The organism is Caballeronia novacaledonica, from assembly GCF_900258035.1.
Lineage (GTDB): Bacteria > Pseudomonadota > Gammaproteobacteria > Burkholderiales > Burkholderiaceae > Caballeronia > Caballeronia novacaledonica.
Genome location: NZ_OGTP01000012.1, coordinates 1 through 112,581, shown reverse-complemented (window position 1 = coordinate 112,581; position 112,581 = coordinate 1). Strand labels below are relative to the sequence as shown.

General features: G+C 64.7%; 103 protein-coding genes, 2 tRNA genes and 1 pseudogene (1 of these 106 only partly in view). 65 read left to right on the top strand and 41 right to left on the bottom strand.

Translation table 11 applies throughout. The annotated features are described in order from the left end of the window. The 6 genes from clpX to NOV72_RS18185 form a co-directional block, all read left to right on the top strand. Positions 1 to 832, top strand: partial view of an ATP-dependent Clp protease ATP-binding subunit ClpX gene (clpX, locus tag NOV72_RS18210; RefSeq protein ID WP_106855990.1) — the 3' portion only. It extends 440 nt beyond the left edge of the window; only the last 832 of its 1,272 coding nucleotides appear in the window; its start codon lies beyond the left edge, outside the window; its stop codon occupies positions 830 to 832. 186 nt (positions 833 to 1,018) lie between these two features. Beyond that, a complete protein-coding gene (gene lon, locus NOV72_RS18205) occupies positions 1,019 to 3,442 on the top strand; it encodes an endopeptidase La (protein WP_106855989.1) in 2,424 nt (807 codons plus the stop codon). A gap of 216 nt (positions 3,443 to 3,658) precedes the next feature. Continuing rightward, complete coding sequence (locus NOV72_RS18200; protein WP_281261817.1) at positions 3,659 to 3,985, top strand: HU family DNA-binding protein; 327 nt, start codon at positions 3,659 to 3,661, stop codon at positions 3,983 to 3,985. Positions 3,986 to 4,059: 74 nt separating this feature from the next. Continuing rightward, a tRNA-Val gene (locus tag NOV72_RS18195) sits at positions 4,060 to 4,135 on the top strand. A 26-nt stretch (positions 4,136 to 4,161) separates the two neighbouring features. Next, a tRNA-Asp gene (locus NOV72_RS18190) sits at positions 4,162 to 4,238 on the top strand. A 281-nt stretch (positions 4,239 to 4,519) separates the two neighbouring features. Further along, positions 4,520 to 6,442, top strand: a complete 1,923-nt coding sequence (locus NOV72_RS18185; protein ID WP_106855987.1) for a SurA N-terminal domain-containing protein — start codon at positions 4,520 to 4,522, stop codon at positions 6,440 to 6,442. Positions 6,443 to 6,526: 84 nt separating this feature from the next. On the opposite strand, the gene NOV72_RS18180 is transcribed toward NOV72_RS18185, so the two are convergent. Together NOV72_RS18180 and NOV72_RS18175 are read right to left on the bottom strand one after the other, a co-directional pair. Next, entirely contained in the window at positions 6,527 to 6,868 is a 342-nt protein-coding gene (locus NOV72_RS18180; RefSeq protein ID WP_106855986.1) for a hypothetical protein, read from the bottom strand. A 126-nt stretch (positions 6,869 to 6,994) separates the two neighbouring features. Continuing rightward, positions 6,995 to 7,666 (bottom strand): arylesterase, encoded by a 672-nt coding sequence (locus tag NOV72_RS18175; protein ID WP_216858884.1) that lies wholly within the window; start codon positions 7,664 to 7,666, stop codon positions 6,995 to 6,997. On the opposite strand from NOV72_RS18175, the gene NOV72_RS18170 reads away from it, so the two are divergent. After that, positions 7,665 to 8,366, top strand: coding sequence for an ABC transporter ATP-binding protein (locus NOV72_RS18170; RefSeq protein WP_106855984.1), 702 nt, complete (start codon positions 7,665 to 7,667; stop codon positions 8,364 to 8,366). The two genes, NOV72_RS18175 and NOV72_RS18170, sit on opposite strands and share 2 nt — an antisense overlap. A gap of 53 nt (positions 8,367 to 8,419) precedes the next feature. Here NOV72_RS18170 and pgi read toward each other — a convergent pair whose 3' ends face one another. From pgi to NOV72_RS18155, 3 genes are all read right to left on the bottom strand, one after another. After that, positions 8,420 to 10,054: a glucose-6-phosphate isomerase gene (gene pgi, locus NOV72_RS18165; protein ID WP_106855983.1), complete on the bottom strand. Its 1,635-nt coding sequence runs from the start codon at positions 10,052 to 10,054 to the stop codon at positions 8,420 to 8,422. 195 nt (positions 10,055 to 10,249) lie between these two features. Next, positions 10,250 to 11,818 (bottom strand): NAD(P)H-hydrate dehydratase, encoded by a 1,569-nt coding sequence (locus NOV72_RS18160; RefSeq protein WP_106855982.1) that lies wholly within the window; start codon positions 11,816 to 11,818, stop codon positions 10,250 to 10,252. Positions 11,819 to 11,898: 80 nt separating this feature from the next. Continuing rightward, complete coding sequence (locus tag NOV72_RS18155; RefSeq protein ID WP_106855981.1) at positions 11,899 to 13,191, bottom strand: FAD-dependent oxidoreductase; 1,293 nt, start codon at positions 13,189 to 13,191, stop codon at positions 11,899 to 11,901. 463 nt (positions 13,192 to 13,654) lie between these two features. On the opposite strand from NOV72_RS18155, the gene purL reads away from it, so the two are divergent. Continuing rightward, on the top strand, positions 13,655 to 17,692 hold the full coding sequence (purL, locus tag NOV72_RS18150) for a phosphoribosylformylglycinamidine synthase (RefSeq protein ID WP_106855980.1): 4,038 nt from the start codon (positions 13,655 to 13,657) through the stop codon (positions 17,690 to 17,692). Positions 17,693 to 17,821: 129 nt separating this feature from the next. Here the strand turns inward: purL and NOV72_RS18145 are convergent, their stop codons facing one another. The 5 genes from NOV72_RS18145 to NOV72_RS18125 all read right to left on the bottom strand — a co-directional run bounded on the left by NOV72_RS18145 (position 17,822) and on the right by NOV72_RS18125 (position 21,629). Further along, positions 17,822 to 18,604: a peptidylprolyl isomerase gene (locus tag NOV72_RS18145; RefSeq protein WP_106855979.1), complete on the bottom strand. Its 783-nt coding sequence runs from the start codon at positions 18,602 to 18,604 to the stop codon at positions 17,822 to 17,824. 82 nt (positions 18,605 to 18,686) lie between these two features. After that, on the bottom strand, positions 18,687 to 19,001 hold the full coding sequence (locus tag NOV72_RS18140; protein WP_106855978.1) for a BolA family protein: 315 nt from the start codon (positions 18,999 to 19,001) through the stop codon (positions 18,687 to 18,689). After that, positions 18,998 to 19,534, bottom strand: coding sequence for a septation protein A (locus tag NOV72_RS18135; protein WP_106855977.1), 537 nt, complete (start codon positions 19,532 to 19,534; stop codon positions 18,998 to 19,000). Before NOV72_RS18135 ends, NOV72_RS18140 begins: the two co-directional genes overlap by 4 nt. A 104-nt stretch (positions 19,535 to 19,638) precedes the next feature. Next, on the bottom strand, positions 19,639 to 20,055 hold the full coding sequence (gene msrB, locus NOV72_RS18130) for a peptide-methionine (R)-S-oxide reductase MsrB (protein WP_106855976.1): 417 nt from the start codon (positions 20,053 to 20,055) through the stop codon (positions 19,639 to 19,641). A 47-nt stretch (positions 20,056 to 20,102) separates the two neighbouring features. After that, complete coding sequence (locus NOV72_RS18125) at positions 20,103 to 21,629, bottom strand: protein adenylyltransferase SelO (protein WP_181291094.1); 1,527 nt, start codon at positions 21,627 to 21,629, stop codon at positions 20,103 to 20,105. A 171-nt stretch (positions 21,630 to 21,800) separates the two neighbouring features. Here NOV72_RS18125 and NOV72_RS18120 point away from each other — a divergent pair, with 171 nt between their 5' ends. The 9 genes from NOV72_RS18120 (at position 21,801) to NOV72_RS18080 (ending at position 31,277) form a co-directional block, all read left to right on the top strand. Beyond that, the gene (locus NOV72_RS18120; protein WP_106855974.1) at positions 21,801 to 23,459 is read left to right on the top strand and encodes a 3-(methylthio)propionyl-CoA ligase; all 1,659 of its coding nucleotides are present in this window, start codon (positions 21,801 to 21,803) and stop codon (positions 23,457 to 23,459) included. Positions 23,460 to 23,607: 148 nt separating this feature from the next. Then, complete coding sequence (locus tag NOV72_RS18115; RefSeq protein ID WP_106855973.1) at positions 23,608 to 25,692, top strand: 3-hydroxyacyl-CoA dehydrogenase NAD-binding domain-containing protein; 2,085 nt, start codon at positions 23,608 to 23,610, stop codon at positions 25,690 to 25,692. Next, complete coding sequence (pncA, locus tag NOV72_RS18110; protein ID WP_425428738.1) at positions 25,685 to 26,338, top strand: bifunctional nicotinamidase/pyrazinamidase; 654 nt, start codon at positions 25,685 to 25,687, stop codon at positions 26,336 to 26,338. Before NOV72_RS18115 ends, pncA begins: the two co-directional genes overlap by 8 nt. Beyond that, complete coding sequence (locus tag NOV72_RS18105) at positions 26,335 to 27,513, top strand: acetyl-CoA C-acyltransferase (protein WP_106855971.1); 1,179 nt, start codon at positions 26,335 to 26,337, stop codon at positions 27,511 to 27,513. Before pncA ends, NOV72_RS18105 begins: the two co-directional genes overlap by 4 nt. Positions 27,514 to 27,573: 60 nt before the next feature. Beyond that, the gene (locus NOV72_RS18100; RefSeq protein ID WP_106856046.1) at positions 27,574 to 27,876 is read left to right on the top strand and encodes a Dabb family protein; all 303 of its coding nucleotides are present in this window, start codon (positions 27,574 to 27,576) and stop codon (positions 27,874 to 27,876) included. A gap of 5 nt (positions 27,877 to 27,881) precedes the next feature. Beyond that, the gene (locus NOV72_RS18095) at positions 27,882 to 28,364 is read left to right on the top strand and encodes a PaaI family thioesterase (RefSeq protein WP_106855970.1); all 483 of its coding nucleotides are present in this window, start codon (positions 27,882 to 27,884) and stop codon (positions 28,362 to 28,364) included. 25 nt (positions 28,365 to 28,389) lie between these two features. Next, entirely contained in the window at positions 28,390 to 29,394 is a 1,005-nt protein-coding gene (locus NOV72_RS18090; protein ID WP_106855969.1) for an NADP-dependent oxidoreductase, read from the top strand. A gap of 16 nt (positions 29,395 to 29,410) precedes the next feature. Next, positions 29,411 to 30,271: an SDR family oxidoreductase gene (locus NOV72_RS18085; RefSeq protein WP_106855968.1), complete on the top strand. Its 861-nt coding sequence runs from the start codon at positions 29,411 to 29,413 to the stop codon at positions 30,269 to 30,271. Between the two features lie 49 nt (positions 30,272 to 30,320). After that, positions 30,321 to 31,277 carry an alpha/beta hydrolase gene (locus tag NOV72_RS18080; RefSeq protein WP_106855967.1) on the top strand — a complete coding sequence of 319 codons (957 nt, stop codon included), beginning with the start codon at positions 30,321 to 30,323 and terminating at the stop codon, positions 31,275 to 31,277. A 434-nt stretch (positions 31,278 to 31,711) separates the two neighbouring features. On the opposite strand, the gene NOV72_RS32000 is transcribed toward NOV72_RS18080, so the two are convergent. From NOV72_RS32000 to ygfZ, 3 genes are read right to left on the bottom strand one after another with little or no spacing between them, the layout of a single operon-like run. Continuing rightward, the gene (locus NOV72_RS32000) at positions 31,712 to 31,927 is read right to left on the bottom strand and encodes a hypothetical protein (RefSeq protein WP_146150018.1); all 216 of its coding nucleotides are present in this window, start codon (positions 31,925 to 31,927) and stop codon (positions 31,712 to 31,714) included. Positions 31,928 to 31,949: 22 nt separating this feature from the next. Further along, positions 31,950 to 32,768 carry an NRDE family protein gene (locus NOV72_RS18075; RefSeq protein ID WP_106855966.1) on the bottom strand — a complete coding sequence of 273 codons (819 nt, stop codon included), beginning with the start codon at positions 32,766 to 32,768 and terminating at the stop codon, positions 31,950 to 31,952. 13 nt (positions 32,769 to 32,781) lie between these two features. Continuing rightward, positions 32,782 to 33,780, bottom strand: a complete 999-nt coding sequence (gene ygfZ, locus NOV72_RS18070) for a CAF17-like 4Fe-4S cluster assembly/insertion protein YgfZ (protein WP_106855965.1) — start codon at positions 33,778 to 33,780, stop codon at positions 32,782 to 32,784. A 104-nt stretch (positions 33,781 to 33,884) separates the two neighbouring features. Here ygfZ and mltG point away from each other — a divergent pair, with 104 nt between their 5' ends. The 9 genes from mltG (at position 33,885) to NOV72_RS18025 (ending at position 42,816) form a co-directional block, all read left to right on the top strand. Beyond that, the gene (mltG, locus tag NOV72_RS18065; RefSeq protein WP_106855964.1) at positions 33,885 to 34,895 is read left to right on the top strand and encodes an endolytic transglycosylase MltG; all 1,011 of its coding nucleotides are present in this window, start codon (positions 33,885 to 33,887) and stop codon (positions 34,893 to 34,895) included. Continuing rightward, positions 34,896 to 35,516, top strand: a complete 621-nt coding sequence (tmk, locus tag NOV72_RS18060; protein WP_106855963.1) for a dTMP kinase — start codon at positions 34,896 to 34,898, stop codon at positions 35,514 to 35,516. An 18-nt stretch (positions 35,517 to 35,534) separates the two neighbouring features. Continuing rightward, the gene (locus NOV72_RS18055; protein WP_106855962.1) at positions 35,535 to 36,575 is read left to right on the top strand and encodes a DNA polymerase III subunit delta'; all 1,041 of its coding nucleotides are present in this window, start codon (positions 35,535 to 35,537) and stop codon (positions 36,573 to 36,575) included. Between the two features lie 43 nt (positions 36,576 to 36,618). Then, on the top strand, positions 36,619 to 37,404 hold the full coding sequence (locus tag NOV72_RS18050; protein ID WP_106855961.1) for a TatD family hydrolase: 786 nt from the start codon (positions 36,619 to 36,621) through the stop codon (positions 37,402 to 37,404). Between the two features lie 54 nt (positions 37,405 to 37,458). After that, positions 37,459 to 38,238: an ankyrin repeat domain-containing protein gene (locus NOV72_RS18045; RefSeq protein ID WP_106855960.1), complete on the top strand. Its 780-nt coding sequence runs from the start codon at positions 37,459 to 37,461 to the stop codon at positions 38,236 to 38,238. A gap of 95 nt (positions 38,239 to 38,333) precedes the next feature. Next, positions 38,334 to 38,690 carry a Rap1a/Tai family immunity protein gene (locus NOV72_RS18040; RefSeq protein ID WP_008349679.1) on the top strand — a complete coding sequence of 119 codons (357 nt, stop codon included), beginning with the start codon at positions 38,334 to 38,336 and terminating at the stop codon, positions 38,688 to 38,690. Between the two features lie 153 nt (positions 38,691 to 38,843). Beyond that, positions 38,844 to 40,067 (top strand): mechanosensitive ion channel family protein, encoded by a 1,224-nt coding sequence (locus tag NOV72_RS18035; RefSeq protein ID WP_106855959.1) that lies wholly within the window; start codon positions 38,844 to 38,846, stop codon positions 40,065 to 40,067. Between the two features lie 76 nt (positions 40,068 to 40,143). Then, on the top strand, positions 40,144 to 41,529 hold the full coding sequence (gene otsA, locus NOV72_RS18030; protein WP_106855958.1) for an alpha,alpha-trehalose-phosphate synthase (UDP-forming): 1,386 nt from the start codon (positions 40,144 to 40,146) through the stop codon (positions 41,527 to 41,529). Between the two features lie 216 nt (positions 41,530 to 41,745). Further along, the gene (locus NOV72_RS18025) at positions 41,746 to 42,816 is read left to right on the top strand and encodes a glycosyltransferase family 4 protein (RefSeq protein ID WP_106856045.1); all 1,071 of its coding nucleotides are present in this window, start codon (positions 41,746 to 41,748) and stop codon (positions 42,814 to 42,816) included. Between the two features lie 95 nt (positions 42,817 to 42,911). On the opposite strand, the gene NOV72_RS18020 is transcribed toward NOV72_RS18025, so the two are convergent. The 3 genes from NOV72_RS18020 to NOV72_RS18010 all read right to left on the bottom strand — a co-directional run bounded on the left by NOV72_RS18020 (position 42,912) and on the right by NOV72_RS18010 (position 44,888). After that, positions 42,912 to 43,502 (bottom strand): BPSL1445 family SYLF domain-containing lipoprotein, encoded by a 591-nt coding sequence (locus NOV72_RS18020; RefSeq protein ID WP_106856044.1) that lies wholly within the window; start codon positions 43,500 to 43,502, stop codon positions 42,912 to 42,914. A 396-nt stretch (positions 43,503 to 43,898) separates the two neighbouring features. Further along, entirely contained in the window at positions 43,899 to 44,369 is a 471-nt protein-coding gene (locus NOV72_RS18015; protein WP_106855957.1) for a hypothetical protein, read from the bottom strand. 222 nt (positions 44,370 to 44,591) lie between these two features. Then, on the bottom strand, positions 44,592 to 44,888 hold the full coding sequence (locus NOV72_RS18010; RefSeq protein WP_106855956.1) for a PsiF family protein: 297 nt from the start codon (positions 44,886 to 44,888) through the stop codon (positions 44,592 to 44,594). Positions 44,889 to 45,125: 237 nt separating this feature from the next. On the opposite strand from NOV72_RS18010, the gene NOV72_RS18005 reads away from it, so the two are divergent. From NOV72_RS18005 to NOV72_RS17955, 11 genes are all read left to right on the top strand, one after another. Next, the gene (locus tag NOV72_RS18005) at positions 45,126 to 45,407 is read left to right on the top strand and encodes a hypothetical protein (protein WP_106855955.1); all 282 of its coding nucleotides are present in this window, start codon (positions 45,126 to 45,128) and stop codon (positions 45,405 to 45,407) included. Between the two features lie 223 nt (positions 45,408 to 45,630). Further along, positions 45,631 to 46,593, top strand: coding sequence for a sugar ABC transporter substrate-binding protein (locus tag NOV72_RS18000; RefSeq protein ID WP_106855954.1), 963 nt, complete (start codon positions 45,631 to 45,633; stop codon positions 46,591 to 46,593). A 162-nt stretch (positions 46,594 to 46,755) separates the two neighbouring features. Next, positions 46,756 to 48,345, top strand: a complete 1,590-nt coding sequence (locus NOV72_RS17995) for a sugar ABC transporter ATP-binding protein (RefSeq protein WP_106856043.1) — start codon at positions 46,756 to 46,758, stop codon at positions 48,343 to 48,345. Continuing rightward, the gene (locus NOV72_RS17990; RefSeq protein ID WP_106855953.1) at positions 48,346 to 49,335 is read left to right on the top strand and encodes an ABC transporter permease; all 990 of its coding nucleotides are present in this window, start codon (positions 48,346 to 48,348) and stop codon (positions 49,333 to 49,335) included. 189 nt (positions 49,336 to 49,524) lie between these two features. Continuing rightward, on the top strand, positions 49,525 to 50,547 hold the full coding sequence (locus NOV72_RS17985) for a LacI family DNA-binding transcriptional regulator (protein ID WP_106855952.1): 1,023 nt from the start codon (positions 49,525 to 49,527) through the stop codon (positions 50,545 to 50,547). Between the two features lie 25 nt (positions 50,548 to 50,572). Continuing rightward, entirely contained in the window at positions 50,573 to 51,523 is a 951-nt protein-coding gene (gene rbsK, locus NOV72_RS17980) for a ribokinase (protein WP_106855951.1), read from the top strand. Positions 51,524 to 51,701: 178 nt separating this feature from the next. Further along, positions 51,702 to 53,408 carry a methyl-accepting chemotaxis protein gene (locus NOV72_RS17975; protein ID WP_106855950.1) on the top strand — a complete coding sequence of 569 codons (1,707 nt, stop codon included), beginning with the start codon at positions 51,702 to 51,704 and terminating at the stop codon, positions 53,406 to 53,408. Positions 53,409 to 53,510: 102 nt separating this feature from the next. Next, a complete protein-coding gene (locus NOV72_RS17970; protein ID WP_106855949.1) occupies positions 53,511 to 54,272 on the top strand; it encodes a hydratase in 762 nt (253 codons plus the stop codon). Between the two features lie 360 nt (positions 54,273 to 54,632). After that, positions 54,633 to 56,555, top strand: coding sequence for a PrkA family serine protein kinase (locus tag NOV72_RS17965; protein ID WP_008349646.1), 1,923 nt, complete (start codon positions 54,633 to 54,635; stop codon positions 56,553 to 56,555). A gap of 198 nt (positions 56,556 to 56,753) precedes the next feature. After that, complete coding sequence (locus NOV72_RS17960; RefSeq protein WP_106855948.1) at positions 56,754 to 58,019, top strand: YeaH/YhbH family protein; 1,266 nt, start codon at positions 56,754 to 56,756, stop codon at positions 58,017 to 58,019. Continuing rightward, a complete protein-coding gene (locus tag NOV72_RS17955; protein WP_106855947.1) occupies positions 58,016 to 59,680 on the top strand; it encodes a SpoVR family protein in 1,665 nt (554 codons plus the stop codon). The genes NOV72_RS17960 and NOV72_RS17955 overlap by 4 nt, the downstream gene beginning before the upstream one ends. 45 nt (positions 59,681 to 59,725) lie before the next feature. On the opposite strand, the gene NOV72_RS17950 is transcribed toward NOV72_RS17955, so the two are convergent. Then, complete coding sequence (locus NOV72_RS17950; protein WP_106855946.1) at positions 59,726 to 60,781, bottom strand: AI-2E family transporter; 1,056 nt, start codon at positions 60,779 to 60,781, stop codon at positions 59,726 to 59,728. Positions 60,782 to 61,063: 282 nt separating this feature from the next. Between NOV72_RS17950 and rarD the strand changes: the two genes are divergently transcribed. Further along, positions 61,064 to 61,939 (top strand): EamA family transporter RarD, encoded by an 876-nt coding sequence (gene rarD / locus NOV72_RS17945; RefSeq protein ID WP_106855945.1) that lies wholly within the window; start codon positions 61,064 to 61,066, stop codon positions 61,937 to 61,939. Between the two features lie 6 nt (positions 61,940 to 61,945). Here rarD and NOV72_RS17940 read toward each other — a convergent pair whose 3' ends face one another. Together NOV72_RS17940 and NOV72_RS17935 are read right to left on the bottom strand one after the other, a co-directional pair. Continuing rightward, a complete protein-coding gene (locus NOV72_RS17940; protein ID WP_106855944.1) occupies positions 61,946 to 62,941 on the bottom strand; it encodes an aldo/keto reductase in 996 nt (331 codons plus the stop codon). A gap of 54 nt (positions 62,942 to 62,995) precedes the next feature. Then, positions 62,996 to 64,450, bottom strand: a complete 1,455-nt coding sequence (locus NOV72_RS17935) for a DHA2 family efflux MFS transporter permease subunit (protein ID WP_281261816.1) — start codon at positions 64,448 to 64,450, stop codon at positions 62,996 to 62,998. Positions 64,451 to 64,533: 83 nt separating this feature from the next. On the opposite strand from NOV72_RS17935, the gene NOV72_RS17930 reads away from it, so the two are divergent. Continuing rightward, a complete protein-coding gene (locus tag NOV72_RS17930; RefSeq protein ID WP_106855942.1) occupies positions 64,534 to 65,394 on the top strand; it encodes a LysR family transcriptional regulator in 861 nt (286 codons plus the stop codon). Positions 65,395 to 65,522: 128 nt separating this feature from the next. Further along, on the top strand, positions 65,523 to 67,181 hold the full coding sequence (locus NOV72_RS17925) for a tannase/feruloyl esterase family alpha/beta hydrolase (protein ID WP_106855941.1): 1,659 nt from the start codon (positions 65,523 to 65,525) through the stop codon (positions 67,179 to 67,181). A gap of 12 nt (positions 67,182 to 67,193) precedes the next feature. Here the strand turns inward: NOV72_RS17925 and NOV72_RS17920 are convergent, their stop codons facing one another. Further along, positions 67,194 to 67,592, bottom strand: coding sequence for a DUF2917 domain-containing protein (locus NOV72_RS17920; protein WP_106855940.1), 399 nt, complete (start codon positions 67,590 to 67,592; stop codon positions 67,194 to 67,196). A gap of 277 nt (positions 67,593 to 67,869) precedes the next feature. Between NOV72_RS17920 and NOV72_RS17915 the strand changes: the two genes are divergently transcribed. The 3 genes from NOV72_RS17915 to NOV72_RS17905 are packed head-to-tail and all read left to right on the top strand — an operon-like array spanning position 67,870 to position 69,983. After that, positions 67,870 to 68,223 (top strand): YciI family protein, encoded by a 354-nt coding sequence (locus NOV72_RS17915; RefSeq protein WP_106855939.1) that lies wholly within the window; start codon positions 67,870 to 67,872, stop codon positions 68,221 to 68,223. A 60-nt stretch (positions 68,224 to 68,283) separates the two neighbouring features. Further along, positions 68,284 to 68,682 (top strand): VOC family protein, encoded by a 399-nt coding sequence (locus tag NOV72_RS17910; protein WP_106855938.1) that lies wholly within the window; start codon positions 68,284 to 68,286, stop codon positions 68,680 to 68,682. Then, a complete protein-coding gene (locus NOV72_RS17905; RefSeq protein WP_106855937.1) occupies positions 68,679 to 69,983 on the top strand; it encodes an RNA polymerase sigma factor in 1,305 nt (434 codons plus the stop codon). The genes NOV72_RS17910 and NOV72_RS17905 overlap by 4 nt, the downstream gene beginning before the upstream one ends. Before the next feature lie 160 nt (positions 69,984 to 70,143). On the opposite strand, the gene NOV72_RS17900 is transcribed toward NOV72_RS17905, so the two are convergent. Both NOV72_RS17900 and NOV72_RS17895 read right to left on the bottom strand, forming a co-directional pair. Continuing rightward, positions 70,144 to 70,650 (bottom strand): CBS domain-containing protein, encoded by a 507-nt coding sequence (locus NOV72_RS17900; protein WP_106855936.1) that lies wholly within the window; start codon positions 70,648 to 70,650, stop codon positions 70,144 to 70,146. Positions 70,651 to 70,705: 55 nt separating this feature from the next. Beyond that, entirely contained in the window at positions 70,706 to 71,017 is a 312-nt protein-coding gene (locus tag NOV72_RS17895; protein ID WP_106856042.1) for a TFIIB-type zinc ribbon-containing protein, read from the bottom strand. Positions 71,018 to 71,378: 361 nt separating this feature from the next. Between NOV72_RS17895 and NOV72_RS17890 the strand changes: the two genes are divergently transcribed. After that, positions 71,379 to 72,077, top strand: coding sequence for a carbonic anhydrase (locus NOV72_RS17890; protein WP_106855935.1), 699 nt, complete (start codon positions 71,379 to 71,381; stop codon positions 72,075 to 72,077). Between the two features lie 18 nt (positions 72,078 to 72,095). Here the strand turns inward: NOV72_RS17890 and NOV72_RS17885 are convergent, their stop codons facing one another. Beyond that, a complete protein-coding gene (locus tag NOV72_RS17885; RefSeq protein ID WP_106856041.1) occupies positions 72,096 to 72,641 on the bottom strand; it encodes a DUF4142 domain-containing protein in 546 nt (181 codons plus the stop codon). A 130-nt stretch (positions 72,642 to 72,771) separates the two neighbouring features. Between NOV72_RS17885 and NOV72_RS17880 the strand changes: the two genes are divergently transcribed. Together NOV72_RS17880 and NOV72_RS17875 are read left to right on the top strand one after the other, a co-directional pair. Next, positions 72,772 to 72,996, top strand: coding sequence for an FmdB family zinc ribbon protein (locus tag NOV72_RS17880; protein ID WP_106855934.1), 225 nt, complete (start codon positions 72,772 to 72,774; stop codon positions 72,994 to 72,996). 190 nt (positions 72,997 to 73,186) lie between these two features. Further along, positions 73,187 to 73,462 (top strand): DUF1488 family protein, encoded by a 276-nt coding sequence (locus tag NOV72_RS17875; RefSeq protein ID WP_106855933.1) that lies wholly within the window; start codon positions 73,187 to 73,189, stop codon positions 73,460 to 73,462. A 44-nt stretch (positions 73,463 to 73,506) separates the two neighbouring features. On the opposite strand, the gene NOV72_RS17870 is transcribed toward NOV72_RS17875, so the two are convergent. Then, the gene (locus tag NOV72_RS17870; RefSeq protein WP_106855932.1) at positions 73,507 to 73,962 is read right to left on the bottom strand and encodes a response regulator; all 456 of its coding nucleotides are present in this window, start codon (positions 73,960 to 73,962) and stop codon (positions 73,507 to 73,509) included. Positions 73,963 to 74,053: 91 nt separating this feature from the next. Next, a complete protein-coding gene (locus tag NOV72_RS17865) occupies positions 74,054 to 74,518 on the bottom strand; it encodes an ElaB/YgaM/YqjD family protein (protein ID WP_106855931.1) in 465 nt (154 codons plus the stop codon). Between the two features lie 355 nt (positions 74,519 to 74,873). Here NOV72_RS17865 and NOV72_RS17860 point away from each other — a divergent pair, with 355 nt between their 5' ends. Next, positions 74,874 to 75,812 carry a DMT family transporter gene (locus NOV72_RS17860; protein ID WP_106855930.1) on the top strand — a complete coding sequence of 313 codons (939 nt, stop codon included), beginning with the start codon at positions 74,874 to 74,876 and terminating at the stop codon, positions 75,810 to 75,812. A 1-nt stretch (position 75,813) separates the two neighbouring features. Here NOV72_RS17860 and NOV72_RS17855 read toward each other — a convergent pair whose 3' ends face one another. From NOV72_RS17855 to NOV72_RS17845, 3 genes are all read right to left on the bottom strand, one after another. Further along, positions 75,814 to 76,347 (bottom strand): cupin, encoded by a 534-nt coding sequence (locus NOV72_RS17855; protein ID WP_181291092.1) that lies wholly within the window; start codon positions 76,345 to 76,347, stop codon positions 75,814 to 75,816. A gap of 66 nt (positions 76,348 to 76,413) precedes the next feature. After that, a complete protein-coding gene (locus NOV72_RS17850; RefSeq protein ID WP_245933080.1) occupies positions 76,414 to 76,647 on the bottom strand; it encodes a hypothetical protein in 234 nt (77 codons plus the stop codon). Between the two features lie 30 nt (positions 76,648 to 76,677). Then, positions 76,678 to 77,016, bottom strand: a complete 339-nt coding sequence (locus NOV72_RS17845) for a hypothetical protein (protein ID WP_106856038.1) — start codon at positions 77,014 to 77,016, stop codon at positions 76,678 to 76,680. A 234-nt stretch (positions 77,017 to 77,250) separates the two neighbouring features. Here NOV72_RS17845 and NOV72_RS17840 point away from each other — a divergent pair, with 234 nt between their 5' ends. From NOV72_RS17840 to NOV72_RS17810, 7 genes are all read left to right on the top strand, one after another. Beyond that, entirely contained in the window at positions 77,251 to 78,168 is a 918-nt protein-coding gene (locus NOV72_RS17840) for a LysR family transcriptional regulator (protein ID WP_106855929.1), read from the top strand. A 152-nt stretch (positions 78,169 to 78,320) separates the two neighbouring features. Further along, positions 78,321 to 80,639, top strand: a complete 2,319-nt coding sequence (locus NOV72_RS17835; RefSeq protein WP_245933079.1) for a two-partner secretion domain-containing protein — start codon at positions 78,321 to 78,323, stop codon at positions 80,637 to 80,639. Then, positions 80,612 to 82,378, top strand: coding sequence for a ShlB/FhaC/HecB family hemolysin secretion/activation protein (locus NOV72_RS17830; protein ID WP_245933078.1), 1,767 nt, complete (start codon positions 80,612 to 80,614; stop codon positions 82,376 to 82,378). Before NOV72_RS17835 ends, NOV72_RS17830 begins: the two co-directional genes overlap by 28 nt. An 8-nt stretch (positions 82,379 to 82,386) precedes the next feature. After that, positions 82,387 to 83,034 carry a FecR family protein gene (locus tag NOV72_RS17825; RefSeq protein WP_106855927.1) on the top strand — a complete coding sequence of 216 codons (648 nt, stop codon included), beginning with the start codon at positions 82,387 to 82,389 and terminating at the stop codon, positions 83,032 to 83,034. Positions 83,035 to 83,074: 40 nt separating this feature from the next. Then, entirely contained in the window at positions 83,075 to 85,321 is a 2,247-nt protein-coding gene (locus NOV72_RS17820) for an SLC26A/SulP transporter family protein (protein WP_106855926.1), read from the top strand. Beyond that, the gene (locus NOV72_RS17815; RefSeq protein ID WP_106855925.1) at positions 85,318 to 87,546 is read left to right on the top strand and encodes a CHASE2 domain-containing protein; all 2,229 of its coding nucleotides are present in this window, start codon (positions 85,318 to 85,320) and stop codon (positions 87,544 to 87,546) included. The genes NOV72_RS17820 and NOV72_RS17815 overlap by 4 nt, the downstream gene beginning before the upstream one ends. Before the next feature lie 21 nt (positions 87,547 to 87,567). Then, positions 87,568 to 88,353 (top strand): 3',5'-cyclic-nucleotide phosphodiesterase, encoded by a 786-nt coding sequence (locus NOV72_RS17810; RefSeq protein WP_106855924.1) that lies wholly within the window; start codon positions 87,568 to 87,570, stop codon positions 88,351 to 88,353. Between the two features lie 17 nt (positions 88,354 to 88,370). Here the strand turns inward: NOV72_RS17810 and tehA are convergent, their stop codons facing one another. Continuing rightward, complete coding sequence (gene tehA / locus NOV72_RS17805) at positions 88,371 to 89,393, bottom strand: dicarboxylate transporter/tellurite-resistance protein TehA (RefSeq protein WP_106855923.1); 1,023 nt, start codon at positions 89,391 to 89,393, stop codon at positions 88,371 to 88,373. 127 nt (positions 89,394 to 89,520) lie between these two features. Continuing rightward, positions 89,521 to 89,790: a hypothetical protein gene (locus tag NOV72_RS17800; protein WP_106855922.1), complete on the bottom strand. Its 270-nt coding sequence runs from the start codon at positions 89,788 to 89,790 to the stop codon at positions 89,521 to 89,523. Positions 89,791 to 89,975: 185 nt separating this feature from the next. On the opposite strand from NOV72_RS17800, the gene NOV72_RS17795 reads away from it, so the two are divergent. Then, positions 89,976 to 90,419, top strand: coding sequence for a diacylglycerol kinase (locus NOV72_RS17795; protein WP_106856037.1), 444 nt, complete (start codon positions 89,976 to 89,978; stop codon positions 90,417 to 90,419). Positions 90,420 to 90,425: 6 nt separating this feature from the next. On the opposite strand, the gene NOV72_RS17790 is transcribed toward NOV72_RS17795, so the two are convergent. Beyond that, positions 90,426 to 91,340, bottom strand: coding sequence for an alpha/beta fold hydrolase (locus NOV72_RS17790; protein ID WP_245933077.1), 915 nt, complete (start codon positions 91,338 to 91,340; stop codon positions 90,426 to 90,428). 152 nt (positions 91,341 to 91,492) lie between these two features. Here NOV72_RS17790 and NOV72_RS17785 point away from each other — a divergent pair, with 152 nt between their 5' ends. Continuing rightward, positions 91,493 to 91,816, top strand: a complete 324-nt coding sequence (locus NOV72_RS17785; protein WP_106855920.1) for a hypothetical protein — start codon at positions 91,493 to 91,495, stop codon at positions 91,814 to 91,816. 7 nt (positions 91,817 to 91,823) lie between these two features. On the opposite strand, the gene NOV72_RS17780 is transcribed toward NOV72_RS17785, so the two are convergent. Then, entirely contained in the window at positions 91,824 to 93,299 is a 1,476-nt protein-coding gene (locus NOV72_RS17780; protein WP_181291091.1) for an NCS1 family nucleobase:cation symporter-1, read from the bottom strand. 164 nt (positions 93,300 to 93,463) lie between these two features. Here NOV72_RS17780 and NOV72_RS32360 point away from each other — a divergent pair, with 164 nt between their 5' ends. From NOV72_RS32360 to NOV72_RS17760, 5 genes are all read left to right on the top strand, one after another. Further along, positions 93,464 to 93,634: a hypothetical protein gene (locus NOV72_RS32360; protein WP_181291090.1), complete on the top strand. Its 171-nt coding sequence runs from the start codon at positions 93,464 to 93,466 to the stop codon at positions 93,632 to 93,634. A 79-nt stretch (positions 93,635 to 93,713) separates the two neighbouring features. Beyond that, positions 93,714 to 94,625: a YihY/virulence factor BrkB family protein gene (locus NOV72_RS17775; RefSeq protein WP_106855919.1), complete on the top strand. Its 912-nt coding sequence runs from the start codon at positions 93,714 to 93,716 to the stop codon at positions 94,623 to 94,625. A gap of 67 nt (positions 94,626 to 94,692) precedes the next feature. After that, positions 94,693 to 95,589: a DMT family transporter gene (locus tag NOV72_RS17770; RefSeq protein ID WP_106856035.1), complete on the top strand. Its 897-nt coding sequence runs from the start codon at positions 94,693 to 94,695 to the stop codon at positions 95,587 to 95,589. 496 nt (positions 95,590 to 96,085) lie between these two features. Continuing rightward, positions 96,086 to 96,781 carry a hypothetical protein gene (locus NOV72_RS17765; protein ID WP_106855918.1) on the top strand — a complete coding sequence of 232 codons (696 nt, stop codon included), beginning with the start codon at positions 96,086 to 96,088 and terminating at the stop codon, positions 96,779 to 96,781. 40 nt (positions 96,782 to 96,821) lie between these two features. After that, positions 96,822 to 97,886, top strand: a complete 1,065-nt coding sequence (locus tag NOV72_RS17760) for a GGDEF domain-containing protein (protein ID WP_106856034.1) — start codon at positions 96,822 to 96,824, stop codon at positions 97,884 to 97,886. 9 nt (positions 97,887 to 97,895) lie between these two features. On the opposite strand, the gene NOV72_RS17755 is transcribed toward NOV72_RS17760, so the two are convergent. Beyond that, on the bottom strand, positions 97,896 to 98,807 hold the full coding sequence (locus tag NOV72_RS17755) for a recombination-associated protein RdgC (protein ID WP_106856033.1): 912 nt from the start codon (positions 98,805 to 98,807) through the stop codon (positions 97,896 to 97,898). Between the two features lie 52 nt (positions 98,808 to 98,859). Continuing rightward, on the bottom strand, positions 98,860 to 99,798 hold the full coding sequence (locus tag NOV72_RS17750; protein WP_106855917.1) for a DMT family transporter: 939 nt from the start codon (positions 99,796 to 99,798) through the stop codon (positions 98,860 to 98,862). Between the two features lie 111 nt (positions 99,799 to 99,909). On the opposite strand from NOV72_RS17750, the gene NOV72_RS17745 reads away from it, so the two are divergent. Beyond that, on the top strand, positions 99,910 to 100,380 hold the full coding sequence (locus NOV72_RS17745) for an Lrp/AsnC family transcriptional regulator (protein WP_106855916.1): 471 nt from the start codon (positions 99,910 to 99,912) through the stop codon (positions 100,378 to 100,380). Positions 100,381 to 100,467: 87 nt separating this feature from the next. Beyond that, positions 100,468 to 100,788: a hypothetical protein gene (locus NOV72_RS17740; protein WP_106855915.1), complete on the top strand. Its 321-nt coding sequence runs from the start codon at positions 100,468 to 100,470 to the stop codon at positions 100,786 to 100,788. A gap of 74 nt (positions 100,789 to 100,862) precedes the next feature. Here the strand turns inward: NOV72_RS17740 and NOV72_RS32355 are convergent, their stop codons facing one another. Next, on the bottom strand, positions 100,863 to 101,018 hold the full coding sequence (locus NOV72_RS32355; RefSeq protein ID WP_181291089.1) for a hypothetical protein: 156 nt from the start codon (positions 101,016 to 101,018) through the stop codon (positions 100,863 to 100,865). Positions 101,019 to 101,220: 202 nt separating this feature from the next. Between NOV72_RS32355 and NOV72_RS17735 the strand changes: the two genes are divergently transcribed. Together NOV72_RS17735 and NOV72_RS17730 are read left to right on the top strand one after the other, a co-directional pair. Beyond that, the gene (locus NOV72_RS17735; protein ID WP_106855914.1) at positions 101,221 to 102,615 is read left to right on the top strand and encodes a selenium-binding family protein; all 1,395 of its coding nucleotides are present in this window, start codon (positions 101,221 to 101,223) and stop codon (positions 102,613 to 102,615) included. Between the two features lie 20 nt (positions 102,616 to 102,635). Then, positions 102,636 to 103,259: a hypothetical protein gene (locus NOV72_RS17730; protein ID WP_106855913.1), complete on the top strand. Its 624-nt coding sequence runs from the start codon at positions 102,636 to 102,638 to the stop codon at positions 103,257 to 103,259. A 141-nt stretch (positions 103,260 to 103,400) separates the two neighbouring features. On the opposite strand, the gene NOV72_RS17725 is transcribed toward NOV72_RS17730, so the two are convergent. The 6 genes and pseudogenes from NOV72_RS17725 to pcaF all read right to left on the bottom strand — a co-directional run bounded on the left by NOV72_RS17725 (position 103,401) and on the right by pcaF (position 112,345). Beyond that, complete coding sequence (locus NOV72_RS17725) at positions 103,401 to 104,912, bottom strand: efflux transporter outer membrane subunit (protein WP_106855912.1); 1,512 nt, start codon at positions 104,910 to 104,912, stop codon at positions 103,401 to 103,403. Continuing rightward, positions 104,912 to 106,132 carry an efflux RND transporter periplasmic adaptor subunit gene (locus NOV72_RS17720; protein ID WP_106855911.1) on the bottom strand — a complete coding sequence of 407 codons (1,221 nt, stop codon included), beginning with the start codon at positions 106,130 to 106,132 and terminating at the stop codon, positions 104,912 to 104,914. The genes NOV72_RS17725 and NOV72_RS17720 overlap by 1 nt, the downstream gene beginning before the upstream one ends. Before the next feature lie 27 nt (positions 106,133 to 106,159). After that, the gene (locus tag NOV72_RS17715) at positions 106,160 to 109,348 is read right to left on the bottom strand and encodes an efflux RND transporter permease subunit (protein ID WP_106855910.1); all 3,189 of its coding nucleotides are present in this window, start codon (positions 109,346 to 109,348) and stop codon (positions 106,160 to 106,162) included. 240 nt (positions 109,349 to 109,588) lie between these two features. Next, positions 109,589 to 110,929: a phenylacetate--CoA ligase PaaK gene (gene paaK / locus NOV72_RS17710; protein WP_106855909.1), complete on the bottom strand. Its 1,341-nt coding sequence runs from the start codon at positions 110,927 to 110,929 to the stop codon at positions 109,589 to 109,591. Then, positions 110,856 to 111,126, bottom strand: a pseudogene (locus NOV72_RS33145) (hypothetical protein); the annotation flags it as partial. The pseudogene NOV72_RS33145 and the gene paaK, both read right to left, overlap by 74 nt. Before the next feature lie 16 nt (positions 111,127 to 111,142). Continuing rightward, the gene (gene pcaF, locus NOV72_RS17700; protein WP_106855908.1) at positions 111,143 to 112,345 is read right to left on the bottom strand and encodes a 3-oxoadipyl-CoA thiolase; all 1,203 of its coding nucleotides are present in this window, start codon (positions 112,343 to 112,345) and stop codon (positions 111,143 to 111,145) included. Positions 112,346 to 112,581: the final 236 nt, after the last annotated feature.

Here is a 112,581-nt window from a genome sequence, read left to right as displayed (position 1 = left end):
CACGACGCTGACCGAAGCCGGCTATGTCGGCGAGGACGTCGAGAACATCATTCAGAAGCTGCTCCAGAACTGCAATTACGAAGTCGACAAGGCGCAGCGCGGGATCGTCTACATCGACGAAATCGACAAGATCAGCCGCAAGTCGGACAACCCGTCGATTACGCGCGACGTGTCGGGCGAGGGCGTGCAGCAGGCGTTGCTCAAGCTGGTCGAAGGCACGATGGCGTCGGTGCCGCCGCAAGGCGGACGCAAGCACCCGAATCAGGATTTCATTCAGGTCGATACGACCAATATCCTGTTCATCTGCGGCGGTGCGTTCGACGGGCTGGAAAAGGTCATCACGGATCGCACCGAGAAGACCGGTATCGGTTTCGGCGCGAGCGTGAAGAGCAAGCAGGATCGTGATGCGGGCGAAGTGCTGCGCGAAGTCGAGCCGGAAGATCTGATCAAGTTCGGCCTGATTCCCGAACTGATCGGCCGTCTGCCCGTCGTGGCGACGCTCGGCAAGCTCGACGAAGCCGCGCTCGTGAAGATTCTGATCGAGCCGAAGAACGCGCTCGTGAAGCAGTATCACAAGCTCTTCGCGATGGAACGCGTGGAGCTGGAAATCCGCCCGGCGGCGTTGCAGGCCATCGCGCAGAAGGCGATTCGCCGCAAGACCGGCGCGCGCGGCCTGCGTTCGATTCTGGAACAGGCGTTGCTCGACGTGATGTACGAGCTGCCCACCATGAAGGGCGTTTCGAAGGTGATCGTCGACGACAACACGATCGACGGAGACGGCAAGCCGCTACTCATCTACGAAGACGCGCCCAAAGTAGCAGGATCGAACTGAGGCAGGCTGTGTGTCGGCGAAAGGCCGTTCATGGCAACGTGAACGGCCTTTTATTTTTTTCGGTTTATCTTGTGGACGTTACTGACGCGATCTTTGACTACCGACTTTTCCCTTCCGATAAAGGCTTGCAATAGCTCTGAACGGCCTTACTTACGACTGAACTGATTCCACTCATGGGGAAATGAAATGTCAGGAACCCAACTCCTCCCGCAGGAACGCATTACGCTGCCGCTGCTCCCGCTGCGCGATGTAGTCGTTTTCCCGCATATGGTGATTCCGCTCTTCGTCGGGCGGCCCAAGTCGATCAAGGCACTCGAAGCCGCGATGGAAGGCGGCAAGCACATCATGCTCGTCGCCCAGAAAACGGCGGCGAAGGACGAGCCGACCGAAAAAGACATGTACGAAGTGGGATGTGTCGCCAACATCCTGCAAATGCTGAAGCTGCCCGACGGCACCGTGAAAGTGCTCGTCGAAGGCCTGCAACGTGCCAAGACGCTCTCGATCGAAGAGCAGGAAACGCAATTCTCGTGCGACGTGATGCCGCTCGAGCCCGATCACGCCGACAGCGCTGAAACCGAAGCGCTGCGCCGTGCGATCGTTTCCCAGTTCGATCAATACGTGAAGCTCAACAAGAAGATTCCGCCGGAGATCCTGACGTCGCTGTCGGGTATCGACGAAGCGGGTCGTCTTGCCGACACCATCGCCGCGCATCTGCCGCTCAAGCTCGATCAAAAGCAGCACATCCTCGAGATGTTCCCTGTGATCGAGCGTCTGGAGCATTTGCTCGCCCAGCTCGAAGCCGAAATCGACATCCTTCAGGTCGAGAAGCGGATTCGCGGCCGCGTGAAGCGCCAGATGGAAAAGAGCCAGCGCGAGTACTACCTGAACGAGCAGGTCAAGGCGATCCAGAAGGAACTGGGCGAAGGCGAAGAGGGCGCGGATCTCGAAGAACTCGAGAAGCGCATCACCGCCGCGCGCATGCCGAAGGAAGCCAAGAAGAAGGCCGATGCCGAGCTCAAGAAGCTGAAGCTCATGTCGCCGATGTCCGCCGAGGCGACCGTCGTGCGCAATTACATCGATACGCTGATCGGCTTGCCGTGGCGCAAGAAGAGCAAGGTCAACAACGACCTCTCGAACGCCGAACGCGTGCTCGATGAAGACCACTTCGGCCTCGAGAAAGTGAAGGAACGCATTCTCGAATATCTCGCGGTTCAGCAACGCGTCGAGAAGGTGAAGGCGCCGATCCTGTGCCTCGTCGGGCCTCCGGGCGTCGGCAAGACTTCGCTCGGGCAGTCCATCGCCCGCGCGACGAACCGCAAGTTCGTGCGCATGGCGCTCGGCGGCGTGCACGACGAATCCGAGATTCGCGGTCACCGCCGCACGTACATCGGCTCGATGCCCGGCAAGATCCTGCAAAGCCTCGCGAAAGTCGGCGTGCGCAATCCGCTTTTCCTGCTCGACGAAGTCGACAAGATGGGCATGGATTTCCGCGGCGATCCGGCCTCCGCGCTGCTCGAAGTGCTCGATCCGGAACAGAACCACACGTTCGCGGACCACTACATCGAAGTGGACTTCGACCTGTCGGACGTGATGTTCGTCGCGACGTCGAACTCGCTGAACATTCCGCCGCCGCTGCTCGACCGGATGGAAGTCATCCGCCTGTCGGGTTACACGGAAGACGAGAAGGTCAGCATCGCGCAGCGTTACCTGTTGCCGAAGCAAAAGCGCAACAACGGCCTGAAGGAAGGCGAGATCGAGGTCACGGAACAAGCCATTCGCGACATCATTCGCTACTACACGCGTGAAGCGGGCGTGCGTTCGCTCGAGCGTGAAGTGTCGAAGATCTGCCGCAAGGTCGTGAAGATGCTGCTGCTGAAGAAGGCCGAAGGCGCCGTGAAGGTCGACGGTTCCAACCTCGACACCTTCCTCGGCGTGCGCAAGTACGACTTCGGTCTGGCCGCGAAGGACAATCAGATCGGTCAGGTCACGGGTCTCGCGTGGACGGAAGTCGGCGGCGATCTGCTGACGATCGAAGCAGCGGTGATGCCCGGCAAGGGCGGCGTGATCCGCACGGGTTCGCTCGGCGACGTGATGAAGGAATCCGTCGAAGCGGCGCGCTCGGTGGTGCGTTCGCGCTCGCGGCGTCTCGGCATCACGGATGAGTCGTTCGAGAAGAAGGACATCCACATCCACGTGCCCGAAGGCGCGACGCCGAAGGACGGACCGTCCGCCGGTATCGCGATGACCACGGCGCTGGTGTCGGTGCTGACGGGCATTCCGGTTCGCGCGGATGTCGCGATGACGGGCGAAATCACGCTGCGCGGCGAAGTGCTGCCGATCGGCGGGTTGAAGGAGAAGCTGCTGGCGGCGCATCGCGGCGGCATCAAGCTCGTGCTGATCCCCGAGGAAAACACCAAGGATCTCGCCGACATCCCGGACAACGTGAAGAACGCCATCGAGATCGTGCCGGTTCGCTGGATCGATCGCGTGCTGGAACTGGCGCTCGAACGTACGCCGGAGTCGTTGCCCGAGGAAGAAGCGAAGGCGACGCCGGTGGCAGCGGAACAGCAGAAGGACGCGCCCGCATCGGGCGAAGTCGTGAAGCACTGAGCACGTTTCGCGACACGGTTTAATCGCCGTGTTTCGTGATCGAAGCTAAACCCGCGGGTATTTGCCCGCGGGTTTTTTTATTTGCGCGCGGGTTTTCCGAAGAGATCTTCTAAAACGCCTCAAACCCGCGCCAAATAAGGCTCAACCCTCGTTGACACCGCGCTTTCGGCTAAGTTAAATGGGCGCCGCATCCACTCATATCGAGATGCCATTCGCATCGATGCTGGACCAGATCGATTACAACGTGCCAATACTGATTCGGGGATCACAATGAACAAGACGGAACTGATCGACCATATCGCGCAGCAAGCCAATATTTCCAAGGCCGCCGCCGGCCGTGCGCTCGAAGCGGTGATCGGCGGCGTGAGCGCGACGCTGAAGCAGGGCGGCACGGTGACGCTCGTCGGCTTCGGAACGTTCGCCGTGGGCAAGCGCACCGCGCGCACGGGCCGCAATCCGCGCACCGGCGACGCGATCAAGATCAAGGCCGCGATGGTCCCGAAATTTCGCCCTGGCAAAGCGCTGAAGGATGCGCTAAACTAGCGGACTCGCTGGATGCAGCGCCTCTCGCAAGGCACTGAATTCGGCGCAGCGCAAACCGAGTGAATTTGCGGACCGGGTGCTTAGCTCAGTTGGTAGAGCGGCGCCCTTACAAGGCGTAGGTCGGGAGTTCGAGCCTCTCAGCACCCACCAGGTCTCAGTTCATTGCGCGCTACCCAGGAGCGGTAGTTCAGTTGGTTAGAATACCGGCCTGTCACGCCGGGGGTCGCGGGTTCGAGTCCCGTCCGCTCCGCCAGAATCAAACATGAAAATCCCGCATGCGGCGTCGCTTGCGGGATTTTTTGTTTTTACGCGCTTTCGTTGTCGTTAAGAATGCTAACGATTGTACGAACCGGCGTGTGTCTACGACCATCCGAAATCACTGCACGCAGCGCATTTTCGAAGCGCGGCACCCTTCATTACAAAAAATGGTGCGATTATTTCGCCTCCGGCATCGCAAATCCCTCGCGCCTTTCGCCTTTTCCCCGTCCACTGTTGTAATATCGAGCGTTTTGTTATAACCACGCAGCGCCACGCATGCTCGACTTTTTCCGTAATCACCAGCGCCTGATGATGGCTCTGCTGATCCTGATCATCGTGCCCGGTCTGGGCATGGTCGGGATTCAGGGCTTCAGCAACTATTTCGACGAAAGCTCCTACGTCGCCAGCGTGAATGGTCACAAGATCACGCGCGCCGAGTTCGACAGCGCCTTCCGTCAGCAAGTGGACCGCGCCCGCTCGATGCTCGGCGCGCAGTTCGACGCCAAGATGTTCGACACGCCCGAGGCACGCGCCGCGATGGTCGACAGCCTCGTGCAGCAACGCGCGATGGCCGACGAAACGCAGCGTCTGCATCTGACCGCATCGGACGACGCCGTACGCCGCGCGCTGCTGTCCGATCCGGTGATCTCGTCGCTGAAGAAGCCCGACGGCAGCATCGACCTCGACCGCTACAAGCAACTGCTCGCGATGCAGGGCATGACGCCCGCGCAGTACGACGAACGCATGCGCTACACGATCGCGACCGAGCAGATTCCGGGCAGCATCCAGACGACGTCGTTCACGTCGAAGTCGCTCGCACAGAGCCTGACGGAACTCGCGGAGCAGAAGCGCACCGTGCAGGGCCTGTCGCTGCGCACGGCCGATTACACCTCGAAGATCCAGCCGACCGACGCGCAGCTCACCGCTTACTACGACGCGCATCGCAACGACTTCGCGACGCCCGAGACGGCCGCGATCCAGTATCTGCTCCTGTCGCCGGCGACGGTCGCGGCGGCATCGAAACCGAGCGACGCCGATCTCAAGAAGTACTACGACGACAATATCCAGCGCTATCGCACGGAAGCGGAAGTGCGCGCGAGCCACATTCTCGTGAACGCGCCGAAGGACGCGAGCGCGGCCGACAAGGCGAAGGCGAAGCAGAAAGCCGAAGAATTGCTCGCGCAAGTCAAGGCGCATCCGGACCAGTTCGCACAGATCGCGCAGAAGAACTCGGATGATCCCGGCTCGGCGGGCAAGGGCGGCGATCTCGGCTACTTCGGTCATGGCCAGATCGCGGGCGGCAAGGCGTTCGACGACGCCGCGTTCAGCCTGAAGAAGGGCGAAGTGAGCAATATCGTCGAGTCGGACTTCGGTTATCACATCATCCAGGCGACGGACGTGAAGCCATCGGTCACGAAGCCGTTCGATGAAGTGAAGGACGCGCTCGCGAAGGACTATGCGGCCCAGCAAGGCACGAAGGGCTTCGCGGAAGACGCGCAAGGCTTCACCGATCTGGTCTACGAGAAGGCGAAGTCGCTGCAGCCCGCCGCGGACAAATACAAGCTGACGATCCAGACCGCGACGGTCGGTCCGAAGCCGAATCCGCAGTTGCCACAGGACAATCCGCTCAACAATCCGAAGTTCCTCGCGGCCGTCTTCGCGCCGGATGCGGCGAAGGATCGCAACAACACGCAGGCTATCGACGTGGGCAGCAACACGCTGATCGCCGCGCGCGTGACCGACTACAAGGCGTCTTCGATTCCGGCGTTCGACGCCGTGAAGGACGACGTGCGCAAGAAGGTCGTCGCCGACATGGCCGCCGCGATGGCGAAGAAGGAAGGCGACGCGAAGCTCGCGGACCTGCAGAAGTCGAAGTCGGCGGATGGCTTCACGTCGCCCGTCACGGTGTCGCGTAACGACGCGCAAGGCTTGCCGCCCGCGGCGCTGAGCGCGATCTTCAAGGTGGACGCAGCGAAGCTGCCGGCTTATGTCGGCGTGGATCTCGGCGCGGATGGCTACGCGATCTATCGCGTGAACGGCATCGAGAAGGGCGCGCCGGTTGCCGCCGATCGTCTCGCGGGCGCGCAACAGCAGGTCGCGCAGGTGTATGCGCAAGCCGACATGGAGGCGTACATCAATTCGTTGAAGGCGCGCTCGAAGGTCAAGCTGAGCCAGGCGGCGCCGCAGTCGTCGAACTGATCGACGTTGACATCGTAAAAAAGCCCCGCTTCCGGAAGGATGCGGGGCTTTTGCTTGACTACGCCGCCATCAGGCGAAGTTCGATTACAGGCAACCTTGAATGGCGCCGGTCGCCTGGCTGCCGGCGGCGCCCGAGGCGCGGAAACCGACCCACGTGCCCGAACCCGTCCACGCCGGGCGGACGATCGCCGCCGCGCCGGTCGGCGGTTGCTGGCCGGGAACGTAGACGTCGACGGCCTGATCGTTCGCGAGCGTGTCTTGCGACACGACTTGCTGCTGCGACGAGTCAGCCCACTTCTGGGCGACGCATTGCGCGACGACTTTCGGCGCCTTCTGGCTCGTGCCGACTTGCTGCACGCCGGCGGGCGGCTGCGCGGCACAGGCCGAGATCGCAACGGTCAGGGCGAGAAGAGGGATTAATTTCACGTGACCTCCTTGTAGAGTCGCTCGCCAAACGAGCGGGGTTATAAGAGTTACGCGAAAGTCTCAGAGATCTGAATCTTGGCCGTGCTCCGCGTCGGGTTGCTGAAGCTGGCACGCGCGGCGTCTCGGTTAGTGCGACGCACTGGCGCCCAGCAAGGGTTTCAAGGTTGGCCAGACGTTATCCAGTAGCAAAGGCTGGGCCTGCACCGTCGGATGAATCTGGTCGGCCTGGAACATGGCGGGCTTGTCAGCCATGCCGGCCAGCAGAAAGGGCACAAGCGGCACGTTCTTGTCTTTCGCGATGCGCTCGTAGACCGCGTGGAACTTTTGCGTGTAGTCGGGGCCGTAATTGGGCGGAACGTACATGCCGATGAGTAAAACCTTCGCATGCGCGGCCTGCGATGCCTCGACGATGCCGCGCAGATTCGTCTCCGTCGTCGCGAGCGGCACGCCACGCAGCGCGTCGTTCGCGCCGAGTTCGACGATGACGACAGCGGGCTTGATGCGCGAAAGCACTGCGGTCAGGCGCGCGCGTCCGCCGCTCGTGGTGTCGCCGCTGATGCTCGAATTGGCGACGCTATAATCGAAACGCTCCTTCGCCAGCTTGTCGCGCAGCAGATTGACCCAGCCGGTGTCGCGCGGCAGACCGTATTCGGCCGAGAGACTATCGCCCAGCACGACGATGGCGGGCTTCGGTTGCGGCGCGGCTTGCGCGTTTGCGGCGTGCGCAGTCGTGCAATAGGCCGCCATCAGCGCGATGGCGGGAACGAAGCTGCGCAAGTTTCTTTTCAAGGTGTCCATGCAAAACAATATCGAGCCGGTCATCGAAGTACGGGGATTAAGCAAGCGAGTGAACGACGCAACGGGCGAACTCACGATTCTCGATCAGATCGATCTGTCGATCGCGAAGGGGAGCAGCGTCGCGATCGTCGGTGCATCGGGCTCGGGCAAGTCGACATTGCTCGGCCTGCTCGCCGGATTGGACAGCGCGAGCGGCGGCTCGGTTCGTCTGCTCGGCAAGGAGCTTTCCACGCTGAACGAAGACGAACGCGCTGCGCTTCGAAGCGGCGCCGTCGGCTTCGTGTTCCAGTCGTTCCAGTTGATGCCGCATCTGACCGCGCTCGAAAACGTGATGCTGCCGCTCGAGTTGCGCGCGGAGACGCCGCACAGCGAGATTGCCGCGCGCGCCCGTGCGCTGCTCGATCAGGTCGGGCTTTCGCAACGCACCGGACACTATCCGAAGCTGCTTTCCGGCGGCGAGCAGCAGCGCGTCGCGCTCGCGCGCGCGTTCGTCACGCATCCCGCCGTGCTTTTCGCCGACGAACCCACCGGCAGCCTCGACGCCGCCACCGGCTACGCCATCATCGATCTGATGTTCGAGATGAACCGGCGCAACGGCGCGACGCTCGTGCTCGTCACGCACGATCAGGAACTCGCCGAGCGATGCGACGCCACGGTGACGATCGAAGCGGGGCGCCTCGTCAACGGTCTCGGCGTTTAAAAAGCCCGCGAGGCGAAAAGCGTCGCGGGCCTTCGAAGGCAACGCCCGGCGCTTCAGCGCTTCAGCGCCTTGCGCGCACGCGCGATCAACGCCGACGTCGACGAATCGTGCTTCGCCGGATCGACGCTCGCGGCGGTGATATCGGCCTCGACGACCTTGCCGAGAATCTTGCCGAGTTCCACGCCCCACTGATCGAACGAGTTGATGTCCCACACCGTGCCCTGCACGAGCACCTTGTGTTCGTACAGCGCGATGAGCGCGCCGAGCGATTGCGGCGTGAGCGCATCGAGCATGATCGTGGTCGTCGGACGATTGCCGGGGAAGCTCAGATGCGTCGCGAGTTCTTCCTTGCCGGGACCGGCAACCTTCTTCGCTTCTTCCAGCGTGCGGCCGAGCATCAGCGCTTCGCTTTGCGCAAAGCAATTGGCGAGCAGCTTCGCGTGATGATCGACGAGCGGATGCTCCGGCGTCATCACGGCGATGAAGTCGATCGGGATGATCGTCGGGCCTTGATGCAGCATCTGGAAGAACGCGTGCTGGCCGTTCGTGCCCGGCTCGCCCCAGATCACGGCTGCCGTCGGATAATCGACCATCTTGCCGTCGAGGCGCGCGGACTTGCCGTTGCTCTCCATTTCCAGTTGCTGGAGATACGAAGGCAGATAGTGCAGCGCCTGCGAATACGGCGCGATCAGATCGCTCTGCGAGCCGAAGAAATTGCGATACCAGATGCCGATCATGCCCATCAGCACGGGCAGATTCTTGTCGAGCGGCGCGGTGCGAAAGTGCTCGTCCATCGCGGCGGCGCCTTGCAGCAGCGCGTCGAAATTCTTCGGGCCGACCGACAGCATGATCGAAAGCCCCACCGCCGACCACAGCGAATAGCGGCCGCCGACCCAGTCCCACATTTCGAACACGTTTTCTTTCGCGATGCCGAACTTCACCACTTCAGCCGGGTTCGCCGAGACGCCGACGAAATGCTTCGACAACTGATCTTCGGGACAGCCGGACTTGAGGAACCAGTCGCGCATCGAATGCGCGTTGGTCATCGTTTCGAGCGTCGTGAAGGTCTTGGAGACGACGATGGCAAGCGTCTCTTCGGCGTCGACTTGCTGCAGGACGTTCCAGAGATCGGCGCCGTCGACGTTCGAGACGAAGTGTGTGTCGAGATCCTTCGACGCGAGATGATGCAGCGCATGCACGACCATCTTCGGCCCGAGATCCGAGCCGCCGATGCCGATGTTCACCACGTGACGGATGCGCTTGCCGGAATAGCCGGTCCACGAGCCGTCGCGCACGCGCTCGGAGAAGGCGGCCATCCTGGCCTTTTCCTTCTGCACCTGCTCGTAAAAGGGCGCGTCGGGCGACTGGGCGCGCAGCGCGGTATGCAGCACCGCGCGATGTTCGGTGATATTGACGATATCGCCACGGAACATCGCGTCGCGGCGTTCGGTGACCTTGGCCTGTTGCGCGGCCTCGACGAGCAGCTTGAGCGTTTCGTCCTTCACGCGGTTCTTGGAAAAGTCGATTGCGAGGCCGCCGCCTTCGAAGGTCAAGCGCTCGGCGCGCGTCGGCGCGGTGTCGTTCTGAGGCCCGAACCAGTCGCGCAGGCGCTCGCCGGAGATGGCATCGTAATGCGACTGGAGCGCCGACCAGGCAGGAAGCGAATTGAGCATCGAGTTTTGGGTCATGAGCGGTCCGTTAGTCTGAGAGTGACAGAGGAATACGTTCGTGCGATTGCGGCTCGGCTTGCCTGTGCGTGTCGCGTCTGGTGAACGCGACTAAGCGGCCGCGGTTGCCCGAATCAAAAAAGAGTATAGCGACGATGCATGAACGGATGCTTGCAAAGCGTCACAAGGGCTTTGCAAGCGAGCGCCGGAAATGTGTCAGCTTCGCGCATGCTCCGCGTAAAAGCGGCGGTTGATGAGACCGCGCACGGCGGGCGCGAGTTCGCCCGCGGTCAATCCGGCCGGGCCGATGCCGTCGTCGGTGAGGGTCTGCGCGGCGAGACCGTGCAGATAGACGCCCGCGAGCGCGGCTTCGTAAGCCGGCAGTTTCTGCGCGAGCAATGCTCCGATCAATCCGCCGAGCACGTCGCCGGTGCCGCCTGTCGCGAGGCCGGCGTTGCCGGTCGGATTCACCGAGACGCGGCCATCGGGCGATGCGATCACCGTGCCCGAGCCCTTGAGCACCGCGATCGCCCCATAGCGCGCGGCGAGCTGGCGCGCGGCGGCGATGCGGTCGGCCTGCACGGATTTCGCGTCGGTTTGCAGGAGACGCGCCGCTTCGAGCGGATGCGGCGTCAGGATGCACGGATCGCCCTGCGCGCCGCGCGCGGCAACGGCGGAAGCGAGCGCGTCGTCTTTCGCGACGAGATTGAGCGCGTCGGCGTCGAGCAGTTTCGGGACGTCGAGTTTCAGCGCGTCCGTCAGCATGTTTTTCGCGTGGTCGCTCGTGCCCATGCCGCAGCCGATCGCCAGCGCGTCCATCTTGTCGAGCGCGAAGCCGTCGGCGCGATGCAGCATCAGTTCCGGATGCGGCGGATCGTAGGGCGGAAAGCCGTCGCCCAGAAACGCGACGTGCACCTTTCCCGCGCCGCCGTAGAGCGCCATGCGCGCGGCGAGGATCGGCGCGCCGCACATGCCGGTGTCGCCGCCGACCACCGCGAGCGAGCCGAATGTGCCCTTGTTGGTCGCGTTGTCGCGCGGCGGCATGCACGCGCCGAAGAGCGCGGGCGCGTTGAGCGTGATCGACGGCGCGACGCTCGAATCGATCTCCAGCGTCGAAATGAAAAGCCGTCCCGTCAGATCGCGGCCCTGAGACGTGAAATGCCCCGGCTTCGCGCCGATGAACGTGATGGTGTCCGTCGCGCGCACGGCTTCGCCGCCGTTCACCGGCGCGCCGGTGTCGCTGTTCAGACCGCTCGGGACGTCGAGCGCGAGCACGCGGCCCGATGCACCGGAACGGCGCGTCATGCGCGCGGCGATATCCGCGAACACGCCTTCGAGCGCACGCGTGAGACCGATGCCGAACATGCCGTCGACGAGCCAGCCGAAGCCGTCGAACGATGCGGGCGGACGATCGTCGATCGGCACGCCCGCCGCGCGCGCCGATTCGAGCGCCCAGCGCGCGTCGTCGGGTTTGACCTCGACCGGCATGCACACCCGCACGGCGATGTCCGCGCGATGCAGCCGCTCGGCCATCACGAGCGCGTCGCCGCCGTTGTTGCCGGGGCCGGCCGCGAGCCACACCGGCCGTGCGCGGAAATTGGGATCGGGATCGTGCTCGAACATGTCGATGAGACATTGCGCGGCCGCCGTGCCCGCGCGTGCCATCAGCGTGTGCGGCGGCAGCGCGGCGGCTGCGCGCGTTTCGAGCGTGCGCAGTTCGCTGAGCGTCAGGAGTGCGAGCGGATCGTCTTTGGGGCTGAAGTAGGGCGAGCGGGCAGCGGTCATGGCGGCGGACGAAAGGGCGCGTCGGGAATCGAATCGTTCGGCAACCCGGCGCGCCCGCAGCAATCGTGCCCGTGAAGCCGTCAGAAGCGCTCGATGCTGAGCGCAGCCAGCGTGCTGGCGGGAACGTCGGGTGTGACGCCGGAGACGAGGTCCGCGATCACTTTAGCAGACCCGCACGCGAGGCCCCAGCCCGCCGGGCCGTGCGCCGCGTTTACGAAAAGCCGCGGATGACGCGCCGCCCCGACGACCGGCAGTCCGTCGGCGGTGATCAGCCGCAGACCGTCCCATGGACGCGCGACGGAGACGCGCGCCGCGCCCGGAATCCAGTCGTGCGTGCCCTGGCCGAGCAGATCGAGGGCGCGCTGCGACAGCGCGGCGTCGAGCGGCTTGTCGGCCTTGGACGCGCTCTGGAACACGCCCGCGCCGCCCACACGCAGCCGCTGGTTCACGCGTGTCATGGTGATGCGCTTGACCGTATCGACGACCGTGAGATGCGGCACGCGCTCCTCGTAGGCGACGGGCGCGGTCAGCGTATGCACGCGCAGCGGAAAGAGCGAGGACGCCGACTTGAAGCCGCCGACGAGCCCCGGCGTGCCGGTGCCCGCCGCGACGACGATCGCATCCGCCGTAATCAGCTCGACCTCGGCGCTGCGCTTCTTGCCCTCGCCCGGATCGGCAAGCTCGACGGCGGCGCGCGCGCCGTCCAGCCGCACCGAAGCGACGGTCCGGTGCATGCGGAACTGCACGCCGTTGTCTTCCAGCACCTGCTTCAACTGCTTGGTGAAGAGCGGGCAGTTCGCGGTGCGTTCCTCGGGCAGCAGCACGCCGCCCGCGAATTCGGGATGGTCCGGCACGGAAGGCTCGACGGCGACGCATTCCTCGGGCGTCAGCAACCGGTACGGCACGCCGCAGCCTTTGAGCAGGGCGATGGCCGGCTGCGCTTCTTCGAGTTCGCGCGGCTGCCGGAATACGTGCAGCATGCCGCGCCGCTGTTCGAAGTCGAGTTCCAGGCTGCTTTCGATGTCCGCCAGCACGCGCCGCGACAACGCCACGAGCGGCTGAAGATGCGCGTACTGCGCCGCGAACGCTTCGGGATCGCGCAGCGCCGCGAGTTGCTTGAGGAAATCGCGCGCGGCCGAGTCGAAGCCGGTCTTGACCACCATGCCGCTTTGCTTCGAGCGGCTCGACGCCATGAAGGTCGGCCCGAACCAGACATCGAGCGGCGAGGGCAGGAGCGCGCCGCCCTGCCCGTAGGTGGCGCCTTGCGCGACGGTCGCGTGACGCTCGATCACGCAGACGCGATGGCCGGCCGCATGCAATTGATAAGCGGTGGCGATGCCGGCGATTCCTCCGCCGATGACGATGACATCCATGACTTTATGTGTACCCGAAGGCGCGAGATTGCAGTGCTGCGCGGCGTGACGCGCGGGCGGGAGCGCCCGAAGCCGCGCGCCTTGTCGGTGAAACGACGGACCCGGCGGCGCGACTCGCCACGCCGGACCCGAAGAAAGCGCGCCATGATAGCGCCAAAATCGCTTGCAAGGGACGGCGAGCCGCACGGTCTTGCGGTGCGCGTCTCACACCTTTTGACGTGGCCGGGCGAGTGCGCATAATTTCGGGATAAGCGGCCGGGCCGTTGCGCGTCACCGGGCCGCCGCCACGCGCCGCGCGCACGGATCGTCCGGCCGATTTCGAGACGCTTCCGGGTTATAATCGCGGTCTTCCTTTCGCCTCACGCCGTTTCGCGCGCTCGAGTCCGAATTTGCGAATTTTTCGATTCGCAAAAATGCGAGCGTCGCGCGAGCGGCACACAGACGTCATCGACGCACCGTCACAATGGCCCACTTCTCGTGTTTCCCCGGCGCTTCGGCCCTCTCCGATTTCCGTCAAAACCGCCTTCTCGAAACGCTCGCCCGCATCGACGCGAATATCGTCGGCGTGCGCGGCCAGTTCCTGCATTTCGTCAACGCATCCGAGCCGCTCACCGACGATGACAGCAGCCGCATCGACGCGCTGATGCACTACGGCGCGCCGTTCGACGCGCCGAAGGAGCGCGGCCACGTCGAGACTTTCATGGTCGTGCCGCGCTTCGGCACGGTGTCGCCGTGGGCGAGCAAGGCGACCGACATCGCGCATCACTGCGGGCTCGAGAAAGTGCGGCGCATCGAGCGCGGCGTCGAGTACTCGGTCATCATGAAAAGCGGCTTTCTCGGCGGCAAGAAGGCGCTGTCGGACGAAGCGCGCGCGGCCGTCGCGGATGCGTTGCACGACCGCATGACGGAAAGCGTCGCGGCCTCGCGCGATCAGGCGCTGCATCTCTTCGATGAACTGCCCGCCAAGCCGCTGCAGACGGTCGATATCATCGGCGCGGGGCGCCAGGCGCTCGAAGCCGCGAACGCGGAACTCGGTCTCGCGCTCGCGGACGACGAAATCGACTATCTGGTGAACGCGTTCGAAGCCCTGAAGCGCAATCCGACCGACGTCGAGCTGATGATGTTCGCGCAGGCCAACAGCGAACACTGCCGCCACAAGATTTTCAACGGCGAATGGACCATCGACGGCGAAAAGCAGGACATGTCGCTGTTCCAGATGATCCGCAACACGGAAAAGCTGAATCACGAAGGCACGATCGTCGCGTATTCGGACAACTCGGCGATCATGCAAGGCGGCGTCGCGGAGCGCTGGTTCCCGCGCGGCCGCGACGAGCGCTATCAGCGTCATGTGGAAACGACGCACACGCTGATGAAGGTCGAAACGCACAATCACCCGACCGCGATTTCCCCGTTCGCGGGCGCGGCGACGGGCTCCGGCGGCGAAATCCGCGACGAAGGCGCAACGGGCCGCGGCGCGCGTCCGAAGGCCGGGCTCGCGGGCTTCACCGTGTCGAACCTCGATTTGCCCGACGCGCGCGAAAAATGGGAAAACGACCGCGACGCCGCCGTGCCGCTCGCGTCGCGCAATCCGGCCGACCAGAACGCACCGTACGGCCGGCCCAACCGCATCGCGTCGCCGTTGCAGATCATGATCGACGGTCCGATCGGCGCCGCCGCCTTCAACAACGAATTCGGCCGCCCGAACCTCGGCGGCTATTTCCGCACCTACGAGCAGAACGTCGCGGGCCGCGTGCGCGGCTATCACAAGCCGATCATGATCGCGGGCGGCATCGGCAATATTTCGGATCAGCACACGCACAAGAACGATCTGCCGGGCGGCACGCTGCTCATTCAGATCGGCGGGCCGGGCATGCGCATCGGCATGGGCGGCGGCGCGGCGTCGTCGATGGCGACCGGCGCGAACACCGCCGAGCTCGACTTCGACTCGGTCCAGCGCGGCAATCCGGAAATCCAGCGCCGCGCGCAGGAAGTCATCAACACCTGCTGGCAAATGGGCGACGGCAATCCGATCCTGTCGATTCACGACGTCGGCGCGGGCGGCATTTCGAATGCGTTCCCGGAACTCGTCGATGGCGCGGGCAAGGGCGCGCGTTTCGAACTGCGCAAGGTGCAGCTCGAAGAAAGCGGACTTTCGCCGCGCGAAATCTGGTCGAACGAGGCGCAGGAACGGTACGTCCTCGCCATTTCGCCCGCCGATCTGCCCGCGTTCCAGGCCATCTGCGAGCGCGAACGCTGCCCGGTGGCAGTCGTTGGCGTGGCGACGGAAGAGCGTCAACTCAAGCTGATCGATGAAGCCAACGAAGGCCAGGAACCCGTCGACATGCCGATGGACGTGCTGCTCGGCAAGCCGCCCAAGATGCATCGCGACGTGACGCGCGAAAGCGCGCAGTTCACGCCCGTCGACGTGACCGGTCTCGCACTGTCGCAAGTCGCCGTCGATGTGCTGAAGCATCCGACGGTCGCGAGCAAGTCGTTTCTCATCACCATCGGCGATCGCTCGGTCGGCGGCACGACCGCGCGCGATCAGTTCGTCGGGCCGTGGCAGGTGCCCGTCGCCGATTGCGCGGTCACGACGATGGACTACGCGGGCTTTCGCGGCGAAGCGATGACCATGGCCGAGCGCACGCCGCTCGCCGTCATCGACGCGCCCGCGTCGGGACGCATGGCGGTCGGCGAAGCGGTGACGAACATCGCGTCGGCGCCGATCGAATCGCTGAACAAGCTCAAGCTGTCGGCGAACTGGATGGCCGCGTGCGGCAGCGCCGGCGAAGACGCCGCGCTCTACGACACGGTGAAGGCGATCGGCATGGAATTGTGCCCGGCGCTCGGCATCAGCATTCCGGTCGGCAAGGATTCGCTGTCGATGCGCACCAAGTGGCAGGACGCACGCGGCGGCGCGCGCGAAGTGGTGTCGCCGGTGTCGCTCATCATCTCGGCGTTCGCGCCCGTGGAAGACGTGCGCCGCCATCTGACGCCGCAACTCGTCGCCGACACGAACACGGTGCTGATCGCGATCGATCTGGGCCGCGGCCGTAATCGCATGGGCGGCAGCATCCTCGCGCAGGTGACGCAGCAGGTCGGCGACGCGGTGCCCGACGTCGACGATCCCGAAGACCTCAAGCGCTTCTTCGCCGCGATCCAGGCGCTTAACGCCGGCGGCAAGCTGCTCGCCTACCATGACCGCTCCGACGGCGGCCTGTGGGCCACGGTCTGCGAAATGGCGTTCGCGGGTCACGCGGGCGTGTCGCTGAACGTCGACATGCTGACGCTCGACGCCGAGCACGAATCCGATTACGGCGACGCGAAGGACTGGGCCAAGCAGACGAGCGGCCGCCGCGACGACCGCACGATCCGGGCGCTCTTCTCGGAAGAACTCGGCGCGGTGGTGCAGGTGCGCGCATCGGACCGCGACGCGGTGCTCGGCGCGCTGCGCGAACACGGCTTGTCGGCGTGCTCGCATGTGATCGGCAAGCCGAACGAAAACGGCGCGATCGAGATTTATCGCGACGCGAAGAAGATCTTCGATGCGCCGCGTGTCGAGTTGCATCGCGCGTGGAGCGAGGTGAGCTGGCGCATCGCGCGTCTGCGCGACAATCCGGCCTGCGCGGACGCCGAATACGACGCGCTGCTCGATGCCGCCGATCCGGGCATGTCGCCGGTGCTGAGTTTCGATCCGGCCGAAGACGTCGCCGCGCCGTTCATCGCGACGGGAAAACGTCCGCGTGTCGCGATCCTGCGCGAGCAGGGCGTGAATTCGCATCTCGAAACCGCCTACGCGTTCGACCGCGCCGGCTTCGACGCGCACGACGTGCACATGAGCGACCTGCTCGAAGGCCGCGCGACGCTCACCGATTTCGCGGGCGCGGTGGCGTGCGGCGGCTTCTCATACGGCGACGTGCTGGGCGCGGGCGAAGGCTGGGCGAAGACGATCCGCTTCAATCAGCGGCTCGCCGACATGTTCGCCGCATTCTTCGGCCGCACCGACACCTTCGCACTCGGCATCTGCAACGGCTGCCAGATGATGTCGAGTCTCGCGTCGATCATCCCCGGCGCGGAGAACTGGCCGAAGTTCACGCGCAACAAGTCGGAGCAGTTCGAGGCGCGCTTCTCGCTCGTCGAGGTGCAGAGTTCGCCGTCGATTTTCTTCGCCGGCATGGAAGGCTCGCGCATTCCGGTGGCGGTCGCGCATGGCGAAGGTTTCGCCGACTTCTCGCAGCAGGGCGACCCGGCGAAGGCGCTCGTCGCGATGCGCTACGTCGATCATCGCGGCAATGCGACGGAGCAGTATCCGTTCAATCCGAACGGCTCGCCGCAGGGCATCACGTCCGTGACGACGCCCGACGGCCGCTTCACCGTGCTGATGCCGCACATGGAGCGCGTGCATCGCAACGTGCAGATGAGCTGGACGCCCGAAGACTGGACCACCGACGGCAGCCCGTGGCTGCGCGTGTTCCAGAACGCGCGACGCTTCCTCGGCTGATCGCGCGTCGGCGCAAAACGAGACACCCCGAAGCGAGAGCTTCGGGGTGTTTTGCTTTTCAGGCGCTTGCTGAAACGACAAAGCCGCCCGAGGGCGGCTTTGTCATTCGAGCGAAACAAGCAAGCGCGCTTACTTGATCACGGCCTTGCTTCGCAGACCTTCTTCGAATGCCTGCAGTTTTTCCTGCTGAATCTGCTGCGCGATCTGCGTCTTGACCTGATCGAGCGGCGGCGGGGCGATTTCACGCGAATCGTCCATGCGGATGACGTGCCAGCCGAACTGCGTCTTCACCGGCTCGGGCGTCACTTCGCCCTTCTTCAGCTTCTCCGCGGCCGCGCCGAATTCCGGCACATAAGCCGAAGGCGACGACCAGTCCAGATCGCCGCCATTCTTGCCCGATCCGGGGTCTTTCGAATATTGCTTGGCGAGATCTTCGAAGCTCGCGCCGCCCTTGATCTTCGCGATCAGATCCTTCGCCTGCGCTTCGTCCTCGACGAGGATGTGATGCAGATGCAGTTCCTTGCCGCCGCCGTTCTGCTTCACGAGCTGGTCGTAGCGCGCCTTGATCTCGGCGTCGGTCGGCGCGTTCTTCTTCACGAAGTCTTCGATGAGCGCGCGCAGCACGACGGTCTGCTGCGCCACGGCGATCTGCGCCTTGATGTCGGGACGCGTCGCGATGCCTTCACGCGCGGCTTCCTGCATCAGGATTTCGCGGTTGATGAGTTCCTCGCGCACGGCCTGCTGAAGCTGCGGCGAATTCTGCTGACCTTGAGCGACGAGCTGTTTCACGAGCGCATCGGCACGCGACGTGGGAATCGGCGTGCCGTTGACGACGGCGACGTTTTGCGCGAAGGCGGGCGCAGCCGCGAATGCAGCCAGCAACACCCAGACGCGGGTTTTTTTCAAAGTCATCGGAGGTTCCTAACTGAGCAAACAGACGCCTTCAAAGGCGGATATCAAAAGGCAAGGCTTGGGTGATGTGAAGCGCGCGTGTCTATTCGAATTGTTCTGCGAACTCCTGCGGCGTGTAAGCGCGGATCGCGAGCGCGTGCACGCCGCGCCGCATTTCCTCGGCCAGCGCATCATACACCAGTCGATGCCGCGCCACGCGCGCCTTGCCGGCGAAGCAAGTGGCGACGATCGTCACCGTGTAGTGGCTTCCGGACGCAGCGCCCGCATGGCCCGCGTGCGCGGCGCTGTCGTCGTCGATATGCACCGACTGCGGCTGCAGCGCTTCGTTCAGACACGCTTCGAGATGCGCGATCTTCTGTGCCGCCGACGCGCTCGTAAAATCGAACGATGCGCTCATTGCCCGTCCTCCTTCATGTACTTCGCGAGCCAGAAACTCTGCGCGACGATGAACACGACGAGACAGCCCGTCGCGCCGAAGAGCTTGAAGTTCACCCACTGATCCGTGGTGAAGTTGTACGCGACGAAGAGATTCACGATGCCGAGCAGCGCGAAGAACACCGCCCACGCCACGTTCAGTTGTCCCCATACGCGATGCGGCAGCACGATCTGCTTGCCCATCATCGCTTCGATCAGATTCTTTCTGAAACCGATCTGCGCGACGATCAGCGCGAACGCGAACAGCCAGTAGAGCGCGGTCGGCTTCCATTTGATGAAGGTGTCGTTGTGCAGCACGAGCGTCGCGCCGCCGAACACGACGACGACGCCGAGGCTCACCCAGAGCATCGGATCGACCTTGCGATGACGGAACGCGACCCAGGCGATCTGCACGAGCGTCGCCGCGATCGCGACGGCCGTCGCGGTATAGATGCCCCAAACCTTGAATGCGACGAAGAAGAGAATGATCGGAAACAGATCGAACAGAAATTTCATTGGCGTCCGGACGTGATGGGCATCGGAGGGATGCGAGGCGCGCGAGAAAAAAGCGCCCGCGAGAAGCGGCGGGCGCCGGTACGACGAAATGCACGGGCTCGCGCTTACTTGGGTTCGAATTGTAGCGCAGCCGAGTTGATGCAATACCGCAGGCCGGTCGGCGCGGGGCCGTCCTCGAAGACGTGGCCGAGGTGCGCGCCGCAGTTCTTGCACAGCACTTCGATGCGCAACATGCCGTGCGTGCGGTCGGTTTTCTCCTGGATCACTTCGCCGTTGATCGGCTTGAAGTAGCTGGGCCAACCGCAGCCGGCGTCGAACTTCGTCGCGGATTCGAAAAGCGGCGTGCCGCAGCACACGCAGTCGTAGACGCCGCGCTCGTCGTGATCCCAGTATTTGCCGGTGAACGGCCGCTCGGTCACGGCGTGGCGCGTGACCTGATATTGCATGTCGTCGAGTTCGCGGCGATAGGTGGCGTCGTCCTTTTGCAGCGGATAGTTCGTCGGGGTGTCGTCGTGGCTCATGTCTTTCCTTTGATCGGGCCGGGAAGGCCTCGTATATGCGGGCGATCCTACGAAGAACAACTGACTTCGAGATCGCTCGCCCAACTGGGCGGCAGGCCGGCATAGGCCTCGTCATGCGGCTGTTCGTCGTACGGATTGCGCAGCACGTCCAGCAGGCGCTCCACTTCCGAAAAATCCTTCTCGGCCGCCTGGCGGATCGCCTGTTCGGCCAGATGATTGCGCAGCACGTATTTCGGATTCACGCGATTCATCGCCGCGGCGCGTGCTGCGTCGTCGCGCGGCTCGTGCGCGAGGCGCTCGCGATACTGCGCGGCCCATGCATCGAAGGCGGCGCGGTCGAGGAACAGATCGCGCACGGGCGCGTCCCGGCTCGCGTCCGATTTCGAGAGCTTCGACAGATTCCGGAACGTCAGCGTGAAGTCCGCGCGATTCGCATGCATGATTTCGAAGAGACCGTTGGCGAGCTTGTCGTCGTCGTCGCGCTCGACTTCGAGGCCGAGCTTCGCGCGCATCTTCGCGACGAGCGCGGGCCCGAAACGCTCCTTGTAACGCTCCATCACCTTCTGCGCTTCTTCGACCACGCGCTCGGCGCGTCCTTCCTCCGGCAGGTTTTCGCCGAAGAGCGGCACGAGCGCCTGCGCGAGGCAGAAGAGATTCCAGTACGCGACCTGCGGCTGGCGGCCGTACGAATAGCGGCCCTGCGTATCCGAGTGATTGCAGATGTGATGCGCGTTGAACCCGTCCATGAAGCCGAACGGGCCGTAGTCGATCGTCAGTCCGAGAATCGACATGTTGTCGGTGTTCATCACGCCGTGACAGAAGCCGACGCCTTGCCAGTGCGCCATCAGATCGGCGGTGGAATGCACGGCGACGTCCAGCAGCGCGAGATAAGGATCGTCGGCGTCGCGGCAGTGCGGATAGAAGCGCTCGATGACGTGATCGGCGAGTTTCTTCAGATCGTCGATGCGGTCGTTCGAATAGAAATGCTCGAAGTGCCCGAAGCGAACGAAGCTCGGCGATACGCGCGTGACGATCGCCGCCGTCTCTATGGTCTCGCGGCGCACGGGCAGATCCGAGCCGATGACGGCGAGCGCACGCGTCGTCGGAATGCCGAGATGATGCATCGCTTCCGAGCACAGAAACTCGCGGATCGACGAACGCAGCACCGCGCGGCCGTCGCCCATGCGCGAGTAGGGCGTGCGTCCCGCGCCCTTCAGTTGCACTTCGAGACGCTCGCCCGCGCGTTCGACTTCGCCCAGCGTGAGCGCGCGGCCATCGCCCAGTTGACCGGCCCATACGCCGAACTGATGACCCGAATACACGGCGGCATAGGGCAGCGATTCGCCGGGCCAGTCGCGCGTCGGATTGCCGGCGAAGTACGCGGCGAATGCATTCTTTTCAGCACCGGTCGCGATATGCGGATCGAAGCCGAGCGATTCGGCCATCTCGCGCGAAAGGCCGACGAGATACGGATCGGGCGCCGGCGCGGCGGGAAGACGCGTGAGAAACGCGTTGCCGAGCGCGGCGAACGAACCGGGCTCGCCGACCCGGATCGCGCCGGCGATTTCGCTCATGGAACGCGCGTCGGCGGGCGTCTCGTCGCGCACCGCGCGCACGGCATTGCTTGGGGAAAACGACATATTGAGCGCCTCTGAGTTAAACGATATTGTAATTCCGCGTCCGCGGGCCTGCAGGAGCGCGGCCCGGCCATCCGCCCACCATCGACAGATTCGAGGACCTCGCCTATGACGTCGCCGCTCTACGGCCAGATGATGGAAGTACCGCTGCTCGCGTCGTCCCTGCTGTCCCATGCCTCGCGTCACTTCGGCGACAACGAGATCGTGTCGCGCCGCATCGAAGGCGACATCCACCGGTATACGTATCGCGATTGCGAGAAGCGCGCGAAGCAGCTCGCGCAGGCGCTCACCGCGCTCGGCGTCGAACAGGGCGAGCGCATCGGCACGCTTGCATGGAACGGCTACAGACATCTGGAGTGCTATTACGGCGTGAGCGGCATGGGCGCCGTCTGCCACACGATCAATCCGCGCCTCTTTCCCGATCAGATCGCGTTCATCATCGATCACGCCGGCGATTCGTACGTCTGCTTCGACATGACCTTCGCGCCGCTCGTCGAGATCGTCGCGCCGCAGTGCCCGAACGTGAAAGGCTGGATCGCGCTCGGCGACGCCGCGTGCATCGGCGAGCATCTCTCGAACATGAGCGTGCCGGTGATGAGCTACGAGAGTCTCATCGGCGAGCACGACGGCAACTACGAATGGCCGATGCTCGACGAGCGTCAGGCCTCGTTTCTCTGCTACACGTCGGGCACGACCGGCAATCCGAAGGGCGCGCTGTACTCGCATCGATCGACCGTATTGCACGCCTACGGAGCCGCGTTGCCCGATGCGATGGGCGCGTCATCGAGCGATGCGATCCTGCCCGTCGTGCCGATGTTCCACGTCAACGCGTGGGGCATTCCGCACGCGGGGCCGCTCGTCGGCGCGAAGCTCGTGTTTCCCGGCAAGGACCTCGACGGCAAATCGCTCTACGAACTGATGGAAGCCGAAGGCGTCACTTTTTCGGCGGGCGTGCCGACCGTCTGGATGGGCCTGCTCACCTACATGAAGCAGGAGAACGTGCGTTTTTCGACGTTGAAGCGCACGGTGATCGGCGGTTCCGCGTGTCCGCCCGCGATGCTGCGCAGCTTCGAGGAAGAGTACGGCGTGCAGGTGATCCACGCGTGGGGCATGACGGAGATGTCGCCGCTCGGCACGTTGTCGCGCCTCAACTTCAAGCAGAAGCAGCGCCCGCTCGAAGAACAGCGCCGCTCGCTGGAGAAGCAGGGCCACACGCTTTTCGGCGTCGACATGAAAGTGGTCGGCGACGACGGCCACGAACTGCCGTGGGACGGAAAGTCCTTCGGCGATCTGTACGTGCGCGGGCCGTGGGTCATCGACCGCTATTTCCGTCGCGACGACTCGCCGCTCATCGACGGCTGGTTCCCGACGGGCGATGTCGCGACCATCGATCACGACGGTTTCATGCAGATCACCGATCGCAGCAAGGACGTGATCAAGTCCGGCGGCGAATGGATCAGTTCCATCGAACTCGAGAACATCGCGGTGTCGCATCCGCAGGTGGCGGAGGCCGCGTGCATCGCGTGCTCGCATCCGAAGTGGACGGAGCGGCCGCTGATCGTCGCGGTGCTGAAGCCCGGCGCGACCGTCACGCGCGAGGAACTGCTCGCGCATTTCGAGGGCAAGGTCGCGAAGTGGTGGATTCCGGACGACGTCGTGTTCGCCGAGGAATTGCCGCACACGGCGACGGGCAAGCTGCAGAAAATGCGCCTGCGCGTGCAGTATCGCGATTACGTGCTGCCGAGCGCGGCCGAAAACTCCGTTTAACGCATTCACGCTCGTCGAAGCCCCGGTCCGCCCGCGCGGAGCCGGGGTTTTTTCGTATCGACGAACAATTGAACGATCGTGCTATTTTGTGTATTCTGCACCCATCGCCCACAATTCAACCGGTATCCGGTCGACAGGAGACACGTTCATGGCAGTGGACTACACGATCCGCGACGGCGTCGCCGTCATCACGCTCGACAATCCGCCAGTCAACGGGCTCGGGCATTCGACGCGCCTTGGCGTCGTCGAAGGCGTCGAGCGCGCGAACGATGACGACGGCGTGCGCGCCATCGTCATCATCGGCGCGGGCAAGGCGTTTTCGGGCGGCGCGGACATCACCGAATTCAACACGCCGAAAGCCACGCAAGAGCCGACGCTCATGACCGTCATCGCGACGCTGGAAGCGAGCGCGAAGCCCGTGGTCGCCGCGATCCACGCGGTCGCGATGGGCGGCGGTCTCGAACTCGCGCTCGGCGCGCACTACCGCGTCGCCGCGCCCGGCGCGCAGATCGCGCTGCCGGAAGTCAAGCTCGGCCTTCTTCCCGGCGCGGGCGGCACGCAGCGCCTGCCGCGCGTGGTCGGGCTGGAGACGGCGTTGAACATGATCGTGTCGGGCGCGCCGGTGCCGTCGGAGAAACTCGCGCAAACCGCGCTCTTCGACGAACTCGCCGACGGCGATCTGCTGGAACGCGCGCTGTCGTTCGCGAATCGGGTCGCGCAACGAAACGGTCCGCATCCGAAAGTGCGCGACCGCAAGATCGAGCATCCGAACGCCGAGGGTTTCATCCAGTTTGCGCGTAACGGCGTCGCGGCGGTCGCGAAGCATTATCCGGCGCCGCACAAGTGCATCGATGCCGTCGAGAAGGGCGTGAAGGAAGGCTTCGAGCGTGGCCTCGCATTCGAGCGCGAATGCTTTCTCGCGCTCGTGCTGACGCCCGAAAGCCGCGCGCTGCGGCATGCGTTTTTTGGCGAGCGCGCGGCGGCCAAGATCGCCGACGTGCCGTCGGACACGCCTGTCAGGACGATCGCGCAAATCGGCGTGATCGGCGCGGGCACGATGGGCGGCGGCATCGCGATGAACTTCGTCAACGCGGGCCTGCCCGTCGTGCTGCTCGAAACGAAGCAGGACGCGATCGACCACGGGCTCGCCACGATCCGCCGCAATTACGAGGCGCAGGTCAAGAAAGGCAAGCTCACGCAGGAAAAGCTCGAAGAGCGCATGGCGCTGATTCGGCCGACGCTCTCGTTCTCCGATCTGTCGAACGCCGACCTCATCATCGAAGCCGTGTTCGAGGAACTGGGCGTGAAAGAGCAGGTGTTCCGCCAGCTCGATGAAATCGCGAAGCCCGGCGCGATCCTCGCCTCGAACACATCGACGCTCGATCTGAACAAGATCGCCGCGTTCACGAAGCGTCCGGGCGATGTCGTCGGCATGCACTTCTTCAGCCCCGCGAACGTGATGAAGCTGCTCGAAGTGGTGCGCGGCGAGAAGACGGACAAGGACGTGCTCGCCTCCGTCATGCAGCTCGCGAAGAAGATCAAGAAGACGGCGGTGGTGTCGGGCGTGTGCGACGGTTTCATCGGCAACCGGATGATCGAGCAGTACATCCGGCAAGCGCTCTTCATGCTGGAGGAAGGCGCGCTGCCCGCGCAGATCGATCGCGCGATCGAGCGATTCGGCTTCGCGATGGGCCCGTTCCGCATGAGCGATCTCGCGGGCAACGACATCGGCTGGGCGATCAGAAAGCGCCGCTATCGCGAGCAGCCGGATCTGCAGTATTCGCGCGTCGCGGATCGTCTCTGCGAAACGGGGCGCTTCGGGCAGAAGACCGGCGCGGGCTGGTACGACTATCAGCCGGGCAAGCGCGACGCGGCGCCGTCGAAACTCGTCGACGACATGATCGTCGCGTATTCGAAGGAACGCGGCGTCGAGCGCCGCAAGATCGGCGATGAAGAAATCGTCGAGCGTCTCGTGCTGTCGCTCGTGAACGAAGGCGCGAAGATTCTCGCGGAAGGCATCGCGGGCAAGGCGTCGGACATCGACATGGTCTATCTGACGGGCTACGGCTTTCCGCTGTGGCGCGGCGGCCCGATGCTCTATGCGGACACCATCGGCCTCTACAACGTCGAACGCGCGATGCGCAAGTACGCGAAGCAGGCCAACGGCGAAGCGTGGCGGCCCGCCGCGCTCGTGACGGAACTCGCGCAAGCGAATGGACGCTTCAATGACTGAGATGAAACCCGTCGACGACGTATTCGTCATCGTCGATGTGCAGTACGACTTCATGCCGGGCGGGGCGCTGGCCGTCGCGCGCGGCGATGAAGTCGTGCCCGTCGTCAACCGGATTGCCCGCGCGTTCTCGCACGTCGTGCTGACGCAGGACTGGCATCCGCGTTCGCACGTGTCGTTCGCGGCGAATCACGCGGGCCGTCAGCCGTTCGAGACGACGACGCTGCCGTACGGCGAACAGGTGCTGTGGCCGGTTCATTGCGTGCAGGATACGGAAGGCGCGGCGCTGCATCGCGATCTGCATGTGCCGCATGCGCGGCTCGTGATTCGCAAGGGACATCACGAGCACGTCGACAGCTACTCGGCGTTTCTCGAAGCGGATCGCGTGACGCCGACCGGCCTCGAAGGCTATCTGCGCAATGTGGGCGCGAAACGTGTCTGGCTCGCGGGACTCGCGACCGACTATTGCGTCGCGTGGTCCGCGCTCGACGCGCGCGCGGCGGGCTTCGAGGTGACCGTGATCGAAGACGCGTGCCGCGCGATCGATCTGAACGGCTCGCTCGAGCGCGCGTGGCAAAACATGCGCGACGCCGGCGTACGGCGTGTGACGTCGGCGGACATACTCAATCAAGGCAGGGAGACAAAATGACCGATGCAGTCATCGTATCGACGGCGCGCACCGCGCTCGCCAAATCGTGGCGCGGCGCGCTCAACATGACCCACGGCGCGACGCTCGGCGGCCACGTGACGAAGGCCGCCGTCGAACGCGCGGGCATCGATCCGGCGCGCGTAGAAGACGTCATCATGGGCTGCGCGAATCCCGAAGGCGCGACGGGCATGAACATCGCGCGGCAGATCGCGTTGCGCGCGGGCTTGCCCGTCTCCGTGCCGGGCATGACGGTGAATCGTTTCTGCTCGTCGGGCTTGCAGACGATCGCGCTCGCCGCGCAGCGCGTGATGGCGGGTGAGGGCGATGTGTACGTCGCGGGCGGCGTCGAATCGATCTCGTGCGTGCAGAACGAGATGAACCGCCACATGCTCACCGATGGCTGGCTGAACCGGCACAAGCCCGAGATCTACTGGTCGATGTTGCAGACCGCCGAGAACGTCGCGAAGCGCTACGAAATTTCGAAGGCGCGGCAGGACGAATACGGCGTGCGTTCGCAGCAGCGCGCGGCGGCGGCGCAGGCGGCAGGCAAGTTCGACGATGAAATCGTGCCGATCACCGTGCTCGCCGGCATCGCCGACAAGACGACCGGGCGCATGTTCACGAAGGAAGTGACGCTCGCCGCCGACGAAGGCATCCGCGCCGGCACGACGCTCGAAGGCGTGTCGAACATCCGGACCGCGCTGCCCGGCGGCGTCGTCACGGCGGGCAACGCGAGCCAGTTTTCCGACGGCGCATCGGCGTGTGTCGTGATGAACGCGACGCTCGCGGAGAAAGAGGGACTGCAACCGCTCGGCATCTTTCGCGGCTTCGCGGTCGCGGGCTGCGAGCCCGACGAGATGGGCATCGGTCCGGTGTTCGCGGTGCCGAAGCTGCTGAAGCGCGCGGGCTTGTCCGTCGGCGATATCGGCCTGTGGGAGCTGAACGAAGCGTTCGCCGTGCAGGTGCTCTATTGCCGCGACACGCTCGGCATTCCCGACGAGCGCCTGAACGTGAACGGCGGCGCGATCGCGGTCGGGCATCCGTATGGCGTGTCGGGCGCGCGGCTGACGGGCCATGCGCTCATCGAAGGCAAGCGGCGCGGCGCGAAGTTCGTCGTGGTCACGATGTGCATCGGCGGCGGGCAAGGGGCGGCGGGGCTGTTCGAAATCGTGTGAGCATTTGCTGTCCGACGATTTTTGCTACGCTTCGGGATTCATCGCCAAGAAGGAGCCGCCGTGCTACGTCACATCGTCATGTGGAAGCTGAAGGACAACGCCGAGGGCGCGAGCCGCGCCGAGAACGCCGAAAAGCTGAAGGCGAAGCTCGAAACTTGCCGCAACATCGTCAAGGGGCAGGGACATTTCGAAGTGGGCACCGCGCAGCCGGGTTTCGACTGCACGTATGACGTCGTGCTCGTCTCCGATTTCGACGACAAAGCCGCGCTCGAAGCGTATCAGGTTCATCCGAAGCATCAGGCGCTGAAGGACTTCGTCGCGGCGATCCGCGAAGACCGGCAATGCGTCGATTACGAAGTGTGAGCGCGATGTCCTCTTCCGATTCATCATCAGCGGGCAACGTCTCGATCGAAAGCCCGTTCATCGACGCGCTCGGCGTGCAGCTCGTCAAGGCCGCCGACGGCGAGAGCGAAGTGCGCATGCCGCTCGAGCAAGCGCATTTGAACACATGGGGCATCGCGCACGGCGGCGTGACGATGACCCTGCTCGACGCGGCGCTCGCGCTCGCCGCGCGCAGCGTCGCGGGCGACGGCATCGGCGTCGTCACTGTCGAGATGAAAGTCAACTTCATGCAGCCGGGCCGTGGCGAGCTGCGCGGCTATGGCCGCGTGCTGCATCGCTCGACGACGATGGCCTATTGCGAAGGCGAGATCCGCGACAGCGAAGGCCACTTCGTCGCGAAGGCGCTCGGCACGTTCAAGTACATGAAGCGGCTCGCGGTCGGGCGCGACATCGTCAGGCAGAAAATGCGATCCGATCCGAAGGCGACGCCCGGTCCGAGCGACGCCTGAATACCCAATTCGAAGGAGAATCCGCATGGCCGAGACACCGATCAACCGCCAGATTTTGCTCGTGTCGCGCCCGCAAGGCGAGGCGTCGCTGTCGAACTTCAAGCTCGTCGAGACGCCGCTCGCGCCGCTGCGTGACGGCGAAGTGCGCGTGCGCAATCACTATTTGTCGCTCGATCCGTACATGCGCGGCCGCATGGACGACGCGAAATCCTACGCCGCGCCGCAGCCGCTCGACGAAGTGATGATCGGCGGCACGGTGGGCGTCGTGAGCGAATCGCGCAATCCGGCGTTCGCGGTGGGCGATAGCGTCGTCGGCATGTTCGGCTGGCAGGAATACGGCACGTCCGACGGCCGCGGACTGAACAAGGTCGATACGTCGCGCGTGCCGCTGTCCGCGTATCTCGGCGCGGTCGGCATGCCGGGCGTCACCGGGTGGTACGGGCTCAATCGCATCATCGAGCCGAAGGCCGGCGAGACGATCGTCGTGTCGGCGGCGAGCGGCGCGGTGGGCAGCGTCGTCGGGCAACTGGCGAAAGCGGCCGGATGCCGCGTGGTGGGCATCGCGGGCGGCGCGGACAAGTGCCGCCATGTCGTCGAAACGCTCGGTTTCGATGCTTGCGTCGATTACAAGGCGGGCAAGCTCTATGAAGATCTGAAGGCCGCGACACCCGATGGCGTCGATGGCTACTTCGAGAACGTCGGCGGCGAAACGCTCAACGTCGTGCTCGCGCGCATGAACGCGTTCGGGCGCGTCGCGGTGTGCGGCATGATCTCAGGTTACGACGGCAAGCCTTCGCCGTTGAACGCGCCCCGGCTCATCCTGACGCAACGGCTCAAGCTGCAGGGCTTCATCGTCAGCGAGCATCCGGAGGTCTGGCCGCAGGCGCTGAAGGAACTCGGCGAGCGCGTCGCGTCGAAGAAGCTGCATTTTCGCGAAAGCATCGCCGAGGGCCTCGACAATGCGCCCGAAGCGTTCCTCGGCCTGTTGCGCGGGAAGAACTTCGGCAAGCAGCTCGTGAAGCTCGTTTAGCGGCGAGGGCACGCACGTGGATCGCTTCGAAGGCAAGGTCGCCGTCATCACCGGCGCGGGCAGCGGATTCGGGCGCGAGTTCGCGAAGCTGGGCGCGGCGCTCGGCATGAAGCTCGTGCTCGCCGATCGCGACACCGCCGCGCTCGCCGCGACCGTCGAAGCGGTGGGCGAGGCGGGCGGCGACGCGATCGGCGTCACGACGGACGTGTCGGACGCCGCTCAGGTCGATGCGCTCGCGCGCGCGTCGCTCGACGAATACGGCGGCGTGCATCTGCTCTTCAACAACGCGGGTGTCGGCGCGGGCGGCTTCGTGTGGGAGAACAGCGCGAACGACTGGCAGTGGGTCTTCGGCGTGAACGTGATGGGCGTCGCGAACGGGCTGCGCGCCTTCGTGCCGATCATGCTCGAACAGAACGAGCCGGCGCATATCGTCAACACGGCGTCGGTGGCGGGCCTGCTCGCCGCGCCCGCGATGGGCGTCTACAACGCATCGAAACATGCGGTCGTCGCGCTGACCGAGACGCTTCATCACGACTTGCGGCTCGCGGGTGCGTCGCTCGTCGGCGTGTCGCTGTTGTGCCCCGCGTTCGTGCCGACCGGCATCGCCCAGGCCGAACGCGCGCGGCCCGAGACGCTCGCCAACGACGCGCCGCTCACCGCATCGCAAAAGCTCGCGGCGCGGCAACTCGCGAGAGCGGTGGAAGGCGGCAAGCTGTCCGCGCGCGAGGTCGCCGAGTTGACGTTCGATGCGGTGCGCGAAGGCCGCTTCTATGTCATCACGCATCCGAACATCATGCCGTCGGTGCAACTGCGGCTCGACGACATCGCGCAATTGCGCAATCCGACCGATCCGATGTCGCTGAAACGGCCGTGCTGACGGCGCGTGGTCATGGCATCATCGGGGCCCTTTGAAATCCATTTCGCCGATGCCGCTCAATCCGAAGATCGCGCAAATCCTGGAGATGGTCGCGCGCGCGAATCGACCGCCGTATCACACGCTCACGCCGCAACAGGCGCGCGCCGCCTACGCGATGAGCGCGCCGATTCTCGACATCGCGCCGCTGCCGATGTTCAGCGTCGAAGACCTGCGCATTCCCGTGCGCGACGGCGAAACGATCGGCGTGCGGATCTACCATCCGGTCGAGCCGGGCTGGGCGCAGCCGTCGGCGGCGCTCATGTATCTGCATGGCGGCGGCTTCACCGTCGGCAGCGTGTCGACGCATGACGCGCTGTGCCGCAAGTTCGCGCACGACGCGGGGTGCGCGGTCGTATCGGTCGATTACCGGCTCGCGCCCGAGCACAAGTTTCCGGTCGCGGCGAACGATGCCTTCGACGCGCTGCAATGGCTCGCGCGCGAAGCGCCGACGCTCGGCATCGATCCGGCTCGGCTCGCCATCGGCGGCGATAGTGCGGGCGGCACGCTCGCGATCGTCTGCGCGGTACTCGCGCGCGATGCGGGCATCGATCTTCGGTTGCAATTGCTGATTTATCCAGGCACGAGCGCGTGGCAGAAGAGCGCGTCGCACGCGCGGCTCGCCGACGGCTATCTGCTTTCCGGCGAGACGATCCAGTGGTTCTTCGCGCAATATTTGCGCGAAGACCGCGACCGCGACGACTGGCGCTTCGCACCGCTCGACGCCGCCGGCGGCGTGCCGGACTTCAAGGGCGTCGCACCGGCGTGGATCGCGGCGGCAGATCATGATCCGCTTTACGACGAGGACGTTGCTTTTGCCGCCGCGCTCGAAAACGCAGGCGTGCCGGTCACGCTCATGCGCTACGAAGGCATGATTCACGAGTTCTTCAAAATGGGCGGCTTCGTGCCGGAAGTGACGCAGGCGCATGCGAATGCGGTCGATGCATTGCGAGAAGCGTTGAATAAATAGCGGGATTGAAAAGAATCTTTCGTAGAGTTGAGTATTATCCGAAAGTAAATGTTGACGTAATCAATTCGTAATTGCTGATGCTATGATTGGAAACAGATTGAACACGTCATTGAGTCATTAATTCATGACGCCAGTCAATCAATGCATGCGAAGTTATTAGATCATCTTAACTGCGCATGCTATTTTTAAACCACTCATAGATAAAAGAAATGAAAAAAACTCTGGCTGCCATCGCTGCAATCGGTCTTGCTTTTGCCGTTTATTCGGCTCCGACTTTCGCCATGGCGTGCGAACCGGGTACGCCGGCGGACCTGTGCACATGCGGGCCGGGCGTGCCCATCCAACTCTGCGATAGCTTGGCTCAGTAACTGAACGCCACGCCTTCTTATTCGTTTCGAACGCATGAGAAGGCGTTGTGATTTTCTTGGAAGTGGTTAGTTTGCGCCCGCAGGTGGCGGACGCGACCGGCAAATCGCGACACGCGTCGAATAAACAGAAAATAATGAAAGACGAGCCGAGATCTGAGTTTTACGTGAAAAACGGCTTTCTCGTTGTTCGTTTAATGCCAAATGCTGGAATCGAAGCCAGTGCGTTTTATTAATTATTAAACCGTTTTTCAAATAACGACCGCCGCCGTATTGCTCGCTCATGACCTAGCCGAGCCATCTCGCGTCATTTCACCTCGAAGCTGAACGCCCGCTCAAAAGCCCCCGGCCGCACGATCCGATGCGAACCGTCGTCGTCGCTGCGTTCCTTGATTTCCAGCGATAACCCTCGCGCCGACACATTCACGCGCAACGCCGTCGTGCTGCGCGTCGCGTAATCCGGCGTTTCGATGAACGCCGCCGACAGCACGCGCTCCCGCTCGATCGAAATGCCCGTCGAGGGCAGATGCTCGTCGTTCGCGATACGCGGGTCGCGCAACGTGTCGATGAGCACGTCGAGCGACGGGCGTTCATCGGCGTGAATCAGATCGCACAGCGCCTCGCGTTGCGCGACGAGCTTCGGCCAGGGCGTGTTCAGGAGACTGTTGGACAAGCCGTGCACGCCGCTATCGAGCAACGCGGGCGGCGCATCGGCGCGATTGCCGTACCAGCCGAGTTCGCGTCGCGTGAAGTCCGCGCACAGCAGGTTGAAGCCGTTATATCGATGACCTTCCCGCGCCACACGCCGCAAATAGTCGAGCGGCGCCTCGCGTTCGCCGGCGAGAAACGCGCTCACGAGCGCGCCGCGCGTCGGCGCGTCCGGCTTCACGTCGCCTGGCGCGCGATAGTTCGTCAGCGCCGCGAAACGGCCATCGCGCGAAACGCCGAGCCACGTCCCGCCGCCCGTCAGGTCGCGGCCCGCGAGGACGCCGGGCGCGTCGGTCCACCAGTGCATCGGTTCGGCGTCGCGGCGCAGGAATTCGTCGCGATTGGCCGAGAGCGTCAGCAATGCGCGGCCGTTGTCGTGCGAAGCACCGGGCTGCCAGTCGAAGACGATCAGGCACATGCGCGCGACCTCATCAGGCGTCGGCGGGAAAAGCGTAGGGCAGCGGCACGAAGCCGAGCGTGGGGCCATCGGCCGCGCCGACGTGCACCGAGCCGTCGTTGAGCGCGGCGAGCTTGATCTCGACGAGACAATCCGCGCCGCCGTGCTCGCCAGGCGCCACGTTGACGACGAGCCCGCACGGCTGACCGGGATCGTCGGAATGAAAGAGCTCGGCGCCGGGCGAAACGATATCCGTGTGCGTATCGACATGCGCGAGCGCGGTGCGCCGCTTGATCGTGCCGCGATACTGGCTGCGCGCGACGATCTCCTGTCCCGGATAGCAGCCTTTCTTGAAGTTCACCGCGCCGAGCACGTCGAAGTTCACCATTTGCGGGACGAACTGCTCGACCGTCGCGTGCGTGATGCGCGGCTCGCCCGCGTGGATGTCGAGCCAGTCCCACATCTGCTCTGGCACGCGCGTCAGTTTTTCGGCGAGCTTCGCGAGTTGCGCCTCGACATCGGCTTTCGGTCCGACCCATAGAAAACGCGGCCGATGCGCCGCATCCGGCACGCGGATCAGCGCGCCGTGCGGGCCTTCGACCTTCACGTGCACGCCGTCGGGCAGCGCATCGAAAATGCCGGAGAGCGCCGCGCGCACGTCGCCCGCGAAGCCGACGGCCGCCACTTCGGAGGTCGCGTCGGTGAGCTTCGCCTTCGAGCGCAGCACGAACATCGACAGGCGTTTCTGCACGGCGGCCTGGACGTCGTGCGCGATCAGCAGGCGCACTGCGTCGGCCGTGCGCCACATCAGAAACGAGCCGAGCAGGCGGCCTTTCGGCGAGCAGTAGCCCGCGAGCCGCGCGGTCGATGCATCGAGATGCTGGACGTCGTTCGTGACCTGGTTGTGCAGGAACGAGGCGGCGTCCTCGCCCTTGACGTCGATCACGCCGAACTGGGTCAGCGGCATGTACGCGCCAGCGGTCTTGACGGCGTCGAAGTCTGAGGCGGCGAGGGCGATGGTCTGGGAATTCATGGGTCGGCGGGCTGTCAATCCTATCGTTTGGGCGCAAGCCCGATAAAGCGGCTCTGGCGCAGGCGGCAAGTTATTATATTGGTCTTATCTCAAGCGTGTTTCGCATGTCCTTTTTCAAGAAATGTGTCGCGGCGGCGGTGTTCGTCGCGATGCTCGCAGCGGCCGTCGCGGGCGGCGTGTACTGGTGGGCCAACCGGCCGATGACGCTGTCGGCGCCCGAACTCGACGTCACCATCAAGCCCCACAGCAGCCTGCGCAGCGTGAGCGCCCAGTTGAACCGTGGCGGCGTGCCCGTCGAACCCGAACTGTTCGTGCTGATGACGCGCGTGCTCGGCCTGTCCGCGCAGTTGAAGTCCGGCAATTACGCTTTCAAGAGCGGCATCACGCCTTACGAAGTGCTGGAGAAAATCGCGCGCGGCGACGTGAACGAATATGTCGCGACCGTCATCGAAGGCTGGACGCTGCAGAAAATGCGCGGCGAACTCGACAGCAATCCCGCGCTCACGCACGACACGGCCGGCATGACCGACACCGACCTGCTGCGCGCGATCGGCGCGCCCGAAGTGGACAAGGCATCGGCCGAAGGCCTGTTCTTCCCGGACACCTATCTCTTCGACAAGGGCACGAGCGATCTCGCCGTCTACAAGCGCGCGTACCGGCTGATGCAGGCGCGTCTCGCCGAAGCGTGGAACACGCGCGCGCAGAATCTGCCATACAAGACGCCCTATGACGCGCTCATCATGGCGTCGATCGTCGAGAAGGAGACGGGGCGCGCGTCGGACCGGCCGCTCGTCGCGGCGGTGTTCGCGAACCGGCTGCGTATCGGCATGCCGCTGCAGACCGACCCGAGCGTGATCTACGGCCTCGGCCCGACCTACGGCGGCAAACTCAGGAAAAAAGACCTGCAGACGGACACTCCGTACAATACCTACACGCGCATGGGCCTGCCGCCGACGCCGATCGCGCTGCCCGGCGTGGCCGCACTGAACGCCACGCTCAATCCCGCCGCGAGCAACGCGCTGTATTTCGTGTCGCGCGGCGACGGCAGCAGCATCTTTTCCGACAATCTGGGCGACCACAACAAGGCCGTCGACAAATACATCCGGGGTCAATGAATGGCGCGCGGCAAGTTCATTACGTTCGAAGGCATCGACGGCGCGGGCAAGACCACGCATCTCGACTGGTTCCGCCAGCAGCTCGAAGCGAAGCTGGCGCCCGCCGGGCATGGCGTCGCGATGACGCGCGAACCGGGCGGCACGCCGCTTGGCGAAACGCTGCGCGGCATCCTGCTGAATCAGCCGATGGATCTCGAAACAGAAGCGCTGCTGATGTTCGCCGCGCGCCGCGAACATCTGGCGCAGGTGATCGAACCGGCGCTCTCGCGCGGCGACTGGGTGTTGTCGGACCGTTTCACGGACGCGACGTTCGCGTATCAGGGCGGCGGGCGCGGCCTGCCGCGCGACAAGCTGGAAGCGCTGGAGCGCTGGGTGCAGGGCGGTTTTCAGCCCGATTTGACCGTGCTTTTCGACGTGCCCACCGACACCGCGAGCGAGCGCCGCTCGGCGGCCCGCGCGCCGGACAAGTTCGAGAGCGAGTCGGAGGCGTTTTTCGAGCGCACGCGCAACGAATATCTGCGCCGCGCGGAGGAATCGCCGCAGCGGTTTTTTATCGTCGATTCGACGCGTTCCATCGACGATATTCGTGAAAAACTCGAAGAACTGCTTGCAAGCCTCTGATTTAATACAAATATACCGATGATCTACCCCTGGCACACCGACGACTGGCAGCGTCTTCAACAATTGCGCGCGCACTGGCCGCACGCGTTGCTGCTGCATGGCGAGGCGGGCATCGGCAAGCTCCAGTTCGCGCAGCATCTGGCGCAGGGGCTGCTCTGCGAGATGGCCGCGCCGAATGGCGAGCCGTGCGGGACGTGCCCGGCGTGCCTGTGGTTTTCGCAAGGCAATCATCCCGATTACCGCGCGGTGCTGCCTGAAGCGCTCGCCGGTCTCGCCGCCGGCAGCGCCGACACGACCGACGCGCCCGCCGACAAGCCCGATGGCGACGAAGGCAAGAAGTCCCGCACGCCCAGCAAGGAAATCAAGATCGAGCAGGTGCGCGGGCTGCTGGACTTCTGTAGCGTCGGTTCGCATCGGGGCGGCATGCGCGTCGTGGTGCTGTATCCGGCCGAAGCGCTCAACGTCGCGGCGGCGAATGCATTGCTGAAAACGCTCGAAGAACCGCCCTCGGGCGTGGTGTTCTTGCTGGTGTCGGCGCGCGTCGACCGGCTGTTGCCGACGATCATCAGCCGTTGCCGTCAATGGCCGATGAGCGTGCCGCCGTCCAAAGCAGCGAGCGCGTGGCTCGCGTCGCAGGGTATCGACGATCCGGCGGGGCTGCTCGCGCAGGCAGGCGGCGCGCCGCTTGCTGCACTGGCGCTCGCGAACGACGAAAATCGCGCCTTGCGCGACTTCACGCTCGCGCAACTCGCCGCCGGTCCGAATTGCGACGCCTTCGCCTGCGGGGAAAACCTGCAGAAGCTGCCGGTGCCGCTCGTGCTCGGCTGGCTGCAGCGCTGGCTGTACGATCTGCTTGCCGAGCGCACGGCGGGCCGGCCGCGCTATTTTCCCGGCGCGGCGAAAGCGCTCGCGCGATGCGCGCAAAGCGCCGACTCCGCCGCGCTCGTCCGCTACATGAAGACCGTCACGCGCCAGCGCGCGGTGGAAAATCACCCGCTCAACGCGCGGCTCGTGTTCGAGGAACTGTTCATCGGCTATCGCGACATCTATATCGCCTGAAGTCATCGAGCCGCGACGCGGGAAACGTATCAAGGAGCACCGGATGTTCGTCGATTCACACTGTCACATCAACTTCGAAGGACTCGCCGACCGTCTGCCCGACGTGCTCGACAAGATGCGCGCGCACTCCGTCACGCACGCGCTGTGTGTGTCGGTCGATCTGGAAACGCTGCCTTCGGTGCTCGACATCGCCGAGAAACACGAGAACGTGTATGCGTCCGTCGGCGTGCATCCGGATCACGAAGAGGCGAAAGAGCCGAGCGTCGCGGAACTCGTCGAGCTGGCCGGGCATCCGAAGGTTTGCGCGATCGGCGAAACCGGGCTCGACTACTATCGTCTGGAAGGGCGCAGCATCGCCGAGATGGAATGGCAGCGCGAGCGCTTTCGCACGCATATTCGCGCGGCGCATCGGACGGGCAAGGCGCTCATCATTCATACGCGTTCATCGTCGGACGACACGCTGCGCATCATGGAAGAAGAGCGCGCGGGCGTGCCGGGCGGCGTGATGCATTGTTTCACCGAGCCGTGGGAAGTCGCGGAACGGGCGCTTGCGCAGAACTTTCATATTTCGCTGTCGGGCATCGTCACGTTCAAGAATGCGAAAGATGTGCAGGACGTCGCGCGGCGCGTGCCGATCGAGCGTCTGCTCATCGAAACCGATTCGCCGTATCTCGCGCCGGTGCCGTATCGCGGCAAGCCGAACGAACCTGCGTACGTGAGTTATGTCGGACGTTTCATCGCGCAGTTGCGCGAGCAGCCGGAAGAAGCCGTCGCACAGGCGACCACCGACAACTTCTTCCGGCTCTTCAAGATCGCGCGGCCAGTCTGAGGGCGGCCGGCCCGCGCGCGATAAAACTGTTTCAAAGCAATCCGAAGGTCACTTATGAACAATTCCCCGATGGTTTCCACGTTGTCCGCGACGAGCGCGCCAAACGTTTCCCGTGCGCGCAACGCACGCAATGCGCGGGCAAGCGCTGCCGTGCGCGGTCTCGTCGCCGGCGCGCTGCTCGCGGCCTGCGCGATCGCGCAGCCGGTCTGGGCCGCATCCGTGGATTCGCTCATCAAGGCGGTCAAGTTCGACGACATATCGGCCGTGAAGAAGCAGCTCGCGGAAGGCGCGGACCCGAATACCGTCGACAACACGGGCACACCGATTCTCGTGATCGCCGCGCGCGAGAAGTCGGACAAGGTCGGCCAGTTGCTCGCCGACAATCCGAAGACCGATCTGGAAAAGCTCGACCCGGCCGGCGAAAACGCGATGATGCTCGCCGCCCTCAACGGCGACGCGACTTTCGTGAATCTGCTGATCGCGAAGGACGCCGAAGTGAACAAGAAGGGCTGGACGCCGCTGCACTACGCGGCAACCAACGGCAATGACAATATCGTGAAGATCCTCGTCGATCATTCCGCGTATATCGACGCCGGTTCGCCCAACGGCACGACGCCGCTCATGATGGCCGCGCGCGGCGGTCATCTTTCGACCTGCAAGCTGCTGCTCGACGAAGGCGCGGATCTGCGCGTCAAGAACCAGCTCGGCATGACGGCGGTGGACTTCGCCCGCAAGTACAACGAGAAGGATGTCGCGGAAGGCTTGCAGGCGCGTCTGGATTCGATGCCACAAGGCGGCGGCGCTCCGCAAAGCGGCTCAAACGGTGCAAAATAGCGCAGCGCGACAGCAAGTCCCGGGGCAGGCGCGGCCGCGCATCGCCCCGAACCCATTGCCTCTTTCAAGCCGCCGCTCAACATAAAAGGAAGACCATGCTGCGGGAATTCGTCCTCGCCTGTGCTCTCGCGACGCCCGTTTGCGCGTTCGCATTTACCGGCAACGATCTGAACAAGCTCTGCACCAAAACGGATCCCAATTCCCGGACCGCCTGCGCGGCCTATATCGAAGGCGCGGCGGACGGCATCTACAACACGATCGAGGCGATCGGCGGAACCTCGGGGCCGCAGGTCGGCCAGTACTTCTGCCTGCCCGCGGACGTGAAGCCGCAGCAACTGACGGACGCGGTGCGCAAGTACATCGCCAATAATCCCGACAAGGCCGATTTCAACGCGACCACGATGGTCTCGCTCGGTCTCGGCAAGGCGTTCCCCTGCAAGGCGGAACGCTGAACGTGTTGTGACGCCGGGACGCCATCGCGCGTTCCGGCGCCGTGCTTGCCGGCGCGACGAGCGCCACGGCCGCGCCTGGACGGCCCTCGCCACTGCATTTCGCAGCATCCACCTCGCCGCATTCACTTTCACGAGGCCGATCCCGCGACGCTCATGCTCTCACTCGATCACTTCCTGACTCTCGCGGAACGGCCGCTCGGCACCTGGCCGGGCGCGCTCGTGGTGGCCGTCATCGCGGTGGCGGTCGCGGTGGGCGTGCATCGCATCGGCGCGCGCATCCTCTTGCGCATCGCGCGGCCGTATCCGCTGATGAGCGTCGTGCTGCGCTATGTCGACACGCCCGCGCTGATCCTGCTCATCATCCTCGGAATCGGTTTCATGATTTTCGAGGCGCCCGATACGCTGCCGTTCATCGGCGTGCTGCGCGATGTCGAAACCGTCGCGCTGATCGGCGCGCTCACGTTCCTCGCGGCGCGTTCGGCGGGCGCGGTGGGCGAGGCGATCGTGCAGGCGCATCCGCTCGACACCGACGACAATCTCAACGCCCGCCGCATCCACACGCAGGCGCGCGTGCTCGAGCGCTCGGTGATGGTGGTGATCGTGATCATCGGCTTCGGCGCGGCGCTGATGGCGTTTCCGAGCGTGCGGCAGATCGGCGCGAGCCTGCTGGCGTCGGCGGGTGTCGCGGGACTCGTCGCCGGTATCGCGGCGCGGCCGGTGCTCGGCAACCTGATCGCGGGATTGCAGATCGCGCTGTCGCAGCCGATTCGCCTCGACGATGTCGTCGTGATTCAGGGCGAGTGGGGCCGCGTCGAGGAGATCACCGGCACGTATGTGTCGATCCGCATCTGGGACCAGCGGCGGCTCATCGTGCCGTTGCAGTGGTTCATCGAGAATCCGTTCACGAACTGGACGCGCAACAGTTCGCAGATCATCGGCACCGTGTTTTTGTACGTCGATTACCGGATGCCGATCGCGCCGCTGCGCGAAGAGCTCGAACGCATTCTCGCGCACGCGCCGGAGTGGGACGGCCGCGTGCAGGTGCTGCAAGTCACCGACGCCACCGACCGCGCGATGCAGCTTCGCGTGCTCGTCAGTTCCTTCGATTCGGCGCTCAACTGGGATTTGCGCTGCCGCGTGCGCGAAGGGCTCGTGAACTTCGTGCAGGCCGCGTATCCGCAGTATCTGCCGCGAGCGCGCGCGGATTTGTCGACGGACAAGGACCGGCACGTCGATTTCGCGCCGCCGCTCGAACGCGAGAGCCCGGCGCAGGCTGCCAGCACGGCGAACACGCCCGCCGATCCGGTCGCGAGCCGCGGCGAGCCGGGCGGTCCGGACCCGCGCGCGCATGCGGCGGCATCGACTGGAAAGAGCTGAACCCGCGCCGGATTTTCCAGTCGATAATTTCGGGTTTATTCTAAAAAGAAGAGTTCGAAGAGGAAAAGGAACGCATATGAGCCGTCTCGTCGTCGTATCCAACCGGGTCGCCACGCCGACCGAAACCAAGGGCTCCGCGGGCGGGCTCGCCGTCGGCGTCTTCGGCGCGCTGAAGGACAGCGGCGGCGTCTGGTTCGGCTGGAGCGGGGACGTGGTGAGCGAAACCGTGGCGAACCAGGGGCCGAAGCTCGAACAGGACGGCGCGGTGACGTTCGCGACCGTCGGCCTGCCGAAGAAGGACTACGACCAGTATTACCGCGGCTTCTCGAACGCGATGCTCTGGCCGGTCTTCCACTATCGCAACGATCTCGCCGTCTACGATCGCGACGAATACGCCGGCTACCGGCGCGTGAACGCGTGGCTCGCGCACAAGCTCATCAAGCTGCTCGAACCCGACGACATCATCTGGGTCCACGACTATCACATGATCCCGTTCGCCGAAGCGCTGCGCTCGGCGGGCATCAGCAATCGCATCGGCTTCTTCCTGCATATTCCGTTTCCGTCGCCGCAGATTCTCTTGAACATTCCGCCGCACGAGGAACTGGTCAGGTCGCTGTGCTGCTACGACGTGGTCGGTTTTCAGACCGAACGGGACCGCGTCGCGTTTCACGACTACATCGTGCGGCACGCGCACGGCAGCGCGACGTCCGACGGCCGCGTCGAAGCGTTCGGACGAAAGCTCAGGACGAACGTGTATCGCATCGGCGTGTTTCCGGACGAAATCGCGGAGCAGGCCGAACGCGGCGAAGCGCGTCAGGACGTGATGGACCTGAAGCAGAGCCTCGAAGGCCGCAAGCTCATCATGAGCGTGGACCGGCTCGATTACTCGAAAGGGCTCGTCGAGCGTTTTCGCGCGTTCGAGCATTTTCTGGAGAAATCGCCCGAATGGCGCGGCAACGTCACGCTCGTGCAGATCGCGCCGCCGACGCGCTCGGACGTCGAGACTTATCAGCAGATCCGCCAGAACCTGGAGTACGAAGCGGGGCGTATCAACGGGCGCTATTCCGGGCTCGACTACACGCCGATCCGCTATCTCAACCAGCGCTACGACCGCTGGAAGCTGATGTCGCTCTTTCGCGAATCGCAAATCGGGCTCGTCACGCCGCTGCGCGACGGCATGAATCTCGTCGCGAAGGAATACATCGCCGCGCAGAATCCGGACGATCCCGGCGTGCTCGTGCTGTCGCAATTCGCCGGCGCGGCCGATGAAATGACCGGCGCGGTGATGGTCAACCCGCATGACATCGTCGGCACGAGCGAGGCGATCGGGCGCGCGCTCGCAATGCCGCTCGCCGAGCGCAAGCAGCGCTACGAAACCAACATGGTCGCGCTGCGCAAACACGATCTGGGCGTATGGCGCGACGACTTCCTCGCGGATCTGCGCGGCGACGCGAAAGCGTAACCGTCGCGCGAAACGAGTGTTTCGCTGGTGTAACAGAGCGATGAAAGTGCAATAGACGTCCGTGGCGGGCGCGCTTGCACTCGATAATGCATTCACGGCGCCGTCGAACCGCGCGAGACGGAATTACGCGTAAGGGCAAACCTTGTTGTCCGACCTTACGGCTCGCTGTCATACTCGATGCGCGCTGCGGCCGATATCCGCATGGAGACGAGAACGATGAGAATTGCCCAGATTGCTCCGCTGACCGAGTCGGTGCCGCCGAAGCTGTATGGCGGGACCGAGCGCGTCGTTTCGTATCTCACCGAGGCGCTCGTCGAGCTCGGTCATGACGTGACGCTCTTCGCAACCGGCGATTCGCAAACCAGCGCCAACCTGGAAGCCGTGTGGCCGCGCGCGTTGCGGCTCGACCCGGCGATCCGCGACCGCATCGCGCCTCACATGCTGCTGATGGAACTGGTGCGCCGCCGAGCCGAAGAGTTCGACGTCCTCCACTTCCACATGGACTATTACTCGTTCTCGCTCTTCAAGCGCCAGGACACGCCGTTCGTCACGACGATGCACGGCCGTCTCGATCTTCCCGAGCAGCAGCCGGTCTTCGACACGTTCAACACGGCACCCGTGATTTCCATTTCCGATGCGCAGCGTCATCCGCTGCCGCAGGCGAAGTGGGTCAGCACCGTGTATCACGGCCTGCCGGAGAAGCTCTACGTGCCGCAGCCGGTCGAGCAGAAGTATCTGGCGTTCCTCGGGCGCATCTCGCCGGAAAAGCGTGTCGATACGGCCATTCGTATCGCGGGACGCTGCGGCTTGCCGATCAAGATCGCCGCCAAGGTCGATTTCGCCGATCACGAGTATTTCGAGCGCGAGATCGCGCCGCTGCTGGAGCTGCCGTACGTCGAATATGTCGGCGAGATCAACGATAGTCAGAAGGCCGAGTTTCTCTCGGGCGCGCACGCGCTCATGTTCCCGATCGACTGGCCGGAGCCCTTCGGGCTCGTGATGATCGAAGCGATGGCGTGCGGCACGCCGGTCATCGCGTTCAATCGCGGCTCGGTGCCGGAAGTGCTGGACGAAGGCGTGTCGGGCTTCATCGTCGAGGATGAGATCGGCGCGGTGGCCGCGGTGAATCGGCTGCACACGTTGTCGCGCGAACGCGTGCGCGCGCGCTTCGAGGAGCGCTTCACGTCGCATCGGATGGCGCGGCAATATCTCGACGCGTATCAGGCGGTCGTGCGCGCGCAAAAGCGTACGCGCTTCAAGGTGATCGACCGCGCGACGACGAGCTGATCGCAAGAGAACCCGCAAAAAAACCGCCGTGTGGCGCGACCCGAAAGTCGCACCACACGGCGGTTCTGCATTCGCCGCGAGGGAAGCGCCGCGCTTCAGTACTTGATGCGCGACACCTTCGTGCCTTGCAGCGAGACATCGGCCATCAGGCCCGCGTTGGTCAGCACGATCGCTTCGACAGGCTTCGTGGCGGTGGTGGTGTCGATCGCGCCGTTCGCGCCCATCTTCACCAGCGCCACCGATGCGTCCGCGCCCGCCGACCAGCCGTCGGAGTTGCGGAATTTGTCGAGAGCGTCCTGCGTCATGAACAGGAAGATCAGCGCCTTCGATTGCGCGCCCGCCTGCAGGCCGAACGAACCGGACGTCGTGCTGTAGTAGCCGACCGTGCTGCCGCCGACACGCAGCGCACCCTTGCCGTATTGCGCGCCGACGATGAAGCCGGCCTGAAGCACTGACGGGAACACCAGCACGCCGCGCGCCTTTGCGACCAGTTCGCGCGAGCCGCCGACCGTGGCGTAAAGACGCTGGATGGTGCTGTCGACGTCGGCGTCGATGGAGCGCCGGTCATCGGCGGCGCCCGCGGCCGCTTCACTGCCGGAGTTCCTGTTCGCCGTGCAGCCGGCAAGCGCGAGGCCTCCCAGCGCCAGAACGGCCGTCGACTTGAGCATGAAGTTTCGTCTTTGCATCATTGTTCTCCATCGTGGAATTAGGAAACCCCATAGAGCGGGAGGTGAGGCACGCCAAGTTTATAGCACAGCAACCTGAAAACACGAGCCCCGATCCGTGCGCCCGAAGCCTTGTCACGCCTGGTTCTCAGGCTCCGCAACATTCGGGGCAAACGCTCGGCCTTAGCTTACTCCGAATCCGGCCCCATAAGCGACCGCAGCCTGCTAAATTACGTCCGACTTTCGATCGCGGTTCGGCCTGCTACAAGGGTAGACGAAGCTTCGACCAAACCGAAATGGAACCGGCGTTTTCGCCCGAAGCGCGGCCTCGGAATAAGCAGAATTTTCGTGACGCCGCCTTAACGTCGTACGAGAAAACCGCCAAGAGAAGTAGCAACGACCGTACCCGGGCATCGATCACGGATGGGTCGTCGTTTTTACCTCGGCGCTTGCCGGCGCCGGCGCACGCTGCGGACGGCGCAACGCGCGCCTGATGCCGCCGATCAGCATGCCGAGCACGAGCAGGAACGCAGCGGGCACGATCCAGTAGCCGACGAAGGCATGCCACAGATAATCGGCGAGCGTCGCCTTGCGATGCGCATATTCGTCGAGCGCTTCCTGATGTTTGGCCGCGTTGGCCGTGAGGACATCGGCGGGGCAACCGGCGGCGCGGGCCTCGTCGGGTGCGCCGTGACAGCGCGCGGCGACGCCGGCGGCGCGTTGTGCGTCGGTCAGCTCCCAGGTCGAGAGCGCCTTCTGAAGATCGACGGTGTTGTACGCCATCTCCTCGCGCACTTCGTTCACCGCGACGATCAGCACCGGCACGAACCAGAACGTGATAATCACGAGCCACCGCCTGAACCAGCGGTTTTTATGTTTCCATGCCATTCGGATGCCTCCATGCGCGGCGTGTCGCCTCGCTCGAAATGGCGGCGGCCGATGGCGTATTTCTTGTATTCGTGAGGGGCCGCCTTCGCGCCATCTTATGAGAAAAAGACGACGGTGCGAATCAATTGCTTGGGTGCAGTGCAATATCGGCCGGTAGGCTGCGTAAATACGAAAGGGTCGCCGCGCACGAGCGGCGCGGCGTGAGGAGGCGTGCTGGCGAGATCAGCCCTTGTTGCTGAGACAGCTCTTCATGAACGCCTTGCGGTCGTCGCCTTTCTTGTCGGTTGCCTGCTGATTGCAGGCGGTCATCTTCTGCTGCTGCGTCATCGGCGCGGAAGCAGCGGCGGGCGCGGCGGACAGACAGCTCTTCATGAAGGCCTTGCGGTCGTCGCCTTTTTTATCGCCTGCCTGCTTGTTGCAGTCGGACATCTTGTTTTGCTGACTGTTGGCGGCGAAAGCAGCGTTCGCGCCGAGCGTGAGGCTCAGCACGGCGATGAGGGCGGTGGCTCGAATAGTCATATGACGCTCCCTGATTTGAGTGACGGTTTATTCTTCGACGGCGCCCGTCCATAGCGGCATGCCGCCCGCGCATTATGGCAAACCCAATATGAACGGTGTGTGGGATAGGGTGAAATCGGTAGAGCGCGGACTGCGGGAATAACGCTTGCAAGCGCCTTTCACCGACCGACGATCCGCACGAAGCACACGGCCGACGTATGATCGTGCGATGCATGTCCAACGCAAAGGAGACGGTTCATGTCCACGCCGCTGTCCGACCATTACAAGGGCTTCGAAATCAAGGTGCAGGCGTTGCGGCGCGCGAAAGAACGCGACGAGCCCGACGACGGTCCACGACACTTCGACATCGTCGTGACGATCGCGAAAAGCGCGCATGGCGAGAGCGGCCGCTCGGTGATGTTCGGCGTGCCCGATCAGGAACCTTTCGACAGCCCGATCGACGCGACGCGCGCGGGCATCGACTACGCGCGCGACATCATCGACAAGAAGGTGGACGGGGAATCGGTCGAAGATCTCTGATTCGAGCGGCCACGCGTGGCCCGTGAGCCGCCGCTCGCAACCGTCCGGACTACACGTTAGCCCGATTGACCTTCGGCGTCCGTTTAACGAGAATCGACGGCGAGCAAACGTTGAAAACCGCACCCGCAAGGGCGATCCAAGGCTCGGGCGCGCAGCGCGAAGTGCGGATCGACACGCGTTGCTCGAAAGACCAGACAAACCAGAACAAAGCACGGAGATCCGCATGAACCGAACCCTTCGCCGACGCGTCCTGTCGGCCGCCGTCGCGCTCGCCGTCTGCAGCGCGTTGCCGTTCGCCTCGTCATCCGCATTCGCGCAAACGGCGGGCAAGCCGAAGGTCGCACTCGTCATGAAGTCGCTCGCCAACGAGTTCTTCCTGACCATGGAAAACGGCGCGAAAGACTATCAGGCGCACAACCCCAGCCAGTTCGACCTGATCACCAACGGCATCAAGGATGAAACCGACACCGCCGCGCAGATCCGCATCGTCGAGCAGATGATCGTCTCGAAGGTCGACGCGCTCATCATCGCGCCGGCCGATTCGAAGGCGCTCGTGCCGGTCATCAAGAAGGCGGCGGACGCGGGCATCATCGTCGTGAATATCGACAACCGGCTCGATCCGGACGTGCTCAAGTCCAAGGATCTGAACGTGCCGTTCGTCGGCCCGGACAACAAGAAGGGCGCGAAAAAGGTCGGCGATTATCTGGCGCCGAAGCTCAAGAAGGGCGATGAAGTCGCGATCATCGAAGGCGTGACGACCACCACGAACTCGCAGGCGCGCAGCGCGGGCTTCAAGAAAGCGATGGACGCGGCCGGCATGAAGGTCGTCGCGCTCCAGTCGGGCGAGTGGGAAATCGACAAGGGCAACGCGGTGGCGTCGCAGATCCTGAACGCGAACCCGAACGTGAAGGCGCTCCTGTGCGACAACGACAACATGGCGATCGGCGCCGTGTCGGCGATTCGCGCGGCGGGCAAGGCGGGCAAGGTGCAGGTCGTCGGCTTCGACAATATCGGCGCGATCAAGCCGATGCTCAAGGACGGCCGCGTGCTCGCGACCGCCGACCAGTACGCGGCGAAGCAGGCGGTGTTCGGCATCGACGTGGCGCTGAAGGCGATCGCGGGCCACAAGAAGCAGTCGGAGCTTTCGCAGGTCGTGGAAACGCCGGTCGATCTCGTGACGAAATAAGGTTCGGCGCCGCTTCGCACGAAAGCCTAAAGTTATCGGCCAGCGTGCCGATAACGTACTGACGAGCGCGGAAGGCAGACGGCGCGGAGTGATCCGCGGCCATCCGGACGCTTTCCGCGCGGGACCACCACGAGGATGCACAGCGAAGCCTTGAAGCGCCCCATGACCGGATCGAACGACGCGAACGTGCTGACGGTGACGGACATCGGCAAGACCTACGTCGAGCCGGTGCTGGCGGAGGTGTCGCTGGAGCTCGTGCCCGGCGAAGTGCTCGCGCTCACGGGCGAGAACGGCGCGGGCAAGAGCACGCTGTCGAAGATCATCGGCGGACTGACGGACCCGACCACGGGCACCATGACGCTCGCCGGCCGGCCCTACGCGCCGAAAAGCCGCTCGGACGCCGAAGCGCTCGGCGTGCGCATGGTGATGCAGGAGCTGAACCTGCTGCCGACGTTATCGGTGGCGGAAAATCTGTTTTTGAACCGCTTGCCGCGCAAGGGCTTCGGCTGGATCGACCGGAAGCGGCTCGCGGAAGACGCGCGTCACGCGATGGCGCAAGTCGGGCTCGACGCGATCGACCCGGACACGCTCGTCGAGAGTCTCGGCATCGGGCATCAGCAGATGGTCGAGATCGCGCGCAACCTGATCGGCGATTGCCGCGTGCTGATCCTCGACGAGCCGACCGCGATGCTCACCGCCCGCGAAGTCGATCTGCTGTTCGAGCAGGTCGAGCGGCTGAAGGCGCGCGGCGTCGCGCTCGTCTACATCTCGCACCGGCTGGAGGAATTGCGGCGCATCGCCGAGCGCGCGGCCGTGCTGCGCGACGGACGCCTCGTGCACATCGGTCCGATGGACGAACTCACGAGCGATCGCCTCGTCACGCTGATGGTCGGACGCGAGATCGGCGAGCGCATCGACCTGGGCGAGCGGCGCATCGGCGGCGTCGCGCTGAAGGTGGAAGGCATGACGCGCGCGCCGGTCGTGCGCGACGTGTCGTTCGAGGTGCGCGCGGGCGAGATTTTCGGCGTGAGCGGGCTGATCGGCGCGGGCCGCACCGAACTCATGCGCCTCATTTACGGCGCGGATCGCGCCGACGCGGGCACGGTGTCGGTCGCGCGCAACGGCGCAGCGCTGCGGCGCGTGTCGGTGCAGTCGCCTTCGGATGCGGTCGAGGAAGGCATCGCGCTCATCACGGAGGACCGCAAGGGCGAAGGCCTGTTGCTGAGCTTGCCGATCGCCGCGAACGTTTCACTCGGAAACCTGGGCGCGGTGGCGCGGCACGGCATCGTCGATACGCGCCGGGAATCCGCGCTCGCGCAACGCCAGATCGACGCGATGCGCATCCGCACGTCCGGTCCGGCGCAGGCGGTGTCGGAGCTGTCGGGCGGCAATCAGCAGAAAGTCGTGATCGGCCGCTGGCTCGCGCGTGACTGCTCGGTGCTGCTGTTCGACGAACCGACGCGCGGCATCGACGTCGGCGCCAAGTTCGATATTTACGGGCTGATGGGCGCGCTGGCCCGCGAAGGACGCGCGCTCGTCGTCGTGTCGAGCGACCTGCGCGAACTGATGCTGATCTGCGACCGGATCGGCGTGATGTCGGCCGGGCGCATGACGGGCGTGTTCGAGCGCGCGAACTGGACGCAGGACGCGCTGCTGGCGGCGGCGTTCTCGGGTTACGCGAAGCGCGAGGCGATCCTGCACGACCCGATCGCGCCCGACGCGAAAGCGCCCGAAGACAACGTGGAGCACTGAATGAGCGAAGCGAACCTGCCCGCCGATGCACCGAAGAGCGCGAAAGGCGTCGGCACGCGTCTCGGCATTTCGAATTACCTGGGACTCGCGGGTGCGCTGGCCGCGATGATCGCGCTGTTTTCCGTGCTGAGCGCGCACTTCCTGACGTACGACACGTTCAGCACGATCGCGAACCAGATTCCGGATCTCGTCGTGATGTCGGTCGGCATGACGTTCGTGCTGATCATCGCGAGCATCGATCTGTCGGTGGGCTCGGTGCTGGCGCTGGGCGCGTCGGTCGTGAGCGTGGCCGCGCTCAAGTGGCACTGGCCGGCGTTTCCCGCCGCGCTGATCGGCCTCGCGGCGGCCGCGCTGACGGGAACGGTCACGGGCCTCGTGACGGTGGCGTGGCGAATTCCGTCGTTCATCGTGTCGCTCGGCGTGCTGGAAGGCGCGCGCGGGCTCGCGTATCAGATGACGAATTCGCGCACGGCGTATATCGGCGATGCGTTCGATTTTCTGTCGAATCCGATCGCGTTCGGCATCTCGCCCGCGTTCCTGATCGCGGTCGCGGTGATGATAATCGCGCATCTGGTCTTGACCCGGACGGTTTTTGGCCGATATCTCGTAGGAATCGGCACGAACGAGGAAGCGGTGCGGCTCGCGGGCGTCAATCCGCGGCCGTACAAGGTGATCGTTTTCGCGCTGATGGGCGCGCTTTCGGGCCTCGCGGCGCTGTTCCAGATTTCGCGCCTGGAAGCCGCCGATCCGAACGCGGGCGCGGGGCTGGAGCTTCAGGTGATCGCGGCCGTCGTGATCGGCGGAACGAGCCTGATGGGCGGGCGCGGCTCGGTCATCAGCACGTTTTTCGGGGTGTTGATCATCTCCGTGCTGGCGGCGGGACTGGCGCAGATCGGCGCGAACGAGCCGACCAAGCGCATCATTACCGGCGCGGTGATCGTGGTGGCGGTGGTGCTGGACACATACCGCAGCAGAAGGAAGCGTGTGTAATCGTTTGTCTGACCGATGGACGTCGGCGGCGCGATCCGCACGGGGCGGAATAAGCGCCCGACGACGGTAAATGAAGCGAAGCGGCAAGCAGGGCGCGGGGAAAGCAGCAGGGCGCGCGAGAAGAGAAGTACGCGCCGGACGCCTTACGACCAATAAGAGCAGTTGGACCAAGATAGCGAAGGACGATGTATGGCGACGATCAAAGACGTGGCAGCCATTGCCGGGGTGTCGTTTACGACGGTATCCCACGTAGTGAACAATTCACGGCCGGTGTCGGCCGACGTGCGGGCGAAAGTCGAGCGGGCGATTCTCGAGCTCGACTACGTGCCGTCGGCGGTCGCGCGCTCGCTGAAGGCGCGCTCGACGGCGACCATCGGCCTGCTCGTGCCGAACGCGACGAATCCGTATTTCGCCGAGCTGGCGCGCGGCGTCGAGGACGGCTGCGCGAAGAACGGCTATTGCGTGTTCTTCTGCAACTCCGACGACGATCCCGCCAAGCAGCGCAACTATCTGCGTGTGCTGCAGGAAAAGCGCATCGACGGGCTCGTGATCGCGTCGGCGGGCGAGGATTCCGTGCTCGCGCAGTGTCTTGCGGGCGCGCGCGAGCCGCTCATAATCGTCGATCGCAATATCGAAGGGCTGCAATCCGATCTCGTGCAGATCGACCACGAAAAGGGCGCGTATCTCGCGACGCGGCATCTGCTGCAACTCGGGCACTCGAAGATCGGCTGCATCACGGGGCCGGTCGCGACGGCTGTTTCCGCCATGCGCCTGCACGGCTTCATCCGCGCGATGGCCGAGCGCGGCATCGAGATCGAGCCGAACGCAATCGTGCAGAGCGACTTTTCCGCGACGGGCGGTTACGCCGCGGCCTCGCAACTGCTCGACAACATGAAGCCGACCGCGATCTTCGCGTGCAACGACATGATGGGCATCGGCGCGCTGCGGGCGGCGGCCGAGCGTCACATCAACGTGCCGACGGATTGCTCGATCATCGGTTTCGACGATGTCGAGTTGTCGCGCTACACCTATCCGGCCTTGTCGACGGTGGGACAATCGGTGCGCGCGCTCGGCGAAATGGCCGCGCAGACGCTGATCGAGCGCATCACCGGCAAGCTCACCGGCACGACACGCCGGCGCGTGGTGGCGCCGCGCCTCGTGCGCCGCGAATCGACAGCCGTGGTGCCCGAGTCGCGCAGCGCGAAGGCATAAAGAACGCAGTTCAAAGGGAATCGAGATGGGAGACAGCGCCAGTTCGGGCGACGCAAGCAAGACCGGCCGCGTGACCGTGGTCGGCAGCCTCAACATGGATCTCGTCGCGCGCGCGCCGCGTCTGCCGAGGCCGGGCGAAACGCTTGCCGGCCACGCGTTCGCGCAGGTGCCGGGCGGCAAGGGCGGTAATCAGGCGGTCGCCGCGGCGCGTCTCGGCGCGCAGGTCGCGATGATCGGCTGCGTCGGCAACGACTCGAACGGCGCGACGCTCAAGGGCAGTCTGGAGGCGGAAGGCATCGACTGCACGGCGCTTGCGACCAGCGCGGATGCGCCGACGGGCGTCGCGCTCATCGTCGTAGACGACGCGAGCCAGAACGCGATCGTCATCGTCGCGGGCAGCAATGCCGAAGTGACGCCCGCGCGCATCGCGTCGCAGGAAGCGCTGATCGCGCAAGCGGATGTCATCGTGTGCCAGCTCGAAACGCCGCTCGAAACCGTGCGCGCCGCGCTCGCCGCCGGCCGGCGTCTCGGGCGCACGACGATCCTCAATCCCGCGCCCGCCGCGCGCAAGTTGCCGCCGGACTGGTTTCCGCTCGTCGACTATCTGATTCCGAACGAACTGGAAGCCGCGACGCTCTCGGGCGTGACGATCGATTCGCCCGACGACGCGCGCCGCGCCGCGCAGGCGCTCAAGGCGAAAGGCGCGCGCAACGTGATCGTGACGCTCGGCGCACAAGGCGTGCTCGCGCTGCTCGACGGCGCAGGCGACGAAGGCGTTCATCTGCCGTCGCCGAAAGTCGAGGCGATCGACACGACCGCCGCCGGCGACACGTTCATCGGCGGTTTCGCGGCGGAACTGGCGCGCGGCGCCGCTCCGAGCGATGCGATCTCGTTCGGCCAGCGCGCGGCGGCGGTGGCGGTGACACGCGACGGCGCCCAGCCGTCTATTCCGCACCGCAGCGAAATTTCCGCATAACTTTTCAATGTCGGCTGAAAAACGGCGCGCCTGACGCGCCGTTTTATCGTCAGACGAAATAATTCCCTCAAGTCGTTGCGCTTTCGCGCCGTTTACGTCAATAGCGGCCGCGTAATGTCACGCGCACCCGCAGTCACGGACGACGACACCGCTCGCGGGCGGCCTCAGGGAAAACTCAATGAAAAAGGCTTTGACGATCAAGGCGCGCCTCGGCATTTCGATGGCGTTTCTGGGTGCGCTGCTCATCGCGATCGGCGCGCTGGGGCTCACCGGCATGAGCCATTCGAATGGCGCGTTTCAGCAAACCTACTCGGTGCAAATGCCGGCGGCGATCGCGGTCGGGAACGCGGAAATGTACGCCGCGCGCGAGCGGCTCGTGTTCGACCGCGCGGCGCTCCTCGCGGGCACGCCGGAGGTGGCGTCCACCGTCGAGCGCGCGCGCATGATGCGCGACCGGGCGGACGGCTACTGGAAGGAATACGCGTCCTTGCCGCAGGCGCCGGGCGAAAAGCGTCTCGCCGACGCCGTGCAGGACAAGCGTCTCGCGCTGCAAGGCATCGTCGACAAGGGCGTCGCCTCGGTCATGGCGAACGATCACGACGGCATCATCGCGAACGCCAAGGCGATGCAGGCGATGTACAACGAGCTCGCCAACGCGAACGACGCGCTGCGCAAGTATCTGACCGAAGCATCGAAGCAGAGTTACGACGAGACGCAGAGCCGCTTCCTGTGGTTCCGCGCGCTGAGTCTCGGCGCGATCGGGCTCGGCATCGCGGCCGCGGTGTTCGCGTGGGTCTCGCTGCGGCGCGCGATCGCGCGGCCGCTCGAAGCCGCGCTCGGCCATTTCGAGGCGATCGCCGCGGGCGATCTGCGCCGCGAGGTCGCCGTCACGTCGCGCGACGAAATGGGGCAGTTGCTAGAAGGTCTCGCCAGAATGCGCGCGAGCCTGCTCACGACGGTGCGCACCGTGCGCTCGGGCAGCGAATCGATCGCGTCCGCGACGCAGCAGATCGCCGCGGGCAACACCGATTTATCCTCGCGCACCGAGGAACAGGCGTCCGCGCTGCAGGAAACGGCGTCGAGCATGGAAGAGCTGACCGGCACCGTCCGCCAGAACGCCGACAACGCGCGGCAGGCGAGCGCGCTGGCGGCGAACGCGTCGGACATCGCGGGCAAGGGCAGCGCGGTCGTCACGCAGGTCGTCGACACGATGCGCGAGATCAACGGCAGCTCGTCGAAGATCGCGGACATCATCACGATCATCGAAGGCATTGCGTTCCAGACCAACATTCTCGCGCTCAACGCGGCCGTCGAAGCGGCGCGCGCGGGCGAGGAAGGGCGCGGCTTCGCGGTCGTCGCGGGCGAGGTGCGCAGTCTCGCGCAGCGTTCGTCGGCGGCGGCGAAGGAAATCAAGGAGCTGATCGACACCTCGGTGGCGCGCGTGCGCACCGGCACGACGCTCGTCGACGAAGCCGGCCGCACGATGAACGAGATCATCGGCGCGGTGCAGCGCGTGACCGACATCATGGGCGAAATCGCGGCGGCGTCGGAGGAGCAGAGCAGCGGCATCGAGCAGGTGTCGCGCGCCGTCACGCAGATGGACGAGGTGACGCAGCAAAACGCCGCGCTCGTCGAGGAAGCGGCGGCGGCGGCGCAGTCGCTCGAAGATCAGGCCGCGCGTCTGCGGCAAGCGGTGGCGGTGTTCCAGGTGGCGGATGGCGCGCCCCTTGCATCGACGATGACCGCATCCGCACCGGCGGCGAAAGTTGCACCGCGTGCAACGATGACGCCGCGCGTCGCGCCGCCGAAGCGCACCGTCGCAGCGCCGGCGGCGCCCAAAGCGCCGGCGAACGCGAACGCCGGCGGCGACTGGGAAACGTTCTGAGCATGTCGTGAATGCGCGCGAATGCACACGCGCGCGACCAACGCCGATCCGGTAACCCGTACACTGACGGGTGTGCGTCATCGCTCACACGAGGATATCGACATGACCGGATCGACACTCGCCGCGAAGTTTGCGGACGCCCGCCGCCGGCATCAGCTGATCGAAACGCTGGCGCCCGCCGACATTCCGGCCGACGCGCCCACCGCCTACGCGATCCAGCACGAGATGCTGAGAGAGTCGGATGCGCGCATCGGCGCGTGGAAGATCGGCGCGCGCGCCCCCGATGCGCTCGCTACCGGCGCGCCCATCGACGCCGCGCTCGTCCACGTCTCGCCGGCGCGCGTGCCTTTTCAATCGTTTTTTCGCGTGCTGGTGGAACTCGAAGTGGCGTTTCGTTTCGCGTATGCGCTGCCGCCGCGACATGACCCTTACACACGCGAGGAAGTGTTCGATGCGATCGGCGGTATTGCGGTCGCGCTCGAAGTCGTCGACAGCCGTTTCGCGCAATGGCCCAATGTGGACCCGCTCGCGCAACTCGCCGATTCGCAGAACAATGGCGCGCTCGTGGTCTCGGGCATGGAACCTTACGACGTCGTCGCGCCGGGCTTCGACTTTCTCACGCCGCGCCTCGAATTCACGCTGGACGGCGTCTCTATCGCGCCGGCCGCGCTCGGCAATCCGGCGGGCGACCCGCGCGAGTTGCTGCCTTGGCTCGTCAACCATTGTTGCCGCATGGGTTTAACGGTCGAGCCGTTCTGGACCATCACCACGGGCTCCTATACGGGCGCGTATCGCGTCGACGGACCCGGCATGCTGCATGGCGCGATCGATCGCATCGGAGAGCTGGAACTGGTGCTCGCGTAATGATCGATGATGGCGCGTATGCATCGATACATTGCATCTTATGAGCGCAAGCGGCCGTATTCATCATGAAGCGATGCATGCATGCGCACGTCGCATTGGCGGACACAAGCAGTGGATATGTGGCGAAGAGCGCGGGGAAGCGAACAGGCAGCAACAATATCGCGAAAGACGATAGCGACATTGGGAAGAGCATTGTAGGTGAACGAAAATAACGCACCAAGCTAGTAATTCTTCGAAGCAAATGAACAACGCAAGTGCGTGAAAAAAAATTCGAAAGGGTTTAGGATGATTTCAAGCGATGTCGTTTCGATTACGCGCGTTGCGCACGACATAGCTTTCTGACTTCGGCGAGGAGGTAGCATGGATATCTACAGCAGTTTCGCGACCCGCTTCGAAAAAACCCGCGAGGAGGAATTCTCGCTCGAAGAGTATCTCGCGCTCTGCAAAGAAGATCCTGCCACATATGCAACAGCGGGCGAACGCATGTTGACGGCCATCGGGGAACCGGAAATGGTCGACACTCGCCTCGACCCGCGTTTATCGCGTGTGTTTGCGAACAAGGTCATCAAGGTGTACCCGGCGTTCCGCGAATTCTATGGAATGGAGGAGGTGATCGAGAACGTCGTGTCGTACTTCCGGCACGCGGCACAGGGTCTCGAAGAAAAGAAGCAGATCCTGTATCTGCTGGGTCCGGTGGGCGGCGGCAAGTCGTCGATCGCCGAACGGCTGAAGCAGCTCATGGAGCGCGTGCCGTTCTATTCGCTGAAGGGCTCGCCCGTCAACGAGTCGCCGCTCGGCCTCTTCGATTACGACGAAGACGGCCCGGTGCTCGAAGAGCAGTACGGCATTCCGCGCCGTTATCTGAAGAGCATTCTCTCGCCGTGGGCCGTGAAGCGCCTGCACGAGTACAACGGCGACATCCGCAAGTTCCGCGTGGTGCGCCGCTATCCGTCCATCCTGCGTCAGATCGGCATCGCGAAGACCGAACCGGGTGACGAGAACAATCAGGACATCTCGTCGCTCGTCGGCAAGGTGGATATCCGCAAGCTCGAAACCTATTCGCAGGACGACGCGGACGCATACAGCTATTCCGGCGGCCTGTGCCTCGCCAATCAGGGCTTGCTGGAATTCGTCGAAATGTTCAAGGCGCCGATCAAGGTGCTGCACCCGCTGCTCACCGCGACCCAGGAAGGCAACTTCAAGGGCACGGAAGGCTTCGGCGCCATTCCTTTCGACGGCGTGATCCTCGCGCACTCGAACGAGTCGGAGTGGAAGGCATTTCGCAACAACAAGAACAACGAAGCACTGCTCGACCGTATCTTCGTCGTGAAGGTGCCGTACTGCCTGCGCTACGGCGAAGAGATCAAGATCTATGAGAAGCTCTTGCGCAATTCGTCCCTCGCCGAGGCGGTCTGCGCACCGGGCACGCTCAAGATGATGGCGCAGATGGCGGTGCTCACGCGCCTGCACGAGCCTGAAAATTCGAGCCTCTTCTCGAAGATGCAGGTCTATGACGGCGAGAACCTGAAGGACACGGACCCGAAGGCGAAGTCGTATCAGGAGTACCGCGATTACGCGGGCGTCGACGAAGGCATGACGGGCGTGTCCACGCGCTTCGCGTTCAAGATTCTGTCGCGCGTGTTCAACTTCGATTCGAGCGAAGTCGCCGCGAACCCGGTGCATCTCATGTACGTGCTCGAACAGCAGATCGAACGCGAGCAGTTCCCGCCGGAGACGGAGCAGAAGTACCTGTCGTTCATCAAGGACGTGCTGGCCTCGCGCTACGCCGAGTTTATCGGGAAAGAAATTCAGACCGCGTATCTGGAGTCGTATTCGGAGTATGGACAAAACATCTTCGACCGCTATGTGACGTACGCCGACTTCTGGATTCAGGACCAGGAGTTCCGCGATCACGACACCGGCGAGAGCTTCGACCGGGCGGCGTTGAATGCCGAGCTGGAGAAGATCGAGAAGCCCGCGGGCATCAGCAACCCGAAGGATTTCCGCAACGAGATCGTGAACTTCGTGTTGCGTGCGCGTGCGGCGAACGGCGGCAAGAATCCCGCGTGGATCAGCTATGAAAAGCTGCGCGTGGTGATCGAGAAGAAGATGTTCTCCAACACCGAAGAACTTCTGCCGGTGATTTCGTTCAACGCGAAAGGCTCGGCCGAAGAGCAACGCAAGCATGAAGACTTCGTCAATCGCATGGTCGCGAAGGGTTACACGCCGAAGCAGGTCCGGCTCCTCTGCGACTGGTATCTGCGCGTGCGCAAGTCGTCGTAATGCAGGGCAAGACGGGAGCCGGCGCTCGAAGCGCCGGGCTCCGGTCCCGCGCATAGCGGTAGTCGAGAAGTCCGGATGCCCAGGCGCGGCGATTGCGTCCGGGCGTCGATGTGGACCATTTGCGAGACGGAGACGCTGCGATCGGTCGAAGCCATACGCGGCGCCTCGCAAGCTCGCCCATAACGCGGGAGACTGGATGTGCTGCACCAAATCATCGACCGCAGGTTAGCCGGCAAGAACAAGAGCATCGCCAACCGCGAACGCTTCCTGCGACGCGTCAAGAGTTACATTCGCCGCGCCGTTTCCGACGCGGTCCGCGATCGCAGTATCAAAGACATTCAAAGCACTCAGAGCATCACCATCCCCAAAAAGGACATCTCCGAGCCCTCGTTCCGTCATGGACCGGGCGGCAAGCGCGAGTACGTCCATCCGGGCAACGCCGATTACATTCGCGGCGACAAGATTCCGCGCCCGCCGGGCGGCGCGGGCGGCGGCGGCAAGAGCGCCAGCAACGAAGGCGAAGGGCAGGACGACTTCGTCTTCGAGCTGTCGCGCGAAGAGTTCATGCAGTACTTCTTCGACGATCTCGAACTGCCGCGTCTCGTGAAGACACAACTGCTCGCCGTGCCGACCTGGAAGAACGTGCGCGCGGGCTGGGCGGCGGAAGGCACGCCGAACAACATCGACGTGGTGAGGTCCTTGCGCTCCGCGCTCGGACGGCGCATCGCGCTCGGCTGGCCGCTCGCGTCGCAACTGCGCGAAATGGAGCGGCAACTGGAGCAGTTGAAGGACGAGAACGCCGATCAGGAAGAGATCGCGCGTCTCGAAGCGGATATCGTCGTCATGCAGGGCCGGATCACGCGCATTCCATTCATCGATCCGTTCGATCTGCGCTACATCAATCGCGTGAAGCAGCCCACGCCGTCGAGCAAGGCGGTGATGTTCTGCCTGATGGACGTCTCCGGCTCGATGGACGAGCAGCGCAAGGACTTGTCCAAGCGCTTCTTCATCCTCCTGTATCTGTTCCTGCAGCGGAACTACGAGAAAATCGAGGTGGTGTTCATCCGGCACCATACGCGCGCCGAGGAAGTGGACGAAGACACCTTCTTCCATTCGACCGAAAGCGGCGGCACGGTGGTATCGAGCGCGCTCGAGCTCATGAAGAAGATCATGGACGAGCGTTACTCGCCGACTGAATGGAACATTTACGGCGCGCAGGCATCGGACGGCGACAACTGGACGGACGATTCCCCCAAGTGCCGCAGGCTGCTGGCGGAAGACATCCTGCCGAAGGTCCGGTATTTTGCCTATATTCAAGTTGCGCCGGAGGAGCAAAATCTCTGGTTGGAGTATGCTCAGCTTGCGATGGGCGCGCCTGAACTGGCCATGAAGAAAGTCGATTCGGCCGCGGACATCTATCCGGTGTTCCGCGAGCTGTTCGAAAAACAGCAGGCGGCCGCATGACGAAGCCGCATTGGCACAACGAGACGCGTGGGTATCAGCTCGAAGGCACGGACGGTCGTGCGGCTTCCAGGCTGGGACCCGAGGAAGGGCAACGCAAGGCGTCCTCAGAGACAGACGAGGCGCACGAGGAAGGCAGAATGAATGTATCGGAGAAGCGGCGACCGCTGCCGTGCCCGTCGGACTGGAGCGTCGAACTCATCGAGGAATACGACGCCGAGATTTCGCGCGTCGCGAACGGTTACGGTCTCGACACCTATCCCATTCAACTCGAAATCATCAGTTCCGAGCAGATGATGGACGCGTACGCGTCCGTCGGCATGCCGGTGAATTATCGGCACTGGTCGTTCGGCAAGCATTTTCTCGCGACCGAGAAAGGCTATCGGCGCGGGCAAATGGGCCTCGCGTACGAAATCGTCATCAATTCCAATCCCTGCATCGCGTATCTCATGGAAGAGAACACCATGACGATGCAGGCGCTCGTGATCGCGCACGCGGCATACGGGCACAACTCGTTCTTCAAGGGCAACTATCTCTTCCGTCTGTGGACGGACGCCCACGCAATCATCGATTACCTCGTCTACGCGAAGAATTACATCGCGGAGTGCGAGGAGCGCTATGGACTGGATCGTGTCGAGGAATTGCTCGACTCGTGCCACGCGCTGATGAACTACGGCGTCGATCGCTACAAGCGGCCGCAGAAGCTCTCGCTCGCGAAGGAAGCGGCGATGCGCCGCGAGCGCGAAGCGTATCTGCAATCGCAGGTCAACGAACTGTGGCGCACGCTGCCGAAGGGCAAGGAGCCGTCGCCGGAGGAAATCGAGAGCCGCTATCCGCCGGAGCCGCAGGAGAATCTGCTGTACTTCGCGGAGAAAAATGCGCCGTTGCTGGAGCCGTGGGAGCGCGAAGTCATTCGCATCGTGCGCAAGATCGGCCAGTATTTTTATCCGCAGCGGCAGACGCAGGTCATGAACGAAGGCTGGGCTACGTTCTGGCACTACACGCTGCTGAACACGCTCTACAACGAAGGCCGTCTCGAAGACAGCTTCATGATGGAGTTTCTGCACTCGCATTCGAACGTCGTGTATCAGCCGCCGGTGACGAAGCCGTATTACAGCGGCATCAATCCGTACGCGCTCGGCTTTTCGATGATGAGCGACATCCGCCGCATCTGCGAAAACCCGACGGACGAAGATCGCGAGTGGTTCCCCGAACTCGCGGGCAGCGACTGGCTCGAGTCCTTGCATTACGCGATGCGCAACTTCAAGGACGAAAGTTTCATTGCGCAGTATTTGTCGCCGCATCTGATTCGCGAGATGCGTCTGTTCTCGATCCTCGACGACGACATGCGCGACGCGCTCGAAGTGTCGGCGATTCACGACGACAGCGGGTATCGCTATGTGCGTCAGGCGTTGTCGCGGCAGTACGACATTCATCATCGCGAGCCGAATATTCAGGTGTATTCGGTGAATACGCGCGGCGATCGCAGTCTGACGCTGCGTCACTTCATGACCGACAACCGCCATCTCTCGAACGACAGCGACGAAGTCCTCAAGCACATGGCGCGCTTGTGGCAGTTCGACGTGTATCTGGAAAGCGTCGATGAAAACGGGACGGTGAGAAAACGGTTCGAGTGCCGTTACGTGGCGCCGAATACGCGCTGAACTCCGCAAAACCGGCGCTGATCCAGCGCCGGTTTTGCATTGCGGCTACAGCTTGCCGGCCTCGTCCTGCGAAAACAGATCCCAGCACGCCATGAACAGCGCCGCCACCAGCGGCCCGATCACGAAGCCGTTGATGCCGAAGAGCGCCATCCCGCCGAGCGTCGAAATGAGCACGACCCAGTCGGGCATCTTCGTGTCCTTGCCGACGAGAATCGGCCGCAGCACGTTATCCACGAGCCCGATCACCACGACGCAGAACACGACGAGAATCAGTCCCTTGACGATCTGCCCCGTCATGAAGAAGTAGAGCGCCGCGGGCGCCCAGACGATCGCCGCGCCGACCGCGGGCAACAGCGAAAGGAACGCCATCAGCACGCCCCACAACAGCGAGCCGCCGATACCCAGAATCCAGAAGATCAATCCGCCGAGCAATCCCTGCACCGCCGCGACCGCGATGTTGCCCTTGACCGTCGCGCGCACGACCGTGGTGAACTTCGCGATCAGATGCTGCTTCGGCTCCGGATCGAGCGGAATCGCGCGCCGGATGCGTCGGCCGATCTCGCCGCCGTCGCGCAAAAGGAAGAACACGAGGTACAGCATCACGCCGAAGCTCACGACGAACTGGAACGTGTTCTGCCCGATCGACAGCGCCTGCGCCGCGGCGAACTGGCTGATCTGCGACGCGCCTTCCATGAGCTTGCGCTGCACGCCGCCGATGTCGTCGAGTCCGAAACGCCCGAGCAGTTGCTGCGCCGATGCGGGCAGCGCATGCAGCGCGTGCTGGAAATACAGCCCGAAGTTCAGCTCGCCGCTCTTGATCCGCGCATAGACGAGCGCGACTTCCTGCACGAGTGTCACCGCGACGATCGCGAGCGGAATAATGACGATGAGAATCGCGGCGGCCAGCGTCGTCAGCGCGGCGAGATTGCGGCGCTTGCCGAAGCGCGCGGCGAGATAGCGCTGCATCGGCTGAAACAGGATCGCGAGAATCGCGCCCCAGAAGATCGCGCCGAAAAACGGCAGCAGCACCCACGCGAGCGCGAGCGTGACGGCGCACAGCAGGATATGAAAGAAACTTTGATGGACGTTGTGGTTATTCATTCGCGAACAGTAGGGCGGGCGGGAGGACGAACGGCAATCGCGCGGCCGGCCATGCTAGCACGACCCTTCGGACGGCTTTCGCGCTCAAGGTTCGAGCGGGAATTCGTCGAAGGGTTCGCCATCGATCCGTCATCGTTTGCGTGGGCGCTGGAGCCAAACCCCGTGCGTCGACTAAAATCCGGCTTCCAATCCTTGCGGAACGCTTTCCTGCCATAAGGCAAGAAAACGCGGGCGAACGAGCCGATCGTTCGTGCGCGGCGACTCCGCTCTACGCATCGAACAATGAATCCAGGCGTCGTCTACGCATTCTCGGCCTTTGCCATCTGGGGCCTTTTCCCGATCTACTTCAAGGCTCTGCATTCGATCGGCGCGGTCGAGATGCTCGCGCATCGCATGGCGTGGTCGATGGTCTTCCTCCTGATCGTCATGACCGTGCGCCGCCAGTGGGCGTGGCTCGGTCCCGTTCTGCGCGACCGGCGTCTGCTCGCGCGTTTCGCCGCGAGCGCCGTGCTGTTGTCGGCGAACTGGGGCATCTATATCTGGGCGGTGAACGACGGGCGTATCGTCGAGGCGAGCCTCGGCTACTTCATCAATCCGCTCGTGAACGTGCTGTTCGGAATGGCGTTCCTGCACGAGCGGTTGCGGCCGGTGCAATGGATCGCGGTGACGATCGCCGCGCTCGGCGTGTTGTGGCTGACGTGGGTGAACGGCGCGCCGCCGTGGATCAGCTTCGCGCTCGCGCTGACGTTCGGTGGCTACGGACTCTTGCGCAAGACCGCGTCGCTCGGCGCGCTCGAAGGACTCACGCTCGAAACGATGCTGCTGTGTCCCGTCGCGCTGCTCTATCTTTTCTTCCTGAGTTCGCACGGCGGCAGCGGCTTCGCGCATGCGTCGCCCGGCGTGAAGCTGCTGCTCGCGGCGGCCGGACCCGTGACCGCCGTGCCGCTGCTGCTTTTCGCAGCGGGCGCGCGGCGCATTCCGCTATCGATGCTCGGGCTGATCCAGTACATCACGCCGTCGCTGCAATTGCTGATCGGCGTCGTGATCTATCAGGAATTCTTCGGGCACGATCAATTGCTCGGCTATGGCGCGATCTGGGCCGCGCTCGCGATTTACTCGCTCGAAGGCGTTTATCGCGCGCGCGCGGCCCGCGTCTGAGAAGAATCAGCGCAATGCGTCGCCGAAGCGATATTCGACCGTCGCTTCGTCGAGCTTCGTTTTGATGTCAGGATCGATCGGCTGATCGACGGCCGCCAGCGTCTCGTTCAGTTGATCGGGCCGGCTCGCGCCGATGATCGCCGACGTCACCGCCGGATTCGCCAGCACCCACGCGAGCGCCGTGCTCGCGAGCGAACGTCCTGTCGGCGCGACGATCTTGTCGATCTGCTCGATCGTCTGAAACTCGCGCTCGTGCCAGTAACGCTGCGTGTACATGGCGCCCGCCTTGCCGACCGCGCCGGTGAAGCGGCCTTCGCTCGGGCCGGCATCGAAGCGGTGCTTGCCCGTCAGCAGACCGCCCGCGAGCGGGTTGTACGGAATCACGGCGAGACTTTCCTCGGTCGCGAGCGGCAGCAATTCGCGCTCGATCTGGCGAAACAGCAGGTTGTAGCGCGGCTGCACGGAAACGAAGCGCGCGGCGCGCAGCACATCCGAGCGGCCGAGCGCACGCGCGAGCCGGTACGCCAGAAAATTCGATACGCCGATATACCGCGCCTTGCCCTGCCGCACGATGGTGTCGAGCGCTTCGAGCGTCTCGTCGAGCGGCGTGTCGCGATCGTCGTTATGGAGCTGGTACAGGTCGACGTAATCCGTGTCGAGCCGCTTGAGCGATGCGTCGATCGCATCGAGCAGATGCTTCCTCGACGTGCCCTTGTGCCACGCGAGCGGCCCCATCTCATGCGCCGCCTTGGTCGCGAGAATGTAGCTGTCGCGGCGGCCCTTGAGCCAGCGGCCGACGATCTCCTCGGTGCGGCCCGCGAGATCGTGCCCGCTGCCGAGCGGATAGACGTTCGCCGCGTCGATGAAATTGACGCCCGCGTCCGCCGCGCGATCCATGATGCTGCGCGACACGTCTTCCTCTGTCTGCAGGCCGAACGTCATCGTGCCGAGCGTGAGACGCGAAACGGTGAGACCGGTGTTGCCGAATTTGCGGTATTGCACGGTTGCGCTCCAGAAGAAAACGAATCGTTCGGACCGACAGAATAGCCGTAACCGTCAGGACGTGCCGGCGCGCACGGGCGCGGCGCCTTGCGGCGCGGAATCGAGATAACGGAACACGACGCCCGACAGCAGCGTCACCACGCCCATGCACACGAAGCTGAGCCTGAAGCCGGTCGCGGTCGAGAACGGCCCCTGGAACACCTGCACGAGCGAGCCGCCGATCGACACGCCCAGGCCGATCGCGAGCATCTGCACCATCGAGAAGAGGCTGTTGCCGCTGCCGGCGTCCTTGATCGAGAGGCCTTTGAGCGTGACGCTGTTCATCGCGGCGAACTGCATCGAGTTGCACGCGCCGAACACGACGAGAATCGCGATTTCGACGGCGAGCGGCAACGTCGGCGAGAACAGCGCGAACGCGACGATCGAGGCGCCCACGAGCGCCGTGTTCACGAGCAGGAACATGTCGTAGCCATAGCGCTTCACGAGCTGGGCGATCCAGCGTTTGCTGATCGTGCCGGCGATGGCGATCGGCAGCATCATCAGGCCGGAATGCAGCGGGCTGTAGCCGAGTTCGAGCTGCATCAGAAGCGGCAGCAGGAACGGCACCGCACTCGAACCGATGCGGCACAGCAGATTGCCGATCAAACCGACGCTGAAGTTCGGCTCGTGGAAAAGCTCGAGCTTGAAGAGCGGATTGCGCTTGTGCCGCGCGTACGGCACATACGCGAACGCCGACACCGCCGCCAGCGCGAAGAGCGCCGCCGATACCGCGCCGCGGTGCGTCTCCACGGGGCTGTCGAGCGCGAGCGAGAACGACACCATGCACATCGACAGCAATCCGCAGCCGACGAAGTCGAAGGGCGGCGCATCGTGCAGCGTGTCGTTCGGCAGGAAGCGCTGTACCGCGTACAGACCGGCCGCGCCGATCGGCACATTGATGAGGAAGATCCAGTGCCACGAAAACGACTCGACGAACCAGCCGCCGAGCGTCGGGCCGAGAATCGGGCCGACCTGACCGGCGACGGAGATCATCGCGAGCGCGGAAACGTACGCTTCGCCGGAGACGGCGCGCAGCACGGCGAGACGGCCGATCGGCAGCAGCATCGACCCGCCGACGCCTTGCAGCACGCGCGCGAGCACGAGCTGGTTCAGCGAATGCGCGCCCGCGCAGGCCAGCGAGCCGACGACGAACAGCGAGATCGAGACGAGATAGACGCGGCGCGTGCCGAAGCGGTCGGCGAGCCAGCCGGAAGCGGGCGTGAGCAGCGCCATCGTGAGCGTGTAGGCGACGACGATCGACTGCATCGCGAGCGGCGCGGCGTGAAGACTGCGCGCGATGGAAGGCAGCGCCGTGTTCACGATGGTCGTGTCGAGCGCCTGCATGAAGAAGCCCACGGCGACGATCCAGAGCAATGCCGTGTGCGAAGAATTTTTGGTCATGTGGGAAGCGGAGTCACGGTCGCCGCGCGACGAAGAAAGCCGTTTGAAAACAAGCCTGTCGCGCGATATGTGAAATGTTAATGACTTGCGGCGTCATCGGGAAGACCGCTAACCGCATTGACTGTCATCGGCAATGGCGATCACAATGACGCATGCTCAATCCAGTCTGGCTGAACACGTTCGCGACCGTGGCCGCGTCGCACAGTTTCACCGATGCAGGGCGGCAACTCGGGCTTCGGCAATCCAGCGTCTCCGAGCACATCCGGCGCCTGGAGGAGAGCGTCGGGCGGCGTCTTTTCGTGCGCGACACGCATTCGCTCGCGCTGACCGCCGACGGCGAAGCGATGCTCGTCCACGCCCGCGTGATTCTCGAAGCAATGGCGCATGCGCAGTCGCAATTCAGCTCGCCGCGCCTGCGCGGACGTGTGCGGCTCGGCTCATCGGACGATATCGCGCTCGGACCGCTGCCGAGCGTGCTCGCGGCGTTTCGCGACACGCATCCGGACGTCGAACTGGAAATCACGATCGGCATGACGGGACGCCTTTATCAGATGGTCGATGCGGGCGAACTCGATCTCGCCGTCGGCAAGCGGCGTATCGGCGATGCGCGCGGCATGCGGCTTTTCACCGGGCGGCTCGAATGGCTCGCGAAGCCGGGCACTGTCGTCGATACGAGCGGGCCGCTGCCCTTGATTCTCGTCTCGGAACCGAGCGTCACGCGCGGCGTCGTGCTCGATTCGCTCGCGATGACCGGCGCGAGCTGGCAAATGGTCTGCACGAGCAGCAGCCACGCGGGTTGCATCGCCGCGGCGCGCGGCGGACTCGGCCTGACCGTGCGTTCGCATTTTCTGGCGGCCCGCGGCCTGGCTGCGCCCGTCAATCGCGCGGAGCTGCCGGCATTACCCGAAGTGGAATTCATCGCGTTCGGTGCGAAACATCTGAGCCGTCCGGCCGAAACCTTGCTACAACTGCTCGAAAACAGCGATTTGCGCGGCGAGTGGGACGGCGAATAAACGGGACGCGGTCGCGGGCGAGGGCAGGGAAGCCGGTTGCACCGCTGCAACGGCCGGCAGACCCGAATGGTTATCGTAAATCGGTTCTTATATATTGTGCGGCGTTTGAAGTAGCCACTTCCAAAGACGTGTTTCGCTTCTGCCGCCTACTTTCCTTCGATGTCTCCCGTATCCGTGCGCTCCTCGCGGTGGTCGCGCTCGCGGCGTGTTCGAACGCCCACGCGGCCTCGTACGTGACGAAGCATTGCGACGACCTCGAAGGCAAGAACGTGCCCGCGTCGATCATCGGCTTGCCGACGCGCGGCGCGACGATCGTCTCCGCGTGGGTCGTCAAGGCGGCCGCGCCCGGCAACCGCAACGGCGAATATTGCCGCGTCACCGGCTTCATCAAGGCGTTGCAGGACTCGACGCCCGACATCCGCTTCGAAGTGAATCTGCCGAGCCGCTGGAACGGCCGCGCGCTGCAGATGGGCGGCGGCGGCTACAACGGCACGATCGTCTCCGGCACCGAACCGATGCCTTTCGCCCCCGACTCGACGCCGCTCGCGCGCGGCTACGCCACTTTCGGCTCGGATTCGGGTCACGTCGGCAACGCGGGCCGCGCGGACTTCGCGGGCAACGACGAAGCCATCGTCAATTTCGGCTTCGGGCATCTGAAGAAAACGCGCGACGTCGCGCTCGCGCTGATCCAGATGGGCTACGGGCGCACGCCCGAAAAAACCTACTTCGCGGGCGGCTCGACGGGCGGCCGCGAAGGTTTCACCGTGATCGAGCGCTTTCCGAACGACTACGACGGCGTGATCGCCAACGCGCCCGCGATCAACTTCTCCGGCGTGCGCTTGATGGGCGTGCGAGTCGGCCAGGCGTCGTATGCGAAGCCGGGCGGGTTCGTCGGCGTCGCGCAGCAGCGGCGCGTGTTCGAAACCGTCGTGCACGAATGCGACCGGCTCGACGGCGCGGCGGACGGCATCGTCGGCAACGTGGAGGCGTGCAGGAAGCTGGAGCCGCAGATCATCGCGTCGCTGCGTTGCGCGAACGGGCAGCGTCCTTCCTTGCGCGACAGTTGTCTCTCCGACGCGCAAATCGACACGCTTCAGACGCTGCGCGACGGCGTCACGCTGCCGTATCCGCTCGCGTACGGCCTCGATAGCTATCCGGGCTACAACGTGTTTCAGGGCGTCGATTTCTCGGGAACGCTCGGGCTCGGCGACTCGCCGACGCTCCTGAATCCGCCGACGTTCGCCGCGAACGGCTATCTTTTCGCGCAAGGCGACGCGTATGTCCGCCACTTCGTCACGCGCGATCCCGGTCTCGGCGCGCTCACGTTCGACCTGGACAATCCCGGCCGCTTCAGGCAGCGCCTCGTGACGCTCGCGTACACGGTCGGCGCGATGAACCCGGATTTCTCCGCGTTCATCGCGCATGGCGGCAAGCTCATCGCGATGCACGGCCTCGCCGACGAAGTCATCAGCCCGAACCAGACGATCGCGTTCTATCGCGGGCTTATCGATCGATACGGAAAGGACATCGTCGACGCCTTCATGCGGCTCTACATGGTGCCGGGTTTTCAGCACGGCAACGGCGTGTTCATTCCCGCGTGGGACGAACTCGGCGCGCTCGACGAATGGGTGAGCAACGGCGTCGCGCCGGAAACGCTCGTCGGCAGCGATATCGCGCCCGCCACCAACGGACGCACGCGGCCGATCTGCCGATATCCGAACTATCCGCGTTATCTCGGCAAGGGCAGCATCAATAGCGCGACGAACTTTCGCTGCGTGGAGCCTTGAGCGGCCGCGTTCTCAGAGCGCGTTCGCATGCCCGCCCGCGAGGCGCGGCCAGTGCTTCGCGAGCCAGCGCGACACGAACCCGCGCTTAGCCGCCCGATACGACGTGAGCGACACCTCGACAGCCCGATCGCTGTCCGAAGTAAGCCATACGCGCTCGCCACGCGAGAGACGCACGACATCGCCGGGCTTCATCCAGTAGTCGTACGGATCGCGATGACGCGTGAGCCAGAGCGAACACGCGGATGCGTCGCCGATACGCAGTTCGGCATCGCGCGTGAGCCGCCACGAGATCATCTGATGCGGATGCACTTCGACATAGACCACGACACGCGCGCCCGATGCGCTCAGCCGGCCCGACGCCACGCCGTGCCCGACGCCATGCCGCGCGAAAACCTGCGATACCTCTTCCATCTCTGCTCTCCATGATGTGAGCCGAAGACGGAACCTTGCACGCAAAAACAAGAAGGCCCCGTCTTGCGGCGGGGCCTTCGGAATCTGTTTGCTTGCCTGTCTCGCTAGCGCACACGCTGTCCCGATGACCCGCCACGGATGGCGTTCATACGGTTTTTAATCGCGGCGATGGAGACAATGAGGGCTGCGTGCATGTGCCGCAGTATCGATGCGTGTGTCTCGACTTGTCAATATCGAGATAGACTTGACCGCATCGAAAAACACACGGAGGCTCGTCGTGGCTTATCTGCTACTCGTGGTGGAACCGGTCGAACAGCGCGGCCGTCGCACGCAGGAAGAGGGGCGCGAGGCGTATCGCCAGATGGCGGAATTCGCCGATACGCTGAAGGCGCGCGGCGTGCTGCGCGCGGTCGAATCGCTGACGTCGATGAAGGATGCGGCGCGCGTCACGAACGCCGATGGCGACACGCGCGTCATCGACGGGCCGTTCGCCGAAGCCAAGGAAATGATCGGCGGCTTCTTCCTGATCGATTGCGAAACGCAGGCGGAAGCCGTCGCGATGGCGGCCGAATGCCCGGCGGCGCAGTGGTGCACCGTCGAAGTCCGCAAAATCGGGCCTTGCTACGCTTGAGCGTGTCGATTTTCCGGCGCGCCGTTCGTCGTGGTATTGAAAACCCCGGAGACCTTTGCCATGCACAAGCAGATTTTCGTGAACCTTCCGGTTCGCGACCTCAAGCGTTCGATGACCTTCTTCAAGGCACTCGGCCTGAGTTTCGACCCGGCGTTCACGAACGACGACGCCGCGTGCCTCGTCATCGGTGAAAACATTTACGCGATGCTGCTCGTCGAAAAATTCTTCCAGACCTTCACGGAAAAGCCGATCGCCGATGCCCACGCGAGCACCGAGGCGCTCGTGTGCCTGTCGTGCGAGAGCAGGGCGGAAGTCGACGAAATCGTCGCGAAGGCCGTCGCCGCGGGCGGGCGCGCGCCGCGCGAGCCGCAGGATCACGGCTTCATGTACGGCCACGGCTTCGAGGATCTCGACGGTCATATCTGGGAACTCGTGCACATGAATCCGGAAGCGGCGTGAGCGGGCGCGCGCACGAGCCACGCGCGGCGGACGATGCGGCCCGGCGCGCCATCGACGCGGTATGGCGCATCGAATCCGCGAAGGTGATTGCGAGCGTGGCGCGCGTGGTGCGCGATGTCGCGCTCGCGGAGGAACTGGCGCAGGACGCGTTCGTGGCTGCGCTTGAGCACTGGAGCCAACCGGGCGCGGGCGTGCCCGACAAGCCGGGAGCGTGGCTCATGACGACAGCGAAGAACAAGGCGCTCGACCGTCTGCGTCAGCACGCGCTGCACGCGCGCAAGCACGAGGAATACGGGCGCGACCTCGACGCGCAGGAAGCGCACATCACGCCCGATTTCGTCGATGCGCTCGATGCCGCGCGCGAAGACGACATCGGCGACGATCTGCTGCGGCTCATTTTCACGGCGTGTCATCCGGTGTTGTCCGTCGATGCGCGCGCCGCGCTGACGCTGCGTCTCATCGGCGGACTCACGACCGACGAGATCGCGCGCGCGTTTCTCGTGCCCGAGCCGACGATCGCGCAGCGCATCGTGCGAGCGAAGCGCACGTTGTCGGCGGCCCGCGTGCCGTTCGAGGTGCCCAAAGCCGACGCACGCGTCGCGCGGCTCGGCTCGGTGCTCGAAGTCATCTATCTGATTTTCAACGAAGGCTATTCGGCGACCGCCGGCGACGACTGGATGCGTCCGGGCCTGTGCGAAGACGCGCTCAGGCTCGGGCGCATCCTCGCCGAACTGATGCCGGACGAGAGCGAGGTCCACGGGCTCGCCGCGCTGATGGAGATTCAGGCGTCGAGGACGAAGGCGCGCGTCGATCGGGAAGGCCGGCCGGTGCTTTTACCGGATCAGGACCGCAGCCGCTGGGATCCGCTCCTGATCCGGCGCGGGCTTGCGGCGCTGAAGCGTTCGGAAACGCTCGGCGGTGCGCGCGGCGTCTACGCGCTGCAGGCCGCGCTCGCGGCGTGCCATGCGCGCGCGCCGAGCGCCGCCGACACCGACTGGCCGATGATCGTCGCGCTCTACGATGCGCTGATGCAAACGGCGCCGACGCCGGTTGTCGAGTTGAATCGCGCGGTCGCGGTGAGCATGGCGTATGGGCCGGAAGCGGCGCTGCCGATCGTCGATGCGCTATCGGCGACGCCCGCGCTCAAGCGCTATCACTGGTTGCCGAGCGTGCGCGCCGATTTGCTGGCGAAGCTCGGACGCAAGGACGAGGCGCGCGCAGAGTTCGAACGCGCGGCGGCGCTTGCGCAGAATGTGCGGGAGCGGGAGTTCTTGTTGGGGCGGGCTGGGGAGTTGAAGTGATGGGATCGATGAGGTTGATTCGGCTGCGGGTTTGAGTTTACATAAGATAAATTATCAATTTTTTTGATGTAGGTCCCAAGTCCAAACGCGTCTTGCAGATCAGAGACGCACCGCGATGCGTCTCAACCGCAAACCGCGCCAAACCGGCCAAACATCGCCCCTACGCGAACCTTGCCGCGAGCGTCTGCGGAATCGGGCTGCGCCGCGTGAGCGCACAAGTCGGCGTGTCGTGGCGCGGGCCGCGCACGTAACTTTCGAGCTGGTCGATGGCGAACTGCTGTTCCTCGATCAGATGCCGCACCATGTCGCCGATCGAAATCATGCCGATAAGCCGTCCGCCCTCGATCACCGGCAGATGACGGATGCGCTGCTGCGTCATCAGGGTCATGCATTCGTCGGCGTTCGTTCTGAGGCCCACGGCCATCACGGGCGCGCTCATGATTTCGCATACCGTGGTCGTGCGCGAGACCTTGTCCTGCAGAATCACCTTGCGCGCATAGTCGCGCTCGGTGACGATGCCGCACACCGCGTCGCCCACCGTGACCACGAGCGCGCCCACTTCCGCCTTCGACATCAGCGCGACCGCTTCGAACACGCTCGCTTCCGCATCGATGGTGTGAACCGTCGTGTCGCTTTTCGCCTTCAGGACTTGCTTCACCGTAGCCATTTGCCGTTCTCCGTTGCTGTTGTCCGTTGCACTTCAAAAAAGCGCTCTGTCACCTTCAATCGAAATCGAAGAGATCGCCGAGAAACGATTTTTTGCGACGCGCGTGTTCGCGCTTGCCGCGCTGATCGCCGTAGTGGTAACCCTCGTGACGATGCGTGCGATGCTCGCGCTCGTGACCGCGCTCGTGCCATTCGTCGCGCTCGCTCGCCTGCGCTTCCGCGAGCGACACCTGCGACGCGCGCCGGATGATCTGATCGAGCTCGCCGCGATCGAGCCACACGCCGCGGCATTGCGGGCAATAGTCGATCTCGATGCCCTCGCGCACGGTCATCAGCAGTTCCGTGTCGGGGCAGACCGGGCATTTCATGTCGATTCCTTTCTGATTGCTTTCAATGAAAGACAATCTAACGGAAGGACCGAAATCGAAAAATGCGAGATTTTGAGCGCTTCGGTTCGGAAAAACCGAAGTGATTGGGGCAGCCGACCCGCATTGTTCCTGAAAGGACGCGATATGACGCCGAACGAACTAAACGGCTAAAAAATTCGCGACAAAAACATGCAGTTCTGCGCAAATCGAAACAAACCGCGCCAGACATCGGATGATCGGCGGAAAACGCTCGGACGGGCTCGCTCGACGCCCTCTTGCGATCCATCTCAAAACCCCGCAAGCTCTCGGTTTGAAGCGGCGCGCGTCGCGTGCGCCACAATTGCACACCAAAGGCCACACGATGCCCGACAAGTCGATGCGCGAAGAACGCGGCGGCGCGGAAACGCCCGATCTCCTCTACCTGCTCCAGGGCGCCGACGAATTCAACCGGCTCGTATTCCCCGACAGCGAAGCGCTGTTCAAGAGCCTCGCGCGCCAGCAGGCGCCGCACACGCTTTTCATCACGTGCGCGGATTCACGCGTGTCGCCGGAAATGATCACGCAGACGCGGCCCGGCGAGCTTTTCGTGTGCCGCAACATCGGCAATATCGTGCCGGCTTATGGCGAAATGCTCGGCGGCGTGTCCGCGGTGGTCGAATATGCGGTGCTCGCGCTCAACGTGCGGCAGATCGTGATTTGCGGGCACTCGGACTGCGGCGCGATGAAAGGTCTCGCGTCGGGCGCGACCATCGCCGATGAAATGCCCACCGTCCACGCGTGGCTGCGCAATGCCGAAGCCGCGCGCAGCGTCGTGATGGCGAGAAAGCTGGAGGAAGAGCGCATCGTCCAGGCGATGGTCGAAGAGAACATTCGCCTGCAACTCACGCATCTGCGCACGCATCCGGCGGTCGCCGGCAGGCTCGCGCTCGGCAAGTTGCAGGTTCAGGGCTGGGTGTACGACATCGGACGCGGCAAGGTCTCGGTCTACGACGAAGCCGACAGCAAGTTCGAATCGCTCGAAGCAGCGCGCCTGCGCATGCTGCGCAAGGACACGCGCTGATTCCGCGACGCCCTCGCCTCACTGCACGCCCTTCTTCGCGGCGAGTTCCTGCGCCATCTTCAGGTGCTGCTGAATAGTCGGCAACGCCTTTTGCGCCGCCTGCTTCAGCTTGGCGTTCTGGCCTTCGTTCGCTTCCTTCTGGAAAACCTGCACGGCCTCTTCATGGCCCTGCACGCCCAGCTTCTGGATGTACGCGGTATCGAACTCCTTGCCGTGAAGCGCCTTCAGCGAATCGAGCGCCGACGTGTCCGAGTTGTCCATCGGCACAGTGACGCCATGCGGCGCGGCCATCTTCAACTGCGTCGCGAGCTTGGTGTGATCGACCATCATGTGATGCGCGAAACTTTGCACGTCCTTGTCCTGCGACTGCTTGGCGGCGAGCTTGGCGGCGTCGATTTCGGTCGATCCCGCCGACGATGCCGCCTGCACGAACGCCTTGTCCGTCGGCGGCAGGTCGTTGGCCATGGTCGTGCTGGCTGCCTGGGTTTGAGCGAGCGCACCGAGCGGCAGTGTCGCGATGAGCGCCGTCGCGAGTGCGGTGCGCAGCTTTGCATTGCGGTTCATGAGAATGGCCTCCAAAGCGGTTGGTCTCGCTTTCGTCCCAGCAATGGAGGTGCCACGGCACATCGCGAGTGCGAACCGGAACCCTTGCTACACTGACCGGACAAGCCATCTTCCTTCGAGTGGAAACGTCATGCCTGTCTACGATTACGATTGCGCGGATTGCGGCGCATTCGAAGCCGTCCGCCGCATCGCCGAGCGCGACGATCCCGCAAAGTGTCCGCAATGCGGCGCGACGGCCGCGCGCGTGACGATCGGCGCACCGCGCGTGGGCGGCGCGGCTTCATCCGGCGACGGCGCGGCCGAAGCCGGCAGCTACGGCATGACGCATCGCGGCGGCTGCCTCTGCTGTCGTTAGACTGGGCACGGCCATTGCAAAGTCACCGTCTCGAACGTCCCGCGCATCGCGGGCGTATGATGCAAGACGACGGTGCGTGGCGCGCAGGGCCGCGCGCGGTCGAGGGCATCGCCATCGCGGGCTGCATCGTTACGGTTCCCGCGATGATCGCGCTTAACGTGTTCCGATCGAATAACAGGAGGTGATAAGGATGACGATAGAGTTCAGCGGGCGGCGTCATGTCGTGGCGGCAGCGCGTGTCGCTTTCGAGGCCAAGGTGGACGGCCGCGAAGTCTGGTGCAGCGTCTCCCTCGATGCGCTCAACGATCACTTCGGCAACAGCGGGACGTCGTCGCACGATCTCCTCTCCGCGTTCGAAGGAGGACGCGTGCAAATAGAAGACGCAGCCCGGCGCGCACTGGAGCGCAACCACGGCCAGTCGGTCGAATTGGAAACCAGCGACTTCAAGGCGTCGCGGGCGGTCTGAGATATCGCGGCGGACGGCGGCTCAACGGCCGGCCGCCGCCTGCGTCAGTGCGCATAGAAGCACTTCAATACGTCGAACATCCACCAGACCGGGCACGGCGTTCTGCAAAAACCGTCGTAGCCTGCGGCATGAAGGACATCGCGCGGATCGCGGCCGGCATCGGCGGCCAGCGCAATCAGCAGCGCCACCTCGCCTTCCATTTGATCCACCGTCAACACGTCGCGCAGCGTGCGCGCCAGTGCGTGATCGTGTGCCTCGCCGATGAGCGTATCCACGAACAGGACTTGCGGCCGCCATGTGCGCAGAAACCGCAGGACGCCGGGTGCATCGCCGATTTGCACGGCTTCGAAGCCGCGCATCGCGAGCAGCAGCGCAAACGAATCGCCGACGTTCGATTCCGAATGCACGATCAGCACGCGCCGCGGCCCGGCGAGTGTCGTGGTCAGCGGGTTGAATATTTCGCACCTATCGGTGCGGATATCGTACGAACGTTCTTCCATGTTGGCCCGGCACAGCGATAAGCCGTGCCGGTACTGCAGGTTCAGCAAACATGAGGCCCGCTGTCTCGATCGCGCCGGACGAACAAGCAACTCAACGCGCAGCCAGCAGACCGACGATCAAACCGCCGACCGCCGCCAGCGCGATCGACTTCCAGGGATTTTCGTGCACGTAGTCGTCGGTGCCTTCCCTCGCCTGCCGGTACCGCATCGCGACGACATCCTGCGCGCTCGACAGCACATCGCGGGCGCGCTTGGGCATCGGCCGCGACGGATGATACTGGCTGCCCTGCCCCGCGGACGTCGCAGCGGCCGGTTGCGCGAGCACCGCCGGACTGTCGCCGCCTTCGAGCACGCTGCCGTGCACGTGATAGGGCGCGAACCTCGCCGGCTTGTGCGCCGCGCCCGGCGTGAGCGGCGTCACGCTCGCGGCCTGCCCCTGCGCCATGCCGGGCGCGAGCGCCGCATCCATCGCGCTCGTCACGGTGCGGCGCGCGAGCGGCGGATCGCCCGTTTGCATCGATTGAATCGTGGATGCGCTGCCGTTTGCGTTGTCCATGGCTCTTCTCCGGTTGACTGCGTCCATCGCGCTGCAAGACTTTCATCCATCTTCCGATGATGCAAGAGTCGCACCGAATCCGCGCGACGGCAACCCGCGCGCCGGCCGCCGCGCAAGCCGCCCGGCGCATGACAATTTTTCTCACATAACGGTGAGAATTGCTCGTTTGTCCGTCCGCGTGCGCGCGCCTACGATGCCTGCAGCAGAGCGAAGCCGGGCGAGCGTCCCGAAAGAAGCGGCGAAAACGAGCCGCGCCGACAGCGCCGCATCTTTCGTTTCACGCCGGGCCGAAACATCGGCCCGCCGCACGCCGATACGATGGCTTCGTCTCCCGACTCCCTTTGCGAAGCCCGCCATGAATCCCGTCAATCTCGCTCAACTGTTCATTCTCGCCGCGCTGTGGGGCGGCTCGTTCCTGTTCATCCGCGTCGGGGTGAACGATCTCGGCGTCGCGCCGCTGATGGCGTTGCGCGTCGGCATCGGCGCCGTGTTCCTGATTCTGATGCTTATGTTGCGCGGCACGGCGCGACAGGCTTTCTCGACGATGCGCGAGCGCGCATGGCCGCTCATCGTCGTGGGCGTGCTCAACTCCGCCGCGCCGTTCTGTCTTTTCGCGTATGCGGAGCTCACGTTGTCGGCGGGCGTCACGTCCGTCATCAACGCGACGACGCCGCTGTGGGGCGCGCTCGTCGCGTATCTGTGGCTGAGCGACCGGCTGACGGGCATGCGCGTCGCCGGGCTCGCGATCGGCTTCGCCGGTGTGCTCGCGCTCGTCTGGAACCAGATGTTCATGCACGACGCGAGCGCCGCCCCCGTCCCGCCGATGACCACCGCGCTCGCGGCGCTGGCCGCGCTGGCCGCGTCGGCCAGTTACGGCGTCGCGGCGAGCTACACGAAGAAGCATCTGATGGGCATCGACTCGTTGACGGTCGCCGCCGGCACGATGAGCGCCGCGACGCTCGTGCTCCTGCCGTTCGCGCTCTTCTTCTGGCCGGCGGGCGCGGTGTCGCTGCACGCGTGGGGCGCGGTCCTCGGGCTGGGCGTCGCGTGCACCGGCGTCGCCTACATGATGTTCTTCCATCTCATCGCGGTCGCCGGGCCTGCGCGCGCGATCACGGTCACGTTCCTGATTCCGATTTTCGGGATTCTGTGGGGCGCGCTCTTTCTCGCCGAACGCGTGTCGACGGGCATGGCGATAGCATGCGCCATCGTGCTCGTCGGCACCGCGCTCGCGACGGGCGTCGTCAAGCGCGTGCCGTTGATCGGCGCGCGCCGGACGCAGTGCGCGAAGTAAATCAGTGCCAGTGACGCGCGAGCGGTCCGTCTTCTCCGGCGACCGGATCGCTTTTCGGGAACGGTAATGCTTCCATCGCGATGCGCTCGTTCTCGCTGATCGCGTCGCGCCGGATGTCCCACTGCTGGCCCGGCGGATACGCCCCGATCACCTGAAAGCGGCGGCCCGCCGTCAGCAGGCAATGGCCGGTGCCGGCGGGCAGGACGAGCGCATCGCCGGCGCTCACCGCGATCACGCGGCCGTGCGGGCCGCCGAGAATCAGCTCGGCGTCGCCCGAAGCGATGCCGAGCGCCTCATGCGCGGTCGAATGGAAATGGTGATAGTCGAAGACGCTGTCGCGCCATTGCGGCGGCCAGCCGTTCTGCGCGAACAGCGCTTCGAAACGCGCGGCGCCGTCGGACGCTTTGGGATCGATCGCGCCGCGCCACACGAGCACCGGCAGACGCGCGTTGTTCGGCACCCAGCCGTTTTGCGGCAGCATGAAGTGCTCGCAGCGCGCGCCTTGCGCGAGGAGATTTACGGTTTGCTCAGCCATCGTGCGTTTTCTCCGGAAGTATCAGAGAAAACGCAGCAACGGCCGTTCCACTTCGTTGAGCCTGTTTCAACGCCCGTGCCAGTGCCCGCCGCCGCCCGAAAAGCCGATGCCGAGCGACACCGACGGCGCCGCGTAGTACCCCGGCCCATACGCGTAGCCATAGGCGGGCGCGTAACCATATGCCGGCGCGGGCGCATAGCCATAAGGCGGCGCATACACGCAGCCGCCGAGCCCCGCCGCCAGCACCAGCGCCGCGGGCACGATCAGCGCCCTGATTCGAGTTCGAGATGACGTTTTCATGATGATGCCCCGCTCCCGGATGTGCTCCGCTTACCAGTGGCGATAGCCATAGCCGCCGTGATGCGCATACCAGTCGCGGCGTCCCCAGTAGCGATAACCGTCCCAATATCGATCGCCATGCCAGCCGACGACGATGGCAGGCGCAGGCGCGACGACAACCGGCGCCGGCTGATACACGACCGGTGGCGGCGGAGGCGGCGGCGCTTCATAAACAGGCGCGGGTGCGGCGTACACGGGCGCGGGCGCCGCATAAACCGGCGCGACCGGCACCCCGAGATTGACCCCGATGCTCACGCCCGCCATCGCAGCTTCGCAGGCGAGCCCCGCCGACAGCGCAATTCCGACCCCGACCCAGCCCTTGATGTTCATGTCGTCCTCTTCCGAGAAGGCCGTCACGCAGACCGCGATGCGATCCTGAATTCATATGCAGCCATGAATCCATCGTAGCCGCGCGGCTTGCCCGCTGAGTTACAAGCGCTGTAACAGATGTGAATCCTGAAACGAATGTGCGGTTCGATGGACCGGGCCGCATTGCCCGCGTCGGTTGCGCGCTCTTGCGCCGCCGTGGGATAGTTCCGGCTTCGTCAAACGGATGCCGGGCCGATGGACTTACTGCGGAGCATGAGAATCTTTGCGCGCGTGGCAGAAGCGGCGAGCTTCACCGTCGCGGCGCAGCAAATGGACATCACGACCGCGCAGGCATCGCGCGCGGTCACCGAACTCGAAACGCATCTGCGCACGCGTCTTCTGCATCGCACGACGCGCCGCGTCGCGCTCACCGACGCCGGCAACCGCTATCTCATCCGCTGCAAGGAAGTCCTCGAACTCGTGGATCTCTCCGAGGCCGAAGCGGGCGACGCGCAAGTTTCGCCGGCCGGCGTGCTGCGCATGCACGCGCCGATCACCTTCGGCCAGCACTACGTCGTCCCGGCGCTCACGCGTTATCTGGAGAAACATCCGCAGGTGCGCGTCGAGCTGACGCTTTCGCAGCATGTGCCCGACATGCTCGACGAAGGCTTCGACGTCTTCCTACAGGTCACCACGTCCACCCTGCCCGACTCCGCGCTCGTCTCCACGAAAATCTGCTCGATGCCGAGCGTGCTCTGCGCATCGCCGGGCTATCTGAAGCGCGCGGGCGCGCCGCAGCGTATCGAGGATCTGACGAATCACGCGTGCCTGCAACTCGTGACGACCTTCTTCCCCGTCGACCGATGGGTTTTCGAAGGCCCGCGCGGACAATTCGAAGTGGAACTGGAACCCGGCCGGCTGCGCGTCAATTCCGCCGATGCGCTCGCGGTCGCGTTGTCGAACGGACTCGGCATCGCCCCTTTGCCGATGCTCGCGGCGCTCCCGTGGCTGCAAAGCGGCGCGCTCGTGCGCGTGCTGCCCGAATGGGAATTGCAGTCCATGACGATCTACGCGATGTATGCGTCCCGTCAGTATCTCGATGCGAAGATCCGCACGTGGGTCGCTTTTCTGCGCGAATTCGTCGAAGGCACGCTTGCGAGCGAAGCTGCCTGAACCTCACGCCGGCATCGCATCCTTAAGACAAATAGAGACTGCGAACATTCGCTAAACGCGTAGTTGCAAGCATGCTTCGGAACACTAAACTGCTTGATGGTGCGCCCGCATTTCGTCACGACGATGCACGCAACAGAAAGGAGTCTGCCGACATGATCAAGGCTCTGCGCGCAAGCACGGCGTCCCCCGTGCTGCGGTTCTGCTCCGCCACGCTGCTGAGCGCGGCGTTCGCGCATGTGCACGCGGAGCCGAGCGGCGGGCGCGTCGTCGCGGGTTCCGGCTCGCTGACGAGCGCCGGTGCGAACACCACCATTCAGCAGAACAGCGGCCGCCTCGCGATCGACTGGAATTCGTTCAGCACGCGCCCCGGCGAATCGATCACGTTCAACCAGCCGGGCGCGAATGCGATCGCGCTCAACCGCGTCGTCGGGCCGCGCCCGTCCGCGCTCTTCGGCAAGCTCGACGCCAACGGACAGGTGTTCATCGTCAATCCGAACGGCGTGATTTTCGGGCCGGGCGCGCAGGTGAACGTCGGCGGATTGCTTGCGTCGTCGCTCAATCTCTCGACGGACGATTTCATGAGCGGCCATTACACGTTCGCGGGCGGCGAGCGTCATCATCACCATCGCGGCGGCGGCGCGGTCGTGAATCTCGGCACGATTCAGAGCGCGCCCGGCGGCTATGTCGCGCTCATCGGCGCGCGCGCGATCAATGCCGGCACGATCGATTCGCCCGACGGTTTCGCGGCGCTCGCGGCGGGTGAACGCATCGCCGTCACGCTCGGCGACCACAGCATGATCGGCCTGTCGGTGGAGCGCGGCGCGCTGCGTGCGCTCGCCGCCAACCACGGGCTGATTCAGGCCGATGGCGGCCAGGCGTGGCTCGCCGCGAGCGCCGAGGACGCGCTCTTCGCCAACGTCGTGAACAACACGGGCATCATTCGCGCGCGCAGCGCCGTGAACCAGAACGGCGTGATCCGGCTCGTCGCGGAAACGGGCGTCGTGCAGGTCGGCGGAACGCTCGACGCGTCGGCGCCCAATGGCGGCAACGGCGGCGTCATCCAGACGGCGGGCACGCAGGTGCGCGTCGCGCCCGACGCGCAGGTCACGACGGCCGCAGCCTCCGGACAAACCGGAACGTGGCGCATCGCGAGCGATTTCGCGGCGCTCGTCGGCGCGGACGATGCCTTCGGACAGCGCTTCGGCACGATCCAGAGTGCGACGCTTTCGCGCGTGCTCGAATCGACGAATGTGTCGATCAGCGCCGCATCGCCGGCGGGCTTCGAGCCGTTCGGCTTCGTGTTGATCGACGGCCCGGTCGCGTGGCGCGGCGCGAACACGCTGTCGCTCGCGGCGCAAAGCGGCATCCGGCTCGACGCGCCCATCGGCGCGCCGCGCGGCACGCTCGCGATGACGACGGCGGGCACCGCCACGCAGCGCGCGCCGATCGAAGCGGCCAATGTGGCGCTGCAAGGCGGCACGGGCGTTTATCGACTGACGAACGCGGGCAATCGCATCGGCACGCTCGCCGCCGATGCCGGCTCGATCGCTCTCGACGATAGCGCGCCGCTCACCATCGGCAGCGTCGCGGGTCTGGCGGGCGTCTCGGCGAGCGGCGCGGTGACGCTCACGGCGCCGTCGCTCACGCTCGCCGCGCCGGTCGCGAGCCGCGCGGGCGGCACGGCCATCACGCTCGCGTCCACGACCTTCGTGAATCGCGCGGGCGCGCGTGCCCTTTCTACGCCCAACGGCCGCTGGATCGTCTACTCCGACGCGCCGGATTCGGACGCATTCGGCGGCCTGCAAAGCAGCAATCTCGCGCTCTGGGGCGACGCGTACACGGGCGGCGCCGATGCGCGCGCCGCGTCGGCACCGGGCAACCGCTTTGCGTTCAATGCGCTCCAGCAAGTCACGCTGACCGCGATCAACATCGACGTGCCGTTCGACACGCCCCGCACGCTCGGACCGAACGACGTGACGATCGCGCTGCGCTACAACGGCGCGAACTATGGCAACGCGTTCGCCGACAGCCCGTCGATCCACGAACCTTTCGTCTTCACCGTGACGAGCACGGGCGCGTCGCCGGGCGCGGCGATCGGCGCCTACGCGATCACCATCACCGCGACAGGCGGCCCGACCGGCTACAAGATCACGACGCAAGGCGGCACGCTCCGGATCGCGGGCGCGCCCGCGCGGCCCGTGCCGCCGTCCGAGCCGCCGCCCGCGCAGCCGGTCACGCCGCCAACACCGCCAATGCCGGTGACGCCGGAACCGGTCGTCACGACCGCGGCGACGCTGCCCGATATTCTCGATTCCGTGCGCACCGACGCCGCCAATCCCGTGCCGCCGTCCATCGGGGCGCCCGGGCTTCAGCCGGAGTCGGCGCCGCTCGTGCAGCAGCGCACGGATTCGTCGAGCGACGGCAGCCGCCTGCCGGACGACGCATGGCCCGGTCACGTATGCCGCATGTGAGGCCCAGGCGCGTGCAACGCTTCGGGCCCCGCGAACGACGCCGCTCGCGCGCGTCGCGCCGGCTCGCCGTGCTGTTCGCGACGCTCTTCGCCGCGACGGCGCGCGACATGCGCGATGCCCACGCCCAGGCGCTGCCGAACGCGGGCAGCGTCCTGCGCGAACAGCAGCAGCAGGCGCCCGCGCCGTTGCCGCCTTCCGACCTGCGTCTGAACGTGACGCCCGCGCCCGAGCCGCCGCCCGCTTCGAGCGCGCCCGGCGGCATTCGCTTCGAGGTGAAGGGCTTCGAGTTCACCGGCAACACGCTCTTCCCCGCTTCGGAGTTGCTCGACGTCGTGCGTCCGCTCATCGGCGCGAACCGTTCGCTCGACGATCTCGAGAGCGCCGCCGATCGCGTCAGCGGGTTCTATCGCCGGCACGGCTATCTGGTGGCGCGGGCCTATGTGCCGCCGCAGCAGATCGACCACGGCATCGTGCGCATCGCGGTGAGCGAGGGGCGCTTCGGGCGTATCGACATCGACAATCAGTCGCGTACCCGCGACGCCGTCATCGCGCGATTTTTCGGCGCGCTCAAGACGGGCGACGTCATCGACGAGCACGCGCTGACGCGCGCCACGCTGCTCGCGCAGGACGCCGCCGGCACGACGGGCGCGAACGCGACGATCTCGCCGGGACTTCTCCCCGGAACCTCCGACATGACGCTGCGGGTGCCGAACGCGCGGCCGCTGGCGGGCAGCGTGCAGGCCGACAACTACGGCCAGACGACGACGGGCACCGCGCGTCTCATCGGCGCGCTGCAGTGGAACAATCCGCTCGGCTTGGGCGATCAGTTGGCGGCGCGGCTGCTCGGGTCGATCACCGGGCAGTTCTACGGCAACATCGGCTACACGGTGCCGCTCGGCGGAAGCGGTCTCGCGTGGGGCGCCGGCTATACGCGCTCCACTTATTCGGTCGGCGGCCAGTTCGACGATCTCGATGCCTACGGCCGCGCGAACGTCGTCTCGACGTTCTTCAGCTATCCGCTCGTGCGCTCGCCGGCGGCGAACGTGTACACGACGCTCGGCTACGACCACAAGCTGCTGTCGGATCATCTGGGCGCGTTCGATTCCGTCAGCGACAAGACGAGCGATGTCGCGCGCCTCGGCGTGTCGGGCAATCTCACGCTCGAAAAGAGCATCACGACTTTCGACACGGGCATCCAGCAAGGCAACCTGCGCTTCAAGTCGCCGCAGCCGGTGCAGACCGCCTCGCAGATCGCCGGCTCGTTCACGAAGCTCGTCTTCGCCGTGACGCATACGCAGGTGATCGGCGATCAGGCCAACGGCACGCAGCTCTATGTCTCGCTCAACGGCCAGACGACCTCGCGCAATCTCGACTCGTCCGAGCAGATTTCGCTCGGCGGCCCGTACGCGGTGCGCGCCTATGCGACCGGCGACGCGCCCGTCGACGAAGCGTATGTCGCGACCTTCGAAGTGCGGCAGACGATCAGGCAATCGCTCGTGCCGGTGCTCGTCACGCTGGCGGGCTTCGTCGATACCGCCGACGGCAAGATCGTTGCGCATCCGGTCGTGGCCGGCAGCAATCATGTGCGGCTGTCGGGGCTGGGCGTCGGCGCGACGTTCGCCGCGCCGCACGAGTTTCTGCTGTCGATGTCCTACGCGCACACGCTCGGCTACGTGCCGCCGACGCTCGGCACGGGCCACGCGAACCGTTTCTGGGTCGCGCTCACGAAGTCCTTCTGAAACCGATCATGATGCGCGCCCGACACTTCCTCCTTCTTCTGCTTCTGGCGATGACCGCGCGCGCGGCCTCGGCCGAGCCGGTCGCGACGATCACCGCGCTCGTCGGCAACGTCGCGATTCAAGGCGCGAACGGCGCGCAGCGCGTCGCGGCGATGGGCGGCGGTATCGAAAACGGCGACACCGTGCAGACCGGCGTCGCCTCCGAGATCGTGATGATCTTCACCGACAAACAGCGCGTGTACCTGAAACCGGGCTCGGTGTTTCGCGTCGACGATTTTCACTACGCGGCGAACGCGCCGCAGGAAGACCGCAGCTTCCTGTCGCTCGTGAAAGGCGGATTGCGCGCCGTCGACGGGCTCGTCGCGAAGGAAGGCAAGCCGGAGAACTATCGCGTGAAGACGCCGACTTCGACCATCGGCATACGCGGCACCGAATATTCCGTGACCGATTGCGCGAACCTCGAACCCGGCGGCAACGCGGATTGCAAGGGCGATCAGATCGTCGTCTACGACGGGCAGATCGTCGTGATCAACGAGGTCGACAGGCAGATCGTGCGCGCGGGCGAAGGCGCGATCGTCGTGAGCCCGCGGCTGCCGTTCGGCGTGCTGCCCGCCTCGCGCGTGGCGCCGGTGGTGCCGTCGGCGTCATGTCAGTGAATCCGGCACGGGCGGCAACAGCAGCGGAGAAAAGGAATTCATGCGAGCTTCAGGAGAGACGTCCGGCGCTTGCGCATCGCGTTTTCACGGCCGGCTTTCGTCGCTGCCCGTCGACGCCCTCGCGGGCGTGCTCACCGCGATCATCGCGCTGTCCTATGCGGCGGGCTACGGCGCGATGATCTTCTCCGCCGGCCTCTCGCCGTGGATCTCGGCGGGCATGCCGACCGCGCTCCTGAGCTGCGTGGTCGTGCTGTTCGTGGTCTCGTTGACGAGCTCGGTGCCGTTCGTGATCGCCGGCCCCGACTCGAACGCGAGCGCGCTGCTCGCGACGCTGGCCGCGGCCGTCGCGATGTCCGTGCACGCGGCGGGCGGCGGCGATGAAATCGCGCTCGCCACCGTGCTCGTGCTGATCGCCGCCTCCACGCTGACGACGGGCGCGCTGCTCTTCGCGCTCGCCTTCTGGAAGCGCGGCAACGCGATCCAGTACATTCCGTTTCCGGTGATCGGCGGCTTTCTCGCGGGCACGGGCCTGCTGCTCCTCGCCGGCGCGATGCGCGTGCTCACCGATGCGCCCGTGAGCGCGCAATCGTGGCATCTCTTCATGCAGTTGCCGTGGCTCTCGAGCGTGCCGGCGCTGGTCGTGGGCATCGGCCTTCTGGTCATGACGCGCATCAGGGCGCTTTCGCGCTACTACGTGATCGTGCTGCCTTCGATGATGGCGCTCGGCACCGCGATCTTCTACGGCGGCCTCGCATCGAAAGGCCTGAATCTCGACGACGCCCGCCGCATGGGGCTGCTCTTTCACTACGAGCCGATCGGCGGCATGCGCCTGCCCTTCTCGCTCTTGCCGCAGGCGTCGCTGCCGGCGCTCGTCGCGCACGCGCCGGAGATCCTGGCGGTCGCCGCCGTTTCGTCGATGACGGTGCTGCTCAACACGACGAGCATCGGCGTCACGACCGCGCGCGACGTCGACTTCAATCGCGAGCTGCACGCGGCGGGCCTCGCGAATCTGCTGAACGGACTGCTCGGCGGACTGGTCGGCACGCAGTCGATGACCCGCACGATGACCAACTGGCGCCTGGGCGTGACGGGCCGGCGCGCGGGCGTGCTCGCGGCGCTGTTCTCGCTGGTTCTGGTCGCGGGCCTGCCGAAGGTGCTCGCGCTGTTGCCGAAGCCCGTGCTGATCGGCCTGCAGATCTTCATCGGGCTCGCGATGCTGATCGAATGGCTGATCGCGGCCTTCCGCCGCCTGCCGTGGCACGACTATCTGCTCATTCCCGCGATCATGGCGATGATCGCGGCGTACGGCATCGTCGCGGGCGTCGTGCTCGGGGTGATCGCCGCGTGCCTGCTGTTCGTCGTGCGCTATGGGCGCGTGAATTGCCTGCGTCTCGAATTCGACGGCCGCGGGCGGCGTTCGAACGTCGAGCGCACCGTCGAGGAGAACCGCTTGCTCGACGAAGAAGCGCACGCGATCTACGGCGTCGCGCTGCAGGGCTTTCTGTTCTTCGGCACGGCGCATTCGATTCTCACGCATATCCGCGCGCGCATCGAAGCGCCGCCCGATGCGAACGGCCGGCGCGCCGGCGTGCGCTTCGTGCTCGTCGACTTCGCGCGCGTGCACGGCGTGGACGCATCGGGCACCGCGAGCTTCGTGCGGCTGCGGCAGGCGTGCGCGCGCCTGAACGTGCAGATCGTCCTGACCGGGCTTTCGCCCTCGCTGCTGGCGTGGTTCGCGGAAAGCAACCCCGATCCGAATCATCCGGGCAATCCGCGCGCGTTCGGCGATCTCGACAGCGGACTCGAATGGATCGAGACGCAATTGCTCGACGCGGCCCGCGACGCGAACCGGATGCCCGCCGCGAGCGCGGGCGCGTTCGGCTCCACGCTGCCGGATACGCTCGACGCATTGCGCCCGCATCTCGACACGCTCACGCTCGCGCCCGGCGAATACGTGTTCCGGCAAGCCGAGCCCGGCGATTCGATCTACTTCGTCGAAACGGGCCGCGTGACGGTGGCGCTCTCGGTCGGCGAAGGACGCACGCTGCGGCTGAGGAGCTTCGGCGCGGGCACGATCGTCGGCGAAATGGCGGCCTACACGGGCGCCGAGCGCAGCGCGGACGTGATCGCCGACGAGCCGACCGTCGTGCTGCGCCTCGCCTTGTCGACGCTCAGGCGCCTCGAACTCGACAATCCCGCGCTCGCCGCGCGCATGCACAAGTTCGTCGCGCGCGTGCTGGCGGCGCGGCTCCTCGTCGCGAACGAGCAGATCCGGGCGGCGCAATGAGCACGCGCGAGCCGCTCGCGTTCGTGCTGCGACGCTCGGGCGCGCGCTGGGCGCTGGGGCTCGCGATCGTCGTCGCGCTCGCGGGACACGCGCTTTCGCGCTACGACATCCGCTTCATCGATTCGCTCTCCGCGATGCTCTACGACGCGAAAGTGCGCCTCTTCATGCCGCGCACGACGGACGCGCGCATCGCGATCCTCGACATCGACGAAAAGAGTCTTGCGGAACTCGGGCGCTGGCCGTGGGACCGCGCGCGCATGGCGACACTCGTCGATACGTTGTTTGCGCGGGAGCACATCGCGGTGCTCGGCTTCGACATGGTGTTCGCGGAACCCGACGCGAGCTCGGGCCTCGCCGTGCTGGACGAACTCGCACGCGGCGCGCTCGCGGACAACGCCGCTTACCGCCAGGCGCTCGATCGGCTCGCGCCGCGCCTCGACTACGACCAGCGCTTCGCCGATGCACTTGCGGGCCATCCCGTCGTGCTCGGGTTTTACTTCTCGAATCAGGACGCGTCGAGCGGCGCGATTCCGTCGCCGTTGATGAGCGAGCGCGCGTTCGGCACGCATCCGCTCACGCTTTTCGACTGGACGAGCTATGGCGGCAACCTGCCCGCGCTGCAACATGCGGCGCGGCGCGCGGGCTATTTCAATCCGGTGATCGACTTCGACGGCTCCGTGCGGCGCGTGCCGCTCGTCACCGCGTTTCGCGACGGCGTGTACGGCGCGCTCTCGCTCGAAGTGTTCCGCGCGCTTTTCGGCGATGCTTCGGTGAGACCCGTATTCGACGATCCCGCCAATCCTGCCTCGCCGCTGGCGGGACTTGCGCTCGCGACGCCGCGCGGCACGCGCGTCATTCCCGTCGATGAAAACGGCGCGGCGCTCGTGCCCTATCGCGGCGCGACGGGCAGCTTTCCGTACTACTCCATCGCCGACGTGCTCGCGGGGCGCATTCCGGCGGGCGCGCTCGCGGGCAAGATCGCGCTCGTCGGCACCACGGCGCCGGGCCTGATGGATCAGCGCACGACGCCTGTCGGCGAGGTGTATCCGGGTGTCGAGGTGAACGCGAACCTGATCGGCGGCATGCTCGACGGCACGATCCGCTTCGAGCCGCCGTTCGCGGCCGCGCTGCAAACGTCGATGCTCGTGCTCGCCGGTCTCGCGATGATCTTTCTGTGGCCGTGGCGCATTCCCGCCCGCGCGACGCTCTTCAGCGCGCTGCTGTTCGCGGCGATCGTCGCGGCGGACCTCTTCGCGTTCGCGCGCCTCGGCTGGTCGATTCCGGTGGCGTCGCTGCTGCTCGCCGTGCTCGCGCTCTATGTGCTCAACATGTCCTACGGCTATTTCGTCGAGGCGCGCGCGAAACGCTATTTCGCCGCGCTCTTCGGGCAATACGTGCCGCCGGAACTCGTCGAGGAAATGAGCCGCCATCCCGAGGACTACAGCATGGCGGGCCGCCGCGCCGAACTGACCGTGCTTTTCTGCGACGTGCTCGGCTTCACCGCGATCGCCGAGACGCTGGAGCCGGAAGCGCTCGCGCAACTGATGAACGAGTATCTCGGCACGATGACCGAGGTGATCCGCGCGCATCGCGGCACGCTCGACAAGTACATGGGCGATGCGATCATGGGCTTCTGGGGCGCGCCCGTCGACGATCCGGATCATGCGCGTCATGCGGTCGCCGCCGCGCTCGGCATGCGCACGGCACTCGTCGAACTGAACCGCACGCTGACGAAGCGCGGCTGGCCGACGTTATGGATCGGCATCGGCATCAACACGGGACCGATGACAGTCGGCGACATGGGCTCGTCCGTGCGCAAGGCGTACACCGTGATGGGCGATGCGGTGAACGTCGCGGCGCGGCTCGAAGGACTCACGCGGCGCTTCGATATCGACATCATCGTCGGCGAGGCGACGCGCGAGCGGGTGCCGGACGTCGTGTTCCGCGAGATCGATCGCGTGCGCGTGAAGGGACGCGTCGCGCCGATCGCGGTGTACGAGCCGCAGCCGCCGCACGAACACGCCGATGCGCTCGCGCGCTGGCACGCGGCGCTTTCGCACTATCGCGCGCGCGAGTGGAACGAAGCGGAAACGCTACTCGCGACGCTCGCGGCGCAGTATCCTGAGCGGCAGGTGTATGCGATCTATCGCAAGCGTATCGATGCGCTGCGCGGCGTCGCGTTGCCCGAGGACTGGGATTGCGTCAGCGCATTCGATACCAAGTAAATACATCAGGCAGGGCGCATCATGAACGTTCGGGTACTCGGCTGTAGCGGCGCGATCAGCAGCGCTTCGGACGCGGCGCACGATCCCGGCGGCACGACCGCGCTGCTCGTCGACGAAGACATCCTGATCGATGCCGGAACAGGCGTCGCCGTGCTCACCGACGACGAACTCGCGCTCGTCGATCACGTGTTTCTCACGCATTCGCATCTGGATCACATCGCGTATCTGCCGCTCATGATCGACGCCGTCGGCGACGCGCGCGATACGCCTGTCACCGTCCACGCGAGCCGCGCGACGCTCGACATCTTGCAGGCGCATATCTTCAACAACCTGATCTGGCCGGACTTCACGCGGATTCCTTCACCGGATGCGCCCGGCGTGCGGTTCGAAGCGCTGGAGACTGGCGAGCATGTCACGTTGAACGGACGCACGGTGACGGGATTGCCTGCGCGGCATACGGTGCCGTCGATGGGCTTTGCGATAACGAGCGATACGGCGTGCCTCGCGTTCAGCGGCGATACGACGAGCAATCCCGAATTCTGGGCGACGGTTTGCGCGTTGCCCGGATTGCGTCATGTGATCGTGGAGACCGCGTACCCCGACGCGCAGATCGCGCTGGCGCATGCGGCGCATCACTATTGTCCGAGTCTTGTCGCGGACGATCTGCGCGGCGTCCAAATGAAAGCGGAGTTGCTGATCTCGCATCTGAAACCGCCGCACGGCGCGCAGATTCTGGATGAACTGCGCGCCGCGTTGCCCGGGGTTTCGTTACGTGCCTTGCGGGCGGGCGAAGTGTTGATCTTGTGATGTCCCGCCGATGAAATTCAACGCAAGCCCGCGACCTTGATGGGCGTTACGTTCGCGGGCAAAGCGGGCGTTGCTGCCGGAAGCAGATTGCCACGCACCATCGCCCGCACCGTTCCCGCGATCATCAGACCGATCACCACGTTCGCCACCACGAACGCAACCGGCGCGATCCACACCATCGGTCCCGTGGCGCCGCGTTCGAGCATCCGGATGGCCATCGTCGGCAATGCGGCCGCGCCGAAGCTGAAGGCCCAGTACGAAGGCGTGAACGTCGATTGACGAATCCACGGAACGAGCCGCGCGAGCATCAGCGCCTGATAGAGGCCGTAGCCGAGCAGCATGTAGGCGAAGGTATCGGGTGCGCCGTGCGTGATCGCGAGATACGACACGCCTCCGACGACCGGCGGCGCGAGCTGAATGCCGAGGCTCGGGCGCAGCGCTTCGGGCAGCGGTTCATGCACGGCGGCGCGATGCAGCACGATCGATTCGATCGCGAGCCACGAAAACACGCCCGCGCCGAAGAACAGCATGCCGATCTGCGTGAAGCCGAGCCCTGCCGCCGCCGTTCCCGCGACGAAGCTCGGCGCGACCGTCGGCAGGTAGATGGCGGGCGTGGTCAGTTCGGGCTTGCGGCCGCCTTGCCAGAATCGCCCTTGCAGATACACGCCGAGCGCGAGCGAACTCGCCGCGCCGATCACGAAGAGCGCAATGGCGAGGCCGCGCGAATACGTCTGCACGGCTTGCGCGGCGAGCATCGCCGACACCGGCACGAGCGCCGCGAACGAAGACTGCACCGGATGACGCATCTCGGCGACAGCCGCATCGCGTTCGACGAGCCACTTGCGCCCGTACGCGACGAGCAGCGCGACCCAGACGACGAGCGCCGTCGCCGTCAGCAGCGCGGGCACCGCGCCGGGAATCATCGTCCAGACGCGGGCCGCCGCGCGCCAGGCGCCCGCGAGCGCCAGCAAACCGACGCCGATGCCGAAGAACGCCACCGGCATCGGTGCGTGATTGTTCGTACCATTGCTGTTGTCCATTGCCCTTCTCCGTGAATTCCGTCGAAAGCGCGGCTGCGCTCTCGTTGTGTCGTTGGAGAAAGGTTAATGGCGACGGCCTTCCGCGCGAATGTCGCGGCGTCTCATTGCGCTGCTCGCGCGTCTCAAATCATTCGCCGCCGCGCAGCTTCACCGCGATGTCGTGCCAGTCCTGCACCGCATGCTTCAATTCGCGGCAAAGTTTCGAATCGAGGGCTTCGAGACGAGACCAAAGATCATCGAGCGACTTTGCGCGCGCTTCGAAGACGGCCACCGCCGCGAGCTTGCTCGCGCCGGACAGGCGCGCCTCGGCGGCGGCGCACTCCATGTACAGATGCGCGAGATGCGGATCGGCGAGTTCGACGGAACGCAAATGGACGGCGGTAAAGCGTGACTTCATGATGTTTCCCCCGCTCTCTTTTAGTTATCGACGTGAGCGCTTTCGGCTCACGATTGCGGGAAGTATGAAGGTCCGGCGAATCACCTGACAAGCGCATTCGTCGCTGCTTCGTGCGTTATGAATCGGCAAACGTTTTCGCCTTCGCGCGTGCGATACATCGCGGTCAAAGCGGTAACATTCCCGTCATGAATCGTTCGACGAACTCCGCTTCACGTTCTTCATCCGCGTCCGCTGACGATCCGCACGTCAAGCGCCGCGGCCTCTTGCGCGCTCTCTTTGCGCTGCGTCATTCGTGGGCGGGCATCGTCGCGACGTGGCGGGAAGAAAGCGCTTTTCGCCAGGAAATGTGCATCGCGATTGCGCTGCTGCCGATCGCGGCGTTCGTCGAAGTGAGCGCCGCCGAGCGCGTGCTGCTCGCGGGATCAGTGCTGCTCGTGTTGCTCGTCGAGCTGCTCAATTCGAGCATCGAAGCGGCGATCGATCGCATCTCGCTCGAACGTCACGAACTCTCCGGGCGGGCGAAGGATTGCGGCAGCGCCGCCGTCATGATCGCGCTCGTGATCGCCGCGATGACCTGGGGCGTGATCTGCGGCCCGCTCGCGTGGCACTGGCTGCGCGTGCATCTATAGCGCGCTTCACTTCGATACGAACGCATCGATATGCCGCGCGAGTTCGATCGGATACTGAAACATGAGCGCGTGGCCCGCGTCGGCGACCACATCGAGCGTTGCGCGCGGAATCATCTGTTCGAGATGGCGCGCGTTGGCGTCGGCGAGAACATCGTCGTTCGCGCCCGCGACGATCAACGTGCGCACCGGCGAGCGGCGCAAGGCATCGGCGGCGGCGGAATCGGCGAACCATTGCGTCATCGCACGATTCTGCTGCTCCGCGACCGCATCGGGCACGGGACTGCCCTTGTAGCCACGCGGCCTGAACATATCGCCGACGAAACACTTCGACGCATCCGCGACGGCATCGGCGGGAAAGAGCGCGGCCATGATCCTGGGAAACGCATCCGCGCCCGAACTCGACAGCACCTGCTGCACTTCGGGCGTGAGCGGCACCGCTTCCGGTCCCGGCGGCGCGGTCGCGATCAGCGTCAGCGTTGCGACCTGCTCGCGCGCATCGAGCGCGAGCTGTTGCGCGATCATGCCGCCCATCGACCAGCCGACCACGTCCGCGCGTTGGAGCTTCAGACCCGCGATGACATCGGCGGCATCGGCGGCCATGTCGCGGATGCCGTAGCCGGGGCCGTAACGGCCTGCCATCGGCGTCGAACGTCCGATGCCGCGATTGTCGAACACGATCACGTCGTGATGCTTCGCGAGCTCGCCGAGAAAATACGCGTTCCATTCGGAGAGCGTCGCGCGATAGCCCGTGATGAGCAGAAGCGGCGTGCCATGACCGAAGCGTGCATAGCCGATCGGCCCGTTCCTGCCCTGCACGGTTTTCATCTGCAAAACGGCGTTCTGGTCGGGGCGCGCGGTCTGCAATCCGCATAGCTGACTCGCGCCGAAGGAGACGTCGTCGGCGAAGGCCGGCGAAGCCATCGACACCACGGCGACGGCACAGCATGACGAAACAACGCTAACGAGTGGCATGGGCTTCGTTTAAAAAAACGCGACGCGCGTCACGACAGCGGGGAATAATAGGCGGCGGATCGCGCGCCTTCAACAAGAGCTTAAAAAAGGAGTTCAAGCAGATGAATCGAATTCTCCGCTCGTGCTTTCTTCCCGCTGCCGTGCTGGCGCTCGCCGCGTGCAGCACGCCCGTCGAATTCTCGGCGAGCGCGAACCCGCCGCCATGGAACGACGCCGGTTCCGATGCCGATTTCAGCGGCATGGACAACGCGATGTCCGCGTGCAAGACCGCCGCGAAGCAAGCCGGCGCGGGCCGCTGCACGCAGGTGCGCGCCTACGAGGCGTGCATGAAGGACAAGGGCTACATCACCGTGCTCGGCCCGGAAAATCCGCCGAACTGCGGCCAGCCCGAATGGGAGCAGGACGTGCGCAAGTGGCTCAAATGAAGCGGTTCTATTTTCGATTCGCCATGCGCATCAGCACGACATAGAGCAGTGCGCCCGCGGCCGCGCCGATCAGCCAGCCGAGATTGTTCGGCGGCAGGAGCTTGAGCATTTGCGTCGAAAGCTCCCAGCCGACCGAGATCGCGCCCGACACGAGCAGCGCCGCGAGCCCGACCTTGTTCCAGCCGCCGTCGTAGTAGAAGCGTCCGCCGGGCTGCATCGTGTAGAGATCGGCGGTCTTCACCTGCTGGCGCTTCACGAGGTAGTAGTCGGCCATCATCACGCCGTACATCGGCGCGAGCACGGCGCCGAACACGGACACGAAAATCGTGATCGCCTTCGGGCTGTCGACGAAGATCCACGGGCACACGAGCACCGCGAGTATCGACGCGATCAGGCCGCCCTTCTTGAAGTCCACATGCTTCGGGAAAAGATTGGCGATGTCGTACGCGGGCGACACGAAGTTCGCGACGATATTGATGCCCATCGTCGCGACGATGAACGTGATGCTGCCGATCGCCACCCACACCTTGTTCTCGATGCGCGAGACGATCTCGACCGGGTCCATGATCATCGTGCCGAACACCTTCTCGCTGCCCGCCGTGACGATCACGGTGATGATTGCAAACGCAACGAAATTGAACGGCAGGCCGAGGAAATTGCCGATCTTCATCTGCCGCTCGCTTTTCGCGAAGCGCGAGAAGTCGCCGAAGTTCAGCAGCAGCGCGGCGAAGTAGCTCACGACGAGCAGGATCGCGTTGATCATCGCGTGGAGTTGCTCGTCGCCGGAAAGCACCTTGCCCGACAGCGTGAGATTGAGACTGCCCAAACCCGCGCGGTACAGAATCCAGCCCATCAGCACGAACATCACGACATACACCGCCGGCCCGCAGAAATCGATGAACTTGCGGATGATCTCCATGCCGCGCTGAAAAATGATGAGCTGCAGCAGCCACATGAAAAGAAAGCTCAACCAGCCGAGCATGTCGAGCCGCAGAAAGCTCGTATCGCGCCACGCGGCGACCGACGGCACGAACAGCAGCAGCAATGTCGCAACGGCCTTCGACGCGAAATACGTCTGCACCCCGTACCACACGATGCCGACCACGCCGCGAATCAGCGCGGCGAGATTCGCGCCCATCACGCCCATCGAGACACGCGCCATCACGGGAAACGGAATGCCGTGCCTGAGACTCGGTCTGCCGACCCAGTTCATCAGCACATACACGACGAGAATGCCGATGGTCAGCGCGATCAGCACCTGCCAGCCGGAGATGCCGAGCAGAAAGAGGCTCGCCGCGAAGGTATAGCCGCCGACGCTGTGCACGTCCGACATCCACATCGCGAAGATGCTGTAGCCGGTCCAGGTTCGCTTCGCGCGCGGCACGGGCGCGAGATCGTGGTTGTAGAGGCGTTCGTCGGCGTTGACGATTTCGGCGTCGGCGCCGAGCGGATCGGCGGCGGAGGTTGCGTGGGATGCGGCCATGATGTCCTCCTGTGCCTTCGACGGGCTCGTGTTATGTACCTAGATTAATTCATCAAAAAACGAACGTGAAAGGACGACATGCGCTGCACCGCCGCACATTAAAGTCCGGCCGTGCGGGTGCCGTTATGTAAGCCATGAGAAAACGACGCCTGAACTCCCGCGATATGAACGACGCCTTCGCCGCCGCAGCCGAGGCGCTCGCGCTCTTCTGCCGGCTGCGCAACGTCGACGCGGCCGAACTGCCCGCGTGCGAAGTGGACATCCTGCTCGATCTCGCGTTCGAGGAAGCCGCGCAGCAGGCGGCCGCGCGCAGCGAGGCGCGCCGGCCGGGCTGACGCTCCCGTACGCATACGGGAGCGATACTTGCTCGCCCGTCGTCGGAAAAGACGGGCTGCATCGCGCCGTGGAGGTCCCATGTCGAAGATTCTCGGCCCGGTGCTGGGCCCGCAAGTGAGGAGCGTCGCGCGCCATCCGCTGAGCTTCACGCTGCGCACGCTGCGGGCGTTTCGCGCCAATCAGGGCCTGCTGCTCGCGGGCGCGGTCGCGTACTACGCGCTGCTGTCGATCGTTCCGCTTTTGATCCTGATCGTGATCGTGCTGTCCAAGTTCGTCGGACAGCAGCAATTGCTCGACACCCTCGCGCATCTGCTCGAATGGCTCGTGCCCGGCCAGGCGCGCGCCGTGGTGCGCGAACTCGCCAATTTTCTCGCGCATCGCGCGGTGCTCGGCTGGCTCTTGCTCGTCACGATGATCTTCTTCAGCTCGCTCGCCTTCACCGTGCTGGAGAACGCGATGTCGGTGATCTTCGTGCATCGCGTCGCGATCCGCCGGCGGCATTTTCTGCTCTCGGCGCTCCTGCCTTACTGCTACATCCTGTTTCTCGGCGTCGGCATGCTGATCGTCACGCTCGTGTCGAACGGCCTGCAGGCGATGGGCAGCAACAGCGTCGATCTGCTCGGCGTCGAAGTGTCGCTCAAAGGCGTGTCGCGGCTTCTGCTCTATCTGCTCGGCGTCGCGGGCGAGATCTTCGTGCTCACGTCGATCTATCTCGTGATGCCGGTCGGCAGGCCGTCGCTGCGGCTCGCGCTGCTCGGCAGCGTGACGGCCGCCGTGCTGTGGGAAATCACGCGGCACGTGCTCGTGTGGTACTTCGCGACGCTCTCGCAGGTGAGCGTCGTGTACGGCTCGCTGACGACGTCGATCGTCGTGCTGTTCAGCCTCGAAGCGCTCGCCACGCTGCTGCTTTTCGGCGCGCAGGTGATCTCCGAATTCGAGCGCTTCGGCACCGAAGGCGATGCGCCGCCGCAGCCCTTCACCACGCGTTGAAGCAGCGCAGCATGTGCCGATGCCGCGTGTGCGCTACAGTGAGGCGCCCTCGTCCATCGCGCTGCCGATGTCCAATTCCGATTTCGACGTTTCATCCGCGCCCGCGTCGCACGGCGCGCGCGTCGCGCTGCTCACGGTCATCGCGATGCTCGCCTTCGCCGGCAATTCGCTCCTGTGCCGTCTCGCGCTCAAGGGCACGCAGATCGACGCGGCGAGTTTCACGCTGGTTCGCATCGCGTCGGCGGCGCTCGTGCTGTGGATCATGCTGATTGCGCGCGGCGGCCATCGTCGCGACGACGCGCGGCGCGCCGGCAACTGGGCATCGGCGCTCGCGCTGATCGTCTACGCGGCGCCGTTTTCCTACGCCTACGTGCGGCTCGCGGCGGGCACCGGCGCGCTGCTCCTCTTCGGCGCCGTTCAGGCGACGATGATCGGCTACGGCATCGCGATCGGCGAACGTCTCGCCGCGACGCAATGGCTCGGCTTGCTGCTCGCGCTCGCCGGACTCGTGTGGCTCGTGCTGCCGGGTCTCGCGGCGCCCGATCCTGCGTCGTCGGCGCTGATGATCGCCGCGGGCATCGGCTGGGGCGTCTATTCGCTGCGCGGGCGCGGCAAGTCCGATCCCGTCGCTGAAACCGCCGGCAATTTTCTGCGCGCGCTGCCCTTCGCGGTTGCCGTGTCGGCGCTTGTGCTCGCGTTCGCGTTCGCGAGATTCGACGCGCCGGGCGTCGCCTACGCCGCCGCGTCGGGCGCGCTGACATCGGCGCTCGGCTATGCCATCTGGTACGCGGCATTGAAGGGCCTGAAGCCCGCGACGGCCGCCACCGTGCAACTGAGCGTGCCGGTGATCGCGGCGGCGGGCGGCGTGCTGCTGCTGGGCGAGCCGCTAACGGCGCGACTCGCCGCGAGCGCGGCCGCGATTCTCGGCGGCATCGCGCTCGTGGTCTTGTCGAAACGCCGCTGACGGAGTGTGGCTCGCGTTCCACACTGGAAGTCTCGCCATGTTCGTATGTGCGGCACCTCACATACGCGCGGGAACTTCCTCTGAAGAATGATGCATGCGCCGCCCATCAAATCGGCGCTGGCATGAAGAATGCTGGTGTAGTGGCCGAACTTGCTTCGCCGTCGCGACATGCGACGCGGTGAAATCACCGCGCACCGGTCCTGCCGGCCCCGCCAGCGTCTACCCGCCGAGCATCGAGCGCGCTAATCCGCGTCTTCGTTTCAACGCCTCATCGCCGCGCCTGATTGTCGCGAAGTGTGGCGCGAGTTACATTGTTTGGCAAAAATTGGCCCGGCAGTGCAGGCTGAACCGGCATTCGGCCGTGACGTTCCCCGTCGCCGCAGCGCGTTTGTCTGTGCGTTTGTGCAAATGATGGGACGCGCGAGGCGAGTACCGGGCCAGGCGCGCCCTCGGTCGCGCCGGTCCGCTGTCTGAATACGTTCTGGAGAGCGCTGTCATGCCTCAGCACGCAAAGCTACCCGAAGAGAGCATCGCGGACCGCGCAAGTCCCGCGAACGATCCCACCGTCACCACGCTGCCCGAGCCTGCAATCGATTACGACGACCCCGGCCCCATGCGCACGCCGCTGCGCTTCGGGCGACTCGCGCTGTGGATGGCTTCGGCGACCGCGCTCGGCATCGGCGTGCTCGGGACCGTCGCGTACGGAATGTGGTTCAACCACGACCAGCGCGTGTACGCGGAAGCGATGGCGAGCGCGCGGCGCACGCTGGGCATCGACCAGCCGGTGATCGCCGCGCAGACGCAGTCCGCGGGAGCCGTCGAGACGACGCTGAACGGCGCGCTTCCGTATGCGCCGAACGACGCGCCCGCGCCTATCGATACGGCGTCGCTCGCGGACAACACGCCAGCCGCCGAAGAAACCACGGTCGCGGACAGCTCCGACACGGCGCTTGCGACGGCGAGCGCATCGCCCGCCGCGCCCGTTCAGAGCGCCGCCGTGCAACGTCGCCCGACGGCGCGCGTTGCCGTCACGAATCGCAGCAACACCGATCAATACGCGCAGGCGCGCAAGCGTCAGGCGCAAGCGAAGCCCGAGGGCGGGCTCTTCGCCCGCATGGGCGCGTTTTTTCATCGAGTGAGCTATCAACGCAATGTCCCGAACCGTCAGCGAGAGGAGTATTCACGCCCCTGAGGACACGCTGGCGGGCCGCGTGCGGCGCGCGCTCGAACGCATGCGCGTGCCCGGCCCCGCGCCGCTCGCGGGCGCCGCGTTGCTGTGTCTGCTGATCGGCCTGCTGCTCCTCGCGATGCAGGTCCGCGCGATCTTTTCCGCGCAACTGCAACAGGAGTACGTCGGGCTCGTGCTCGAAGCGGTCGAGCGCGCCGATACCGCCCGAGCCTCCGCGCTGGCGCTGCAGAACGCCCCCGCCGCCGATACCCAGCGGCAAGCCGCCTACCGCGAGGCGCGCATCGAGCTGGCGGGGCGTCTCGCGGCGCTGCACGCGCTGGTGTCGGCGAGCCCGATGCCCGCGCCGTCGCTGCCCGCCGCCGTGCTCTCGCCCGCCATCGCGCTCGGCGAGGCGAGTTCCGCGCTCGATTCGACCTATGCCTGGTGGCGCGCCGAGCGCGATCGCGCGAGCGAGGACGTGCGCGCGCGCATCCTGAGCGTGTCGCATACGTTGATCGCGCTGTCGGCGATCGTCTTCGGCGTGCTCATCACCGCGCTCGGCATGTATGCGAAGCGCAACCGGCAGCTTTTGGGCATTTCGAACGAGTTCGAGCAGGCTTCGCTGCACGATCCGATGACCGGCCTGCCCAATCGCCGCAAGCTCTTCGCGGCGCTGGAGGAAGCGGCGAACGCGCTCGCGGGCGGCAAGCGCGGCCCGGCGCGCATCGCGGTGCTGTATATCGATCTCGACGGCTTCAAGCGCGTCAACGATACGCACGGCCACCGCATCGGCGATGAATTTCTGATTGCGGTATCGCGGCGTTTCCGTCACGCGGTGCGCGGCGGCGATCTGGTCGCGCGAATCGGCGGCGATGAATTCGCGCTGCTCGTGAGCGAGTTTTCGAGCGACGGCGAACTGGCCGCGATCGCGCAAAGAATCATCGCGTGCGTCGGCGAAACCGATGCGCAGATGGGCCTTTCGATCGTGCGCGCGAGCATCGGCATCGCGAGTTTTCCGGATCGCGTCGACGATTACTGGCGGCTCGTCGCCGCCGCCGACGACACGATGTACACCGTCAAGCGCAACGGCAAGAACGGCTACGCGTTCTCGCCCTCGCCGTCCGCCTGACGCGGATGCTTACGCGGCGGCGCGCAGATCTTCTTCGCCGCCCAGCGCTTCGGTCAGCGCCGACAGCATGCGCGCGAGTTCGCCCGTCATCAGGATGAAGTCGGATTCGAAACGCTCGTCGTCGTTCGCGGCGGTGGGATCGGCGGCTTCCTTGATGACGTCGAGCGCGCTCACGCGCTTGAGCGTGAGCGACGGCGTCAGCACGAAGGAAACGCGATCGTCCCACGTCATGGCGAGGCGCATGCACTGCTTGCCCGCTTCGATATGGCGGCGCATGTCTTCCGTTTCGAGCGCGTGGCCGACGTAGCGGACCGTCGCGTTGCCTTCGCCGGTCGAGCGCAGTTCGGTGTCGCGATCGAGCGTGAAACCTGCCGGACCTTCGCCCGACAGCAGCCATTCGGTCATCGACGAAACGGGCGAGCGCGCGGTGCGCACGCTGGCGAGCGGCAGATCGGTGACGGATTTCACCAGCAAGCCGATGATGTCGTCGCACACCGTCGCCGACGACGAATCGATCGCGAGCCAGCCGTTCACCGGATCGATCCACACGCGCGTGTCGCGGCGGATGCTGAACGCGCGCGGCAGGAGTTCGTCGGTGATCTGTTCCTTGAGCTCTTTCATCTGCTTGCGGCCGGGTTTGAAGCCCTGCTGCTCTTCGAGCTCGGCCGCGCGTTCCTTCACGAACTGCGTGACGACCGAAGCGGGCAGCAGCTTCTTCTCCGCGCGATAGACGATGAGCATCTGACGATTCGCCGTGTAGGCGAGTTGATCGTCACCGCGCGGCGAAACCCAGCCGCGCCGCTCGTTCTCGATGCTCGACGCCGCGCTGAACGCGAGCGGCTCGAGCCATTGCTGCATTTGATGCGGGTTGACGGACCAGTGTGCGGGAAGACGATGAAGCTGAAGGTTCTTGAACCACATGGCGCGAATTTCGATGTAGTCGGAAAGGGGCGCCATTCTATACGAGTGAGCGTCAATCGTTCGCGCGCCGTTTTCGCGGCACGATTCGCCATTGCAGATTCACGCCCGCCGCCGCGAGCAGAATGAGCACGGCGCCGGCCATTTGCAGCCACGCGAGCCGTTGCCCGAACGCGAGCCAGTCGACGACGATCGCCACCACCGGATAGATGAACGACAGCGCGCCTGTCATCGCGGTCGGCAGCTTCTGAATCGCGCCGTACAGCAGCACGTACATGAGCCCCGTGTTGACGACGCCGAGCACGACGAGATCGGCCCAGCCGCTGATCGACCCGGGCGTCGCTTCAAAGCGTGCGAACGGCGCGAGCATGACGATGCCGAAGAGCACGTGCAGCATCGCGATCAGATGCGGCGGCGTGCCCTTCAGCCGCTTCGTGATGATCGACGATATCGCGTACAGAAAAGCCGCGCCGAGCGCATACGCGATGCCTTCCAGATATTGCCCCGGCGTCGCCAGCACGGCGGGCTCGACGCGCACCACCATCACGAGGCCGATGAACGCGACGCCGAGCCACGCGATCGTCGACGCCGACACGCGCTCGCGCAACACGATTGCACCGAGCGCGACGAGCATGAACGGCTGCGTGTTGTAGACGGTCGTCGCCATAGAGATCGACGCGCGCGAATACGCGGCGAACAGCAGCAGCCAGTTGCCGACGATCGCCACGCTGCCGAGCGCGGCGAGCCCGATCATGCGCCACGAGAAATAGTGCTTCTGCAGAAAGCCGAGCGCCGCGCACACCGCGATGAGCGTCGCTCCACCGAACACGCAGCGAAAGAACACCACGTTCCACGGCGTCTGTCCCGACGACACGACGAGCCAGCCGATCGTGCCCGACATCAGCATGGCAACCGACATCTCGATCGCGCCGCGACGCAATTCATGCGCGTGCGATGCGCCGGCGAAGCGCGCGTCGATTCTTTCCGTGTTCATCTCGTTTCCGCCATGCAAGTTTCGATGACTTCAGTCTACCGATGCACTTGTCTCAAAACCATGCCTAAAATTAGGCACGTTTATCTCTTGCCCTCCGTTTCGAAGGCCATCATGGGAAAGAACCTTGGCAGTACGCCGCAAACGGGCATCGACGCCATCGATCGCGAACTCATCGCCGTGCTCGCGAGCGACGGGCGCATCGCGGTGAGCGAGCTTGCGAAACGCGTCGGACTGTCGGCGCCGAGCACGGCCGAACGCATGCGGCGGCTCGAAACGCAGGGCGTGATTCGCGGCTTCACCGTCGATATCGATCCGCGCGCGCTCGGCTACACCTTGCAGGCGATCGTGCGAGTGCAGCCGCTGCCCGGGCAGTTGCATCTCGTCGAGGAAGCGATCCGGCGCATTCCCGAGTTCGTCGAATGCGACAAGGTGACGGGCGACGACTGCTTCGTGTGCCGCCTCTATCTGCGCTCGATCGAGCATCTTGACGACATCCTGTCGCGCGTCACCGAACGCGCCGCGACGAGCACGGCCATCGTGAAAGCGACGCCGATCGAAAGACGTCTGCCGCCGGTCGGCTGAATCTCGCGCGTTTTTACCCGCGGACGAACGGCGTTACACTTGAGGCGCTTGCCAACGCGTCGCAGGTTATGCGCGAGAGGAACGAACATGAGTGACTTAGACGCCAACCGCACCTTCCGCGGGCTACCGCTGACATCCGAGCAGGATGCCGAAGTACGGCATTACATCAAGAAGAAAAAACAGCGCGGCGAGGCGTGGGACACGCCCGAGCTGGAGGCGATGCTGCAGGACATGCTGGAGCCGCCCGCCGACGAGGACGGCGTCACCGACGACGGCACCGACGAGGAAACGCGCTCGGTGGCGGAACGCGCGTCCGCGTTCATCGACGAAGGCATGGACCCGATCGAGAACAGCGAGGAATGGCACGCCGCGATGGAATCCGAGGCGATGAAAGGGCCACGACGCTGACACGTTTTGCGCCGCAAAAAAAGCGCCGGTCGATGCCGGCGCCCTATCCGTTTAATTCACGTTCCGGTGCACATTCAATGCCTGTGGCGCCAGTCGCGCGGCGGATGTGTGTCCAGCCAGCGCGCCTTCGGAGTGTAAATATGCGGATGCCGGTGATGCATCACGAGAACCACCGCGACGCATAGCACCAGGACGACTCCCGCCATCAGGCTGATCATCGGCTCGGCCATCGCTACCTCCTTTTTCGGTCCAGGGGCGATGCCTGTATTTTAGGCGCTGTTTCCGCCGCCGAATCATGCGTCGCGCGAAAGCAAAGCAGAAAAGCATCTTTGCGCCGCGCGCGCATCGAAAGCGGGTCGCGTGCTTGTGTCCTATAGTGCTTCTGCGTGCTTGTGCAGGCGAATCGACGACCACACAATCGGGAGACGCAGCATGGCGACATGGAAACCGGATCCGAGCTTCTACCCTTCCCCGCGCCTCGCGGCCAAAGCGCCGCGCGAAACGCTGGCCTACGTCGCGACGTTCGATCCCGAGCGCCAGACGCCCGACAAGATCGCCGTCGTCGATGTCGATCCCGATTCGCCGGACTACACGAAAATCGTCGGCGAAATCTCGATGCCCGATACCGGCGACGAGCTGCATCACTTCGGCTGGAACGCGTGCTCGTCGTGCCTGTGCCCGAACGCGCCGCATCCGCACATGGAGCGGCGCTATCTCGTCGTGCCGGGGCTGCGTTCGTCGCGCATCCATATCATCGACACGAAAGCCGATCCGAAGAAACCCGTCATCGTGAAGACGATCGAGCCTGCGGAACTCGCGGAAAAAACCGGCTATACGCGGCCGCATACGGTGCATTGCGGGCCGGGCGGCATCTATATCACCGCGCTCGGCAACGCGGAAGGCAAGGCGCCCGGCGGCGTGCTGCTGCTCGATCAGCAGAGCTTCGATCCGCTCGGCCGCTGGGAAGTGGAGCGCGGGCCGCAGCAACTCGCGTATGACGGATGGTGGCATCTCGGCTACGACACGATGGTCACGAGCGAATGGGGCACGCCCGACACTTTCGAAAACGGCCTCGTGCCCGAGTTGCTGCTCGGCGCGAAGTACGGGCGCAAGCTTCATTTCTGGGACTTCACGAAGCGCAGGCATATTCAGGAGATCGACTTCGGCGACGAATATCAGCTCGTGTTCGAATTGCGCCCCGCGCACGATCCGACCAAGGCATACGGCTTCGTCAACTGCGTGATCAGTTTGAAGGATCTGTCGTCGTCGATCTGGACCTGGTATCGCGACAAGGACAAATGGGCGGTGAAGAAGATCATCGACATTCCCGCCGAACCCGCCGATGCAAGCGTACTGCCGCCCTTGCTGCAAGGCTTCGGCGCGGTGCCGCCGCTCGTGTCGGACATCGATCTGTCCATGGACGACCGCTTTCTCTACGTGTCGTGCTGGGGCACGGGCGACATGCTGCAATACGACGTCTCCGATCCGTTCGCGCCGAAGCTGACGGGCAAGGTGCGCATCGGCGGCGTGGTCGCGCGAGCGACGCATCCGGGGGCCGCGAACGGCGCGCTGAACGGCGGCCCGCAGATGGTCGAAGTGAGCCGCGACGGGCGCCGCGTCTACTTCACCAATTCGCTCTATGGCGCGGTGGATGCGCAGTTCTATCCCGAAGGCATCGACGGCTGGATGGTGAAGCTCGACGCCGATCCGAACGGCGGCCTCGCCGTCGACGACAAGTTCTTCATCGACTGGCCGAAGGGACATCGGCCGCATCAGATCCGGCTGCAAGGCGGCGATTGTTCGTCGGATTCGTACTGCTATCCCTGAGACGCGGCGAGCCGATCCGCATGGACACCGTGTCGCCCGCGCTCATCGTCACGGCCGCGGGCCTCGGCGCGTTTCACGGACTCAATCCCGCGATGGGATGGCTCTTCGCGGTCGCGCTCGGCCTCTATGCGCGCAGCCGCCGTGTCGCGCTGGTGTCGCTCGTGCCGATCGCGCTGGGGCACGCGGCATCGGTTGCGCTGGTGCTCGCCGGCGCGCTCACGCTCGGCATGGCGATCGGTCACGACATGCTCGCGCGCGCATGCGGTGCGCTATTGATCGGCTGGGGCGTGTGGAGTGTCTGGCGCGGGCATCGCGGACGACCGACCGTCGGCATGCGCACCGGCCTCGCGGGTCTCGCGCTGTGGTCCTTCGTGATGTCGAGCGCGCATGGCGCGGGCTTGATGCTCGTGCCGGCGTTGTTGCCGCTGTGCACCGGCAAGGTCGCCGGCACGGCGTTCGAAGCGACCGCGCTCGCGCTGACGGTTCATACGGGCGCCATGCTCGCCGTAATCGCGGCGATCTCCATGTTCGCGATGTCCGTTCAGGAACGCGGCGGACTCGGCTTTCTGCGAAGCGGGTGGATCAATGTGGACTGGCTCTGGAGCGCGGCGCTGATTGCGTGCGGGGTGTTTTTGTTCGTCTAGCCTCGGACGGATTTTCGGCGCGCGCCGAGGTGGCGGAGCTCGCAATGCTTCATGATCTGCCGACCGAAGGCACGGGCTTGAGCAGTCCTTGCACGATGCATGCGTAATGCCCGATGGCATTTTGCATGCATCGTGCGAAATTCAATCGCGCCGGGAAACCGCTTCCGCGCTCGGCATGTCGGCCGTGGTCCATCCTCCGCCCAGCGCCTTCACGAGCGCGACGCTCGCCGCCATGCGCCGCCGCTCGATCTGCACCGCCGCGCGCTGATCCGACAGCACGATGGCCTGCGTCACCACGACGCTCAGATACGTGATCGCGCCGTTCTCGTAGCGGTTGCTCACCTTGCCGAGCGCGCGCTGGGCGGCATCGACCGCGTCGCGCTGTGCTTCGCTCTCGCGGCGCAGCACTTCCAGCGCGTTCAGGTTGTCTTCCACTTGCCCGAACGCGATCAGCACGGTTTGCCGATAATCGGCGACGTTTTCGTCGTAGGCCGCGCGCGCCGCATCGCGAGCCGCGGCGCGTCCGCCGAAATCGAGCACCGTGAACGCGAGTTGCGGACCGAGCGACCAGAAGCGGCTCGGCGCTTCGAGCCACGACGAAAAGCGCGTCGCTTCGAGACCGCCCGTCGCGGCGAGCAAGAGGTTCGGGAAGAACGCCGCCGTCGCCACGCCGACGCGCGCATTCGCCTCCGCGACGCGCCGCTCCGCCGCCGCGATATCCGGCCGCCGTTCGAGCAGCGCGGACGGCACGCTGAGCGGCAACACGGCAAGCGCCACCGACGGATGCGGCGAATGCGCTTCGTTGAGCGGTGCGACATCGAGCGTGAAGTTCGACGGATTCTCGCCGACGAGAATCGCGATCGCGTTGACGAGGCTCGCGCGCGTGCTCTCGAGATCGATGCGTTGCGCCTGCGTCGCGCGCAACTGCTCTTCGGCCTGCGCCACGTCCGATTCCGCCGCGACGCCGCCCGCGAACCGGTCGCGCGTGAGCGCGAGCGCCTTCTCATAGGCTTGCAGCGTGGCGTCGAGCAGCCGCTCTTCTTCGACGGTGCCGCGCAAGTCGAAGTAGTTCGTCGCGAGCTCGGCCTGCATCGAAAGAACCGCGCTTTGCAGGTCCGCGGCGCTTGCCTGCGCTTGCGCACGGCCGCCTTCGACCGCACGCGAGATGCGCCCCCACAGGTCCGGCTCCCACGAGATTTGCGCGTCGATGAGATAGTCGGGCACGGTGACGCCCGCGCTCGATTTGTACAGCACGTTCGACGACGCGCGCGACTGATTGAATGCGGCATTCGCGGTGATCGTCGGGAAGTACGCCGAGCGCGCTTGAGCGGCCGCCGCACGCGCCCCGCGAAAACGCGCGGCGGCTGCGGCAACGGTTTGATTCGCGCTCGCGACGCGTTCTTCGAGCGCGTTCAGTTGCGGATCGCCGTACGCTTCCCACCAGGGCGCGCGCGGCTTCGCATCGGCGGGCTGCGCGGGCTTCCAGTCCTGCGATTGCGCAGCCAATGCAGCCTCGGGCAAATCGAGCGGCGTCTGCGATTTATACGCAGCGGGCACCGCCGCATCGGGCTTCACATAGTCCGGACCTACCGTACAGCCCGCCGATACGGCGATAGTTAGCCATGCAACTAGTCGGACCGATGCGTGCATCATCACGATTCGTTTCCTTGCGCCTTCGCCGCCCCGCCATGCGCGCCCTCGCTCGCACCCGCGCCCGTGTTCGCGCGGCCGATGCGCACCGCCGCGCCGTCGATGATCGAATCGGGCGGATTCACGATCACGCGCTCGTCGCCATTCAGACCGGAAACGATGGACACGCGCGTGCCGTAATCCGTGCCGAGCGTAATCGGCAAAAGCTTCACGCGATTATGCGCATCGACGCTCGCGGCATGCACGCCATCGGGACGAAACAACAGCGCATTCCCCGGCAGCGTGAAGGACGGATTCGCGCTCGTGAGACGGAAACGCACTTGCGCATAGGCGCCCGCGAGCAGCTCGCCCGTCGGATTTTTCACATCGACTTCGACGCGCATCGTGCGCGCGACCGGATCGACCGCGCCCGCCGTGCGAACCGTGACACCCTCGAACTTTCGATTGCGTTCCTCGCTGAGCAACAACTCCGCCGGCAAGCCGACCGTGACCATCCGCGCATACGCCTGCGGCACATCGACGAACACGCGCAAGGCCGACGCATCTTGTATGTGAAAGAGTTCGCGGCTCGCCGTGCCGCTGCCTGCATCGATCAACTGGCCGACATCGGTATTGCGCGCCGTGACGACGCCATCGAATGGCGCATAGATCTTCTGGAACGACACGAGTTGTTCGAGCCGCGACACGTTCGCCTGCGCCGCATTCAACGCGGCTTCTTTCGCGAGCATGTCGCCGTTCTTTTCATCGGTTTCCTGGCGCGACACCGAGTTGTTCTTCAGCATCTGCGCCCAGCGTTCGGCAGTCGTCTTCGCAAGCAGATAGTTCGCGCGCGCCGTTTGCGCATCGGCACGGGCCTGGCGAAGCTGATCGTTGATCTCGGGCGCGTCGATCTCCGCGAGCAACTGGCCTTTCTTCACCCTCGTGCCGATATCGACGGTCCAGCGCTTCAGATAGCCATTGGTGCGCGCGAAGATCGGCGCATCGGAGAACGCGCGGATATCGCCTGCAAGCACGAGATCCTGCGACGCCTTCATGCGAGCCGGCTTGATGACCTCGACCGTCTGCATGCCATGCTCGTTCGCATCGCGCTCGAGTTCCGCATGTGCCGCGCGCCGCGAGAGGATGCCTTGCGCGACGAGCACCACGACCACCACGAGCGCGATCACGAGCCATAAGCGCCCTCGCCTCTGGTTGCCCGATCGTTTGGATTCCTGCTCTTCCATTCTTGCTCCACCTGCTGTTCGACTGTTTTATTGCGCCGCTTCCTTGGCCGTCGCGCCCGGACCCTTGCCACGCGCTTCCATGCGCCGATAGATCATCGAGAACACGACCGGCACGAAGAACAGTGTCGCGATCGTGCCGACCATCAACCCGCCGATCACCGCGCGTCCGAGCGGCGCATTCTGTTCGCCGCCTTCGCCGAGACCGATCGCCATCGGCACCATGCCGATCATCATCGCGGCCGCCGTCATCAGCACCGGCCTGAAACGCGTGTAACCCGCTTCGAGCGCCGAGCGCACCGCGTCGCCGTGCTCGGCGAGCGCCGTGCGCGCATAGCTCACCACGAGGATGCTGTTCGCGGTCGCGATGCCGATGCACATGATCGCGCCCGTCAACGCGGGAATCGACAATGTCGTGTGCGTCAGGAACAACATCCACACGATGCCCGCGAGCGCGCCCGGCAATGCGGTGATGATGATGAACGGATCGAGCCACGACTGAAAATTCACGACGATCAGCAAGTACACGAGCACGACCGCGAGAATGAGGCCGAACGCGAGCCCGGAGAACGAGCCGTTCATCGTCTCGACTTGACCGCGCATTTCGATCGACGAGCCTTTGGGCAACTCGCCGCGCGCTTCGTCGATGATGCGTTGCACGTCGTCGGACACCGCGCCGAGATCGCGCCGCTCGGTCGTCGCATAGAGATTGATGGTGGTCTGCGCGTTGTAGTGATAGACGACCGCATCGCGCGAGCCGCGCGAGAGCGATGCGAGCGCGCCGAGAATATTCGTCTTGCCGCTTGCCGACGTGACCGGGATATTCGCCACCGATTGCAGCGAGTTCATGTCGTATTGCGGCGCCGTCGTGATGACGTTGTAGCTCACGCCGTTCACGGGATTCAGCCAGAACGTGGGCGTCGTCTGCTGGCTGCCCGAAAGCGTGATGAGCAGGTTGTTCGCGACATCGCGCTGCGTGAAGCCCGCTTGCAGCGCTTTGGTGCGATCTACTTCGACGTTGATCGATGGCAGATCGGACGGCTGCTGGATGCGCGCATCGACGAGTCCCGGCACGCGGCGGATCTTTTCAAGCAAGCGGTTCGCGAGCGCGCGATTGGCCTGCGCATCGCGCCCGGTGATGGCGATGTCGATCGGCGCAGGCACGCCGAAGTTGAGGATCTGGCTCACGATATCCGCGGGCAGGAACGAGAACGTCACGCCGGGAAACTCTTGCGGTAGGCGCTTTCGCAATTCGTGGATATAGCCTTCGGTCGGCGCGTGATCTTCGTTCAGGCTGATGAGCACGTCGGCGTCGGCGGAACTGACCGTGCCCGTGTTGCTATACGAGAGGTTGATGCCCGACACCGGCAAGCCCATGTTGTCGATGATCGATCGAACCTCGCCGCGAGGGATCAGTTGCCTGATGCGCGTATCGACGCGATCGGTGAGCGCCGCGGTTTCCTCGATGCGCGTGCCCGTTTTCGCGCGCAAATGCAGGGCAATCACGCCTGAATCGATCGACGGAAAGAAGTCGCGTCCAAGAAACGGCGCAAGCCCGAGCGAGAGCAGACAGCACACGAGGAAAAGCGATGCGAAGCGTCCCGGATGCTCGAGTCGCGCTTCGAGAAAACGTCGATAGCGATCGCGCACGGATTCGAAATGCCGCTCGAACGCGAGATGAATGCGCACGAAGGGATTGCGCGAGCCCTTCATCGATTCGACATCGCCGCCCATATGCTCGTGATGACGCAACAGATATTTCGCGAGTGTCGGGATCAGCGTGCGCGAGAAGAAGTACGACGCGAGCATCGCGAACACGACAGCCTCGGCCATCGGCACGAAGAGGTAACGCGCGACGCCGGTGAGAAGGAACATCGGGATGAAGACGATGCAGATCGAGAGCGTCGATACGAGCGTCGGCACCGCGATCTGCTGTGCGCCATCGAGAATCGCCTGCTCCAGTTCCTTGCCCTGCTCCAGGTTCTGGCTGATATTTTCGATTGCAACTGTTGCGTCGTCGACGAGAATACCGACCGCGAGCGCGAGGCCGCCGAGCGTCATGATGTTGATGGTCTGCCCGATCGCGGACAACGCGACGATGGACGTCAGCATCGAAAGCGGTATGGAGATCGCGATGATGAGCGTTGCGCGCCAACTGCCGAGGAAGAGCAGGACCATCAGCGCGGTCAGTCCCGCCGCGATCACCGCTTCGCGCAACACGCCCGACACCGACGCGCGCACGAAGAGCGATTGATCCGCCACCGGCTCGATCTTGAGCGATTCGGGCACCATGCCGCGCAATGTCGGCAACAGGTTCTTCACACGCGCGACGATATCGAGCGTCGATGCATTGCCGCTCTTGTTGATCGTGAGTAAGGACGCGCGCGTGCCGTCCACGCGCACGATATTCGTCTGCGGCTGGAAACCATCGCGCACGTGCGCGACGTCCTTGATGTAGATCGTGCCGCCCGGACCCGTGCGGATCGGTATGTCGTTGAGACCTTCGATCGAGCCGGGGCTCGCGTTCAGGCCGACTGAATATTCCGTCGAACCGATCTTCGTCGTGCCCGTCGGCAGAATGAGGTTCTGCGCGCTGATTGCGTTGACGACATCGGTGGGCGCGAGGTTCTTCGCCTGCAGCTTGCGCGAATCGATATCGACCATGATCTGCCGCTGCTTGCCGCCATAAGGCAGCGGCACCGATGCGCCCTGCACGGTCGCGAGTTGCGTCTTCAGGAAGCTATTGCCGAAGTCGTAAAGCTGCTGTTCGGTGAGTTCCGCCGACGACAACGCGAGCCGCAGAATCGGCACCGTCGATGCATTGAAGCGCAATATGTTAGGCGGCGTGATGCCCGGCGGCAGCGAGCGCAATTGCGTCTGCGAGAGCGCGGTGATCTCGGCGATCGCTTCATCGACATTCGCGTTCGGCTGAAAGTAGATGCGAATCACCGCGATGCCCGGCAGCGATTCCGACTCGATATGCTCGATGTCGTTGACCGCCACCGACAAGCCGCGTTCGTAGTTCAGCGTGATGCGCCGCTCCATCTGATCGGGCGGCAGGCCAGTGTATGACCAGATGACGCTGACAACCGGTATATCGATGTTGGGGAAGATGTCGGTCGGCGTGCGCAGGATGACGAGCGGACCGATGATCAGCAAAAGCAGCGACAGGACGATGAACGTGTACGGGCGCTTGAGCGCGAGTCTGACGATCCACATCTAAATTCTGCCTGCCCCGTTTGGTGTTCGTTATTCGAATACTGTTCGACTGCGCGAATGCGTCCGCTACGATGACACATTAGAAGCTTACAAAACAATTCGCGCAAACGGTTGCGAGGGTTTATGCGGAAGGATTTCTGCAGAGGAATGCGAGGCCGCACCGGAAATGGAACGCGCGCTCCAATTGGTGGGAATGAGACTGCGCCTCGCAGAACGCGAGGCGCTTGACGGACGAAGGTCTTAGACGGTCGCGGAACGCAGATCGAGCACGCGTTTGGCTTTGCCCGTTGCGGTCGTCGGCAGTTCGCCGGAGTCGAGCACACGCACTTGCGTCGATACGCCGACCATCGTCTTCACGCGACTTTGCAACTCGCGCGAAAGACCGGCGCGATCGCTGTCGTTCAATGCCGCGCAAACTTCGGCGCGCGCTTCGACGGAAACCGACAGCGAATCCATGTGGCCCTCACGCGATACGCACAGTTGATATTGGCCGCTCAAACGCGGAATCGCGAGAATCAATTCTTCGATCTGGCTCGGGAACACATTCACGCCGCGAATGATGAGCATGTCGTCCGAGCGGCCCGTGATCTTCGCGAGACGACGCATCGAACGTGCGCTCGGCGGCAGCAACGACGTGAGATCGCGCGTGCGGTAGCGGATCATCGGCATCGCTTCTTTCGTGAGCGACGTGAAGACGAGCTCACCCGTGCTGCCTTCGGGAAGGACTTCACCCGTTATCGGATCGATGATCTCCGGATAGAAGTGATCTTCCCAGATGGTCGGGCCATCTTTCGTTTCGATGCATTCGCACGCAACGCCCGGACCCATGATTTCCGAGAGCCCGTAGATGTCGAGCGCCTGAATGCCCGCGCGCGTTTCGATTTCGCTGCGCAAGCCCTGGCTCCACGGCTCCGCGCCGAAGATACCGATCTTCAGCGACGTGTTCGCCGGGTCCATGCCTTGACGCGCCATCTCGTCGAGCAGATTCAACATGTACGACGGCGTGACGAGAATGATCTTCGGCTCGAAGTCGCGGATCAGTTGGACTTGCTTTTCAGTCTGCCCGCCCGACATCGGCACGACCATGCAGCCCAGACGTTCGGCGCCGTAGTGAATGCCGAGGCCGCCGGTGAAAAGCCCATAGCCGAACGCGTTGTGCAGCGTATCGCCCTTGCGGCCGCCCGCGGCGCGAATCGAGCGCGCGGTGACGTTGGCCCACGTGTCGATATCCTTTGCCGTGTAGCCGACGACCGTCGGCTTGCCTGTGGTGCCGCTCGACGCATGCACGCGCACGACCTGATCGCGCGGCACCGCGAAGAGCCCGAAAGGATAGTTGTCACGTAAATCAGTTTTCGTCGTGGTCGGAAACCGCGCGAGATCGGATAGTTCGCGCAGGTCATCGGGATGCACGCCTGCCGCATCGAATGCGCGGCGATAATGCGGCACGTTTTCATAGGCATGCCGCAACGTCCACTTCAGGCGTTCGAGTTGCAGCGTCTGAAGTTCGTCACGGCTTGCACGCTCGATCGGTTCCAGTTCGCTTCGCTGTGCAATGGATTGGACCACGGTTGTCTCCTGCATGAATGATCGATGAATTAGTGAAAGCGCTGATCCGATAGCGCAGAGCCGAAATGAGCGGTGAGATGGCGCAGCACATCATGTATGCGTGTGATGCCGCTCACGCCCTGATTCACCGCATCCGCCGCTTCGTTGACGAGCATCGCGACGGTGCGCATCACGGCCATGCCGGCGACATCGTTCAATGGCACCACCGCATATCATGTTGCACGGACATCAGACGCGTTCGATCGCGATCGCGATGCCCTGGCCCACGCCGATGCACATCGTGCACAGCGCATAACGGCCGTTGCGTCGCTCGATCTCGTACATGGCGGTCGTGACAAGACGCGCGCCGGATGCGCCGAGCGGATGGCCCAGCGCGATGGCGCCGCCGTTGGGATTCACACGCGGATCGTCTTCCGCAAGGCCCAGTTGACGCAGCACCGCAATGCCTTGCGACGCGAAGGCTTCATTGAGTTCGATGACGTCGAACTGTTCAAGCGTGAGCCCCGTGCGCGCGAGCAGCTTCTTCGTCGCGGGCGCGGGACCGATGCCCATGATGCGCGGCTCGACGCCCGCCGTCGCCATGCCGATGATGCGCGCGCGTGGCGTGAGTCCGCTGCGCCTGGCCGCCTCCTCGCTCGCGATGATGAGCGCGCACGCGCCATCATTCACGCCCGATGCATTGCCCGCCGTCACGCTGCCATCAGGACGCACGACGCCTTTCAGTTTCGCGAGCGTGTCGAGCGTGGTTTCGCGCGGGTGCTCGTCGCGATCGACTGCAATCGTTTCGCCCTTCTTTTGCGGCACATTCACCGCGACGATCTCCTGCGCGAGCGTGCCGTCGGCTTGCGCGCGCGCGGCGCGCTGCTGACTGCGTAATGCGAAGCGGTCCTGCGCATCGCGCGAGATGCCGAAATCGACGGCGACATTCTCTGCGGTCTCGGGCATCGAATCGACACCATAGCGTTCGCGCATCGCACGATTGATGAAGCGCCAGCCGATGGTCGTATCGAAGATATCGGCTGAACGCGAGAATGCGCTCGACGCCTTGCCCATCACGAAAGGCGCGCGTGTCATGCTCTCGACACCGCCCGCAAGATAGAGCGAGCCATCGCCCGCCTTGATAGCGCGTGCCGCGCTGCCGATTGCATCCATACCCGAGCCGCACAGGCGGTTGATCGTCGAGCCGGCTACGTCGATGGGCAAGCCCGCCAGCAGGCCCGACATGCGCGCGACGTTGCGATTGTCCTCGCCTGCCTGATTCGCGCAGCCATAGAGCACGTCGTCCACTTGCGTCCAGTCCACCGATGCGTTGCGCTTCATGAGCGCAGTGATGGGCACGGCGCCGAGATCGTCGGCGCGGACGTCCCTGAAAACGCCGCCATAGCGGCCGATGGGCGTACGAATCGCATCGCAGATGAAGGCTTCAGTCATTGCATGTCTCGATGTGGAGGATGATCGATCGCCACGGAGCCGCGCGATAGTTGCATAGCTAACGACTTCGGGCTTGAATTGATGGGTATGGAAATGCTTCGGCTTCACGCGCATCGTTGCGATGCGCGTCTTTCGCGTGAATCAAGACGGCGTTTGCTCAGCGCTCGTCGAAACTCACCACCACCCGCTCGCTCACCGGATGACACTGGCAAGTCAGCACGAAACCATCATCGATT

What these genes read in the sequence shown, in the direction of transcription:
- lon (WP_106855989.1), top strand. Translation starts at nt 1,019, where the DNA reads ATGTCAGGAACCCAACTCCTCCCGCAGGAACGCATTACGCTGCCGCTG.
- NOV72_RS18185 (WP_106855987.1), top strand. Translation starts at nt 4,520, where the DNA reads ATGCTCGACTTTTTCCGTAATCACCAGCGCCTGATGATGGCTCTGCTG.
- NOV72_RS18170 (WP_106855984.1), top strand. Translation starts at nt 7,665, where the DNA reads ATGCAAAACAATATCGAGCCGGTCATCGAAGTACGGGGATTAAGCAAG.
- NOV72_RS18175 (WP_216858884.1), bottom strand. Translation starts at nt 7,666, where the DNA reads ATGGACACCTTGAAAAGAAACTTGCGCAGCTTCGTTCCCGCCATCGCG.
- pgi (WP_106855983.1), bottom strand. Translation starts at nt 10,054, where the DNA reads ATGACCCAAAACTCGATGCTCAATTCGCTTCCTGCCTGGTCGGCGCTC.
- NOV72_RS18160 (WP_106855982.1), bottom strand. Translation starts at nt 11,818, where the DNA reads ATGACCGCTGCCCGCTCGCCCTACTTCAGCCCCAAAGACGATCCGCTC.
- NOV72_RS18155 (WP_106855981.1), bottom strand. Translation starts at nt 13,191, where the DNA reads ATGGATGTCATCGTCATCGGCGGAGGAATCGCCGGCATCGCCACCGCT.
- purL (WP_106855980.1), top strand. Translation starts at nt 13,655, where the DNA reads ATGGCCCACTTCTCGTGTTTCCCCGGCGCTTCGGCCCTCTCCGATTTC.
- NOV72_RS18145 (WP_106855979.1), bottom strand. Translation starts at nt 18,604, where the DNA reads ATGACTTTGAAAAAAACCCGCGTCTGGGTGTTGCTGGCTGCATTCGCG.
- NOV72_RS18140 (WP_106855978.1), bottom strand. Translation starts at nt 19,001, where the DNA reads ATGAGCGCATCGTTCGATTTTACGAGCGCGTCGGCGGCACAGAAGATC.
- NOV72_RS18135 (WP_106855977.1), bottom strand. Translation starts at nt 19,534, where the DNA reads ATGAAATTTCTGTTCGATCTGTTTCCGATCATTCTCTTCTTCGTCGCA.
- msrB (WP_106855976.1), bottom strand. Translation starts at nt 20,055, where the DNA reads ATGAGCCACGACGACACCCCGACGAACTATCCGCTGCAAAAGGACGAC.
- NOV72_RS18125 (WP_181291094.1), bottom strand. Translation starts at nt 21,629, where the DNA reads ATGAGCGAAATCGCCGGCGCGATCCGGGTCGGCGAGCCCGGTTCGTTC.
- NOV72_RS18120 (WP_106855974.1), top strand. Translation starts at nt 21,801, where the DNA reads ATGACGTCGCCGCTCTACGGCCAGATGATGGAAGTACCGCTGCTCGCG.
- NOV72_RS18115 (WP_106855973.1), top strand. Translation starts at nt 23,608, where the DNA reads ATGGCAGTGGACTACACGATCCGCGACGGCGTCGCCGTCATCACGCTC.
- pncA (WP_425428738.1), top strand. Translation starts at nt 25,685, where the DNA reads ATGACTGAGATGAAACCCGTCGACGACGTATTCGTCATCGTCGATGTG.
- NOV72_RS18105 (WP_106855971.1), top strand. Translation starts at nt 26,335, where the DNA reads ATGACCGATGCAGTCATCGTATCGACGGCGCGCACCGCGCTCGCCAAA.
- NOV72_RS18095 (WP_106855970.1), top strand. Translation starts at nt 27,882, where the DNA reads ATGTCCTCTTCCGATTCATCATCAGCGGGCAACGTCTCGATCGAAAGC.
- NOV72_RS18090 (WP_106855969.1), top strand. Translation starts at nt 28,390, where the DNA reads ATGGCCGAGACACCGATCAACCGCCAGATTTTGCTCGTGTCGCGCCCG.
- NOV72_RS18080 (WP_106855967.1), top strand. Translation starts at nt 30,321, where the DNA reads ATGCCGCTCAATCCGAAGATCGCGCAAATCCTGGAGATGGTCGCGCGC.
- NOV72_RS32000 (WP_146150018.1), bottom strand. Translation starts at nt 31,927, where the DNA reads ATGAGCGAGCAATACGGCGGCGGTCGTTATTTGAAAAACGGTTTAATA.
- NOV72_RS18075 (WP_106855966.1), bottom strand. Translation starts at nt 32,768, where the DNA reads ATGTGCCTGATCGTCTTCGACTGGCAGCCCGGTGCTTCGCACGACAAC.
- ygfZ (WP_106855965.1), bottom strand. Translation starts at nt 33,780, where the DNA reads ATGAATTCCCAGACCATCGCCCTCGCCGCCTCAGACTTCGACGCCGTC.
- mltG (WP_106855964.1), top strand. Translation starts at nt 33,885, where the DNA reads ATGTCCTTTTTCAAGAAATGTGTCGCGGCGGCGGTGTTCGTCGCGATG.
- tmk (WP_106855963.1), top strand. Translation starts at nt 34,896, where the DNA reads ATGGCGCGCGGCAAGTTCATTACGTTCGAAGGCATCGACGGCGCGGGC.
- NOV72_RS18055 (WP_106855962.1), top strand. Translation starts at nt 35,535, where the DNA reads ATGATCTACCCCTGGCACACCGACGACTGGCAGCGTCTTCAACAATTG.
- NOV72_RS18050 (WP_106855961.1), top strand. Translation starts at nt 36,619, where the DNA reads ATGTTCGTCGATTCACACTGTCACATCAACTTCGAAGGACTCGCCGAC.
- NOV72_RS18045 (WP_106855960.1), top strand. Translation starts at nt 37,459, where the DNA reads ATGAACAATTCCCCGATGGTTTCCACGTTGTCCGCGACGAGCGCGCCA.
- NOV72_RS18040 (WP_008349679.1), top strand. Translation starts at nt 38,334, where the DNA reads ATGCTGCGGGAATTCGTCCTCGCCTGTGCTCTCGCGACGCCCGTTTGC.
- NOV72_RS18035 (WP_106855959.1), top strand. Translation starts at nt 38,844, where the DNA reads ATGCTCTCACTCGATCACTTCCTGACTCTCGCGGAACGGCCGCTCGGC.
- otsA (WP_106855958.1), top strand. Translation starts at nt 40,144, where the DNA reads ATGAGCCGTCTCGTCGTCGTATCCAACCGGGTCGCCACGCCGACCGAA.
- NOV72_RS18025 (WP_106856045.1), top strand. Translation starts at nt 41,746, where the DNA reads ATGAGAATTGCCCAGATTGCTCCGCTGACCGAGTCGGTGCCGCCGAAG.
- NOV72_RS18020 (WP_106856044.1), bottom strand. Translation starts at nt 43,502, where the DNA reads ATGCAAAGACGAAACTTCATGCTCAAGTCGACGGCCGTTCTGGCGCTG.
- NOV72_RS18015 (WP_106855957.1), bottom strand. Translation starts at nt 44,369, where the DNA reads ATGGCATGGAAACATAAAAACCGCTGGTTCAGGCGGTGGCTCGTGATT.
- NOV72_RS18010 (WP_106855956.1), bottom strand. Translation starts at nt 44,888, where the DNA reads ATGACTATTCGAGCCACCGCCCTCATCGCCGTGCTGAGCCTCACGCTC.
- NOV72_RS18005 (WP_106855955.1), top strand. Translation starts at nt 45,126, where the DNA reads ATGTCCACGCCGCTGTCCGACCATTACAAGGGCTTCGAAATCAAGGTG.
- NOV72_RS18000 (WP_106855954.1), top strand. Translation starts at nt 45,631, where the DNA reads ATGAACCGAACCCTTCGCCGACGCGTCCTGTCGGCCGCCGTCGCGCTC.
- NOV72_RS17995 (WP_106856043.1), top strand. Translation starts at nt 46,756, where the DNA reads ATGACCGGATCGAACGACGCGAACGTGCTGACGGTGACGGACATCGGC.
- NOV72_RS17990 (WP_106855953.1), top strand. Translation starts at nt 48,346, where the DNA reads ATGAGCGAAGCGAACCTGCCCGCCGATGCACCGAAGAGCGCGAAAGGC.
- NOV72_RS17985 (WP_106855952.1), top strand. Translation starts at nt 49,525, where the DNA reads ATGGCGACGATCAAAGACGTGGCAGCCATTGCCGGGGTGTCGTTTACG.
- rbsK (WP_106855951.1), top strand. Translation starts at nt 50,573, where the DNA reads ATGGGAGACAGCGCCAGTTCGGGCGACGCAAGCAAGACCGGCCGCGTG.
- NOV72_RS17975 (WP_106855950.1), top strand. Translation starts at nt 51,702, where the DNA reads ATGAAAAAGGCTTTGACGATCAAGGCGCGCCTCGGCATTTCGATGGCG.
- NOV72_RS17970 (WP_106855949.1), top strand. Translation starts at nt 53,511, where the DNA reads ATGACCGGATCGACACTCGCCGCGAAGTTTGCGGACGCCCGCCGCCGG.
- NOV72_RS17965 (WP_008349646.1), top strand. Translation starts at nt 54,633, where the DNA reads ATGGATATCTACAGCAGTTTCGCGACCCGCTTCGAAAAAACCCGCGAG.
- NOV72_RS17955 (WP_106855947.1), top strand. Translation starts at nt 58,016, where the DNA reads ATGACGAAGCCGCATTGGCACAACGAGACGCGTGGGTATCAGCTCGAA.
- NOV72_RS17950 (WP_106855946.1), bottom strand. Translation starts at nt 60,781, where the DNA reads ATGAATAACCACAACGTCCATCAAAGTTTCTTTCATATCCTGCTGTGC.
- rarD (WP_106855945.1), top strand. Translation starts at nt 61,064, where the DNA reads ATGAATCCAGGCGTCGTCTACGCATTCTCGGCCTTTGCCATCTGGGGC.
- NOV72_RS17930 (WP_106855942.1), top strand. Translation starts at nt 64,534, where the DNA reads ATGCTCAATCCAGTCTGGCTGAACACGTTCGCGACCGTGGCCGCGTCG.
- NOV72_RS17920 (WP_106855940.1), bottom strand. Translation starts at nt 67,592, where the DNA reads ATGGAAGAGGTATCGCAGGTTTTCGCGCGGCATGGCGTCGGGCACGGC.
- NOV72_RS17910 (WP_106855938.1), top strand. Translation starts at nt 68,284, where the DNA reads ATGCACAAGCAGATTTTCGTGAACCTTCCGGTTCGCGACCTCAAGCGT.
- NOV72_RS17900 (WP_106855936.1), bottom strand. Translation starts at nt 70,650, where the DNA reads ATGGCTACGGTGAAGCAAGTCCTGAAGGCGAAAAGCGACACGACGGTT.
- NOV72_RS17895 (WP_106856042.1), bottom strand. Translation starts at nt 71,017, where the DNA reads ATGAAATGCCCGGTCTGCCCCGACACGGAACTGCTGATGACCGTGCGC.
- NOV72_RS17890 (WP_106855935.1), top strand. Translation starts at nt 71,379, where the DNA reads ATGCCCGACAAGTCGATGCGCGAAGAACGCGGCGGCGCGGAAACGCCC.
- NOV72_RS17885 (WP_106856041.1), bottom strand. Translation starts at nt 72,641, where the DNA reads ATGAACCGCAATGCAAAGCTGCGCACCGCACTCGCGACGGCGCTCATC.
- NOV72_RS17880 (WP_106855934.1), top strand. Translation starts at nt 72,772, where the DNA reads ATGCCTGTCTACGATTACGATTGCGCGGATTGCGGCGCATTCGAAGCC.
- NOV72_RS17875 (WP_106855933.1), top strand. Translation starts at nt 73,187, where the DNA reads ATGACGATAGAGTTCAGCGGGCGGCGTCATGTCGTGGCGGCAGCGCGT.
- NOV72_RS17870 (WP_106855932.1), bottom strand. Translation starts at nt 73,962, where the DNA reads ATGGAAGAACGTTCGTACGATATCCGCACCGATAGGTGCGAAATATTC.
- NOV72_RS17865 (WP_106855931.1), bottom strand. Translation starts at nt 74,518, where the DNA reads ATGGACAACGCAAACGGCAGCGCATCCACGATTCAATCGATGCAAACG.
- NOV72_RS17860 (WP_106855930.1), top strand. Translation starts at nt 74,874, where the DNA reads ATGAATCCCGTCAATCTCGCTCAACTGTTCATTCTCGCCGCGCTGTGG.
- NOV72_RS17855 (WP_181291092.1), bottom strand. Translation starts at nt 76,347, where the DNA reads ATGGCTGAGCAAACCGTAAATCTCCTCGCGCAAGGCGCGCGCTGCGAG.
- NOV72_RS17850 (WP_245933080.1), bottom strand. Translation starts at nt 76,647, where the DNA reads ATGAAAACGTCATCTCGAACTCGAATCAGGGCGCTGATCGTGCCCGCG.
- NOV72_RS17845 (WP_106856038.1), bottom strand. Translation starts at nt 77,016, where the DNA reads ATGAACATCAAGGGCTGGGTCGGGGTCGGAATTGCGCTGTCGGCGGGG.
- NOV72_RS17840 (WP_106855929.1), top strand. Translation starts at nt 77,251, where the DNA reads ATGGACTTACTGCGGAGCATGAGAATCTTTGCGCGCGTGGCAGAAGCG.
- NOV72_RS17835 (WP_245933079.1), top strand. Translation starts at nt 78,321, where the DNA reads ATGATCAAGGCTCTGCGCGCAAGCACGGCGTCCCCCGTGCTGCGGTTC.
- NOV72_RS17830 (WP_245933078.1), top strand. Translation starts at nt 80,612, where the DNA reads ATGGCCCGGTCACGTATGCCGCATGTGAGGCCCAGGCGCGTGCAACGC.
- NOV72_RS17825 (WP_106855927.1), top strand. Translation starts at nt 82,387, where the DNA reads ATGATGCGCGCCCGACACTTCCTCCTTCTTCTGCTTCTGGCGATGACC.
- NOV72_RS17820 (WP_106855926.1), top strand. Translation starts at nt 83,075, where the DNA reads ATGCGAGCTTCAGGAGAGACGTCCGGCGCTTGCGCATCGCGTTTTCAC.
- NOV72_RS17815 (WP_106855925.1), top strand. Translation starts at nt 85,318, where the DNA reads ATGAGCACGCGCGAGCCGCTCGCGTTCGTGCTGCGACGCTCGGGCGCG.
- NOV72_RS17810 (WP_106855924.1), top strand. Translation starts at nt 87,568, where the DNA reads ATGAACGTTCGGGTACTCGGCTGTAGCGGCGCGATCAGCAGCGCTTCG.
- tehA (WP_106855923.1), bottom strand. Translation starts at nt 89,393, where the DNA reads ATGGACAACAGCAATGGTACGAACAATCACGCACCGATGCCGGTGGCG.
- NOV72_RS17800 (WP_106855922.1), bottom strand. Translation starts at nt 89,790, where the DNA reads ATGAAGTCACGCTTTACCGCCGTCCATTTGCGTTCCGTCGAACTCGCC.
- NOV72_RS17795 (WP_106856037.1), top strand. Translation starts at nt 89,976, where the DNA reads ATGAATCGTTCGACGAACTCCGCTTCACGTTCTTCATCCGCGTCCGCT.
- NOV72_RS17790 (WP_245933077.1), bottom strand. Translation starts at nt 91,340, where the DNA reads ATGGCTTCGCCGGCCTTCGCCGACGACGTCTCCTTCGGCGCGAGTCAG.
- NOV72_RS17785 (WP_106855920.1), top strand. Translation starts at nt 91,493, where the DNA reads ATGAATCGAATTCTCCGCTCGTGCTTTCTTCCCGCTGCCGTGCTGGCG.
- NOV72_RS17780 (WP_181291091.1), bottom strand. Translation starts at nt 93,299, where the DNA reads ATGGCCGCATCCCACGCAACCTCCGCCGCCGATCCGCTCGGCGCCGAC.
- NOV72_RS32360 (WP_181291090.1), top strand. Translation starts at nt 93,464, where the DNA reads ATGAACGACGCCTTCGCCGCCGCAGCCGAGGCGCTCGCGCTCTTCTGC.
- NOV72_RS17775 (WP_106855919.1), top strand. Translation starts at nt 93,714, where the DNA reads ATGTCGAAGATTCTCGGCCCGGTGCTGGGCCCGCAAGTGAGGAGCGTC.
- NOV72_RS17770 (WP_106856035.1), top strand. Translation starts at nt 94,693, where the DNA reads ATGTCCAATTCCGATTTCGACGTTTCATCCGCGCCCGCGTCGCACGGC.
- NOV72_RS17765 (WP_106855918.1), top strand. Translation starts at nt 96,086, where the DNA reads ATGCCTCAGCACGCAAAGCTACCCGAAGAGAGCATCGCGGACCGCGCA.
- NOV72_RS17760 (WP_106856034.1), top strand. Translation starts at nt 96,822, where the DNA reads ATGCGCGTGCCCGGCCCCGCGCCGCTCGCGGGCGCCGCGTTGCTGTGT.
- NOV72_RS17755 (WP_106856033.1), bottom strand. Translation starts at nt 98,807, where the DNA reads ATGTGGTTCAAGAACCTTCAGCTTCATCGTCTTCCCGCACACTGGTCC.
- NOV72_RS17750 (WP_106855917.1), bottom strand. Translation starts at nt 99,798, where the DNA reads ATGAACACGGAAAGAATCGACGCGCGCTTCGCCGGCGCATCGCACGCG.
- NOV72_RS17745 (WP_106855916.1), top strand. Translation starts at nt 99,910, where the DNA reads ATGGGAAAGAACCTTGGCAGTACGCCGCAAACGGGCATCGACGCCATC.
- NOV72_RS17740 (WP_106855915.1), top strand. Translation starts at nt 100,468, where the DNA reads ATGAGTGACTTAGACGCCAACCGCACCTTCCGCGGGCTACCGCTGACA.
- NOV72_RS32355 (WP_181291089.1), bottom strand. Translation starts at nt 101,018, where the DNA reads ATGGCCGAGCCGATGATCAGCCTGATGGCGGGAGTCGTCCTGGTGCTA.
- NOV72_RS17735 (WP_106855914.1), top strand. Translation starts at nt 101,221, where the DNA reads ATGGCGACATGGAAACCGGATCCGAGCTTCTACCCTTCCCCGCGCCTC.
- NOV72_RS17730 (WP_106855913.1), top strand. Translation starts at nt 102,636, where the DNA reads ATGGACACCGTGTCGCCCGCGCTCATCGTCACGGCCGCGGGCCTCGGC.
- NOV72_RS17725 (WP_106855912.1), bottom strand. Translation starts at nt 104,912, where the DNA reads ATGATGCACGCATCGGTCCGACTAGTTGCATGGCTAACTATCGCCGTA.
- NOV72_RS17720 (WP_106855911.1), bottom strand. Translation starts at nt 106,132, where the DNA reads ATGGAAGAGCAGGAATCCAAACGATCGGGCAACCAGAGGCGAGGGCGC.
- NOV72_RS17715 (WP_106855910.1), bottom strand. Translation starts at nt 109,348, where the DNA reads ATGTGGATCGTCAGACTCGCGCTCAAGCGCCCGTACACGTTCATCGTC.
- paaK (WP_106855909.1), bottom strand. Translation starts at nt 110,929, where the DNA reads ATGCAGGAGACAACCGTGGTCCAATCCATTGCACAGCGAAGCGAACTG.
- pcaF (WP_106855908.1), bottom strand. Translation starts at nt 112,345, where the DNA reads ATGACTGAAGCCTTCATCTGCGATGCGATTCGTACGCCCATCGGCCGC.